The organism is Microcoleus sp. Pol10D4, from assembly GCF_036701555.1.
GTDB lineage: Bacteria > Cyanobacteriota > Cyanobacteriia > Cyanobacteriales > Microcoleaceae > Microcoleus.
In genome coordinates, this window is sequence record NZ_JAUBRA010000025.1 from 1 (window position 1) to 82,196 (window position 82,196).

Annotated in this window: 74 protein-coding genes and 1 pseudogene; 35 read left to right on the forward strand and 40 right to left on the reverse strand. The window is 44.6% G+C overall.

The window, feature by feature from the left end:
- Positions 1-107 precede the first annotated feature (107 nt).
- From QUA36_RS14540 to QUA36_RS14550, 3 genes are all read right to left on the reverse strand, one after another.
- Complete coding sequence (locus QUA36_RS14540; protein ID WP_333458188.1) at positions 108-788, reverse strand: DUF433 domain-containing protein; 681 nt, start codon at positions 786-788, stop codon at positions 108-110.
- Between the two features lie 111 nt (positions 789-899).
- The gene (locus QUA36_RS14545; RefSeq protein ID WP_333458189.1) at positions 900-1,268 is read right to left on the reverse strand and encodes a hypothetical protein; all 369 of its coding nucleotides are present in this window, start codon (positions 1,266-1,268) and stop codon (positions 900-902) included.
- Positions 1,269-1,381: 113 nt separating this feature from the next.
- Positions 1,382-1,636: a hypothetical protein gene (locus QUA36_RS14550; protein ID WP_333458190.1), complete on the reverse strand. Its 255-nt coding sequence runs from the start codon at positions 1,634-1,636 to the stop codon at positions 1,382-1,384.
- A gap of 423 nt (positions 1,637-2,059) precedes the next feature.
- Between QUA36_RS14550 and QUA36_RS14555 the strand changes: the two genes are divergently transcribed.
- Positions 2,060-2,557, forward strand: a complete 498-nt coding sequence (locus QUA36_RS14555) for a helix-turn-helix domain-containing protein (RefSeq protein WP_333458191.1) — start codon at positions 2,060-2,062, stop codon at positions 2,555-2,557.
- Positions 2,558-2,749: 192 nt separating this feature from the next.
- Here QUA36_RS14555 and QUA36_RS14560 read toward each other — a convergent pair whose 3' ends face one another.
- Both QUA36_RS14560 and QUA36_RS14565 read right to left on the reverse strand, forming a co-directional pair.
- Positions 2,750-2,947, reverse strand: coding sequence for a hypothetical protein (locus QUA36_RS14560; RefSeq protein WP_333458192.1), 198 nt, complete (start codon positions 2,945-2,947; stop codon positions 2,750-2,752).
- A gap of 196 nt (positions 2,948-3,143) precedes the next feature.
- Positions 3,144-4,181 carry an NADP(H)-dependent aldo-keto reductase gene (locus QUA36_RS14565; RefSeq protein ID WP_333458193.1) on the reverse strand — a complete coding sequence of 346 codons (1,038 nt, stop codon included), beginning with the start codon at positions 4,179-4,181 and terminating at the stop codon, positions 3,144-3,146.
- 197 nt (positions 4,182-4,378) lie between these two features.
- On the opposite strand from QUA36_RS14565, the gene QUA36_RS14570 reads away from it, so the two are divergent.
- The 5 genes from QUA36_RS14570 to QUA36_RS14590 all read left to right on the forward strand — a co-directional run bounded on the left by QUA36_RS14570 (position 4,379) and on the right by QUA36_RS14590 (position 11,462).
- The gene (locus QUA36_RS14570; protein WP_333458194.1) at positions 4,379-5,539 is read left to right on the forward strand and encodes a DegT/DnrJ/EryC1/StrS family aminotransferase; all 1,161 of its coding nucleotides are present in this window, start codon (positions 4,379-4,381) and stop codon (positions 5,537-5,539) included.
- Positions 5,540-5,688: 149 nt separating this feature from the next.
- Positions 5,689-6,564 carry a cyanoexosortase B gene (gene crtB / locus QUA36_RS14575; protein WP_333453863.1) on the forward strand — a complete coding sequence of 292 codons (876 nt, stop codon included), beginning with the start codon at positions 5,689-5,691 and terminating at the stop codon, positions 6,562-6,564.
- Positions 6,564-7,283: a cyanoexosortase B system-associated protein gene (locus QUA36_RS14580; RefSeq protein ID WP_333453861.1), complete on the forward strand. Its 720-nt coding sequence runs from the start codon at positions 6,564-6,566 to the stop codon at positions 7,281-7,283. The genes crtB and QUA36_RS14580 overlap by 1 nt, the downstream gene beginning before the upstream one ends.
- A gap of 128 nt (positions 7,284-7,411) precedes the next feature.
- Entirely contained in the window at positions 7,412-8,989 is a 1,578-nt protein-coding gene (locus tag QUA36_RS14585) for a polysaccharide biosynthesis/export family protein (RefSeq protein WP_333458195.1), read from the forward strand.
- 187 nt (positions 8,990-9,176) lie between these two features.
- A complete protein-coding gene (locus QUA36_RS14590; RefSeq protein ID WP_333458196.1) occupies positions 9,177-11,462 on the forward strand; it encodes a lipopolysaccharide biosynthesis in 2,286 nt (761 codons plus the stop codon).
- 459 nt (positions 11,463-11,921) lie between these two features.
- Here QUA36_RS14590 and QUA36_RS14595 read toward each other — a convergent pair whose 3' ends face one another.
- Entirely contained in the window at positions 11,922-12,200 is a 279-nt protein-coding gene (locus tag QUA36_RS14595) for a hypothetical protein (RefSeq protein WP_333158222.1), read from the reverse strand.
- Between the two features lie 446 nt (positions 12,201-12,646).
- Between QUA36_RS14595 and lpdA the strand changes: the two genes are divergently transcribed.
- Entirely contained in the window at positions 12,647-14,083 is a 1,437-nt protein-coding gene (lpdA, locus tag QUA36_RS14600) for a dihydrolipoyl dehydrogenase (protein WP_333458197.1), read from the forward strand.
- A gap of 91 nt (positions 14,084-14,174) precedes the next feature.
- On the opposite strand, the gene QUA36_RS14605 is transcribed toward lpdA, so the two are convergent.
- Both QUA36_RS14605 and QUA36_RS14610 read right to left on the reverse strand, forming a co-directional pair.
- On the reverse strand, positions 14,175-14,417 hold the full coding sequence (locus tag QUA36_RS14605) for a hypothetical protein (protein ID WP_333458198.1): 243 nt from the start codon (positions 14,415-14,417) through the stop codon (positions 14,175-14,177).
- Between the two features lie 93 nt (positions 14,418-14,510).
- Positions 14,511-17,513: a HEAT repeat domain-containing protein gene (locus QUA36_RS14610; protein ID WP_333458199.1), complete on the reverse strand. Its 3,003-nt coding sequence runs from the start codon at positions 17,511-17,513 to the stop codon at positions 14,511-14,513.
- Between the two features lie 613 nt (positions 17,514-18,126).
- Here QUA36_RS14610 and QUA36_RS14615 point away from each other — a divergent pair.
- From QUA36_RS14615 to QUA36_RS14635, 5 genes are all read left to right on the forward strand, one after another.
- Positions 18,127-19,269, forward strand: coding sequence for an IS4 family transposase (locus QUA36_RS14615; RefSeq protein ID WP_333458200.1), 1,143 nt, complete (start codon positions 18,127-18,129; stop codon positions 19,267-19,269).
- Between the two features lie 214 nt (positions 19,270-19,483).
- Positions 19,484-19,888, forward strand: coding sequence for a transcriptional regulator (locus QUA36_RS14620; RefSeq protein WP_333458201.1), 405 nt, complete (start codon positions 19,484-19,486; stop codon positions 19,886-19,888).
- A 58-nt stretch (positions 19,889-19,946) separates the two neighbouring features.
- Positions 19,947-20,846, forward strand: a complete 900-nt coding sequence (gene trpC / locus QUA36_RS14625; protein ID WP_333158476.1) for an indole-3-glycerol phosphate synthase TrpC — start codon at positions 19,947-19,949, stop codon at positions 20,844-20,846.
- A 349-nt stretch (positions 20,847-21,195) separates the two neighbouring features.
- On the forward strand, positions 21,196-21,441 hold the full coding sequence (locus tag QUA36_RS14630; RefSeq protein WP_333055069.1) for a DUF5340 domain-containing protein: 246 nt from the start codon (positions 21,196-21,198) through the stop codon (positions 21,439-21,441).
- Positions 21,442-21,519: 78 nt separating this feature from the next.
- Entirely contained in the window at positions 21,520-22,677 is a 1,158-nt protein-coding gene (locus QUA36_RS14635) for an alanine--glyoxylate aminotransferase family protein (protein WP_333158204.1), read from the forward strand.
- A 62-nt stretch (positions 22,678-22,739) separates the two neighbouring features.
- On the opposite strand, the gene QUA36_RS14640 is transcribed toward QUA36_RS14635, so the two are convergent.
- The 4 genes from QUA36_RS14640 to nblR form a co-directional block, all read right to left on the reverse strand.
- Positions 22,740-22,952, reverse strand: a complete 213-nt coding sequence (locus QUA36_RS14640; RefSeq protein ID WP_333158203.1) for a DUF2949 domain-containing protein — start codon at positions 22,950-22,952, stop codon at positions 22,740-22,742.
- A 12-nt stretch (positions 22,953-22,964) separates the two neighbouring features.
- On the reverse strand, positions 22,965-23,279 hold the full coding sequence (locus QUA36_RS14645; protein WP_333158201.1) for a hypothetical protein: 315 nt from the start codon (positions 23,277-23,279) through the stop codon (positions 22,965-22,967).
- Positions 23,280-23,772: 493 nt separating this feature from the next.
- A complete protein-coding gene (locus tag QUA36_RS14650) occupies positions 23,773-24,288 on the reverse strand; it encodes a DUF192 domain-containing protein (protein ID WP_333458202.1) in 516 nt (171 codons plus the stop codon).
- A gap of 98 nt (positions 24,289-24,386) precedes the next feature.
- A complete protein-coding gene (gene nblR / locus QUA36_RS14655) occupies positions 24,387-25,082 on the reverse strand; it encodes a response regulator transcription factor NblR (RefSeq protein WP_333158197.1) in 696 nt (231 codons plus the stop codon).
- 379 nt (positions 25,083-25,461) lie between these two features.
- Here nblR and rbsK point away from each other — a divergent pair, with 379 nt between their 5' ends.
- Positions 25,462-26,388, forward strand: coding sequence for a ribokinase (rbsK, locus tag QUA36_RS14660; protein WP_333458203.1), 927 nt, complete (start codon positions 25,462-25,464; stop codon positions 26,386-26,388).
- Positions 26,389-26,574: 186 nt separating this feature from the next.
- Here the strand turns inward: rbsK and QUA36_RS14665 are convergent, their stop codons facing one another.
- Positions 26,575-27,849 carry a ribulose bisphosphate carboxylase small subunit gene (locus tag QUA36_RS14665; protein WP_333458204.1) on the reverse strand — a complete coding sequence of 425 codons (1,275 nt, stop codon included), beginning with the start codon at positions 27,847-27,849 and terminating at the stop codon, positions 26,575-26,577.
- A 128-nt stretch (positions 27,850-27,977) separates the two neighbouring features.
- Here QUA36_RS14665 and QUA36_RS14670 point away from each other — a divergent pair, with 128 nt between their 5' ends.
- The 5 genes and pseudogenes from QUA36_RS14670 (at position 27,978) to QUA36_RS14690 (ending at position 37,336) form a co-directional block, all read left to right on the forward strand.
- Positions 27,978-29,249 (forward strand): aspartate aminotransferase family protein, encoded by a 1,272-nt coding sequence (locus QUA36_RS14670; RefSeq protein ID WP_333458205.1) that lies wholly within the window; start codon positions 27,978-27,980, stop codon positions 29,247-29,249.
- A 573-nt stretch (positions 29,250-29,822) separates the two neighbouring features.
- The gene (locus tag QUA36_RS14675) at positions 29,823-30,680 is read left to right on the forward strand and encodes a helix-turn-helix domain-containing protein (RefSeq protein ID WP_333458206.1); all 858 of its coding nucleotides are present in this window, start codon (positions 29,823-29,825) and stop codon (positions 30,678-30,680) included.
- A 40-nt stretch (positions 30,681-30,720) separates the two neighbouring features.
- On the forward strand, positions 30,721-34,377 hold the full coding sequence (locus tag QUA36_RS14680; protein ID WP_333458207.1) for a CHAT domain-containing tetratricopeptide repeat protein: 3,657 nt from the start codon (positions 30,721-30,723) through the stop codon (positions 34,375-34,377).
- 58 nt (positions 34,378-34,435) lie between these two features.
- Positions 34,436-35,545, forward strand: a pseudogene (locus QUA36_RS14685) (IS630 family transposase).
- 669 nt (positions 35,546-36,214) lie between these two features.
- On the forward strand, positions 36,215-37,336 hold the full coding sequence (locus tag QUA36_RS14690) for an EAL domain-containing protein (protein ID WP_333458208.1): 1,122 nt from the start codon (positions 36,215-36,217) through the stop codon (positions 37,334-37,336).
- A gap of 165 nt (positions 37,337-37,501) precedes the next feature.
- On the opposite strand, the gene QUA36_RS14695 is transcribed toward QUA36_RS14690, so the two are convergent.
- Genes QUA36_RS14695 through QUA36_RS14705 form a run of 3 tightly spaced genes read right to left on the reverse strand, consistent with a single transcriptional unit; the run spans position 37,502 to position 40,608 of the window.
- Positions 37,502-38,377 (reverse strand): SDR family oxidoreductase, encoded by an 876-nt coding sequence (locus tag QUA36_RS14695; RefSeq protein ID WP_333458209.1) that lies wholly within the window; start codon positions 38,375-38,377, stop codon positions 37,502-37,504.
- Positions 38,378-38,419: 42 nt separating this feature from the next.
- Positions 38,420-39,205 (reverse strand): exodeoxyribonuclease III, encoded by a 786-nt coding sequence (gene xth, locus QUA36_RS14700; RefSeq protein ID WP_333452574.1) that lies wholly within the window; start codon positions 39,203-39,205, stop codon positions 38,420-38,422.
- The gene (locus QUA36_RS14705) at positions 39,202-40,608 is read right to left on the reverse strand and encodes an NB-ARC domain-containing protein (protein WP_333458210.1); all 1,407 of its coding nucleotides are present in this window, start codon (positions 40,606-40,608) and stop codon (positions 39,202-39,204) included. Before QUA36_RS14705 ends, xth begins: the two co-directional genes overlap by 4 nt.
- 217 nt (positions 40,609-40,825) lie before the next feature.
- Here QUA36_RS14705 and QUA36_RS14710 point away from each other — a divergent pair, with 217 nt between their 5' ends.
- From QUA36_RS14710 to QUA36_RS14720, 3 genes are read left to right on the forward strand one after another with little or no spacing between them, the layout of a single operon-like run.
- Entirely contained in the window at positions 40,826-42,025 is a 1,200-nt protein-coding gene (locus QUA36_RS14710; protein ID WP_333458211.1) for a hypothetical protein, read from the forward strand.
- 6 nt (positions 42,026-42,031) lie between these two features.
- The gene (locus tag QUA36_RS14715; RefSeq protein ID WP_333158173.1) at positions 42,032-44,593 is read left to right on the forward strand and encodes a GTPase; all 2,562 of its coding nucleotides are present in this window, start codon (positions 42,032-42,034) and stop codon (positions 44,591-44,593) included.
- Between the two features lie 6 nt (positions 44,594-44,599).
- Positions 44,600-46,357, forward strand: coding sequence for a GTPase (locus QUA36_RS14720; protein WP_333458212.1), 1,758 nt, complete (start codon positions 44,600-44,602; stop codon positions 46,355-46,357).
- A gap of 66 nt (positions 46,358-46,423) precedes the next feature.
- On the opposite strand, the gene QUA36_RS14725 is transcribed toward QUA36_RS14720, so the two are convergent.
- A complete protein-coding gene (locus QUA36_RS14725; RefSeq protein WP_333458213.1) occupies positions 46,424-47,047 on the reverse strand; it encodes a type II toxin-antitoxin system antitoxin SocA domain-containing protein in 624 nt (207 codons plus the stop codon).
- Between the two features lie 351 nt (positions 47,048-47,398).
- On the opposite strand from QUA36_RS14725, the gene QUA36_RS14730 reads away from it, so the two are divergent.
- On the forward strand, positions 47,399-48,322 hold the full coding sequence (locus QUA36_RS14730; RefSeq protein WP_333458214.1) for a fused MFS/spermidine synthase: 924 nt from the start codon (positions 47,399-47,401) through the stop codon (positions 48,320-48,322).
- A 413-nt stretch (positions 48,323-48,735) separates the two neighbouring features.
- Here the strand turns inward: QUA36_RS14730 and QUA36_RS14735 are convergent, their stop codons facing one another.
- The 4 genes from QUA36_RS14735 to QUA36_RS14750 all read right to left on the reverse strand — a co-directional run bounded on the left by QUA36_RS14735 (position 48,736) and on the right by QUA36_RS14750 (position 50,235).
- Positions 48,736-48,888 carry a hypothetical protein gene (locus QUA36_RS14735; protein ID WP_333458215.1) on the reverse strand — a complete coding sequence of 51 codons (153 nt, stop codon included), beginning with the start codon at positions 48,886-48,888 and terminating at the stop codon, positions 48,736-48,738.
- Positions 48,885-49,313, reverse strand: coding sequence for a heavy metal-responsive transcriptional regulator (locus QUA36_RS14740; RefSeq protein WP_333458216.1), 429 nt, complete (start codon positions 49,311-49,313; stop codon positions 48,885-48,887). Before QUA36_RS14740 ends, QUA36_RS14735 begins: the two co-directional genes overlap by 4 nt.
- Before the next feature lie 103 nt (positions 49,314-49,416).
- Complete coding sequence (locus QUA36_RS14745; protein ID WP_333246171.1) at positions 49,417-49,710, reverse strand: hypothetical protein; 294 nt, start codon at positions 49,708-49,710, stop codon at positions 49,417-49,419.
- A 354-nt stretch (positions 49,711-50,064) separates the two neighbouring features.
- Positions 50,065-50,235, reverse strand: a complete 171-nt coding sequence (locus QUA36_RS14750) for a hypothetical protein (protein WP_172186391.1) — start codon at positions 50,233-50,235, stop codon at positions 50,065-50,067.
- Positions 50,236-50,402: 167 nt separating this feature from the next.
- Between QUA36_RS14750 and QUA36_RS14755 the strand changes: the two genes are divergently transcribed.
- The 3 genes from QUA36_RS14755 to speA all read left to right on the forward strand — a co-directional run bounded on the left by QUA36_RS14755 (position 50,403) and on the right by speA (position 54,617).
- Entirely contained in the window at positions 50,403-50,993 is a 591-nt protein-coding gene (locus QUA36_RS14755; protein WP_333458217.1) for a DUF3611 family protein, read from the forward strand.
- 155 nt (positions 50,994-51,148) lie between these two features.
- A complete protein-coding gene (locus tag QUA36_RS14760) occupies positions 51,149-52,300 on the forward strand; it encodes a helix-turn-helix domain-containing protein (RefSeq protein WP_333458218.1) in 1,152 nt (383 codons plus the stop codon).
- A gap of 310 nt (positions 52,301-52,610) precedes the next feature.
- Positions 52,611-54,617: a biosynthetic arginine decarboxylase gene (gene speA, locus QUA36_RS14765; RefSeq protein ID WP_333458219.1), complete on the forward strand. Its 2,007-nt coding sequence runs from the start codon at positions 52,611-52,613 to the stop codon at positions 54,615-54,617.
- Positions 54,618-54,732: 115 nt separating this feature from the next.
- Here speA and QUA36_RS14770 read toward each other — a convergent pair whose 3' ends face one another.
- The 9 genes from QUA36_RS14770 to QUA36_RS14810 all read right to left on the reverse strand — a co-directional run bounded on the left by QUA36_RS14770 (position 54,733) and on the right by QUA36_RS14810 (position 66,087).
- The gene (locus tag QUA36_RS14770) at positions 54,733-55,896 is read right to left on the reverse strand and encodes an NDP-sugar synthase (protein WP_333458220.1); all 1,164 of its coding nucleotides are present in this window, start codon (positions 55,894-55,896) and stop codon (positions 54,733-54,735) included.
- Between the two features lie 474 nt (positions 55,897-56,370).
- Positions 56,371-57,186: a segregation/condensation protein A gene (locus tag QUA36_RS14775; protein ID WP_333158151.1), complete on the reverse strand. Its 816-nt coding sequence runs from the start codon at positions 57,184-57,186 to the stop codon at positions 56,371-56,373.
- An 87-nt stretch (positions 57,187-57,273) separates the two neighbouring features.
- Positions 57,274-57,663 carry a LapA family protein gene (locus QUA36_RS14780; protein ID WP_333158149.1) on the reverse strand — a complete coding sequence of 130 codons (390 nt, stop codon included), beginning with the start codon at positions 57,661-57,663 and terminating at the stop codon, positions 57,274-57,276.
- 199 nt (positions 57,664-57,862) lie between these two features.
- Positions 57,863-58,687: a DUF3153 domain-containing protein gene (locus tag QUA36_RS14785; RefSeq protein WP_333458221.1), complete on the reverse strand. Its 825-nt coding sequence runs from the start codon at positions 58,685-58,687 to the stop codon at positions 57,863-57,865.
- 242 nt (positions 58,688-58,929) lie between these two features.
- Positions 58,930-60,234 carry a TldD/PmbA family protein gene (locus QUA36_RS14790; RefSeq protein ID WP_333458222.1) on the reverse strand — a complete coding sequence of 435 codons (1,305 nt, stop codon included), beginning with the start codon at positions 60,232-60,234 and terminating at the stop codon, positions 58,930-58,932.
- 219 nt (positions 60,235-60,453) lie between these two features.
- Positions 60,454-64,683, reverse strand: coding sequence for a tetratricopeptide repeat protein (locus QUA36_RS14795; protein WP_333454458.1), 4,230 nt, complete (start codon positions 64,681-64,683; stop codon positions 60,454-60,456).
- 146 nt (positions 64,684-64,829) lie between these two features.
- The gene (locus QUA36_RS14800; protein ID WP_333158141.1) at positions 64,830-65,153 is read right to left on the reverse strand and encodes a hypothetical protein; all 324 of its coding nucleotides are present in this window, start codon (positions 65,151-65,153) and stop codon (positions 64,830-64,832) included.
- 5 nt (positions 65,154-65,158) lie between these two features.
- Entirely contained in the window at positions 65,159-65,680 is a 522-nt protein-coding gene (locus QUA36_RS14805; protein WP_333345848.1) for a tetratricopeptide repeat protein, read from the reverse strand.
- Positions 65,681-65,727: 47 nt separating this feature from the next.
- A complete protein-coding gene (locus QUA36_RS14810; protein WP_333454459.1) occupies positions 65,728-66,087 on the reverse strand; it encodes a single-stranded DNA-binding protein in 360 nt (119 codons plus the stop codon).
- 330 nt (positions 66,088-66,417) lie between these two features.
- Between QUA36_RS14810 and QUA36_RS14815 the strand changes: the two genes are divergently transcribed.
- From QUA36_RS14815 to mreD, 3 genes are all read left to right on the forward strand, one after another.
- Positions 66,418-67,425, forward strand: a complete 1,008-nt coding sequence (locus QUA36_RS14815; protein ID WP_015174156.1) for a rod shape-determining protein — start codon at positions 66,418-66,420, stop codon at positions 67,423-67,425.
- 87 nt (positions 67,426-67,512) lie between these two features.
- Positions 67,513-68,319, forward strand: coding sequence for a rod shape-determining protein MreC (gene mreC, locus QUA36_RS14820; protein ID WP_333454460.1), 807 nt, complete (start codon positions 67,513-67,515; stop codon positions 68,317-68,319).
- A complete protein-coding gene (gene mreD / locus QUA36_RS14825) occupies positions 68,316-68,882 on the forward strand; it encodes a rod shape-determining protein MreD (RefSeq protein ID WP_333458223.1) in 567 nt (188 codons plus the stop codon). Before mreC ends, mreD begins: the two co-directional genes overlap by 4 nt.
- 101 nt (positions 68,883-68,983) lie before the next feature.
- Here mreD and QUA36_RS14830 read toward each other — a convergent pair whose 3' ends face one another.
- On the reverse strand, positions 68,984-69,775 hold the full coding sequence (locus tag QUA36_RS14830; protein WP_333458224.1) for an HAD family hydrolase: 792 nt from the start codon (positions 69,773-69,775) through the stop codon (positions 68,984-68,986).
- Positions 69,776-70,021: 246 nt separating this feature from the next.
- Between QUA36_RS14830 and argB the strand changes: the two genes are divergently transcribed.
- Both argB and QUA36_RS14840 read left to right on the forward strand, forming a co-directional pair.
- Positions 70,022-70,933: an acetylglutamate kinase gene (argB, locus tag QUA36_RS14835; protein ID WP_190663671.1), complete on the forward strand. Its 912-nt coding sequence runs from the start codon at positions 70,022-70,024 to the stop codon at positions 70,931-70,933.
- A gap of 163 nt (positions 70,934-71,096) precedes the next feature.
- Positions 71,097-71,360: a DUF4926 domain-containing protein gene (locus QUA36_RS14840; RefSeq protein ID WP_333158127.1), complete on the forward strand. Its 264-nt coding sequence runs from the start codon at positions 71,097-71,099 to the stop codon at positions 71,358-71,360.
- A 94-nt stretch (positions 71,361-71,454) separates the two neighbouring features.
- Here QUA36_RS14840 and QUA36_RS14845 read toward each other — a convergent pair whose 3' ends face one another.
- From QUA36_RS14845 to QUA36_RS14865, 5 genes are all read right to left on the reverse strand, one after another.
- Positions 71,455-71,751, reverse strand: a complete 297-nt coding sequence (locus tag QUA36_RS14845; RefSeq protein ID WP_333158125.1) for a hypothetical protein — start codon at positions 71,749-71,751, stop codon at positions 71,455-71,457.
- A complete protein-coding gene (locus QUA36_RS14850) occupies positions 71,738-72,031 on the reverse strand; it encodes a BrnT family toxin (RefSeq protein ID WP_333158123.1) in 294 nt (97 codons plus the stop codon). Before QUA36_RS14850 ends, QUA36_RS14845 begins: the two co-directional genes overlap by 14 nt.
- Before the next feature lie 266 nt (positions 72,032-72,297).
- Positions 72,298-72,687, reverse strand: coding sequence for a type II toxin-antitoxin system VapC family toxin (locus tag QUA36_RS14855; RefSeq protein WP_333158121.1), 390 nt, complete (start codon positions 72,685-72,687; stop codon positions 72,298-72,300).
- Entirely contained in the window at positions 72,684-73,022 is a 339-nt protein-coding gene (locus QUA36_RS14860) for a hypothetical protein (protein ID WP_015174148.1), read from the reverse strand. Before QUA36_RS14860 ends, QUA36_RS14855 begins: the two co-directional genes overlap by 4 nt.
- Before the next feature lie 308 nt (positions 73,023-73,330).
- A complete protein-coding gene (locus QUA36_RS14865) occupies positions 73,331-75,310 on the reverse strand; it encodes a DUF262 domain-containing protein (protein WP_333458225.1) in 1,980 nt (659 codons plus the stop codon).
- 338 nt (positions 75,311-75,648) lie between these two features.
- On the opposite strand from QUA36_RS14865, the gene QUA36_RS14870 reads away from it, so the two are divergent.
- The 3 genes from QUA36_RS14870 (at position 75,649) to QUA36_RS14880 (ending at position 78,606) form a co-directional block, all read left to right on the forward strand.
- Complete coding sequence (locus QUA36_RS14870) at positions 75,649-75,855, forward strand: type II toxin-antitoxin system VapB family antitoxin (RefSeq protein WP_333158117.1); 207 nt, start codon at positions 75,649-75,651, stop codon at positions 75,853-75,855.
- A gap of 182 nt (positions 75,856-76,037) precedes the next feature.
- On the forward strand, positions 76,038-76,646 hold the full coding sequence (locus QUA36_RS14875) for a DNA-binding response regulator (RefSeq protein WP_333458226.1): 609 nt from the start codon (positions 76,038-76,040) through the stop codon (positions 76,644-76,646).
- Between the two features lie 172 nt (positions 76,647-76,818).
- On the forward strand, positions 76,819-78,606 hold the full coding sequence (locus tag QUA36_RS14880) for a cellulose-binding protein (RefSeq protein WP_333458227.1): 1,788 nt from the start codon (positions 76,819-76,821) through the stop codon (positions 78,604-78,606).
- Between the two features lie 17 nt (positions 78,607-78,623).
- On the opposite strand, the gene QUA36_RS14885 is transcribed toward QUA36_RS14880, so the two are convergent.
- The 4 genes from QUA36_RS14885 to msrA form a co-directional block, all read right to left on the reverse strand.
- Entirely contained in the window at positions 78,624-79,205 is a 582-nt protein-coding gene (locus QUA36_RS14885; RefSeq protein WP_333454359.1) for a DUF948 domain-containing protein, read from the reverse strand.
- Between the two features lie 37 nt (positions 79,206-79,242).
- Positions 79,243-79,584, reverse strand: coding sequence for a YtxH domain-containing protein (locus QUA36_RS14890; protein WP_190663664.1), 342 nt, complete (start codon positions 79,582-79,584; stop codon positions 79,243-79,245).
- 121 nt (positions 79,585-79,705) lie between these two features.
- Positions 79,706-80,011 (reverse strand): hypothetical protein, encoded by a 306-nt coding sequence (locus tag QUA36_RS14895; protein WP_333458228.1) that lies wholly within the window; start codon positions 80,009-80,011, stop codon positions 79,706-79,708.
- Positions 80,012-80,148: 137 nt separating this feature from the next.
- On the reverse strand, positions 80,149-80,802 hold the full coding sequence (gene msrA / locus QUA36_RS14900; RefSeq protein ID WP_333458229.1) for a peptide-methionine (S)-S-oxide reductase MsrA: 654 nt from the start codon (positions 80,800-80,802) through the stop codon (positions 80,149-80,151).
- Between the two features lie 317 nt (positions 80,803-81,119).
- On the opposite strand from msrA, the gene QUA36_RS14905 reads away from it, so the two are divergent.
- Together QUA36_RS14905 and QUA36_RS14910 are read left to right on the forward strand one after the other, a co-directional pair.
- A complete protein-coding gene (locus QUA36_RS14905; protein ID WP_333158105.1) occupies positions 81,120-81,257 on the forward strand; it encodes a hypothetical protein in 138 nt (45 codons plus the stop codon).
- Between the two features lie 202 nt (positions 81,258-81,459).
- Positions 81,460-81,774: a hypothetical protein gene (locus QUA36_RS14910; protein ID WP_333458230.1), complete on the forward strand. Its 315-nt coding sequence runs from the start codon at positions 81,460-81,462 to the stop codon at positions 81,772-81,774.
- The last annotated feature ends 422 nt before the right edge of the window (positions 81,775-82,196 follow it).

The window sequence follows — 82,196 nt, forward strand, 5'->3', positions numbered from 1 at the left end:
ATTTTTTTCTAATTAACTACTTTTAGCGATTTTATCATGATCTGACGTCTGTCTCACATTTATTTGAAATGACTATAACTAGCACCACGGCCCTCACCTGCAAAAAATCAGGTAGCTGACTCACAAACTTTCTCTACCTTTTTATTGCCAATGTCGATCGGATTTGTTTCTTGAATTCGCCATTTAGCATAGGCGATAACTTCTTTAAAGTCTGCTTCTTCAAGTTCTGGATAGGTTTGGCGTATTTCTGCTGTCGAATAGTGAGACGCCATCATTGAGATGATAGTTTCAACAGTTATGGGTAAGTTGCGAATGCAAGGTTTTCCCGCCATGAATTCTGAATCGGAGGTAATTCTAGTAAATGGCTGGATGTCTTCTTGGCTAGTCGTTGCAATTTCATTGTCCTGAATTACTATTCCAACTCCCGGAATAAAACGCACAGGCTTTGTGCCTTCGAGGGGGTCTACATCTCCCCAATCATAGGGGGGAATTTCATTATCGACGAGGTAAAGTTGACGCCAAGGCGATTTTGCCAATGCTTCCTCGGAAATATCAGGAAAAAATATTAGCACTTCTGCGATGCCGACTGGAAAACCATTGAGTTTGCTCAAGCCATCTATAATGGCGGCTAGGACGGATAAGTCTAGGTGGCTGAGGTTTTCGGCTTTTTCGATCAGTTGGTATACGGTTTCAGGATTGAGTGTTTCGCCCACAGCTTCGACTAAGTTTTCGGGGGTGAAACCTCGACATTTCAAGTATTCGGCTAGTTGTAAGCGAATTGTACTCATGGGTTTAGTTGAGAAAGATTTTAGGGTCAAGTGCGATCGCCTTTTACCATTGTCCTATTTTTTGGATGGGAAGGGCGATCGCCCTTTTGATGAATTTACCTACATCCCTGTTTAATATTCCTCGTCAAAACAGTCTTCAATCGAAAGACCATCTGGCGAAAAGGGATCTACTCGTTGTCGCAGTTCACGGTTCTCATCCTCCAATGAATCTATCTTGTGTTGTAGTTCAAGCTTTTCATCTTCTGAGTCATCTAACTTTTGTTGCAGTTCAAGCTTTTCATCTTCTGAGTCATCTAACTTTTGTTGCAGTTCAAGCTTTTCATTGCATTTTTGTTCATTCTCAATTTGAAGCAATTCGATAGTTTTGTCCTTTGCTTCAATTTTTTCAAGCAGAATGCGGTTCAAGTTTGCTTGAGTAGAGAGTGCTATTTCAAGTAGCTCACTAAGTGGTCTGTTTTCAGCAATTTGGATGTTAGCCATTAGCTTCTTTGACTAAGTGTTGGGTGGATTGATACTCACAATTACAACAAGTAGATTAGATACAGCTAAGCCAGCCAGTAAGCTGACTGGCTGCTGTCTAAGCTATTTTGTTTTCAGTTAATTTCCTGCTTGGGAGAGTGCTGAGCAATCCACCCGCGAATCTCGTCATTAGCCATACCTTTGAAGTATGGTCTGTCTTTTATACCTTGACGCTTGGCTAGGTTCAAGGCGATCGCAACAAGCCGAGGCTCTGGCTGTGTATGCCTTTGACTATCTTGATGGAGCTGATAAACCAGATAAGCTAGCTCCAAACCACGAGGATGCTTAGACAGCTTGTCTAGTAGCGAAAGCGGATTTTGTGTTATCATGTTTGTAAATGTCTAAACAACAACAGAATCTTTAAAGTGACCTGATGCACGCCAGCGCAGCCACTGTAAGATTCGATTTTACGAAAAATACAAAACATTAGAGAGTCCTTACACCTGAGAAGTGTTGAGACTTAGCGTCCTTACACCTGAGAAGTGTTGAGGACGCTTTTGTTTTGTCTTTTTGTTTTGTCTTTCAGAGACTATAGCATCTTTTTTCTATTTTCGCAAAAGCTTGCACAAGCCTAGCAACATTAAACTTTGGGGCTTAACTTTAGGTGCTAGACCCGAAATTTATATCCTTATAAGTAAATACTTCAGTGTAAATTTAAGTTATCTTATATTAATAACCTGACTTGTGCATCAAGTGCATATATTATACGCATCACGTGCATATGCTAAGATGCACTTGATGCAGTTGTACTTATGCACGTAAAACATATGTCGATAGAGAAGAATCATCAAGATGACGAGGAAGACTCGGATCCGTGGCTAATAGGAGAGACTTTTTCGGAAAATGACTTACTTCAACAGCCGCTTCAGCCCACAAATAAAAATTCCAAAAATGACTTACAACCCTTGCCAGTTGTCCATTCAGATCTCGATGAATACGGCTTAGACCCCTACGAATTCCGACTCTATGCCCATGTAGTTCGCAGGACAGGGGGAAAACTTAACGGTCAGTGTTTCGCTAAACTGAAGAAAACAGCAGAAATCTGTCATATGAGCGTCAGAAAAGCCCAATATGCCCTCAAAACTCTATGTGATGCGGGTTTAATACTGAAGGAGCAGCGTAGGGGACGTACTGACGTGTACAGACTAACTCCCAAAAGCAACTGGAAACCAAAAGAAGAACTCAAGCAGATTCGACAGCAAGCCAAAGAGTCTAAAGAGTCTAAAGTTGAGGACTCAGAAGAAGAGTAAAATGCAAACAAGCTAAACCGTGGTACGGGCGGGACGCCCGTACATCATCTGCGGTTAAAATATTCGTAGGATAAATTAATACTTAGGTGCGATCGCCCTTAACACCCTTTGTTTAAGGATAAAAATTAGGGATAAATGTGAGGGGATAAATTAATACTTAGGTGCGATCGCCCAAAACACCACCCAAACAAACTACTTGCTCAATACCGCAGCATCGGTACTGCTAGCAAAAGCCGGACTAATAAACTCCTCCTTCTCTTCCAACGTGATGTAACCTTTATCTACAGCTAGCTGCATCACTTCCTGAAGAAAACCTCTGAACACATCTAATACGTGAGTGCGATCGCATTCAGAAACCTTTTCCCAACCTGAAGTTTCAAACTTCCTCAAATAAAACTTACACAGGGGAACTCAGAAACCGGGTTTTTTGAAATAAAACTTCGTTACAGCCCGCAGATGGAGTAAAAAACCCGGTTTCTTTGGCGGAGTGCGTAAGTTCTGTTTATGTAATTTTCGCATATTAAAGTGGTAAGTTGGGCGAAGTGAAACATAGGGTTCGTTACCTCAACCCAACCTACTAATAAACTTACGGTGTCGGATTCGGATACTTAGCGTGCACCGCATCGATTTCCGAAACAATCTCCTTATCCAAATTCACCTCCAAACTACCGATATTTTCCTCCAACTGTTCGAGACTTGTTGCACCGATAATTGTGCTAGTCACAAACCAGCGCGAGCGCACATACGCCAAAGCCATCTGCGCCGGACTTATCCCATGTTGCCCCGCAATCTCAACATACGCTTTCACCGCATCATTCAGATTAGTTTTATCGTAACGCTGACCAAATCCCGCAAATAAAGCCAACCGCGAATTTTCGGGAATTCCATTCAAGTATTTCCCCGTTAACAGCCCAAACCCCAAAGGACTATAAGCCATCAATCCCACATTCTTAAAACGGCAAGTTTCTGCTAAATTTAGGTGAAATGTCCGATTGCTCAAACTGAAAGCATTCTGAATCGAAACAACTTTCGGCAAGCCGTGTTTTTCAGCCAACGTGCAAAACTCGCAAACTCCCCAAGGCGTCTCGTTGCTCAAACCTAAATAGCGGATTTTGCCAGCTTTAATTAAGTCAGAAAATACCTCTAACTGTTCCAAAATTAATACTGTTTCGTGTTCTTGGGCGATGTCGTAATCCGGTGCGCCAAAAAGTGGCACGTAGCGATCGGGCCAGTGGATCTGATAGAGGTCGATATAGTCAGTTTGCAAGCGCTTCAGGCTGTCATTCAGGGCTTTTTCGACATTTGGGCGATCGATCTGATTTTTCCCTTCCCGAATCCACTTTAAGCGAGTGCTTCTGCCCGCCACTTTAGTCGCTATAATGACTTTATCCCGCTGCTGTTTCGCCAACCATTCGCCGATATATTCCTCTGTTTTGCCCTGAGTTTCCGCCTTTCCAGGGACAGGATACATTTCTGCCGTATCGATAAAGTTGATTCCTCTATCGATCGCAAAATCGAGCTGTTGGGCCGCTTCTGCAACGGTGTTCTGCTGGCCATAAGTCATCGTACCCAAACAGATTTCAGATACTGATAAGTCACTGTCGCCTAGTTTTTTGTATTCCATGAGTTTGATTGCTGGAAAATTATCTGATTCTATATTACAGAAAAAGTTTGATTTAATTGACAGCTCCAGAAAAGTGCGATCGGCTTTCTCCTCTCTTCCTCTTTTCCTCTGCGCCCTCTGCGCGCTCTGCGGTTAAAAAAAAATAAAAGATATCCGCACTTAAATGTTAATATAAATAATTAGTATTCCTCTGATGTATGAGTAGTCGCCCGCCAAAAGTTCCATTTGTCAACCTCTCCCTGCAACACCAACCAATCCAATATCAAATAACAGAAACAATTGGAAAAATTATCGAGCAAGGAGATTTTATTTTAGGCCAAGCACTCGCCGAATTTGAAACAGCATTTGCAGCAGCTTCAGGAGTAAAATACGGCGTAGGAGTGGCTTGCGGAACAGATGCGATCGCTCTGGGACTCCAAGCTTGCGGCATTAATCCGGGCGACGAAATAATCATACCCGCTAACACTTTTATCGCCACTGCGATCGCCGTTCTCCAAGCCAGAGCTATACCTATTCTTGTAGATTGTGACCCGGAAACCGCCCTGATTGACCTCACAGCAGCCGAAACAGCAGTTACCTCGAAAACTAAAGCAATTATTCCCGTACACCTCTACGGTCAAATGGTATCGCCCCGGCAGCTTTTAGATTTTGCGAATCGCCACGATTTAATCATATTTGAAGATGCCGCCCAAGCGCACTTAGCCGAAAGAGAAGGATACCGCGCAGGTTCCATTGGTAAAGCAGCAGCATTCAGCTTTTACCCCAGCAAAAACCTCGGTTCTTTTGGCGACGGCGGGATGTTAATTACTAATGATGCAGAGCTCGCAGACAAAATGCGAACTCTCCGCAATTACGGAGCACCCAGCAAATATTTGCATACAGAAATCGGTAGCAACAGCCGTCTCGACAATTTGCAAGCCGCCGTGCTCAATGTTAAATTGCCTTATTTAGAAAAATGGAATCGCGATCGCACCGCCGCCGCCCAACACTACGATACTCTACTAGAACCCCTGAAACACAAAGGCATTGTACCGATCGCCAACCACAGCAGCAGCGGTCACATTTATCACCTCTATGTTATCCGAATTACTGAGGAAAGCTCGTTAGCGAAGCCCTCGAAAAGGCTCGACCGCAACACCCTTCAGGAAAAACTCGCCCAACACGGCATTCAAACAGGTATACACTATCCCGTACCTTGTCACCTGCAACCCGCCTACCAAAACTTAGGCAATCGCGGCGACTTCCCCCACGCAGAAACCCTGTGCGAACAGATTTTATCATTGCCAATGTATCCCGGATTGAGCAATACTCAGATCGAGCAAGTTGTTCGGGCGATCGTACTATCATTGAATTGCTAATTGTTCATAAAACTTATGCTGGAGGTGTTTCAAGCAGTAGGGTGCGGTTATCAAAGCGTTTTTGTGGATAATTAACAAATCTTTAACTAACACTTTAAAGCCCCAAAGCGTTGCGAATCCAGCGCAGCAATCTTAAAACTTCTCAAACCATGCACATCCAGCGTAAAATTCGCATTGTTTTCAAGCGATACCTCCTGGGGGAAGGTATCACAGCGCTCCTAGTGCTGCTGTACGCCCCCCTGCTAGTACACTGGTACGATGGCTGGTTGAACAAAAGCATCAGCCTCGAACACGAATATTTCAGCCACGGACTAATTGGTTTGCCCTACGCAGCTTATATTGCTTGGATGAACCGAAAGTGCTGGCGCAGCTTACCCAACTCACCGCATCCTTTGGGAGGCTTTTTACTGGTACTAGCCACGCTTTTTTATCTGAGTCGCTTGAGCGATTTAGTAAATTTATCCCTGCCCGTAATGCTGGCCAGCATTTGCTTATCTTTAAAAGGAATTCCCGGCTTGCAATTGCAGGCGATGCCGCTTTTATTCGTATTTCTGGCTTCGCCCAACCACATTCCTTACCTCATAGAACCCTACGCCTTGCCCTTACAGCAATTCATTGCTGAAGCATCAGGCTGGATATTAATTAAGGTTGGTATCAACGTGAGAGTGGAAGAAATTTATCTGTACGTGAACGAGCACATTGTAGAAGTTGCTCCGCACTGTGCAGGCTTGAAAATGCTGTTTACCAGTCTTTACGTCAGCTTAATTCTGCTGGATTGGACGGGAGTTTTGAACTCTCGCAAAAAAAGTCTTTTGTTTTTAGTGATTACATCCATTATTAGCATCACTTCCAACATTTTTCGCAATACTTTGCTAACTTACTTTCACGGAACCGGTAGAGAGGCGCTTTTTACTTGGCTACACGCCGGATGGGGCGGAGATTTATATTCTGCTTGTATACTAGGGTTATTGGTACTTCTCCTCAACGGGATGGACAAGTATTTCCCAAGTCAGTCTGGCAATTAATGAAACAGATGATTTCAGCACAGAAACTACTGCGGCGGTATCAATTATCTAAAATTATGGTACTGGTGTTTTTGCTGGTATTAGTTGGGGCAGTAGCAATTCCCGGCTACGCGACGGGAAGGTGGCCTTGGACAAACCCGCCAACCCTTGCCAACCTCAAGCAATTAAGAAGTTTGCGCCAAAACGGGATAAAAATTCCTGGATGGCAGGTTATAGGTGTTCAGAATAACGTCCAAATTGGCGCTCACAGATGGTTAGTTCAAGAAATTAAAAATGATCAAACAATTGCCATTTTATTGCTGTTGCCTCAAAATTACCCCAAAAACCAGCCCCAAGTGGAATGGCTAGATATCGATGGATTTCACCGGTGGCAAACCGATTCTCATCGCACTTTGAGGTTTACAGTTAAATTAGCACCAATACCCGACCAGCCACCGCCTACTGTCGAGGCGAGGTTTTTCCGAAGTTGGACTCCCCAACAAACTTTTGCTGTCGTGCAGTGGTACGCTTGGCCTAACGGGGGTTCTCCAGCAACCAGTCGCTGGTTTTGGGAAGACAGTATTGCTAGACTCTCGAACCGCCGCGCCTCTTGGGTGGCTGTCAGTATTATCCTTCCCATTCAACCGCAGGGCGATATTAAGATAGCTCAACCATTGCTCGAATCTCTCGGTGAAAGTGTTCAGGCTAAATTAATTACAGAAACTTTTCGCTTTGAGTAAGCAGGTAAGTGCAAATAAAGCAGCCTTGGGCGTGGGTGGGTTTTGCCAAAATCAACTGCTTCCTAGTAAATATCAGGTTTCAACTCGCCCGAAAATATCTTATTTTTTTTTCTCGTCGCTCTATTTAGATGAAACTTACCAGTCAGGTCATTATTCAAAATATTACTTTTTTAAATCCTCTGAAAATGCGGCAAAAATCCACAATTAAAAATCGCCTCGCTTTTTCCTTGGCAGGTCTGTATTCAACTGCTTGGACTTTATCTTTTGCTGCTGTATTCTGGGGTTTTAATAGCAAAAATTTTTCGGAAACGGCTTTAGCTCAATCTGTTGTTCCACGAGACGATCGACTCGTGGCGCCACCGCCATTGCCTGTAACGCCACCGCCGCCTGCCAATTTCAACCGGGATATTAACCCAGCTTTTCGGAATCGGCCCTACCGCCTGGGCCCGGGAGACCAGATTTCTGTTCAAGTTCAGCGCTTCCCAGAGCTAGGTTTTACGGGTGCAATCAGCCCTGAAGGGGTAATTGTACTGCCGCTAATTGGAACAGTAAATGTGCGCGGCCTTACTGTCGAAGAATCACAGCAGCGCCTCCGGGAGCGCTTTGGCCAATTTATCAAAAATCCTCAAGTCTCGGCTGCTTTGCTGGTTCAGCGCCCGGTAGTGGTGACGGTGACGGGGGAAGTGGCCAGACCGGGTTTTTATCCGCTGCAAACCCCCCAGCTTCCTGCGGCTTTGGCGGCTGCTGCTGGGACTACTCCTACGGCGGAACTGCGGGCGGTGCGGGTGCGGCGGACTCTGCCGGGAGGTGCTGTCGCGGAGCAAGTTGTTGATATTTTGACACCGTTGCAAACTGGTATTGCTCCGCCGGATTTGCGTTTGGAAGATGGAGATGCGATCGTTGTACCGTATAAACAGGTTACGCCCGATCGCAAATCCGATCAAGATTTAGCATCCAGGTACAGCCTAGCTGCTGCCGCTGTCCCCATCCAAGTCACTGTCACCGGAGAAGTCAGCAAACCGGGTTTTTACACGCTTCCGGCGGGCTCTGGTCGAATTTCGGCTGCTTTGGTGATTGCGGGGGGAGTCACGGGAGAAGCCGATTTGCGGGAGGTGCGAGTGCGGCGGACGCTGATGGACGGCTCCTCGGTGGAGGAACCAATCGACCTCTACACTCCCCTAGCAAATGGTAAGGATTTGTTCGATTTTCCTTTGGCATCGGGAGATGTGATTATCATCCCGGAATTGGACGCTAGTACCAAAAACCTAGACTACGACAAAGCTCTTGTTTCGCGGTCTACTCTGATTAAGCCCCGGATCTACGTTCGAGTTTTGAGTTACGCTAGTGGTGGTTTGACCTCGTTCTACGTAGAAAATGGCAGCAGGTTTTTGGATGCTCTCAACAACTTGCCTGTTAATCTAGCTAACTTGCGGGAAATAGCCCTGATTCGGTTCGAGGAAAAGCAAGGTAGAGCAATCAACCGTTCGATAGATGCTAAAGCTGCTTTGGAGGGCAATATTTCTCAGAACCCGATACTGCAAGATAATGATGTAATTGTGATTGGTAGAAATTTGGTAGAGCGCATTGGTTATGTAATCAATACTTTTACTCGACCATTCCGCGATACTTTGGGATTTATTCTGTTCTTTGAGCAGTTGAGAAATGGAGTAACAGATTTGTTCGGCCCGTCACGCAATGATAGGTAGTCATACCATTTTAGATTTTAGATTTTAGATTTTAGATTTAAGATGGGGAATGACTTAGGCGATATGGGTTTAGCTCGCAGACCGAATTTTCTAAGGTTTTTTGGGGGTTTGTAGAATTAGTCAGCAGTCATTAGTTATCGTTAAGAATTAGCAATCTAAAATCTAAAATCTAAAATCTAAAATTGTCATGACTTTATCAGTTGTTAAACGTTATTTAATTGCTTTCGACCAATACAAGTGGGTGGGACTGGCTACTCTCGCGGTGACTGTTGGTGTGTCGGGAGTAGTGGCCGTGCAGCCAAAGCCGGCGCCAGTTTACGTTGCAATAGGTACGCTGGCCTACGACAGACCGAGCGTGATTTTTTCATCGACGACTACTAAAATTCAACAGGAAGGACAAGAAATAACTAAAGATATGCTGCTGGATACAAGGGTGGTTGAACCAGCAGCCGAAAAACTCGTTAAATCCGAAGAAAAATTAAACAAAGAAGAAGCGAAAGAAAAAATACAAGCTTTGGCTAAAAAGCTGGGCAAAGACGTGCAGATAAAGATGCCAAGTAAGAGTAATGACCCCAGCGCTTTGATTCAAGTATTGTACAAAAATGGCGATCGCAAAAAAGCAGAAGCGGTAGTAAGGACGCTGATGTACGAAATGGTGGAACACAGCAAAAGTATTAATACTTCTAGACTGCGTGAGACTATCGCCCAAATTAACAAGCGTTTGCCCACAGTAACTCAGGAACTCCGAGAGACGGAAGCAAAACTTGAAGCCTACGAAAAACGAGAAGGAACTTCAATTTTAGCAGCTCAGAGCGGTGCACTGCCGCAAGCGATTACCAGCAGCCAACAGCAGCAGCGACAACTCCGCGTGCAGTTGGGAGGAATTGAAGCTCAAATGAACAGTTTGCAGGATCGCTTGGGATTGAATGTGGAGCAAGCTTACGTCGCTCAAGCACTCTCTGCCGATCCAATTATTGCCCAACTGCGAGTGCAATTGTTTTCGATCGAATCTCAGCTCAAAATTCTCCGCAGCGACTTGCAGGAGGAACACCCGAAAATTGTAGAATTGCTCAAACAAAAACAAGCTTTTGAGCAGCAGTTGCAGCAGCGGCAATCTGAGGTACTCGGCGGTAACGGGGTGGCGGCTCCGCTCAGAAGTGCCGCTCGAATTCGGGTAGACTCTTCTTTAGATCCGGCTAGACAGCAGTTAGCTCAAACTTTGATTGCTTTGCAAACGCAGCGGGATGCGGCGCAACAGCAACTCCAAGGAATCGAGAAAACTGAACAGCTATTGCGTCGGGAACACGCGACAATCCCCAACAAGCAGTTAGAACAAGCGCGGTTAGCCCAGCAAGTGGCGTTCAAAAAAGCTCTCTACGACAAGATGCAGTCGGCTTTGGTAGATGCTGAGGCGGCGGTAGCTGAGACAACGGGGAGTTTGAGAATCGCCCAATTGCCGCAAACTGATGACGTTGAGTCAAACCAGAGAGGTTTGCCCGTGATGCTGGCGGTGGGCGGATTTGTGGGATTGCTGCTGGGCGGGGGGTTGATATTTTTGTTGGGGATGCTCAACGGCAAGTTTTACAGTTGGGAAGAAGTGCGGGCGGCTTTGGTGGAAAAAGAGGTGCCGATACTGGCAGTTTTGCCTGAAGTGACGGTGTTTGATTCCTACGGCGATGAAATAATGCCGCTCGCCCTGGAGACAAATTCTCCCTATTTGGAATTTTACGAGCGGTTGCGTACTAATTTGCGCCGGATCGGGAACAAACCGGTGAAGGTGGTGTTGCTGACTTCGGCGGCGCCTTTGGAGGGGAAAAGTTTTAGTGCTTACAATTTGGCAATTGCATCGGCTCGATCGGGTAAACGGACTTTGCTAATTGAAGCAGATTTGCGATCGCCTTCTAACGTTGAATCTTTGAAAATTGCTGCTGATCCTTTGGCGACTGTGGAACCTTTGCACTATTACGGCAATATTAGCGAGTGCGTCCTTTTGGTTCCAGAGGTAGAGAACCTATACGTTGTGCCGAGTCCCGGCTTTTTGCGGCAAGCCTCCGCCGTACTAGAATCAAGCGAAATGCGGAGATTGTTTGAGGATGTTCGCAACCGCTTTGATTTTGTGGTTGTGGATTCTCCGGCGTTGAGCGAGTGCAACGACGCGCTGACGTTGGAACCGTACACGGACGGTATGATTTTGGTGGCGCGGCCTGGTTACACTTTGTCTAGTATGTTGTCTGAGGCTGCAGATCAGTTGCTGGAATCTGAGGAGGAGGAGTCGCATAAATCTGGGCCGCGGCTGTTGGGAGCTATTATTAACGGTGCTGATATTCCGGTGAAGTTCCGCAATGATATTGATATTGATGAATGGGAGTTGCCTGTGAGTGCGATCGGCGATCGTGCGATCGAAGTGCGATCGAGGCAATTACCGCAGCACTCAAAGCCTAAAAACAAGGCTATTAATAGTAAATTGAGATAATTTATCTGGCTTGATTCTTGTAAAGCAATCCTCAACCAAATGTGAATGTTTTGTAGGTGCAACCTAAGCAGGTCAAGCCGAAAGCACCGTTAACAACCCGTCGATTTTGATTGGGAATTGATATAAATTCTGGTTGCTTTGGAATGATTAAACCGCAGAGGACACAGAGATCACAGAGTCAGAGAACAGAGAGATGAATCATTTCTATGCTATGAGATTTGAGATTTGAGATTGATATCAATTCTGCTTGCTTTGGCCTGATTAAACCGCAGAGGACACAGAGTCAGAGAACAGAGAGATGAATGATTCCTCTGCTACCGAATTTGACATTAAAAATTGACTCCACAGATTCATCTGGGAGCGTAAACATTAATCTAAAATTTTTCGCTTGTCAACCGTCAACAGTCAACCGTCAACAGTCAACACTCAACAGTCATTACTTGAAAATGTATCATCGCACTATTGATTCGATTCCGGGCGTTTCTGGTGTTTACTCTGGATAAACTGTTCCAAATCGGCGATCGCATCTTCAAAATCCGACAAATTAATTTTCGCAGGTCTAGTCTTCTTCGGCAAACTCGAAGACTGACTCGCAGACTTAGCCGGAGGCGGTGGAGATTTAGGTTGTGCAGCTTGACTGCTGTTCGATTCTATAGAATCGAACAATTCATCCAGGGACTCAAAAAATGATTGAGCCGAGGCCCGGCGTAAATCTTTCTGGTCATCGTCATCCGTCATAAGCCACTCCATAGAGTCCAAAAGTTGCCAACAAACTCTGTGCGCCCCGGCGCGTGCAGATATTAGACATGAAAACCGACTCAAACAAGCAGGGGGACAGAATTTAACCGGGCGGTGGGAATGCCTGCGGCCCAAGTTGCTGCCCCAATATCAAACCTGCTGCGGGCATTGTCAGCCTTCAAACTGTATTTAACTTTACACCCGCCTACTGAGTGATTTGAGACTTTGTGTAGACCCAGCTCAAAATCATTGACCCTGAAAAAATCTCAGTTACGGCTCTTTCGTTGTCTAATTAACCCTAGTCTAGTCGAGAATAAGGAGACAGGACTTATGCAACTATTACCGCTGTTCAAAGGTTGCGATGGCAACGCGCCACCCCGAAAGGACGGAGAGACGGTGTTTTTTGCTTGAGTCCTAAGATTTCAAAGGCATTAGGAGATTTTAAGGTGACTCAGGGATTTGATTACGATTTAGCAATTATCGGCGCTGGCGTGGGCGGACACGGCGCGGCCATACACGCGGTTAGCTGCGGGCTGAAAGTGGCAATTATCGAAGCAGGGGACATGGGAGGGACTTGCGTCAACCGCGGCTGCATTCCCTCGAAGGCGCTGTTGGCGGCTTCCGGGCGAGTGCGAGATTTGCGGAATGCCCACCACCTGAAGACTTTGGGAATTCAATTGGGCAGTGTGGATTTCGATCGCGGGGCGATCGCCAATCACGCTAATACTATTGTTAGCAAACTTCGCGGCGACTTGACCAACAGCCTCAAACGTTTGAACGTCGATGTCATCCAAGGTTGGGGCAAAATTGCCAGTGCTCAAAAAATTACCGTCGAAACCGATAAAGGCGAGAAAACTATTACCGCCAAGGATATTATTCTCGCTCCCGGTTCGGTTCCCTTTGTCCCCCCAGGGATAGAAATTGACGGCAAAACTGTATTTACCAGCGATGATGCTGTCAGGTTGGAATCGCTACCGAAGTGGATCGCAATTATTGGCAGTGGCTATATCGGTTTGGAGTTTTCGGATATTTACACGGCCCTGGGCTGCGAAATTACGATGATTGAAGCTCTAGACCAATTGATGCCGACTTTTGACCCGGATATTGCTAAGTTGGCAGAACGAGTGTTAATTGCACCCCGCGATATTGAAACGAAAGTTGGGTTGTTGGCTAAGAAGATTATTCCTGGTTCGCCGGTAATTATTGAATTAGCTGATTTCAAAACTAAGGAAGTTGTCGAAGTTTTGGAAGTTGATGCTTGTTTGGTAGCAACTGGTCGGGTTCCGGTGAGCAAGAATTTGGGGTTAGAAACTGTTGGCGTGGAAACCATGCGCGGTTATATCCCAGTTAACGATAAGATGCAGGTTTTGGCGGCGGGAGAACCGGTGCAAAATTTGTGGGCGATCGGCGATGTTAATGGCAAGATGATGTTAGCGCATTCTGCGTCTGCTCAGGGAATTGCCGCAGTAGAAAATATTTGTGGCCGTGCGCGCGAAGTTGACTATTTGAGTATCCCGGCGGCGGCGTTTACTCACCCGGAAATTAGCTATGTGGGGATGACGGAACCTGCGGCGAAGGAGTTAGGAAAAACAGAAGGGTTTGAGGTCGGTTCTGTCAAGAGTTATTTTAAGGGAAATTCTAAGGCTATTGCGGAGGGTGAAACTGACGGTATGGCTAAGGTGATTTACCGGAAAGATACTGGGGAGTTGTTGGGAGTTCACATTTTCGGTTTGCACGCTGCGGATTTGATTCAGGAGGCGGCAAATGCGATCGCCCAGCGCGATTCTGTTAACACTTTAGCATTCCGAGTTCACACTCACCCGACGCTTTCGGAAGTGTTGGATGAGGCGTTTAAACGGGCGGCTGGAGCAGGTAGTCATTAATTTGTAGGGGCTGTTTTCTTGTTTTATATCCCCGACTTGTTGAATAAGTCGGGGATTTCAGTATTCTGTTTTAGGGCGGTAGTAGAGCAAGTTAAAGGAGATGAAAGTGCTCGCAATTGCATCTTTTACCATTCTCCGGAACAGGCAAGATGCCTGTTCCACAAAGAGTAAGTTTTTTTGTGGGGAGTAGGGGTTGGGCATCCTGCCCGCCCGTCAAAGGCTTATTGAGATGGGAACCGTAGATCACCATTTGGGTGAGGCGATCGCCGTAGAGTTGCTCGAAGTGCGATCGTAATTGCGTCAGTATGTTCTTAAGTTTATCATTGATGCTCATATTTGTTATAAATGATTGGAGAGCGATCGCATTGTATAGAGTATATTTACACTAACTTAAAACCTTGCCTAAAACAAAATACTAATTAGTGGCTTAACTGTGCCAAGCTTCATAATAGTCTGGGAAAGGCATAGTTTCAGCGCATTGCCAAAGAACCTGGTAGCACTTATGATAAAGCTCGACATCTTCGTGAGTAGATATCTGATTTTGCAGAGGAGGTTTTAAATTTGAGACGGCAGATGACAGCGGATATCTTTTAAGTATTTTTCCCAAACTAGAAGCTGTGTAAATACGAATATCTGGAGCGTTGTAAATCATGTCTATTAATACCTTGATTACTTCTTCGTGCATTACGTTAGTATTACCAAGGTATGCAATGGCAAAATGACTAATTACAAAATTGCTGTGGCGACTCAACTCAATCAGTAGCGCAACTGCTTGCTTATCATTAGTACCAAATTTGCCTAAAAGCCTGACCGCATCCCGAAAAATATGCTCATTAGGACTATTGCGAATCAAATAAATAAGGCTCTTAATTGCTTTCGGAGATTTAGATGCAATATACTCGAATGTTTCTCCTGCCCATCTACGTTTTAATTCATCTTTACTAGATTTTTTCTCGTCAAGCAGCCATTGGAGTAATTGCCGAACTACATCAAAAATGCTAGGTTCAATAATTACGCTAGCTTGAGGATGATCGGGTGCAATTTGCGCTAAGCAGAAATGCGCTTCACTACGCATAAAATCACAAGCACTTTTTTCTATCAAATCCACTAACTTCCCGATCGCTTGCTCATTACTCGGATAAATTTTTCCCAAACATTCAGCAGCTTTTACACGAGTGTATTCATGGTGACTGTTTTGCATCATGTTATTAAGTTCATTTATCAATTGCTGATTGTTCTGACCAATCAGTTCTAAACTATTAAATGCTTTATCAAAGAGATACTTTCCTTCAATAAATGGATCTGGATAGATATTGGAAGTGGTACGAATCAAATCAAGCAGCCCATCGATTGCGTGTTGGTTGCCAGTTCCAATTTTTCCCAAACTCTCAACCATATTTGCCAACAAACCATTAGTAGCATCAGTGGTACTGTTAAGCATCAGGTTAATTAAAGCAGGGATGGTTCGGCTGCGATCGCTCTCTTGGAATGCAGCCCTCGCTAATTCTGAACTTGGGCAACTTTCCCCAACCCACATCTGCATCTTTAAATTGAAATAACCATATCCCCATCTAATCAATTGCGATAGGATTGCATCAGCACAGCTACATTCCTTAAACTCAGCAATACCTATCGCTGCTAAACAATACGCTCGGTATTCATAAAAACCTTTGCGATCTAAAATACAATCCCGACATCCATCTTGAAATTCAACCAAAGCCTTAATAAAGGCTTCCTTATTCTCTGTTCGTACATCCTCGCCCCCCAGCCACAATAAAATAACCTCTTTCCACTGGCGCTCAAAAATTCGGTAACTTGCTTTTGAGTCTTTGGGGTTGTCAGGAATGTGATTCAGGAAAAAGTTCCAATGATCAATGGTACCCGCCGCGAAATATTCCTGAAACGTGGGATGCCAGAAAGCATAAACAGGTTCTTCAGGTTCATCTGCATCCATTCCCACTTGATTCAGCCAACCCAAATCCAGGGCCAATTGCAGCAGAGAATCTTTATCCTTTGGCTTGCCCAAAAGCTGACAGACAAATTTATGTCGCAAGCGAAACCGAGTAGGTTCTTTATCGATCGCTTCTCTGGCCAACTCTCCCAGCTTAGCATTCAGCCGCTCTTGATTATTAGAGTCCAGGCGGAAATACTCTGCTTTCCAGTCAAAGATTTTATCGACAAATTTTTGATATAATTTCGCTTTTGTATCAGGCAAATCGCCATCTCGCCCTTGCCAAATTGCACACAACAGGGTCAACCTTAAAGGATTTTTGGCTAAATCCTTAATCCGTTCCTTTCCTGGTTGATGAATTGCTTGCCATAAGCGATCGCCCAATGCGTTATCTTTACTAAACCACTTCTCGATAAACTGCTGTACCTGGGGATAGGTGAACGGTTGAGTAATATAAAATTCAAAGCCATCCAAAATGCGGGGGTTAGCCTGCCAAACATTCAGCCGACAACTTGTTACTATCCGCACATGAGTCAGCAAACCCCTTGCAGATAAGGTTTCCTGCATCTCTGCTGCCATTTCATCTAGCCCATCTAACAGCAACCACACCTGCCGCTGTTCCAACTGACTTTTCCAAGATGTCTGCAAGTTTTCAGTGACAGCTCCCTCTGCATCTCGCAGCCAATCATTAAATATGTAATCACTTAGATTCGTTGCTAAACGTCCTAGAGAAACCCAAATCACCAAATCATCTGTATTATCTAACAGCCAGAAAGCGATTTTCTGTAAAAGCGTGGTTTTCCCTCCTCCTGGTTCACCAATTATGGCAATTCGATTGTTTTTCTTGGTACTGAGGAGTGTTGTGAGAAATTGGTTGTATTCAAATCTTTCGGTTTTGCTGTACCCCGTTGACTCGTACAACAGCGAACCCTGTTCCGGTGATGAGTCGCCTCCAACCTTTTGGATTTGCTCCTGCTGCACTAAGGTCAAATCTACATAGATATTTTCATCAATCAGATCGCGCTTCATTTGAGGAGGCATTAGCTTATTGCTGCTTAGCCGCTTCTGTTCCAGAAGCATCCGGCGACAAACCTCCTGCCACTTGTCGGGAGTGTGCTGAAATACCAAACCTTCAGTCTGATTATTCGCAGCAAGGTTAGAGGTTGCAGGTAGCCCAGGCAGCTTTCGCGTTTCCTGATATTGAGCATATCCAGTTTTCAGCCACTCTCGCAGTAGCTCGAATTTACCCTTTTTACCAGAATCAAGCTTGGGGCAACTTTGAGAAAACTTGCCATAGACTTCTCCTAATCGTCTTCCCAGCGTAGCCTCGCTGACGTTCAGCTCATTTGCTAACTTCGCGTTTGATACCTTTGACTTTAAATTTCGCTCCGCGAACCTCGTCATGAAAACCTGTCTATCGTCCGCATCGAACAAGCTGTGAGTATCCGCAACTTTTTCCAGAAAGTCATCCCAGGACATCAGCTATCTCTCCCGTCTTATTCATTAAATTATAGTCTTTATTGTCAAATAGCGGATTCAATCTGAAAGTTGATAGCATCTTGATAGTATCTTGATAGCATCTTGTGGGTTCCTGTTTGGATGGGCATTGTCTAATGGGTTTAGGGATAAATCAACAACCCAAACACAGAGGATTAACTTATGAAAAACAGCAATACTTCAAGCGAAAGCAGAGAACGGCAACCTGTAGGCGTGCAGCTTTGTCTTCCTTGGGGCGAGGAAAAAATTTACTATGATTCTCCCCCATCGCGAACTAAGATCCGGAGTCAACGCAGAAGGGAAGTTAAAAAACACGACTCCCAGAAATTTGTCATTGTTCTGAACAAAAAGTCTCACTAACTATCGCATCTTGTAGAGAGGCGATTAATCACTTCTCTACAAAAGAAATTTGGAAATTTTCACGAAATAATGGGTGCGACTGGTTTCTATCACTGCTTCGATCGCTCCGACTCCAATCTTTACTCGCCAATCTGACGGGGTGACAGGTTGCCTGAAAATCATACAGTCCGGCAATCCTAGACAAATCGCCTAGAAAAAGATAGGGTAAGAAAGCTTCTTACCCAAAAACACTTAAATGATACCAGAATTATATCATGCCCATTTGTTAGAAAAGCTGACACGTTCTCATTACTTATTGACAATTTTATTGATTCAAGTAGTGCAATCGATTAAAGAAGTCACATTGGAAAGCATAGCAGCAAAACTAGCGATGCCCATTAAATTTGAAAGTAGAAGAAAAAAGATTCAGAGATTTTTATCGGAGGATGAATGGACTTTAGATAGTATTTGGTTGCCACTGGTGATTGGTTGGATTAAAGGTAGTGTCAAACAAAATAAGGTTGTATATTTAGCAATAGACCGAACCAAATGGCAATCAAATAATATTTTGATGGTTAGCATGATTTGGCGAAAAAGAGCTATTCCTATTTATTGGAAAGTCCTTGACAAACAAGGGAACAGCACATTGGAAAATCAACAATTCGTATTAACGCCAGTATTCGCCGCCTTATCAAATTATAAATTGCTCGTGTTAGGAGATCGTGAATTTTGTAGTGTTACCCTGGCAAATTGGCTGAGGGAGAAGAAAGTATATTTCTGTTTACGACTAAAAAAGAATGTTTGTATCAAGACGGAATTGGAGTTATGGACTGAACTAAAAATGCTAGGATTAGAGCCAGGAAATAGCTTTTTCAATCAAGAAGTAACAATCCGAAAAACCGCACCAGTTACGGGGTTTAATTTGGCAGGTAAGTGGCTGGGTAAATATCGAAATATTACTACAGAAGAACCTTGGTATATTCTGACAAGCTTGGCAAATATACAAGCAGCAGTTGATGCTTATGCAAAAAGATTTGGAATTGAAGAAATGTTTAGAGACTTTAAGGGTGGAGGATATAACCTAGAAAGGACTAATCTCACGGGCGAGCGATTGAGTAAATTATTAATTCTGTTATCACTAGCATACTTGAAGAGTATAATCCAAGGGATAGAAATTAAGTCAAAGCAAGTTCAAGAATATCTAAGCAGAAAAACAGAAAGTCACAGAAAATATGCTAGACATAGCACTTTTTATATTGGACTTTGGGGTGAATCATGGGTCGATTTGATGTTTAGTAATTGGCAGGTTGTTGTTGAATTAATGTCTTTGTCTCCACATAAACTACCTAATTATCAACAAGGCATAAGAGCTATGAGGCTTATTCTATCAGCGTTATAGACGACTTGTCGCCCCGACAGCTCGCCAATAGAAAAGAAGCCCGATCGCCCTTTTAGTTAAATTGGGGTTTTAGCCGTTCGCACTTAAATTTGATAGAATTAGGTATCTGCCAAACATCTGAACGATCGCTCAATGCACGTTATCAGTCGCAAAAAATTAATAGACTACTGCCAAAATTATAATCTAAAATCTAAAATCTAAAATCTAAAATCGAATGACTCTTACTTTTGACTCCGACAGTTACAGCAGCCTGCTCTCTCAATATCAACCTCGAGTTATCAAAAATGAAGATGAAAACGAGACTTTTTTAGAAATAGTTGAAAACTTGCTGTCTCGGAAAAATCTAACTCCCGAAGAAGATACTCTGTTAGAACTTTTAGTCAAACTCATTGAGGATTATGAAGAAACTCACTATCAACTGAATGCTTCAACTCCCCACTCAAGACTTCTTCATTTGATGGATGCTAGAAGTTTAGAACTAGCAGATTTAGTAGAAATTATTGGCACAGTTGAGACGGCAACTGAAATCGTTAACGGTCAGCTAGAAATTAGCAAAAAACAAGCTGAGGCTTTGGGTAAATTTTTTCATGTAAATCCGGGTTTGTTTCTGTTTGATTAATCGTAAACCATTATATAATACGTTGAAACTTGTTACGATCGCCCTTTATCCCTCTATCATGCTTCAAATCCGCCGTCGTCCCCCCAGCACATCCGTTTCCGTACTCTACCTCAGCTACCAAATCGCCGTACCCGACGCCGAACCCCAGCACATCCTCGAAGAAATCGTCTGGGAAAAAGAAGCTGAAGTTGCCCAAAAGCGCGATCGCACCCCATTAGCCGATCTTCACAAAAAACTCCCCTTTGCACCGCCCATCCGCGACTTTCTTGCCGCCCTTAAAAACGGCAAAACCACACCCGCTATCATCGCCGAAGTTAAAAAAGCTTCCCCCAGCAAAGGCGTAATTCGCGAAGATTTCGACCCCGTGGCGATCGCCCTAGCTTACCAACAAAACGGCGCTAGTTGCATCTCCGTACTCACCGATGAAAAGTTCTTTCAAGGCAGTTTCGACAACCTCGCTAAAATCCGTGCAGCCGTCGATTTACCCTTACTTTGCAAAGAGTTTATTATCTATCCCTACCAAATTTATCTCGCCCGGATTCACGGCGCCGATGCTGTGTTGCTAATCGCAGCTATTCTATCTGACAAAGACTTACAATACTTTGTAAAAATTGTCAAGACTTTGGGCATGACAGCTTTAATAGAAGTTCACACTCTCGAAGAACTCGATCGAGTATTAACCCTACAAGGCGTTAACCTGATCGGCATCAACAACCGCAACCTAGCAGACTTTTCCGTCAGCCTAGAAACCACCAGCCAACTATTAGCCGATCGACAAACCGAAATCCAAGCAAAAGGCATCCTCATTGTCAGCGAGTCAGGAATCCACACTCCCGACGACCTCGCTAAACTTGCCAGCGCCGGCGCCGAAGCCGTTCTCATCGGCGAATCTCTGGTCAAGCAGCCCGATCCAGGCGCAGCTTTAGCCTCCCTTGTCGATCGCCCTCCCAGCCTGTGAAAGGCGAGACCGCTTGACAAAGCACCCTTGATTCTGATAAAAAATGATTAAGTAGGTAAATAATGAGAATTTCTAGCCTGCATCGACTCAAGCGCTACTGTAAAAAAGAAATAGCACTGAAAGCTATATTGCATAGAAATATTTTGCCAGAAAGCAATTAAATCTATTCTGTAAGCCTGTCGATCGCAAGATTTAGCGTGTCCAACGCACCCAGCCCCGAATATTCGATCGGCAAAGCAGGGGTTATTGTACGGTTAGAAAACAAATAAAAAATCGGGCATCTAATGTTCACCGTGATGCCTCATGCAATTGCAATGGGGTATCGGTTCGCTGAGGTATATTAGCTTTCATGGAGCCAATCCCCCTTCCTTCGTACATTCATTATGAATTGCTACTTCAATTGTTAGAACGCAAAACGATGTTTGCTGTCAGTCCACAATCGCCGCAGCAGCAACAAGTTCACCAACTTATTATTACACTGCGTAAAGCCCTTGCCATTCAAAAGCAATTAGAACAAAGCTGCGAGCGATCGAACTTAGCGGTAGAACATCGCTGGGCTCTAAATGAAATTAACCACAAGGGAGTTAAAAGTTAAAAAAGTTAGGGTAGCGACGTGACGTATCGTATTTGATTTATTCTATAGAACTCCCACAGGAAAAGTTAGGACAATATCATGGACAACAAATTAATGCTGATGATTCCCGGCCCGACGCCGGTGCCTGAAGCGGCATTGTTAGCGATGGCAAAACACCCGATGGGCCACCGCAGCAAGGAATTTGACGCGATTTTTGCAGAATGTACCGAAAACTTGAAATGGCTGCACCAAACAAAAAGTGACGTGCTGAGTTTAACGGTTTCTGGTACCGGCGCGATGGAAGCTGGGATAATTAATTTCTTGAGTGCGGGCGATCGAGTTTTAGTCGGTACTAACGGCAAATTTGGCGAACGCTGGGCGGAAGTCGCCGAAGCTTACGGTTTAAACGCCGAAATTATTAAAGCTGAGTGGGGCCAACCTTTAGACCCGGAAAACTTCCGCGAAAAACTCGAAGCAGATACAGAGAAGCAAATCAAAGCAGTCATCATCACCCACTCGGAAACCTCCACGGGCGTCCTCAACGACCTCGAAACCATCAACCGCCACGTTAAAGCCCACGGTGAAGCTTTAATTATGGTCGATGCTGTCACTAGCTTAGGCGCTGTCAATATTCCGATGGACGCTTGGGGAATCGATGTCATTGCTTCTGGTTCTCAGAAAGCTTACATGATTCCTCCAGGTTTGGGTTTTGTGGCCGTCAGTCCCAAAGCTTGGGAAGCTTACAAAACTGCTAAACTGCCCCGCTATTATTTGGATTTGGGCAAATATAGCAAAGACGCTGCCAAAAATACCACTCCTTTTACTCCCCCTGTCAATATGTTTTTTGCCCTGCAAGCATCGCTGCAGATGATGAAAACAGAAGGGTTGGAAAATGTTTTCGCGCGGCACCAACGCTTAATGAGAACTACTCGCGCTGCGGTAAAAGCTTTAGGTTTGCCGTTGTTTGCCGCTGATGATGCGGCCAGCCCTGCGATTACTTCAGTTATGCCGCCAGCATCCGTAGATGCTCAAAAAGTGCGGACTTTGATGAGAAAGAGATTTGACATTGCTCTCGCCGACGGACAAGACCATTTCAAAGGTAAAATCTTCCGAATCGGTCATTTGGGCTTTGTGGGCGATCGTGATATTCTAGCAGCAATTTCCTCGTTAGAAGTCGTGTTGCGAGAACTGGGTCATGAAGGCTACACTCCTGGTGCCGGCGTTGCCGCTGCTGCCAAATTCTTGGCTGAATCCTAATCTCAGTTGTTAAAGGATTTTAGATTTTGGATTTTTGATACTCTCTAAAATCTAAAATCCTTTTAGTATGCTTCGGATAACCAATCAAAGATTTTATCCAACTGTTCGAGAGTGACTAAACCGTATTGCCACAGAACCATCGGCAAGGAATTCGGGTCTTTATCGCGCTGGCGCTGTTTGTCACCGCCACGTTCGGCGACAGCAATTGACGCGGGAGAAATTGCCAAATCTTCTTGTAAAAATCGAATTAATCGAGTGTATTTAGCGGGTGCCATGTGATTTCACCTCTAAGTATAGGACACCATTTTCTGATGTGAACCTGATGTTTGTGATGAGTAATAAGCCAGTTTTAAATTTGTCTTGTTACCGTCGATAGCTTTTAAAACGCTATTAGCGGTTGAACTGCCAAACGTAATGCTGAGTGCTACTGTAAAGCTAACCTTTCCCAAAAAGTGAAAGGTTTTGCAATTTTGCTGATGTCGGCCCGATCGACTGGTAATCGCGATCGAACCTAAACTGAATAACTCGGCATCTTTGCAGCGCGAATCAGAATAAATTCTGCTACCTAAAACTACTAAACCAAGTTCAGAGTTTAACTTCATCTGCCGAAATGCAGAATCCGCAAATCTACTTTGGCAAAATTAGTTAGATATTTCGATCAAACCCGAAAATGCTACCAGAAGTTAAGTTTGCCAATTACCGCCAATTAACTTGGCTCGTAGCATACTACTTTAGATAGGTTTAGTAGATTTACCTCGATCGCCAGAACTTCCAGAGAATTTCTTTTCGTGTTGCTACACCTTGAGGCTGAGTATCGTCTCTCAGGATTGGTAACGAGTCGCTGACTCGTCTCATACCTGCGACCAACAATCTACAGCTTCCGGAAACAAGCTCAAGTCCTGACTGACTGAGATCGACATCCTAGCAAATCTTTCGGTGTTTGTACTGAATCTTACATTAATATATTAACAAATTTAATCAATTTTTGTAAAGTTTCTAAATTTTCTCCGGTATTCCGAAGGTAGGGGGATCTCTGGGCGATGGAAACCGGGGGATTATGTCTGTGTGCAGATTTTACTGAAAGAGTCCGAAGTTTTATTGGAAAAACTCGATTTCAATACGATCGCCCTTTTTGACACCGAGTTCAGCAGCTCGCCCGCCCCGGAGTTCAATAACTCGATCGACAGCAGTATCTGGCCCGTAGGTAGGACAAGGATCAGCAGTACAAGGAGGTGCAGAAACTTCGATCGCCTCAACCACCCCATCTCGCAGAAAAATCATATCCAGAGAAATCTGGCAATTTTTCATCCAAAAATTGACCCGCCGCGCCGGTTTAAACTCAAACAGCATTCCTCTGTCATCCGGCAAAGAAGTTCTGTACATTAAACCCATAGCCTGCTGTTCAACTGTTTTCGCCACTTCGAGTTCGATTGGGCGATCACCTATCCGAGCTCTAGCAGAAACAGGAAGCACTTGACCCGATGTTGTCGCCGTCGCAGACTGATCCGCCAAAATACCAGTAGCACCAGCATTTGCGATCGGTAAAGTCGGCGAACATCCCAGCAAAAATATACTTACTCCAATACCGAGCAAATTAGTTAAATAACTCATAATGATTTTAGATTTTAGATTTTAGATTGGGAATTGAACATTAGAACTAGCCAACAGTCAACAGTCAACAGTCAACAGTCAACAGTCAACTGACTTCTTCAAGCTTCCCGCATCACATAGCCAACACCGCGCACCGTCTGAATCAAGCGCTTTTCGCCCTCATCTTCAATTTTGAGCCGCAGATAGCGGATGTAAACCTCAATTACATTCGACTCGCCCAAAAAGTCGTAACCCCAAACATTTTCCAGAATTTGTTCCCGAGTCAAAACCTCGCGGGGATGTTCCATCAAATACTTTAACAGCTCAAATTCCTTCATCGTCAGGTCGATCGCCCGTCCATTGCGTAGGGCCCGCCTAGAGGCCAAATCCAAAACTAAATCGCCAAACCTCAATTGTTCGTTGCTGCTGTTATCCGGCTGCAAATACAAGCGCACCAACTGCAAAAACTCCTCAGTGCGGTAAGGTTTAAGAAAATAATCATCCGCCCCAGCTTCCAGACAAGCTACGCGATCGTCAACTGTATCACGACCGACCAATAGCAGCACCGGCACCCGATTGCCAATACTTCTGAGGTGAGAACACAGTGACAGCCCCGACTCAGCGCCAAGTATGCGATCGATTACAATCAAAGCTGGCTGCAATTCACTGGCTAAATGTTGGCCCGTGGCGGTATTAGAAGCCACTACCGGTTCGTAACCGGAGGATTTTAAGTCGAGACTCAAGTGTCCGGCGAGAACTTCGTCTGTTTCAACTAGCAGGACACAGGGATTGCGATCGAGAGTAATTGCAGCCATTGAATTGACCGATGAAGACCATAACTGTTCTAGCACGTCTTAAGGAAGAGAGGGAGAGTGGGAGAGAGGGAGAGGGGGAGAGGGGGAGAATGGGAGAGTGGGAGAATTACCAATTACCAATTACCAATTAAGTTATTTGGCATTTTAAGGAAGAGAGGGAGAGAGGGAGAGAGGGAGAGAGGGAGAGTGGGAGAGGGGGAGAGGGGGAGAATGGGAGAGTGGGAGAATTACTAATTACCAATTACCAATTAAGTTATTTGGCATTTAAATTGAAACTTGCTCGCCCCGGGTTCTCCTGCCGGGGCAACAATAGTTTAAGTAAACTGTAGTTTACAAATTAAATGCGCTACAGCTTACCAATTACCAAATTGAATAATTTATGACCATCATCGTATTCGGCAGTATCAACATCGACCTAGCAGCAAAAACTCCCCGGTTGCCGCAGCCAGGGGAAACTATCATCGGTAGCAATTTTTTCACAGCCGGCGGCGGCAAAGGAGCAAATCAAGCCGTCGCCGCCGCCAGTCTCGGCACTTCTACCAACATCATCGGCCGCGTCGGCAACGATAAATTTGCTGAAGAATTATTGACTAATTTACAATCTTATGGTTTAAGTACAGACAATGTATTAATAGACCAAAACACTCATTCAGGAGTGGCAATTATCGCGGTAGACGAGACAGGTCAAAATAATATTATTGTGATTCCGGGGGCGAATAACAATGTCGGTGAAGCAGATATAGAACGTCTCCAAAAACTGTTAACAGGAGCTACATCTTTGCTGTTACAGTTAGAAATTCCCCTGGAAGTTGTCCAAGAAGCTGCGAAAGCTGCTCGTCAAGCGGGGGTGCGAGTTATTCTCGATCCAGCACCGGCTAGGGCGGATTTGCCACTGGAACTTTATCCCCTAATTGACATTATCACGCCGAATGAAGTGGAAGCCAGTCAGTTAGTCGGTTTTCGGGTGAATGACGCGGAAACAGCGATTGTAGCTGCCAAACACTTGCAGGAGCGCGGTGTCAAGAATGTTATTGTCAAATTGGGCGATCGCGGGGCTGTTGCTGTTACGGCGGATGAAACGTTTTTTGTACCGGCTTTTGCTGTGGAGGCGATCGACACTGTTGCTGCTGGCGATGCTTTTAATGGCGGGTTGGCCTCTGCATTAGATGCCGGTCTGTCCTTGTCAGAGGCGGTGCGGTGGGGCGCAGCAGCAGGCGCTCTGTGCACAACTAAAGTGGGTGCTCAAGGTGCTATGTGCGATCGGGCAACCTTTGATAAATTTTTGCATAATAGACTTCTTGCATAAATCTTTGATTGATAGGTCAACCGCAGATTTCAGGCAGATAAACACAGATGAACGCAGATAATTGCAAGAGATGAAAGTGAAGAACCATAATAGGTCTATGTTCTGTCAAAAAAAAATCAAATTCTTGTGGGGTGGGCTTCTAGCCCGCCCCAAATATGCAAGAATTTAAATCTGTAAACGCTTGTCCTAATTTGGCCGCTGAATAATTGTTTCAACTACCCGCCGCTTGACTTTTGGATCGATACCAATCAGCCGCACGTATTCGCCGCCGTGTTCCGCCAAACAAGTTTCTAAAGATGCAACCACATCTTTTTCTTGTTCAGTTTTAATCGTCGCGCAACTTTGCCAAGAACCAGTCTTAAATCGGCGATTATCTGCATATTCCATGCCAATTTTGCAGCCTCTTGCTAATAACTGCTTTACTTGTTCCAATACCTCGGAACTCAGCCGCGCCGCATGACCGTTACCCACTTCAGAACTTGGCTCCTCGTAAGCCTTATAATATTTCGAGGAGGGGTCGTTTAATTGACTTTGCGTGGGCGCAGCAGCAGGGGGATTGGCGGTTCCTTGAACGTTGAACAGGCGCGATTGGTTGTATTCATCTACTAAGCGCATTTCCTTAATCCGCTTTTGTTGGCCCACCATCAAACTGCCCATTTCTATTAAATGAGCGAGGCTGAAATTTGGGTTATGGAAATCTGGCGCTGCTTCCAAAGTGTTTACCAAACGCTTGGAAACTCGCTCGATTCCTACTTTGTGAATGAATTCGCGGATTTGTTCGTCATAAATGCGCGATCGCAAAGCGCTAAAAAAGTCGATCGCCTGATCGGCAAAATTATCCACTAACGCCACAATATCGGTTTTTGACAATTTGTCCGACTCAAAAATTCCCCCAACAATGCCAATTTTATCATCCCGGCTGGGTTCCCAATAAAACTTTTCCATCCGCCCGTCGCGAATCAGCGGCGCGTACAGCGTAGAAAAATCATTTCCGGTGACAATAATCGGCACTCGGTGCAGTGGCGTGCTGTCATAACTTCCCGGTAACTGCACGTTAGTTGGATTATCAGCAATATTCATCAGAGTGGCATTGACCATCTGAGTATTGACAGTATATTGAGTAGTAGAATCGAACCTGCCAGCACCGGCATCCAAATCGTTAATAAAGATGGCGCACATCTCGCCGCGCACGCGAATTTGCTCCGCAGCTTCCCGGTAGCGCAAGCGAATTAAACGCGCCGGATCTCCTGCATCCGGGCTTTCTAATTCCCCACCAGATATCATGACCGGTTCAAAGCCCATTCGCCGAAAAACCAGTTCGGTTTGAAAAGTTTTGCCTTCTCCTTTACGGCCATGAATTCCCAAAATTAGGGGAACTCTTACCCCGGGCAAATTTAAAAAGTTCTTAGTGACGTGCACCGCAACTTTATCGAGAAAGTTAGGAGAAATGTAATAACTCATCAGTAGATTTGTGAGGGATTAATTGTTGTTACTGTTATGATTTTATGACAAAACTAACAGCCTGCACCGCTAACCTGGATTTTTACCGTACAATCGAGGTCTGAATATTATGTGTTAAGGAGCGATTCGTGAGTCCAGAAACCTTACTAAAAGAACCAAGTGTGCAAGCCGAAGCCAGTCCCTTCAGTTCTGAGAGCTTCGACAGCTATGTAATGACGACTTACGGGCGTTTTGCGATCGCCCTAGAACGGGGCCTCGGCTGCCGCGTTTGGGATACCGAGGGCCGCGAATATCTCGATTTTGTGGCTGGTATTGCTACCTGCACTCTGGGACACGCCCACCCGGCAATGATTGCAGCGGTAACTCAGCAAATTCAGACGCTGCACCACGTTTCTAACCTTTATTATATCCCCGTACAGGGCGAGCTGGCGAAGTGGCTTGTAGACCATTCTTGTGCGGACAGAGCCTTCTTTTGCAACTCCGGCGCGGAAGCTAATGAAGCGGCAATTAAACTCGCCCGCAAGTACGCCCACGAAAAATTAAATATCTCGAATCCGACAATCATTACCGCTGTTGCGAGTTTCCACGGGCGGACTTTGGCGACAATTACGGCAACGGGGCAGCCTAAATACCAGAAGGGTTTTAGCCCCTTGGTGCCGGGATTTCACTATGTGCCCTACAACGATATTAGTGCGATCGAAAGTGCGATCGAGCAACTCGACAAAGACGAACGCCAAGTAGCAGCAATTATGCTGGAAGCCCTGCAAGGTGAAGGCGGAGTTCGCCCCGGAGATATCGCCTACTTCCAGCGCATTCGGGAAATTTGCGACGAAAAAGGCATTTTGCTGATTCTCGACGAAGTGCAAGTCGGGATGGGACGCAGTGGCAAATACTGGGGCTACGAAAACCTCGGCATTGAACCGGATATCTTTACATCTGCGAAAGGGTTAGGTGGCGGTATCCCGATCGGCGCTATGCTGTGCAAATCTTCCTGCGATGTATTTGAACCGGGAAGTCACGCCAGCACTTTCGGCGGCAATCCTTTTGCTTGCGCTGTAGCTTTGTGCGTTTGCCAAACTTTGGAACGGGAAAACCTTCTAGAAAACGTGCAGCAGCGCGGGGAACAGTTAAAAGCAGGCCTCAACAAGTTGGCGGCCGAATATCCGCATTTAATTGCCGAAGTGCGCGGCTGGGGTTTGATTGTCGGGATGGAATTGCAAGCTGATATCGAACTTACATCGGCGGATATCGTCAAATCTGCCATCGCGGCAGGAGTTTTGTTGGTTCCCGCAGGGCCGAAAGTGCTGAGATTTGTCCCGCCGCTGATTGTCACTTCTGCTGAAGTCGATCGAGCTCTGCTGGCAGTGGAGTCAGCCTTGCGTTCTCAAGCGGTACAGTAAAATCTACTGAGTTGATTTTTGTTAGCTGTAGCGCTGAAACTCGCGCCATATCCTAGATAACTCACTTAGTCCAGGACAAACTCTTCCTCAGAAACCCGGTTTCTTTCGAGATTTCTCGTTACTAAACCCAAGAGTTTCCTAGAAACCCGGTTTCTTAGCGTAAGTCCGATCGGGGTAAAAGTAAACCTGTCCCGCTGCAAGTCTGTGGGGGCGGGTTTTTCAAGTTTAGAAAGGCCTGTGAAACCCGCCGCCACAGGGTGACAACGCCTTTAACCGCGATTTTACTCAAGAGCCACGCGCAAAATAATACTATTAACGATCGTATGTGCTAGTTTCGCTATAGCGTGTCTTTTGGGACTTGTGAATCCTGGTTTAACTATTTCGCCCCCTTCCCACTAAACCGAGTACCGTTATAGTGGGGAGGGCAGGTGAGGACGATCGCATCCTCAAGTAATTTTGGAGAGGTCTTTCAAGAGATAAAATATGTAATCCTCGTCACAAAATTTTTTCGTAATGCTTGGATCATCAACTGTATATTGTGAGAGAATAGAAAAACCAAGGAGGTGATGTTGATTGCTACACCAGGCTATCCAAGTTCGTTTGTATCCTACCCAAAATCAACAAATACAAGTAGCTTCTACTTTTGGGTGTGCGCGTTGGTGGTCTAATTATGGTCTAAATAAATCAATTGAAGTTTATAAAAAAACTGGTAAAGGACTTGGATGCTCCCGGTTCAACACACTTTTACCGAGTCTCAATAAATTAGATAAAAGTGGATGGTTAGGTGAGTTTTACAGCAAATTATTGCAACTTAATAGGCTCAATTTAACCAGGAAATACAAAATTTTTTTGGATGGATTTGCTGGCTTTTATAAGTTCCCATATCAAGATAAAAAACAGTCATTTCAGTATCCTAAAAACGTCAAATTGGTAGCGACTACTAGGAGTTGCCGCTATAGGAAAATAAATAAGCCGAAAATAAATAGATATAGATTAAGTGAGGGTAAAATTCATAATTCAATTATTATTAAAAAATATTCAGGGAAATATATTGCATATATACTGACTGAAATCAAAGCTGAGAACCAGACAACAAAAGAAGGTAGGATTGCGGGCATTGATTGCGGGAACTTAGTCGAAATTGATAGAGGGGTTTCCACTTCCAAACTCTGTTCTAATTGTTTCCATCCAATGACCGAGATGCCATTAGATATGAGGGAAGGGACTTGTCCTCACTGTGCTACAGATCGCGATCGGGAGGGGAACGCAGCGATAAAGATGAAAGCAGAAGGTATCAAAATACTAAAGGCGGAAGGTTCAGCCGTTTCGGCTTTAGGAGGCGAGGTAAGACCAAAGCTGGGACGAAAGTCTCCGCTAAGGCACTCGCCTATGAGTACAGAAGCCCCTACTATATTCGGTACTACGATTTAGGGGTGGGTAGTTCACTTGGTTGCAGGGAAGCAGCGCTCCTATGGTTAATAGTTTAGCGGAATGCACGATGGACGAACAGCGTCGCAAAACTGATGTTAATATGCTCCAAGCGCTGCTGGAAAATCCTGGGGACTCAGGAATAGATTTGATTTTGAGGATGAACCCAAAGTCGATCGACTTTGGGTTCGTGCAAACGCTTTATTTGGAAGAAGTGGCACTGACGCGAGAAAGCTTGCTGAAAGCTGCAAAATTTTTCCAAATGGCGATCGCACCCTTAGAATCTGCAAAGGGCAATTCTAAATTGCCCGCAACCGGGGCAGCATATCTGGCTTTTTTAGCAGAAGTATTGCAGGCAGTGGCGCGCGGCGCTGATTCGCAGCACCTGTACTCGCTGCTGAGAAACAATTTAGATAAACTCGACCAGAATTTTGCACAACTGCTGCGCTGCTGGGCAAATTTGGTGTTTTCTGCTGCCAAAGAATCCGAGAGAAGGCGGATTGCAGCCCTGATCGGCAATCTGAGCAACAAAATTGGGCGGTTTCCCCTCGGCAGCAAGGCTAATAACTTGGAAATCGAAATTGCCGGTTACGAAACAGTTGCTAAGGTGTTTACCCGCAAAGACTTTCCCCAAGAATGGGCGGTGATGCAAAACAATCTGGGCAACGCTTACAGCGATCGCCCCAGAGGTGATAAGGCTCAAAATATCGAACAGGCGATCGCTTGCTTTGAAAATGCCCTACAAGTACGCACGCCCGAACAGTACCCGGAACAGTGGGCGACGCTGCAAAATAATCTGGGCAACGCTTACAGCGAGCGCCTCAAAGGAGATCCGGCAGACAATCTAGAACAGGCGATCGCCTGCTTTGAAAATGCCCTGCGAGTTCGCAGTCGCGAGGCTTTCGGGCGAGAGTGGGCGAGCACTCAAAACAATCTCGGCCGTGCTTACAGCCGGCGGCTGCGGGGCAACCGATCCCAAAATCTGGAACTGGCAGTCGCTTGCTACCACAATGCTTTGCAAGTCTACAACCGCAAGGTGTTTCCCCGGCGTTGGGCTACAACTCAAAATAATTTGGCAAATGCTTACTGCGAGTTGCTGCGGGGCAACCGAGCTGAAAATCTCGAATACGCGGTTACGTGCTATCAGAGAGCTTTGCAGGTGCGGACTCGGGAAGCTTTTCCGCAGCAGTGGGCGACGACTCAAAGGAATTTGGGTCGGGTGTTTGTCGATCGCATCAAAGGCGATCCGGTGGAAAATTTGGAAATGGCGATCACCTGCTATCAAAATGCTTTACAAGTCTACACCCGCATCAAATTTCCCGAAGCTTGGGCTTCGATTCAAACTTACCTCGGTAGGATCTACAGTCGGCGGGTGAAAGGGGAAAAAGCCGAAAATATGGAAATGGCGATCACCTGCTATCAAAATGCTTTGCTATTTTGCAACCGCCAAAAATCTCCCGAACGCTGGGCAATGCTGTGTGCCTACCTCGGCCGCGCTTTCTGCGAACACGTGAAAGGGGAAAAAAACCGCAACCTCAAAAGCGCGATCGCCTGCTATCAAAATGCGGGCGAAGTCTACACCAGGCAGGCATATCCCAACCGCTGGGCAATGCTGCAAATTTATCTCGGCAGAGCTTATTCGCAACTGACCGAGGCGGAAAACTTGTTCCACATGGAAAGCGCGATCGGTTGCTATCACAGCGCCTGTCAAGTCTACACTCGCGAAACCTATCCCCACCGCTGGGCTGAAATTTTATTTTATTTGGGTCAAGCTTACCGAGTTCGAGGCGACTTGCTTCGCGCCTACGGGGTTTTTACTGCTGCTGTCGATACTGTGGAATTCTTGCGTTGCGAAGTTGGGGTTGATACAGTCGATTTTGGCGATCAGACGAGTACCGCAAAAGTCAAATTAACCCGCACTTGGGCTGGACTCTATAAATGCCTGGTGCAAGTTTGCCTGGAACTCGGCGCCAGCCAACCTGAATATTACGCTAAGGCTCTGGAATACGCCGAACGCCACAAAAATCGGAATTTGGTAGAACTGCTGGTTAAATGCCACTTGACTCCGAAAGCCGAAATTCCGGCAGCGGTGCGAAGCGAGTTGGAGTCGCTGCGACTGGAAATAGCGGGGGAACAGCGGCACCAAGAACAGGGAGAACCTGAGCCGAACACGACCTTGATTTCTGAGGGCGATAGCCAAGGTTTGAACAGCGGTTCTCTGCTGCCGAACTCGGACTTCATGCACTTAAATCAATTGTGGAAGCAGTTTGATAGGTTGATTGCGCGGGAGGTGCAGGCAAACGACCCTTTCTTCAGCCTAGCTCACAAAGTTGAACCGATCGCTTTCGAGCAAATTCGCCAATTGTTGCCTGATGACAATTGCGCTGCTGTGGTGTGGGCGAGTTTGGGGGAGTTGCTGGTTGCTTTTGTGGTGGTAAAGAGTGCACAATATCCGGCCGTTCACCTGTGTTCGTCGGAAAATGCTTTGGCTGTCGAAAGTTGGGCCCAGGAGTACCTCAGCGCTTATTCTGAACAAAAAGGTCGCTGGATCAATCATCTCCCGGCTCGCCTCAAACGCTTGGCTACGATGCTGGAAATCGATCGAGTGGTGGCGCTGATTCCCGATAATTGCGATCGGCTGATTTTTGTGCCACACCGATTTTTACACGCTTTGCCACTCCACGCTTTGCCTTTGGCGGGGAGAGACGGGTTTGAGGATGGTGGGGGAATTTTTAGGTCTGGGTGGAGCGATCGCAGCGGTTTTGATCTGGAAACCTACACCCTTTCGGATTTTTCTCAAAGTTCGTCTTTTGGCGACGTTGCAGCGCCTGCTGCTTATTTGATCGATCGATTTGCCGGAGGAATTCGCTATGCTCCTAGCTGTCAGCTATTGCTGTTGAGACAAAGTGCACACGGAGCGGCTATTGGTCGGTACAGCCCCGGTTTGCAGCAGCTTTTGGCAATTCCAACTTTCACCAGAGATGCGTTCTATAGCAACATTGAAATCGGCAATATTTCCCAGTATTTTACCAGTACACAAGTTGTGCGCCATAAGCCGGCAATTAAAGAGGCTTTTTCCCAACAAATGTCTGCTAATAATGGGAATTCGCCCCAGAAAACAGTGCAGTTGCAGCAGAAAAAATGCGCTCACTTTGCTTGTTTGAGTTTGCTTAATTTAGCTGGGTCTCTGAAATCCGCAGTGTTTTTGAGGAATGATTCTCTGAGTTTGGAGGAAATTTTTAATCTGGATTTTCGGCAATATTTTTTAGTTACTTTATCGGGTTGCGAAATTGCCGCTGGCGGAGTTAGCGGTGCTGGAGGAGATTTTGTGGGTTTGTCGGCGGGTTTGTTGTATGCTGGCACGTCTAGTGTGGTTAGCAGTCTTTGGAAGGTGAACGATGTTTCTACGCTGCTACTGACGAGCAAGTTTTATGAAAATCTGGGACGGTTTTCTCGGTTGCAGGTGGGAGATGTGGCGATCGCGCTGGGGGACGCTCAAAGGTGGCTGCGGGATTTGACTAGCGAAGAATTGGAGGTGTTGCTGGCGGATTTTCAACCTCAAATTTCCCAAATGTTCGATCGGCTTTCTCAAAGTTCTCGCCTGATTGCGGAGGCTTCTTTGCAGCAAATTCGCAACCGCAAACCCTATCCTTTTGCTAATCCTTATTATTGGGCTGCTTTTACTGCGACTGGGGTTTAAGCTGTTGTACCTTTAAATAGGGTATAATAAAAATTTAGTTTAGTCGGTTCCTAAAAAAATACCCGCCAAAAACCATCTCAATCCCAAACAAATAGAGAAACTACAAACAGCCTTAAGAGAGAAAAAAAAGCAAATGTCAGAGCAAGAATTCTGATTCTATTATTGCTCAATGACGCTAAAACAAAATCTAACATCGCTGATTTTTTGGGTTATTCAGTCAACAAAGTATCTTATTGGTGTATGAATAGAGACCCCTAAAATCTAGAAATTTTAATAGATGAAAGGATGAAGGGGAATCACAAAAAAGCCACAGATAAATATATAGATATGTTATTATAGGCCATAGAAAAAGAGCCTCAATAATTAGGATATAATTTTGGACGATGGACAGCGCAGAGATTAGCAACATACTTAGAGGAATCCATAGGAATAAAATTAATTGGAGGACAAGTTCGGAGGATATTAAAGCAAAAAAAGTAGGTTTACATCTGGGCTAAGTATAGCCTAAAGTCGAAGATAAAGCCCGAAAAAATAACTGCGTTTAAAACAAAGATAGCCGAATATTTAAAAATAGGAAAAGAATCGCCAGAACGTTTACAGGTGTGGTTTTGGGACGAGAGTGGATTTAGTTTAAGAGTCACCATCAGAAAGAGCTGGTGTAAAAAAGCAGCCGAAAAAAGGTCTGAGGAGACCGGATAAAAGGCAGAGTTAATGTAATGGGAGGAGTGAGAAATTCCGATAAAAACAAGTGGTAGAGTTCCTCAACAAAGGCAATTCATATAATTTTTATCAAGTGCTAAAACTCTTTTATGAAGAGCTAATTAATGAATGGATATCAGCAGGTAATTAAGCCTCAGAATTTGCTGAAAAAGGAGCGAAAATAGTGATTGTTCTGGATAATGCTAGTTTTCATACGAAAGAAGAGTACCTGAAAATAATTGAAACACAAATGCCTAACCGACCTTTAGAATTCCTCCCCGAATACAGCCCCGACTATAACTTAATTGAATTAGGATGGCATTCGGCAAAAGAATATATTGTCAATCGACTTTTTACATCTATTGAAGAGCTAGAGTATTTATTGCACCGCCTCTTAAATCAAGGGCAATTAATAATTAAATGGGATCGCAAAATCAAAAATAATGGTAATGCTTGTATCACAGTTTAAATGTGCAACAGCTTAATGTTTTAGGCATTAATAAGGCCATATATGACTCCTCTATCACCTACCGAAACTGGTCTAAACTAACTATGTTATTCTACCACGAATATAGTCTGTATACTTACGCGGAGCTGTACTAGGATGGCGGCAAGTGGTAGAATAGTTCCGAGAGCTTAATTCAAATCCGGTCATCCCGATTATAAAATTAAATTGGATATTCCCCAGCCAGTGAGTGTGTTTTGGGCGATCGTCCGGGTGTGTATATTTGTGGTACGCATAAATTAGTCGATCGGGCGATTCCCTACGGGATAGCTGCGCTTCACAAGCGTGTTAATTCCCCTTTGCTAAAAAATCAACTGTAGCGGCTGTTTTGGCAAAGGGAATTATAGAATAAGGCGTAAAGAATAAGAGCAGCAATAGAGAATAAAGAGCAAGTCTTTGCGTTCTCACTGTATGAGAATTGGGGACTGTGTTCACTGAGACGTACTTGTTCTATACTGAGAGATTTTGCCAAGATTTGAAACCGGAGGCAAGTATAAATACTGCAATAATTCTTAAATACAAGTTCATTAAGATTTACATCTTGAGATAGATGTATTAATTGCTGAATGAGCTTATAATAGTAATTAATTCCTAATTAATCTAATATTAACCCAAAAACCGGAGGATATTCCAATGCAAATAAGTGGCAAAGCCTTCGGCTCCTGCTCTCACTGCGAAACAGTACCCGCAAAAATAGAGGGCAGCGGAGGTCTATACTTGTGGTTTCCAGTATCGCACACGCTGAATAAGGTTATTTCTGCACTGACCAAGGCTAAACTTGAATTCCGGCTGTTAGAAGAGAGCAAGTGTTTGTACATTATGCTTGAGGCAATAGCAAAAGAAAAGTTTAATGCCCTAGCATCATCTGTGCTAACAACTCAAGAGCTGAAAGAGACAAAAGTTTTGTGGATGCGGGAAGTTGAACAGCCGAAACTTAGCGATTTTTATCGCAGCACTTCCTTAGACTCTTTTATTAACTTCAGCAAGTCTGATTGGCTGTTAGATTTATTGTCCGAAGAACGCATTACTACGCATTTTCAGCCCATTGTTTATACCTCAGATACTTCTAAAATTTTTGCCCACGAAGCGCTGCTCCGAGGAATTGATGAGCAAGGAAACTTAATTTATCCGGGTCGAATTTTTTCCCAAGCAGAATCAGCAGGCCTAATTTTTCAACTAGATGTTTTAGCCCGGACTCGCGCTATCCGCGAAGCCCAGGTTTACGATATCAAAGAACTAATTTTTATTAATTTTTCTCCCACTTCAGTTTACGATCCCGCTACGTGCCTGCGAAGAACAGTACAGGCTATTGATGAAGCGGGAATCCCTCACAGCAATATTGTTTTTGAAGTAGCGGAATCTCAACACCCTCCTGATATCGATCACTTGATTAATATTCTGAGGTTTTACCGAGAAGCTGGATTTTTAATTGCCCTGGACGATTTTGGCAGCGGTTCTTCTAATTTAAATTTGATGCACCAACTGCGTCCCGATTTTATTAAGTTGGATATGCAATTGATTCGCAACGTCCATCAAGATTATTATAAGGCTCTCATTACGGAAAAGATGTTAGAAATTGCCGCTCAATTAGAAATTAAAACTGTTGCTGAAGGTGTGGAAACTTTGGAGGAGTTTGAGTGGGTGCGGGAACGGGGAGCAACTTTTGTTCAAGGTTATTTGATTGCTAAACCGACTTCTCCGCCGATCGCAGTTACGAGCTATATTGGTGCTGAACCAGTACCTATTTCTGCTTAAATGGTTTCCAGTTGCTATTTGGCGCTACATTTGCTCGTTCCCAGGAAGAGGCTGGGGACGCATATATGAAAGCTCTGCCTCCATTAAAATGAGATAACGATTTGGAGGCAGAGCCTCCCGATATTCATTACCAGGCAGAGCCTGGTAACGATAATTACTAGCATTTTAAACGCTCAAATTGCGTCGCAAAAAGCTTTCTAAGGATTCCATTTTCATGCTGTAGATTGATTCCAAGTTTTGCACTTCTTCTGGAGTGCAGAAATACTCGTTACCCAGCAATACCCGCAAAGTTCCTAAGTCTTTTTGAGCTTGAGGATTCAATAAACCCAAGGCATTTCTCAAACCGTCAAACACCATCAGTGGCGGGTTGATTACCATAGGTTCGCGCTTGAATAATCGTCCGAAAATGCGCGGAATGTCGTCTCTTGTCAGCACATCCGGGCCACCGACTCGCAGAATTTGGTTGCGGGCGCCTTCGACTGTTGGCGAGTCTGCGGCAATCTTTGCTAAGTCGTCGGTACTGACAACAGAGGTGCGGTTTTTGCCGTCGCCAATCAGCAGGTAAAGTCCGGTTTCTCGAAATCTTTCTGCTAGCGGTAATAAGCTGGAAGCAAAACCGGCAGGCCGCAAGATTGTATAATTCAATCCGCTGTTTTGCAGGTATTTTTCTACTTCTCGCTTGGCTTTGAATACTGCGGAATCTTCGTATCCTCGATCGACTCCCAGTACCGAAATAAAGACAAAGTGCTGCACTCCCGCTTCTTTGGCGCAGTCGATTAATTCTATGTTAGCGCGGTAGTGTACTGCTTGAACATCGCCGCCGGTGCCGTGGCTGCTGATGATGTACTGCACTCCTTGGCAGGCTTTTTTAATATCTTTGTCTTGTTTTAAGTCGCCAATAAAAATCTCGGCGCCTCGGTTTTCTAGTTCTGAGTAGCGAGATGCGAGGCGAACGAATGCGCGGACAGGCTTCTCTTGCTGTCTGATTTCTCGTACAATTCGGCGGCCTAGTGCGCCTGTTGCTCCGGTTACTAAGAACATGATTTTTAGTTGTTGGTTGTTATTAACCTTATAACTTATAAATCAAATTTCGACAATTACGGGGGCGTGGTCGCTGGGTTTGATTAATTTTCTGGGAGCAATGTCTATTGTACAGTTTTTTGCTTGTTCGTACAGGGGAGGGCTGAGATAATGGTGGTCGATTCTCCAACCATTGTTGCGGGGAAATGCGGCAGCGCGGTAGTCCCACCAGCTATAATGACCGCCTTCTGTGGTGAATTTCCGAAAGGGGTCGTTTAATCCTAATTCTAAGATTTCTGTGAGTGCGAGGCGCTCGGCAACAGACAAGCCGACGGAGTTAGCATTGGCTTTGGGATTGTGGATATCTCGATCGTCCGGGACGATGTTGAAGTCGCCGCAAATGCACAAGTTGGGGAATTTATCTAGTGCTATTTTGAGGTATTCTTGCAGCAGTTTGAGCCACTTTAGCTTGTACTCATATTTCTCGCTGCCAACTTCGGAACCGTTGGGAACGTATACGCAAATAATGCAAATATCGTCGATAATCCCGGCGATGAGGCGTTTTTGTTCGTCAAAAATACCTGTGGTTTCGTCGCCGAGAAGGGGGGCAAATCCGCTGCTGATTTGCGTTAGGGGCGATCGGCTAAAAATGGCGACGCCGTTGTAGGATTTTTGACCGGAAATGTAGCAGTTGTAGCCAAGGTTGGTGAAGGGTTCTAGGGGAAAGTCTTTATCTGGAACTTTGGTTTCTTGGAGGCAGAGAACGTCTGGGGAGTTTGTTTGCAACCAGCTAGTAACGTGTTCTATGCGGGTGCGGATTGAGTTGACGTTCCAGGTAGCGATTTTCATTTTTTGTTGGTTATATACTCTCTGATTACTGGCGCGATCGTAAAGTGCGATCGCCCGTTTTGTTTGACTGTTTCAACTAATGACCGTCGTCCTAAAGATTGCATGACTTTCAAGAGTTCTGGCGGTGATAGTTGGAAGTTTTCTGGTATTTTTGAGATTTCGGCTGGTTCGGGGGTATTGGCTAGCCATGCGATCGCCTGTTGTTCGGATGCGGTTAGGCGATCGAAATGCTGGTGCAGGAGTGATTCTAAGTCACCTAAGAATAGGGTATCATAGGAGAGGAATTCGGAAACGCTACCGCCGAATAAGTCTTGAATCAAAGTGGCAACTATATTTAACCATAAGGGATTGCCTCGGTAAAGGTCGATTAGTTCTGACCATTTCTCCGGTTCAGCTAAACCTTTTTCTCTGAATATTTCTTGTGCTTCCGCGCCTAAACCGTTGAGTTGCAAGGATTTGCAGGGGCGGTTTTCGCCTTCTAAGGCGGCGATTTCTCTGGGTTTTTCCCAACTCAGGAGGATTAAGCAACTGTTGTGGGATGATTCTGTTATTTGTTTGAAGAATGCGCCGTAATTTTCATATCCAGGTTGGTAATTTCCTGCGAGTTGTCCGCTGCTGAAGATGGTTTGGATATCATCGAGGATGATGAGACAGCGGTGCGATCGTAAATATTCTAGTAGGGGCAATCCCCCCGTGGTTGCCGTTTCTTCGGGATAGGGAACGGGCACGGGGACACCGCCCCTACAGAATTTAATTAAGTCGGTTTGGAGTGATGCCAGGGGTGGAGAGTTGCGGAGACTTCGCCAGATGATGCGATCGAATTCGTGTTGAATTTGTGAGATTAGTTGGAGAGTAAGGGCGGTTTTGCCAATACCGGATAACCCTAAGATGGTGATGAGGCGGGTGCGGCCTAAAATCCAGTTTTCGAGCGTGGTGAGTTCGGATGTGCGGTTATAGAATAGGTTGGGTTCTGGTGCATCAGCTAAATCTAAATGTATTTTCCGTTCGGAATTGCTTGTTTTTTCGTTAAATTTATTCTTGTCTTGCGGTTCAGATTGTGAGACTTCTGGGGAGGGCAAACTTTCAGAAGAGAGGTTGCCAATATGGATACAGCCATTCCCGACGAGTGAGACAATATTAGAAGCTTGTAAATTTTCCAGTTTGGCTCTAAAATTTGCTTTAGATACTTGTTCCTTGCCTAATGCAACTGATAAAAGTTTCCATAATTTAAAGCCAACTTCTTTAACGTATTTCTCTGAACGGTTGTGATGCTGTGCAATTTCTTTATATTTCTGATTGTCCCAAGCACCGCGTAATATAGCTTTTTGCAGACTATCTAAATGTTTTCCCGTAGTAGTCAAAGCTAGATGGTCTACAAATTCTAAGGCTTCTTCAACGTCCATCGGTCAGGGAGATGCAAGGGGTTGACCTGATTGTAACCCAACTAAATATGACTTTTTCGCTAGCAACCAACTAAATGTGACTTTTTATGACCTAGTTGGGATGGAAAACAACTACTAAATATGACTTTATATGGCTTGACAAGTTTTGGTATTTAGGAAAGAATTTATACTTAAGACAACAAAACGTTTTGCTAAGCGCTACCGTTATCTACCTGTTATGACACAACCGAATATTTTGGAACTCGCGAAACAGGGAGATGCAAAGGCGATCGCGCTTCTGCTGAACCGCCAGCTACAAGCCAAGGGCATCACCGCCGCAGCTTCCCTTAAGGATGGTTGTTTACAGGTGATGCTGGAATCGGCAGAAGCGCCTAGTCAGCAAGTCTTGGCCCCGTGGGTGAGTAAGTCGATCGCTGGTTTGGGCGCTGCATCCATTGAGAAAGTGAAGGTTTACGGGCGACAGACGGGCGCAAAGGTGCCGGCGTGGAGTCAAGAGTTTGAAGTGGCGGGGCTAAAGTTGCCTGTCGCAAATGTCACAGAGGGGCGGGCAAGTTCTAGTGATCATACGGAGTCAAATCAGCTTAGTTTGAAGGAACGGGCTAAGCTTGGGGATGTGGAGGCGATCGCCAGTCTGTTAAATCTGCCGTTACAGAATAAGGGGATTACGGCGACGGCGAGTTTGCAAGATGGTTGTTTGCAGGTGATGCTGGAGGGCGATCGGGTTCCCGATGAGGAAGCGGCTGTTAGGATTGTCCGCAGGGAGTTGACGAATTTGAAGGCGGGGGCGATCGCATCTGTGAAGGTTTACGGGCAGCAGGCTGGTGAGGATTTTCCGGCTTGGAATCGAGAGTTTGAGCTAAAGGCAGAGGTTAGTTCAGATTCAAAAAAATTATCAACAGATAAATTTGCAAATTTGACTGATCTATTGACTCCGATTATTGATTTGCTTAGAGAACGAAAATTTAAAGAATTGTTAGACATCTGCAAAAATTATCTTAATGAAAATCCCGATCGTCAAAAACGTTTGATTGTAGTAGGAGTTATTGTCTTAGCAACTCTAACCTTTAAAGGAATACCTTTTTTAGGTTTTAATCACAATATTAAAGGCTCACTAACACTTAAGGATGACTTCTTCGGTGGAGTGGGTCAGTTTTGTAATGGAAAAGGAGGTTACGGGGATATTAAAAGTGGTAGGCAGGTGCTAGTAAAAGATCATAAAGGAGAAACCATTGCGACTGGAGAGTTAGGCATAGGTAAAATAATATCTGATAACTACTGCCAATTTTCTATCGAAGTGAATGGTATACGAAAAGCAGAGTTTTACACAATTCAGATCGGTAGGCGAGGCGATTTGACATATTCATATCAAGAGATGGAGGATAAAAACTGGGAGCTAAACGTGTCTTTGGGTGATTGACTTACTGTGACCAATCCAAATATTGAAGAAATTAAAATGTCCGACCTAATCTCAAAAAATACTGAACACCTAGACTACCCATTACTATTAGTCACGCACATGGTCTGTGCAGATCAGCAGATTCACAGTGAAGAGTCGAAAGCACTACGCGAACTAGCAACGCTGATCGGCGCTTCTCAACGCACTCTCGCTGAGATGGAAAAAATTCTTGCTCAAGAGGAAAGCCAGCTTTCTGTAGAGGATTTAGCTCCGAAAGTATCGCCCGGTGAGCAAAGTGAGGCTATGTCACAAATGTTGGCGATCGCCTATGTTGACGGTTTCTGTTCAGCATTAGAACGCCAGATGGCGGAACAAGTAGCAGGGATTTGGAACTGGCCAACGGGAGAAGTACAGCGACAGTTGGCAGAAGTTGGAGCCTTCACTGATACCCGATTCATAGGCGAACACAACCAACAACAGAAAGTCTCTTTCAGTGCGCGTTTCCTTGCAGGGGCTGATTCTCTACTTTCACGCGCATTGGTGGATAATGTAGCAAAGCTCACTGGGAGTGAGCAAAAAGTTGAGCAAATACGCCGGGAAATCCTGTTAACGGGGCCAGAATATGATGAGGCGATTCGTCAGTGTGCAGTCATCGCTGATGAAGATTACAAATTTGCCGAATTAGCACTTAAAAGAGCTTTACTAGCACTTTCCAATTTGGGCAAAAATATTCAAGAGGCTATCGAAGACATCAAACATAAAACAGGTGGTATAGGTCAAGCTACTACTGCTAAGGAAGTCGCAAAGCAACTTGAGGATACTAGAAACTCTCTGAGTGCCGAGATTATTAAAGAAATTGAGAGTGTACGGGAGTCGCTTCGGGCCAAGGAACGCGCTCTCAATCATTTCAGCATCACATTTATGGGCAGAACTAAGGCGGGAAAAAGCACTCTTCATGCCATAGTTACAGATGATGGATGGGATGCGATCGGTGTAGGTAAGCAGCGCACAACTCGGTTTAATCGGGTGTACGAGTGGAAGAATATCCGCATCATTGATACTCCTGGGATTGGCGCTCCCGGTGGCAAAAGTGATGAAGAAATTGCTAAAAGTATTATCGACGAGTCAGATGTGATTTGTTATGTGGTCACAAATGACAGCATCCAAGAGAGTGAGTTTGCTTTCTTGCGCTTATTAAAAGAAAAAGCAAAGCCATTAATTATTCTACTGAATGTCCATAATAACCTGCGCGACTCTCGCCGGTTGGAGCATTTCTTAAAGAACCCCGATAAAATGTTTGTGATGGATGGTCAAAGTGGTCTAGGCGGACACATTGACCGTATCCGTCGGTACGCTCAAGAGCATTATGCTAATGACTATTTCAATATTGTTCCTGTGATGCTGTTGGCGGCGCAGCTTTCCCGCGAACCAGAACACGCAAAGAAGAAACAGGAGCTTTTTAAAGCAAGTCGGATGCAGGATTTTCTTGATTTAATTCGTGTATCTCTGGTTAATCATGGCGCAATTCGGCGCTCTCAAACTCTTCTAGGTTCTACCGTAGGCGCAATTTATAATCCTTATAAGTGGGTAAATCAACAAGCTTTGGTCTATGAAAAATTGACAGAGACGCTGAAAAATAAACGTCAGACGATCGAAAAGCAAATCCATAGAGCTGGAAGGGACAGCCGTGAATCTTTACAGCAACAAATCGTATCAATTTTTCAAGATGCTATCAATGCTATTCCATCCTTTGCTGAGGCTTATTGGGAATCCAAGGAAAATCAAATGAAGTCTGGATGGGAACAAAAATTAAAGTCTATCCGATTTGAGGAACGCCTGAAAGCCGCATATCTAGAGAATGGCGAAAAATTTAACCAAGAAGTTCAGGAAGTTCTTGAAGAAGTCGGAAATGAATTAAAACTGATTGCTCAACTAGAAGGTGGGAACTTTCAATTTGTTGAGCAGGATTCAAAGACTTTCAATAAACTAGCTTTTAAAATAGGTAGCATTCTTCTGATACCTTTAGCAGGACTAGCTTTAACACCTCTTGGTTTACCTGCGCTTGCTGCGACTGCAATCGTAATGGTTAGTGGTTTGATGATAAATTGGCTTGCCGATCGCTTTAAATCAAAAGATCAAAAGCGTGGCGAGGCTGTTAAAAACATTTCAACTTTACTAAATGAGCAATTGAGCAAGCATAAGCAAGCCACCCTCAGAGACGCTGAGGCTAACTTCAGCAAGTTTTGTGATTCTGTTGCCGTGAATATTGATGCCTACTTTGAGGAGTTAATTAAAAGACTAGATGAACTCGCGACTCACCTTGAAGAAGCAAAAAAGAAGTTATCAGGTACAGAAAATTATCTAAATCGTGCTTATGCCAAGCGAATTATTGACTGGTGTGTTGAAGAAAACGAAACTCTAACAGATAAGCGTATCAATGAAACCATTGCCAAAGTTCAGCGAGATTTCGGGCGTAACATGAAAATTGTTACAAAATCCAAAGTTCAGCGACTAAAATCACTAGAGGATATTAAACACATCCTTCAAGAGGATATTTCCTTTTATCTCAAATCTACCAAAAATAACTAAACTATCATGACTCAGAACAACCCCAACTTTAAAGCGGCTGATGTCGGTGCTTATTTCAAGAAAACGCTAGTAAAATTTGACAATGTGCTGGCTCAGGGAAACACAGCCGAACTAACAGCGATTCGCAAAAAAGTGCGCGATGAGTTAAAAGAGTATCGAGAGCAGGGGATTCTCGGAGTAGCTTTTGTTGGTCAGTACAGTGCAGGTAAATCAACCCTCATTTCTGGCATGACAGGACGGCGCGATATCCGCATTGATGCTGATATTGCTACTGATCAAACTACCAATTATGATTGGAACGGCATCAAGCTAATTGATACGCCTGGACTTTTTACAGACCGCCAAGATCACGATGAGATTACTTATGATGCCATTAACAAATCAGACTTGCTGGTTTTTTGCCTCACCTATATGCTCTTTGACTCATTGACAGCAGAGAATTTCAAGAAGTTAGCCTATGAAAAAGGCTATCGCTGGAAAATGATGCTGGTTATTAATAAAATGTCTGATGAAGCAGGAGAAGAAGAGCAAAAAATTGCCAACTACCGCAAAAGTCTTGCTGATGCACTGAAACCTTACAGTCTTGATGAATTTCCGATCTGCTTTATCGATGCCAAAGACTACTGTGAAGGAATTGATGATAAAGATGATTTTCTGACGGAAATCAGCCGCTTTCCAACTTTTATTGATGCTCTCAATCAGTTTGTAGAGCGTCGTGGCTCCCTTGCTCGTTTTGATACACCTGTCCGAATTGCTCTAAGCTGTATTGATGATGCTCAGTTGAGCTTTACTCGCAACTCTAGCGAAGATTCGGTTTTTTTTGAAGTGCTGCACCGTTTATCTCGTACAGTACGGAAGGAACGTGAACGTTTACATACCAAAGTTAATAGTATAGCACTGCTCCTCTCCTCAGAAGTTGTCAATGAAGGCAGAATTCTAGCCTCAGCAGTTGGTGGTCAAGATAACTTTGAGATGCTTAATAAACAGGCTGAAATTAAGGTACAACAACACTATGAGAGAGCTGGACGCGAAATGGAACAAGCTGTGAATACAGCAATCGAGTCAATACAAGATGAAGTGAAAGAGGTACTGCAAAGCAACCTAGTCCAAGCATTTGTAGCACGTTTAGCACTCACTCAAAAAGTATCAGCTCAAAATGTGAGGTCAGGAGTAGATGTTGAACAACTTAAGAGTCAAGTTGAGGGACTTCTGGAAATTGGTAAGACAGTAGGGCTTAATCCTATCGAATTGGCGACGAGAGCTGGCTGGACAAAAACAGCGGGCGATGGATTTTTACGCTCTATGGATGTGGTAGGAAGCAATCTCCATAAAACTGTTTTGACTGTCGGAGAATTTATCGGCTTTAACTTTCGACCTTGGCAAGCAGTCAACATTGCGAAAGACATTGCTAATGTCGCTATGTTTGTAGGCCCTCTTCTAACATTAGTTTCAATCGGAGCGGAATTTTATAAAGCCAAACAAGAACAGGAGCAAGAGCAGAAAATGGCTGAGGCTCGAAGCGAAATTACAAGTCAGTTTATCGCGATAGCTCAAAACCTCGAAAATCAACTTGAAGGGCAGTTGCGAGAATTTGAGCAACAAGTTTACGGAGAGATTGAGAAGCAAATTGCAGCCGCTCGTGTGAAGGAAGAGGAAGCGATTTCTGCTTCTAATACTTGGGTAAAACAACTGGCAGAAATCCGTAAGGATTTTGACGCGATTATCCAGTACATCACGAAGGCAACAGCTAATCCGAATACTTGAAAATGAAAAAGCGCGATCGCCCTTACGTCCCAACTTGTCACAAAGCGCGATCGCCCCTCACTTATATTATTTAGAGAAGACACGACCAGAATAATATTTTTTCATCGATTCCTGAGAAATAATCGCATGACAAGATTCATCTCTCGGCAAATCGCATCTCGCTTCCAGCCAAGGCATTTCACTGCAAATCATTCGTTCCAAAGTTTCATCATCATACTCAAAATATGCCTCGGCAACTTCTTCGATAAATTGCCCAATTTTTTGAGGAAGTTTCGGTTGTTCAATTTTCTCTGTAATTGGTTCCCAACTAAATTGGCATTGATACTTCTCCAATAAATCAGGAATAACTGGCCCGTGAATCCAGGCTTGAAAATCTGCATCAAATAGCGGCTTACCGTAAACTCCTAAATACCAAGCTTGAGCGTAGTACATGAGTTTTTGTAGCTTGTAGACGTTGATTGCTACATCAGTTTGCGTGGCTAACCAGATGAAAGCATTTGCAATATCTCGATCGCTCAATTTGTCCGAATTAGCTGGAACCGCAACAACTTTCAGTTGACCTTCGCCTATCTGTTCCAATAGTTCAGAAACTGACAAGTTAAATTCTCCGGCAATTTGCTCAACTTTTTGCCAGACAGGAGAACTTACATTTATTTGATATTCAGTTGTTATTGAGGTAGCTTGGGTCATGGCAGTTTTTAGAGCCGACTTAAATGATTGTAGCAAACAGTGCGGAATAATTACCTAATAGCGATCGCCCTTACGTCCCAACTTGTCACAAAGTGCGTGAAGCACAGCTATCCCGTAGGGAATCGCCCCTACATGAATTATTCAAACTAACTCCGACACACTCAGGCGCCCTTCTACGGGTTCATACTCATCGTAACTGCTCACCGCAGCGCAGTTGCGGTGAGCAGTTACGCATATTTTGGGTTAAAGTTAAGATGCCTTTACCCTGAATCTAAAATCTAAAATCTAAAATCTAAAATCTAAAATCTAAAATCTAAAATCTAAAATCTAAAATCTAAAATCTAAAATCGTATGACTGATTATAAAGGCGATCGACAAACTAGCAATTTAACAGCTATTCACCAACAAATCAATTGGCTTCAGCAACAGCCAGACGGCATCCTATTTCAACAAAACTCCGGCGACAACTGCATCGCCGTAAAAAAAATAAACTCAGTCCTCTTACTGCTTTTAGCAGACAGAGAAACCTTAATCACAAATGTAGCTCAATCAATCCTAGACCTCAACAATCCACTAAATTTAATCTTTCCCTATTCCCGATCCGTGCTGCTAGCATTAGTCTGGAAAACTCACCCAAAAAAAATCTATGTAATTGGATTTGGGGGCGGCACACTCCCCAGAATTTTCCACCACTATTTCCCTAACGCGATAGTCGAATGTACAGATATTGACCAAAAAGTAGTCGAAGTAGCTCAAAAATTTTTTGGCATTCAATTCGACGACAGACTCAAAGTAGCCATTCAAGACGGGCGCGAATATCTAGCCCAACAAGATTCCACAGTAAAAAACGATATAATTATCGTGGATGCTGGTTTTGGCAGCGGCTATATGCCCTATAAATTGGTGACACAAGAATTTTACCAACTGTGCAAAACTCGTTTGTCAAGCGCAGGTGTTCTAGTTGTCCACCTGTTCCACAAACAAGAGTTTAATGCGGCAGCGGTGAAAACGATTCAAACTGTGTTCGCACAAGTTTATATATGCAATTTAGAAACCGGCAACACCGTTGTCATTGCGACTAATGCTCCCGATTTAGCTAAAAATGAAATTTTCTTGAAAGCCGAACTTATTCAAGATTTCCACAATTTAGGATTTTCCTTAATAGAATTGTCGCTCCAGCTAAAAAAAGTAGTCCAATTGCCGGAATGGGTGAAAAGTTGGGAAACTCTGCCAATTTTTACAGATGCTGAAATACCCGCCGGATATTTGGACTGATAAATATAGCCTTTCTCAGAAAGATGAGGTACTCATGGGCATAGGGCATAGGGCATAGGGCATAGGGCATAGGGCATAGGGCATACCTCACCACGCTTGAGAACCGCTATATACACAATTAGAGCTGTTAACGGAATCCCACAAAAAACTCTAATTGTAGGGTGCTTATGGGGGCACTATCGGGCTGTAGGATGCTTATGGGCGCAGCATCGCTATGTCTGTAGCAAATCCCCCTCAGTCAAAAGTTGATACTAGGAAACATCGCTCTAAAAAATACTTGACAGTGAAAATCTAGCGGTGTATTATAGAAGTAGTGCAAACACTTAAAAATATGAGACTAAAAAGTTGGGAGTCTCCTCGCAGCGAGGGTAGAAACTCCAAAGGTAAAGGCGGCTCAGCCAGGGCTCGGCAACTCAAAAAGCAACAGCAAACTCTGCGAAAACAGTTAAAAGCTCAACACGATCGACAAAACCACCCACAAAACCACCCACAAAACCACCCACAAAACCATCAAGGGAAGGAAACCAATAATTCCTTCCCTTTTTTTGTATCTTTCCGCTGCTCAATCCCGCTGAATGTTCGGACAAATCGTGCTAGTAATGCTCGCCTGCGAGGGTTGCTCTTGCCAGCAGTTGAGAATGCCTTGCAACTCCCCCTTCAAAGTTTCTAAGGCGGCAATTTGCACGGAAATTTCCTCTACCTTAGCCCTTAGATGCTGCTTCGCCTCAGAGCAAGGCAACTCTCCCCGATCGCGAACTTGTAAAATATCCTTAATCTCCTGAAGGTTCAAACCCAGAGTCTGAGATCGTTTAATAAACGCCAACCTGTTGAATACCGTTTCGCCAAACAAGCGATAACCAGCGGGCGAGCGCTTTACCGCAGGAGACAGCAAGCCCATCTCCTCATAGTAACGAACAGTTTTCACCGACAAACCACTACAGGCAGCTACAGAGCCAATTTTGTACAGTTTCTCGGCAACAGAAATATTCATAAACCAAGCATCCAAGATCGAAAGACTTTCTTGCCCTATCTTTTAGTGCCTCAGATCCAGGGAGTCGATCGGCACATCGCCCAGTCACCATTGCCCGGTAATCTTAATAAGGAGGATTTTTTTTAGACACATTAAGCACGGGCAACTGAGGTCTAGAAGACTGAGGAGGAAGATAGTATTCGGGAGCCGGCGCGGGTTGTTCGGCTGCAGAGCGGTAAAATTGCCACCAGCGGAGAGCCATCGCCACCCCAGCGGTGCCAAGCCCAAAAGCCAATAAAGAGCCACTCGCACCCATGCTGCCGATGGCTGCATCGACAACGCCCACTGTCACAACAAAGCTGGTAATTGGCTCTTTACGGTAAGCTGACCTCAAAAGTCGCGTCCACGAAGCATTCATTTGGTTTTACTCTGTTCTATATTTATTTACAAGCTCTAAAACTTAGAGTTGGCGGAACGATCGGGATTTCTAGCTCAAAGACTAGCTTCACCTAAATTAATCTTCTCGCCTGTGGGGAATTGTACGGGAGCGAGGCAAAATTGCCAAGCTTGTCAAATCAAAATTCCACCCCATATATACCTCCAAAAGCCAGCTATTGCATTCGGGAACAGATCTCTCTCGGCAGAGAAGTCGCTGGGCTTCTTTGTAATTAATATTTTAATCAATTCCCGAATTTGTCGCGGTCAGCAGCAGTCACACCCGCTGCCGGAAGAGTCAAGACAAAGTGTAAGGCTGACCGCGCCATTGCTAAAATTAGTTGAGACCTAACCAGGACAGCAAGCCCTGGCCTGTGACATACTCGATAATTAAAGTTAGAGAAAAACCGATCATCGCAGCTCGACCGTTAAGGCGTTCCGCGTAGCTGTTGAAGCCAAACTTTGGCTGTTCCAGTTTGGGAGTGACGGTGGGTTGTAGTTGTGTCATTGCTTTGGGTACCTGGCGATCGACGCTATTCAAATGTGAAATCCAATGTTAGTTACAAATCTTAAACATTGCTACTTCTATTATAAAGAGGGTTAACCGCCGTCAACAGTCCCCGAAGAGAAAAAACTGCTGCCAACTAATGCCAATTAATTATACCCACTCAAAATATGACTAATCAGTTAGATAACGATAAGCTTCCTGTCGCCGTACAGCGAGTAGCCTTTGCCCTTCGTACAACAGGCTGGGTTTGCTTCTGGGTGCAGGTAGTGCTAGGGGTGGTAGCGGCGATCATTTTGCTCTTTGCCATCCCCTTCGCCCTCCCCAGGGCTACCGCCGGCGCGGGTTCAACCAGTGCCGGCACCGGCGGCGGCGTATTTTTTGCCATTTGTGGGCTGGCCGTACTCGCTTACAGCATATATCGCTCTTTCCGCTTCACCCGCTTGTCGAGACAACTGCGATCGCCCGCTAACCCTGTCCGCCCCAAAAAAGCAGACACCATCAAAGAAGTGCGGCTGGCACTGATGAGCAACTTATCAGGAATGGTGCTGACGCTGATCGGCGCAGAAGCCATCAGCGGCACGCTTTTAGCCAAATCTCTAGCTCAGCCGCAAGCCTTGTTCGGTGCCGCAGTTGATTTGGGCCGATTTATTCAGCCTCTAGATATATTTGTGGTACTCGCCAATACTCACGCCACTGTTGCCCATTTTGTCGGGATTTTCGGAGCTCTTTGGTTGCTCGATCGCATCCACAAACAATAGTTATTGGTGAGGGGCAACCGATGCCCGATGCCCGATGCCCGATGCCCGATGCCCGATGCCCCACTCTCCCACTCTCCCCCAACCTACATCCGGAATCACTGCCAACCTGTCGAAGAACGTACTCAGATACCTTCTACCAAGACAACATGAATATTATGGCACTGAAACCCGAGGCTTATTTTGGGGTGACAGATCACCCAACTATTGAAATTTCTCAAGAAAGTTTTCGTTCTGTCCTAGGTCAAATAGAAGCTGAACTCCTCTGTAGCGACACCTATAGCCACGCTCTAGCTAGCCTGCAAACAATGTTGGGCGAAGCAGCCTCCGCTGCCGAAATTTTAATTAGAGCAGTTAGCAGAGAAGCCGTCAAGCTTGCATTTGACAGATTTCCCAAACAAAACAAAATTGAACCGCAAGTACCCCAAGATAGTGTTACTGCTGTAAGTCCTGCCATTGAGACGGTGACAGAAATTCAAGAATTGGAGCCACCAGTAGCTGCTCCTGTCTTCTATTGGCGCAGCGCTAGTGTGGAAGCGCCGCCCCAAACCGAGTCCGACACCGAAGAAAACTCCGATCGAGACACTAACACTTCTGAAGACAGCAAACAAGCGCCCCAAGACGAAATTAAAGTCGAGTCAGCTCCACCTGCAACTGTCACCGTCCCCGGAAAATCCTTCCCAGGGTTCGGTTTTCCCAAAAAGCCGAAAAAACTCACCAAGGAAGAAGAAGCAGCAAAAGCAGTTCAAGAGCGAGAAGAGTGCTTGCAGGAGTTGGGTAGAGAATTGCGTAAGGGACGGCAAGTTCGCTCCCTATCCCTGCAGCAACTCCACAGTCAAACTCTCGTGCCGCTGCACCACATCGAATCGATCGAAAATGGGGAAATCGACAAACTGCCCCAAGATATTTACGTTAGAGGTTTTATCCGCAGACTCGGCGACGCCTTGGGACTAGACGGCAGCGCTATGGCGAATGCTTTGCCCAAACCCGCTCCGACTCCAATTCCCAGTATGTATGTGTCTGTTTCCGATTCCGACTCAGGCGAAGGCTTTCAAATGCGTCCGGTGCATTTGTACATTGGCTACACCGCTTTGATGGCTGGGGCTGTAGGGGGTTTGGGTTGGCTGTCGCAGCAACCCGTGGTGCCAGGAGCACAGGCAGTACCTCCAACGCAGGTGACACCGCCAGCCTCAGTTGCACCGGCTCAGAAGACCCCAGAAAAAGCGCCTCAACCGGGCTTGAAGAAGTCTAAGAGCGGGGTATTGATGATGGGGGCTGACATGGCGCCGCCGGAGGTGATTTTTGGTTAGTGTGTGTCGGGCGAGCGATCGTCCGATAACTCTCTTGGCGCAGGTGAACTCAGAAACCCGGTTTCTGAGTTCACCTGCATAGGGATACTTGCTTGAAGAAAAGAGTCCAGCAGAGCAATTACGGTTGAGATTTTAGTTGAATCCCCCACCTTCATCCATCTGTAGAGTCAATTCTAAAATCTAAAATCTAAAATCTAAAATCTAAAATCGCCCGCCCGTGTACTCAAAGTGATTTTTCAACTGCATCAGGAAACCCGATATCTGCGATAAACTATCTATTTGACCACTCCTAAAAGAGGTTGCCAATAAGATGAGTTCCCCAGCCACCGCTGCTTTCTCCGATCTTGATCCGCTATCGACTCACTCGCCAACAGTCACGAGTTCGGCGGCACCAGACAGTGCTTTGGTAACGGCTCAACTGCCACAAAAATCTTGGACAATAGAAGATAGTGAGAAACTCTACCGAATTCAAGGTTGGGGCGAACCGTATTTTTCGATCAATGCAGCCGGTCACGTTACAGTGTCTCCCAAGGGCGATCGCGGCGGTTCTCTCGACTTGTGCGAACTGGTAGAATCCCTGAAACAGCGAAATTTGGCTTTGCCCCTGCTGATTCGATTTTCTGATATTTTGGAAGACCGGATCGAGCGCTTAAATTCTTGTTTTGCCAGAGCGATCGCTCGGTACAATTACAAAAATGTTTATCGCGGTGTCTTTCCAGTAAAATGCAACCAGCACCGACAATTAATTGAAGATTTGGTGCGTTTCGGTCAACCCCATCACTTCGGGCTGGAAGCCGGATCTAAACCGGAATTAATGATAGCTTTGGCGACCTTAAAAAACCCAGGCGCTTTATTAATTTGTAACGGTTACAAAGACCGTGAATACATCGAAACTGCTATTTTGGCGCAGCGGCTAGGGCAAACTTCCGTAATTGTGCTGGAGCAAATAGAGGAAGTAGAAATCGCAATCGCCGCGAGCAAAGCATTAGGAATTAAACCGATTTTGGGAGTGCGAGCAAAACTCACTACCAAAGGCGTTGGCCGCTGGGGAGGTTCCACGGGCGATCGGGCAAAATTTGGCTTGACAATTCCTGAAATTATCCGCGCAGTCGGCGAACTAGAAAAAGCTGGAATGCTCGATTGTTTGCAGTTACTGCACTTCCACATCGGCTCTCAAATTTCCTCAATTAGTGTCATTAAAGACGCCATTCGAGAAGCCAGCCACATTTATGTAGAATTAGCTAAATTGGGAGCTAATATGAACTACTTGGACGTAGGCGGCGGACTCGGCGTTGACTACGACGGGTCTAAAACCAACTTCCACGCTTCCAAAAACTACAATATGCAAAACTACGCTAACGACGTAGTAGCGGGAGTGAAAGATGCCTGCGACGAGCGCAAAATCCCGGTTCCAATTATCATTAGCGAAAGCGGGCGGGCGATCGCTTCTCACCAATCAGTGTTAGTTTTTGACGTACTCGGTACTAGCGATGTCCCTAGAGAAGTACCCGAACCAGTAGACGAAAACGCGCACCAAATTCCGCGCAATCTCTACGAAATTTACCAATCTATCAGTCCCGAAAATTACCAAGAAGTTTATCACGATGCCATCCAATTCAAGGAAGAAGCAGTCAGTTTATTTAACTTAGGCTATTTGGGGATTGCGGAACGGGCGAAAACCGAACAGTTGTACTGGGCTTGCTGCGATAAGATACAGGCGATCGCGCGGCAAAATGAATACGTATCTGACGATTTGGAAGACTTAGAAAAGGTGATGGCGTCCATTTATTACATCAACTTATCTGTTTTCCAGTCAGTACCGGACAGTTGGGCAATTAACCAATTATTCCCAATTATGCCAATTAACCGACTCGACGAAGAACCGACTCAACGCGGTGTTTTAGCCGATCTCACCTGCGACAGCGACGGCAAAATCGACCAATTTATTGATTTGCGAGATGTAAAGTCGGTTTTGGAACTGCATACTCTCAAACCTGGAGAACCTTACTATTTGGCGCTATTTTTGGGAGGTGCTTATCAAGAAATTATGGGCAACCTTCACAACTTATTCGGTGACGCAAATGCAGTTCACATTCAGCTAACACCTTCTGGTTATCATATCGAACACGTTGTGAAAGGAGACACTATGAAAGAAGTCCTCAGCTACGTACAGTACGATTCAGAAAATTTGGTGGAAAGCATCCGCCGTCAGACAGAAGCAGCTTTGCAGCAAAATAAAATTACTCTTTCCGAGGCCCAACTTTTGCTGCAAAATTACGAGCGGAGTCTCAGCCAATATACTTATCTTCAGTCTTAAAATGTAGGGTGAAACCTAAGCACCTTACCAGAATTAAAAGCTGAGATCATAAATGTAAAAGTAGGGTGCGCCTAGCGCACCTTACCTTGAGTAATTACCAATTAGCAATTAGCAATTATGCACCATGACCGAGAATTTCAGATATCGCCCGCCTCTCTTCTCCGTGTTGAGTCGGTAAAACTTGGCGAGCATCAGTAATCAGCCAATCGAGAGCCGCCGCTTGCAAATCGATCGCAGCGCCAGTTTTATCAACGCAGTAGCGCCCGAACACCAGTTTGTCCACCAACCGCACCTCCGGGCCCAAACGGGAATACTCAAAAATCACGCTGTTTTCCACAGTGGCGCCACTACAAAGCCAGCAATTTGGGCCAATCATTGTCGGGCCGATAATTTTTGCTCCATCCTCAATGATCGTCATCCCCCCAATGTAAACAGGCCCAGTAATATCAACCTTATCCCAGTTAACAGCTACATTCAAACCAGCGTAAATGCCAGGGCGTACTTCAATTCCCGGAATCGAAACATTTTTAACTTGTCCCAGCAGCACGCTCTGAATTGCCCGCCAATAGTCAGGAACTTTGCCGATATCCACCCACTCAAAGTCCATGCTAATCCCGTAAAAAGGCGCGCCTGCTGCTACTAGCGCGGGGAATAACTGCGAACCAATATCGTATTCCTCGCCCGAAGGGATGTATTTGAATATTTCCGGTTCAAAAATATAAATACCAGTGTTAATGTCGGTACTCAGAGCTTCCTCTACAGAAGGTTTTTCTTGGAAATCTTTAATTTTACCAGACTCGTCTGTTACCACCACTCCATAACTAGGAACTTCCTCGCGGGGAACCGATTTCATAACAATAGTAGCGATCGCCCCTTTTTCCCGGTGCCACTTCACAGCAGCAGTCAAGTCCAAGTCAATCAAAGCGTCGCCGCACAGCACCACAAAAGTATCGTCAAAAAACGGCGAGAAGTCTTGAATTCGTTTCATGCCACCAGCCGAGCCGAGAGCCTCTCCAATCATTTCTCCCTCCTCAATTCGCCCTTCAAAAGAATAGCCAATTTGTACGCCAAACTTTTGACCGTCGCGGAAGTAGTTTTCAATCACGTCTGCCAGGTGGGAAACATTGACCATAATCTGGTCAAATCCGTGCTGGCGGAGCAATTCCACCAAAAACTCCATCACTGGCTTTTGCAGGATGGGAATCATCGGTTTGGGTATTGTCTGAGTAATAGGACGGACGCGAGTGCCTTTACCGGCCGCCAGAATCATCGCTTTCATTCTTAACTTCCTCAACCCTCTGTTATCTGTTAACTGATATCAACTGAACAATTAGATGCTAGCGGTTGCGATCGTCGAATCGATCGAGCACAGCAAAATCCTGACCCCGCCCAAAAACGGGTACAAGTTTCCGACGCGAGCGTTCGGGTCGATTTCAAAATTTTAGACGCTAGTTCAAGCTCTCAGATTCAATGCGAAAGTAAATCTAAAATCTAAAATCTAAAATCTAAAATCTAAAATCTAAAATCGACTGACCTGTTTATAGGCGCCATCGTACCAGGCTATCAATCATTTATTCCGAATTTACCTAGATTTAAGAAACCAAGTATCGGGAACCAGCAATAACTTCACACTCCCGCTCTCCGCATCCCAGACTCAGCAACAGAATGCCATAGAGCAAGATTCTGCCTGGAATCTTAACCGACGCAGTGGCATTGTTATTAGTTTCCCCCGAGAACCTAATACCCTGCAAGCTCAAAGCGCGCGGATTTTGAGGTCTTGGTAAAACTCCTCTTGAAGCAACTCTACTTTAGACTGAGCCGATAGCAGCAACAACGCCCAAAAAATACCCACGCGGTCATGATTTGGCAAGTTAACTTCCCCAGTCGATACCGGGAGTTCTGGGTTGACAGGAGAGTGCAAATCGTTATGATGCCAGAGTTCCAGCAATTTGTCTAAGTCGAGCCAACCCTCGTCTATTTCCGCGCCCCGCTGAGCCAGAAACCGTTCGAGTTCGCTAGCAGTTTCTACGAGATTTTCTTGGTGAGCTAGCTCAAAGATAGCCTGGGCCGCTTGCGATCGCATTTTTGAGGTAGGGCGGCGCCGGGGGGTAACTGTCTGCTGCTCCATTGCTGCTTTCATTAGCTGCAACTGCTCAATCAGTTCTGGGAGAGTCACCGGGCGTTTTTGCGGTAGTTGAGCTACACCGCGACGGCGCAATTGCCGCTCTAAGTGCTGCGGCAAGTGTCGCCCGCCTGAGTGCTCTGCGTCTTCTACTGCCGGCTCGTCGGCGTCGGGATTCGCGGGGGGTTCTGAGAGGACGATACTTTCTGCTTTGAGCAAAACCAGCATTGAAGCGTACAAAAACGCTTGGCCGGAGTGGGACAAATCCGAGAAATCCTTACTCTGATCTGCATCGCAGGCGTTCGTAAGCTTACTCAGACATCGATCGAACACTTCAATTACCTTAACGTCCCAAGGATCAATTTCTCCCCGTTCCGCTAGGTCAATTAAAATTGCGATACCCTCGGAAATCGTTTCTAAGCCATCTTGGTCTCGGGAAACGGTCATTCGATTTTAGATTTTAGATTTTAGATTTTAGATTCTAGATTTTAGATTTTAGATTTTGCCTCTGGGAAGACGAGAGAGCATATCAAGTTAATTGGCGGTTATTTCAGCAGCTTTTGCCTCAATGGCTGCTATTTCTAAACTTATCGGTTCTGCACTTTCTAACAAAGGTTGTTGGACTTCTACTTCGGCTTTATAGCGTTCCAGATTTTGTTCTAATTCTTGAATCCGCTGCTCTTTTTCGCGAACTTGGCGCATCTCTTGGCGCAACGCAAGGGTTCGCTGCATTCTCGACCACAGACTGAACAGCCACGCTAGTGTTGCCCCTAATCCGGTCGCTACAATTAGTTCTACGCACAGCGGAGCTTTAACTTGGACGCCTTCGATAACTTGAATCGCGACTGACTGTGTATTTTCGATGCTGAAAAATACTAGAGCCAAGCAAATCAGAAAGATGAAGAAGAAATTTAGCGCTCGCATTTTCTCTGTTCCTAATTCTCAATTCAGGTTAAGCAAATTCTTGGCCCATCGTCAACTGTCTTTTGGCAGATGCTGCCAGTTTTTTTGATAACATCAAATGGGTCAATTAACCATAATATCCGGGGAGGGGCGGGCTTATTGGAACTCAGAGAGTTGATTGAAGAGATTGGTTAACCCGCCCCTGCAGGACATATCCTCTTTAGGTTTGGCCGATGTTTTGCGGTTTCTTGCCGATTCCAAGTGCTGGCAATATTTTATATTTCAAAGCAATGCCCGCCGCCACAAATAAGGCAATAATCAGCGCCCCAATTCCTACGGGACTGGGAATCCAGAATATCGCCTCCAAATAGTTAACTTCTCCGGGTTTGAGCTTCCAAACTAACTGTTTTCCTTGCTGATAGCTTTCGGGAACCAGCGCACCGGCGACAGTTTCAATACTTTCGGCGCCCCAAGGCGTGTTCAAGCTAAAGTCTAGCTCCAAAAGTCCCCCCGGACTCAGCAGCAGACTGCCATTAGAAGAAAGCAGTGAAAGAGAGCGCAAATCCAATTCCAAACTCAACCGATTTCGCAGCACCAATAACAAATTATTCTGCTTGACATTCAGGTGAGATTCAAACTGCGGCAAATCGGTTTCTAGCGGACTTGCAACCCGAGGTTTTGGGGTTTGTGCGATCGGATTGTAAAATTGGTTGAACTTGTCTTGCAACTCGGCTCCATTATTGAATGGAATCCTCACTAGAACTTCTGTGGGGGAAAGCCGTTTAGTTTGTCCGTCCAGCAACCTCACCCGGCGTTCTACGCTTTTCAACCATTCTGCAACAGTTTCGCTGCTGAAGCTCGTCAACCTTTCCCCCAGTTTAATGTGCTGCACGATTTCGCCACGAGTTTGACTCTCAAAGTTAACCCCGACATCGTACTGAACGCATCCAGTCACTAGAGTTAAAAGGCAAAAAACCAAAGGTAAAAGAAAGAAAAAGTGCTTTTTCTTCTTCCGAGTTCCATCCTTGACATTTTGCTCTTTCATTGTACCTTTTTCCCTGTTTTTTCCTATTTGCATGAATTAGCAAAGCGTTGAATTGCCGGCACTGTTTCTGTGTTTTTATTTCCATGTCTGGACTTGCGAACCCCATACCCAAAACCAGGTTTATGGGCTACCGCAGGGCGATTTGACAGATGCTTTGTGGCAGAAACCAGTTTTTTTTGAGGTGAGTGCTAAAATTTTTCTAGCAACAGTATCAGCGTCACCTGGAATTAACCGCACTGAACTTATTGCCTCGAAGCTACACCCAACTGTTGAAACAGCATACTCGGCAAATAGGCTGCACCGCCTACCCATTCGGCTTCGCTACTCAAATCTGCCAAATTTTTAAACGCTTCAAAAATGCTGCCTGCCACCATTGTATTCTTGACGCGACCCACAATTTTGCCTTTTTCTACTTTATAGCCTAAGTCCAAATTGACAGAAAATTCCCCAGCTAACTGATTGGACTGACCGGCGCCTAAAACCTGCTCTACTATTAGACCTTCGTCCATGCTAGCAATCAAGTCTTGAGTGGCGGTATTTCCTGGGGAAATGCAAAAGTTAGTCAAATCAGGGCCGGGGCGAGACAATCCGCCACGAAAACCGTTGCCGGTTGATTGTACACCGGCGCGAGCGGCCCACCTGCGATCCCAATAAAATCCGGTGACAGTACCTTTGTCTATCAAGATTTTGCGGGTGGTGGGCGTACCTTCGTCGTCAAAGGGACAAGCAGAAGGGCCTAAAGTGGGGTCTTCAAAAAAGGTAAAGCGTTCGTCAAATAAGGTTTCGCCGATTTTGTCGGCTAGGGGAGAGGCTTTTTGAACTACTGCTTGACCTGAAAGGATGGTATCAAACAAGCCGCCGAGGGTGCTAGCGGCGGCTCTGGGGGTAAATAATACTGGGTAGGAACCGCTGGCGATGGTGGCTGAATGTTCTGCGAGGCGGTATTTTTCGAGGAGTGATTCGAGGATGCTGTTGGTGTCGAGGGGACGATCGCGCGCAACGTCGTAACTGTATGCTTGCATAAAATCTTCTCCCTTTACCAAATTTCCGGCGATCGAGCCGCTGACTATTTGGCTGCTTCTTTCAGCATACAGGTCTTGCGTGGTGGCAATTTTCACGCGGCCACTTCGGACGTGGAAGCCGACATCTACCATAATATCGGGATTGTAGGCGTGAACTTGCTCGATGAGGTTTTTGCCGTTTTCGACTAATTCTTGAGTTGTGGGCGGAGTGTAGGTGGTTTCCGGGCCTTTTAGGTGGAAGTTGGAGGCGAGTTCAAATTCTGCGGGGTCGCCGATTTCGGCTGTTTGAATCGCTGCATCTACTAAATCGTCTATCCGTGTTAAATCTGTGGAACTGGCAAAACCGATTTTGCCATTGTAAATCAGCCGGAGTGCTACGCCTTGCAGTGCTTTGGTTTGCAGGGATTTGAGGCGATTGTTTTCAAATTCGATGGGGGTGTCTTGACTCGACAGGTAGTATACTTCAGCGGCATCCGCGCGCTGAGAGGCCAATTTCAAAATCTGGTCTACGGTTGAATCGCTCACAATAATCGCTTTCTGGTTTGGTCTTTGTTTTATTTTAGCGATTTTGGGTGTGACCAGAAACCGGGTTTTTTCCAAAAACATCGATACACCAAGGAAAAACTGCGAAAAACCCGGTTTCTTCGGTTGTATGCGTGGCCAGAAACCGGGTTTTTTCCAAAAACATCGATACACCACCGAAAAACTGCGAAAAACCCGGTTTCTTAAGTTAGAGTGCATCCATCAATCCCCAGCCATCTGCTGAACCCTAGCAATAATTTCTCTCACTTTGTCCGCCTCGGGCGATCGCAAATGCTGAAAAATGTCCAAAGATTGCTGTAAATAATTCAAGGCTGTGTCAAAATCTCCTTTCTCATCTGCTAACAACTGTCCTAACATTGCGAAAGTATCAGCTTTCCCTTGAACATCGCCAATCTTTTCCTTAAGTTCGAGAGATTGTTCATAAAATGCGCTCGCCTTGGCTACTTCCCCTTGCTTGGCATAAATTCCTGCTAGATTGTGCAAAGTCGCAGCTTTCCCTTGAACATTGCCAATCTTTTCCTTAAGGTCGAGAGATTCTTCATAAAGTGCGATCGCCTTTGCTACTTCCCCTTGAGTCGCATAAATTCCTGCTAGATTGTGCAAAGTCGCAGCTTTCCCTTGAACATTCCCAATCTTTTCCGTAAGTTCGAGAGATTGTTCATAAAGTGCGATCGCCTTTGCTACTTCCCCTTGATCCGCATAAATGCCTGCTAGTTGGTGCAAAGTAGCAGTTTTCCCTTGAATATTACCAATCTTTTCCTGAAGTTCTAGAGATTCTTCATAAAGTGCGATCGCCTTGGCTATTTCCCCTTGATCCGCATAAATTCCTGCTAGTTGGTACAATGTAGCAGCTTTCCCTTGAACATTGCCAATCTTTTCGTAAAATTCGAGAGATTGTTCATAAAATGCGATCGCCTTGGCTATTTCCCCTTGATCCGCATAAATTCCTGCTAGTTGGTGTAAATTAGCAGCTTTCCCTTGAACATCGCCAATCTTTCGCGTAAGTTCGAGAGATTCTTGATAAAATGCGATCGCCTTTGCTACTTCCCTTTGATTGGCATAAATTATTGCTAGACCGTGCAAAGTAACAGCTTTCCCTTGAACATCGCCCATCTTTTCCTTCAGTTCCAAAGATTGTTCATAAAATGCGATCGCCTTGGCTATTTCCCCTTGATGGGCATAAATTCCTGCTAGATTGTGCAAAGTCGTAGCTTTCCCTTGAAGATGGCTAATCTTTTCGTAAAGTTCAAGAGATTCTTCATAAAATGCGATCGCCTTGGCTACTTCCCCTTGATTCGCATAAATTATTGCTAGATTGTGCAAAGTAGCAGCTTTCCCTTGAACATTGCCACTCTTTTCGTCAAGTTCGAGAGATTCTTCATAAAGTGCGATCGCCTTTGCTACTTCCCCTTGATTGGCATAAATTCTTGCTAGACAGTGCAAAGTAGCAGCTTTCCCTTGAACATTCCCAATCTTTTCCTCAAGTTCGAGAGATTGTTCATAAAAAGCGATCGCCTTGGCTACTTCCCCTTGATTGGCATAAATTACTGCTAGACAGTGCAAAGTAGCAGCTTTCTCTTGAACATCGCCCATCTTTCCCGTAAGTTCGAGAGATTGTTCATAAAATGCGATCGCCTTGGCTACTTCCTCTTGCTTGGCATAAATTCCTGCTAGTTGGTGCAATGTAGCAGCTTTCCCTTGAATATCGCCAATCTTTTCCGTAAGTTCGAGAGATTGTTCATAAAATGCGATCGCCTTTGCTACTTCTCCTTGATTGGCATAAATTCCTGCTAGATTGTGCAAAGTAGCAGCTTTCCCTCGAACATCGCCAATCTTTTCATGAAGTTCGAGAGATTGTTCATAAAATGCGATCGCCTTGGCTATTTCCCCTTGATTGGCATAAATTATTGCTCGATTGTGAAGAATGGCTGCTTTTACTCTTTCGTCGGCGGGCGGACACTCATCTAGTGCTTGTTGGTAATACTTTTTTGCTGCATCCGTTTCACCCAATTCAGATTGAGAACGAGCCAAACTGTGGAAAATGCGATAATTTGGAAAAACTGCTAAAGTCTCATCGCAAGTTTTCACAGATTCGCGAAATCGACTTTGATTACTCCACCGATGTGTCAAAAACTCGGCAATTTCTACCGAAATATTTTCCACTTTTCCCAGCATCGCCAACCGATGAATTTCTAACCCCTTTTCCTCGGTAGAATATTCCGCTTCCTCCAACCAGAGACGATACAAAACCTCAGCCGCTTGTCGATGCAAACCTTCGCTATCCTCCGGCAAATTTAGCGACAAAATCCGGGGTACTCGCAGCGATGAATCTGGACTGACTTCTAACAAGCCCAAGGCTATGGCGCGGTTGATATTTTTGTCAATATCGGCAATGCTGGTACAAACAGCGGCGATCGCTTCCCCCGGCACTGGTAACTGATAAACTAATGCCAACTCCAGCAGATTTGTCAATTTAGGTGATAGCTGCTTCAACAATTCCTGATTCAAAATATCTTCGCGAAACTCCGCAGTTGTCTTCTCGATTTGTGCCAAAATCGCAGTTACATCCAGTTGTTCAGCTAGCAACACCAAATTCAACCGTTCCAACAACCGAGGATTTCCATCTGCCAAATTCTGTGCTGGCGATTTCAATTTCTCATCCACCTTAGATCCTGGCGCAAAAGCCTCAAGCTGACTGCATTTTTTCTGCAAATCTGCGCCTTTAAAACCATCCAAAGACTGCTTGTAGAAATCCCGCAACAGCCGCGAATCAAAATCGTAACGACAAGTGAGAATTAAACGGTGAGGCGCATTAGTTTCTTGAATTGCCCAAACCAAAGCCTCTAAAATCCTTGCCATTTCCGGCAGTAACACATAATCGCCACTATTTGGTCGCGATTCTAAATTATTTTCAAAATCATCCAAAACCAACATAAACGGCTTCCCATTCCCGCCTGAACCCGTTTTATCCGAGGACTCTGCCATTTCTTCCAAAGCCCAAAATAGGTCGCGCAAGCGATATTTCAACTCCTCATCATCTCGCTGCAAAGCTGATCGCTGCAACTTCTGTAACTTGTCGCCCAACTTACTCAGCAAACTTGCTTCATCAACTTTTCCCGACCAAACAATCTTATCAAATTCCGTCAATCTGTCGCACAATCTAGAAGCCAAACTACTTTTACCCAAACCTCCCATGCCGTAAATCAAAACACCCACTTGAACCGAGGGAAATTTTAATTCTTTCAAACAGTTTTGAATTTGCCGCCGCCGTCCCACAAAAGCTTCGCGAGTTGGGACTTTTACCTGCTGCCCCGCAGCATCCAAAAACTGCTCTGTAACCGTCGGTTTCGGTGCGCGTTTCCGCCCGCGAGTCCTCACAGTCGTAACCAAATTGATCGGCATATTTCCCGCTACATAAAGCCGCAACAAATGCCAATCTCGCGCCTGGTGAGCAATTAAAGCTTGATAAGTAGAACCCAAAGCCTCCGTCAATTCGTAACCTGCCGCCAAGCTCTTATATAGCGCTGCTGCGGCCGCCGTCGCATCCTCTTCTCTCACCTTTTTGCCCCAACCCAAAACAGCTTTAGCGCCGAAACTCAGCAACTCTTCAGCCAAGGAAGGAATCAACCCCGATTTGCCACGCTGTCCCGTCCGACAACCCGACATAAATAGTAGTTTAGGAAGACGAAATCTCAATGAAGTAGCGATATCTTGACCGCTAGCTGGATAATTTTTACCAGTCTCTGTTTCGGTATAAAAACGCGGTTCACCGCTATCATTAATAGTACCATGACCTGTCAAATGGAAAACATCAAAATATCCCTTGTCATGACTATCAATTAAATATCCCAATTCCGTCAAACAGCCACTTTCTTCAACTATTAGGGCTAAATCTTGCCTCGCATCCTTTGTTGCTTTCAGAATCAATCCTTCTTCCTTCTCGAAATCCAGCACATCTTCTACATCCAGCGGCGAAGCTGCCATAAATAAGAGATTCAGCGCTCTATTTTCCGGCATGGCTTCATCAAGTGACAACTTTTTAATGCTGTCCGAAGACATCCAGCGAACCGGCACAATGGGCTGGGGCTTTGCTACCAAAAAACTCTGGCCATCGTGCAGCACTTCCCAAGGCAAATGAGCGAGTCTTTCTGCCGTTGCGATGGCTAAAATAATGCTTTCTCTACCCAACTCTGCAATTTTCCGAGAAAACAGGCGTTCGGTGCCATCAAGCCAGTCAAATAAACGTTTTCCCGTCACAGGATAGCTTTCTGGTAGAGCCACATAATAGTCTTGTTCGGCAAGTTTAATTAAATCGGCAATTTCTGTCAGACACAGCCGCCTCGATTCATAATGATTGGGATTGTCTAAAAAATAGCGAAATTCAACATAATTATCTTGAACAGTTTTGAGGTCTAGGTGTATAATTTTCACAGTTATAATTTATATTTTGCATAAGATTAAAGTTGAATACGATTTTATTTTTATTTTCCCGGATATTTTGCGATTTAGTTCGGATATCTCTACGTCCCGATTACGAGGTTTCGTAGGGGCGGTGCCCTGGTGCCCGCCCTCTCCGTTTATTCGTCCAGGATTTGCTTAATTTGGTCAATGGTGGCATTTTCCAACAGCAACCGACGCCCGCGCCTACCAACAATTAAAACTTTCTCAATTTTTTTACCAGATTTGCCTTTTTTGTATTCTTGATACCACTTGCGAATTTGTTCTGCTATGGCGAGAGTTCCGCCAGCAATAGCTACAATAGCGCCAACAGTTGCTAAAATTCCCTCTTTTTCATCATCTCCCACCGTTTCCCAATTTCCCGACAAGCCAGAAATCGCAAACAATTCTTCCGTAGCCGCAACTGCATCTTGTCCTTCGACGCTGATTTGAATATCTGCCATTACTTTTAATAACTAAGAAATAAGCCACCTAAAATTAGCCCGATCGCAATTAACGCTACCCAAATAAACCTATTATCTTTCGTATTAACCTGGCTCAAATCTACAGGCTCTGGTACGACTGGCTTGGGTTTAGCGTACTTGATATCAGCGTTCGGATTGGCTTGAAAACTGATTGATTGATTTTCATCTAAAGCTGCCAAATCTGGGATTTTCACCATCCATTCAGGAGGGATAGTGAGTTTAGGAGCTTCGAGAATGAACAGCAAGCGCTTTGCTTGCTGGCGGGTTTCTTGGCGGGGATGGCGGGTGAGCTTGCGGCAAAGCTCGATCGCCTTTTCTGTATTGCCAGAGGCTTCGTAGGCTGTCACTAGCCACATCTGTACCTCACCGCCCAACCGGGAATTTCGATCGACTAAACCGGTAGCTGTTTCTAAACTCTGCACAGCTTGAGCATACCGGCCACTCTCAAAAGCTACTTGCCCAGCTTGGTACTCAGTTTGAACAATTTCTAACTTTTCTGAAGTCACGAGCACCCACCCAATTCACAAATGTTAATTCCCTAATTCCCCAAACGCTAGAATTCGCTGTTGTGTTGCGACATACCCGACTCATTGTCGCGCTTGGAACCCAGCAAGTCTAATTGCTCTACTCTAATTACTGGCATTGAGCGATTAGCTCCTGTACTGCGGTCTTGCCAGCGATCAAACTTCAAAGAGCCTGTCACTCCAATTTGAGCGCCTTTGCGAACGTAATCAGCAGCGATTTGCGCTGTTTTGCCCCAGATTTCTAGAGTAAACCAGTCTGGTTCGTCGTTATTGCGCGATCGTCTTCTCACTGCCAGCGTCAACTTGCATAGGACTGTACCCGACTCAAAATACTTCACGTCCGGGTCGCCGCCGACGCGGCCTACTAAAGTCACAACATTAAGACTCATAAACTTTTTTGGGAATGTGGTCGATCGGTGATGTAGTTAAACAGTCCACACGCGCATTAGCCTCCAAACTGAACTTGGAACAACGCTTGTGAGGCTTCATCCTGATTGTACATCGAGTTAGGAGAACATATTGATGGTGGATGATTGGCAAGTCTGCGCTCAACCTGAGCTCGACAATGTACATTTCTGACTAGACTCAGGATGAAAAACGTAATAGAATCCACCTCGGTTACACTTTTGTAACAACATTATTGCACACAATAGTATTTTAGTTTTTGGGGGGGGTACGAATCAGTGGGTCTTCTCAATCGATTTTCGTTATCTAGAGATATGGGTATCGACCTCGGTACTGCTAACACGCTCGTTTATGTATCGGGCCAAGGTATTGTTCTGCAGGAACCTTCTGTAGTGGCGATCGACCAAGATTTAAAAATACCGCTGGCTGTTGGAGAAGAAGCCAAAAAAATGCTCGGCCGCACGCCAGGGAATGTCATAGCACTGCGCCCGCTTCGCGACGGGGTAATTGCAGACTTCGATACGGCAGAACTCATGCTTAAGACTTTTATCCGCAGGGTTCACGAAGGCCGAAGCTTAGTTTCGCCACGGATAATTATTGGCATCCCCAGTGGTGTCACCGGAGTCGAGAGGCGTGCTGTCATTGAGGCGGCGACTCAGGCTGGTGCTAGAGAAGTACGGTTAATTGATGAACCCATCGCTGCGGCGATCGGGGCTGGGCTGCCTGTTGCTGAGGCGACTGGCAATATGATTATAGATATAGGCGGAGGTACGACGGAAGTTGCGGTTTTGAGTTTGCAAGGTACGGTGATCAGTGAGTCTGTGCGGGTAGCCGGCGACGAACTCAATGAGGCGATCGTCCAATACATGAAAAAAGTTCACAATTTGGTCATCGGCGAACGCACTGCTGAAGAAATTAAGATTCAGGTTGGTTCTGCATATCCAACTCCAGAGGATGACGATGTAATGATGGAAGTGCGGGGCTTGCACTTACTGTCGGGTTTGCCACGAACTGTTACTATCAAAGGCCCAGAAATTCGCGAAAGTATGTCGGAACCGCTTTCAGTAATTGTGGAAGCTGTCAAGCGTACTTTGGAACGCACCCCCCCGGAATTAGCAGCAGATATTATTGACAGGGGAATTATGCTGGCTGGTGGTGGCGCGCTGATGAAAGGTTTAGATACTCTGATCAGTCACGAAACAGGAATTGTCACTCACGTGGCAGCAGATCCGCTGTGCTGCGTGGTTCTGGGAACTGGTAGGGTATTGGAAAACAAACAGTTGGAACGGGTTTTCAGCGGGCAGTCGTCGCGTAATATGTAGTTAACAAATTTGGGATTGTGGATTTAGAAATACGGCTGCAATCTCAAATCTAAAATCCTGACTTAACAATTTTAGATTAGTGAAATTATGCTAAAAAATACATTCCGAAAGTGGTGGGATCTGCGACTGCCAATAGCTCTTTTAGGTTTAGCTGTAACTGCCGCTTGGGGAGTGCGGCAAACACAAGGTGAGGCAGTATTTGAAGTCTACAATTGGGTGACTCGTCCGTTTCACGCCAACGGCTCTGGGCAAGAGGAACTCATCTCGGCGCGCACTCAAGAATTGCAAGCGCAGGTATTAGAATTAGAAAATCAAAATCAGAAGCTAAAAGAGCTTTTAGGTTACGTTTCGGCTAAGAAACCAGCAGGGATTGTAGCTCCTATTGTCGGTCGCAGCGCCGACCACTGGTGGCAGCAAGTAACCTTGGGGCGTGGCAGTAAGGATGGCATCAAAACAGATTTTACTGTCATGGGCCCCGGCGGTTTGGTAGGCAGGGTTGTCAGCGTTACTCCTAATACTAGCTTGGTGCTGTTAGTCAGCGACGCTACAAGTCAATTGGGTGTGGGAATTACCCGCAGTCGCCACATGGGTTTTATGCGCGGGAAAGGCGGTAATCAGGCTGTGATGGAGTTTTTTGATAATGTTCCCAATGTCAAGCCTGGGGATGTGGTTTCAACCTCTTCTTTTAGTCAGTTGTTCCCTCCTGGTTTGCCGGTGGGAAAAGTGGTTTCGGTGGATATGAATAAAACTCCGGCTCCAGAAGCTGTTGTTGAGTTCTCTGCACCGATGAATGCTCTGGAGTGGGCGGTGGTTTACCCCCACTCTAAGCAAGCCGAAACGAAAGATTTACAGAGTCAATCTTCAGCAGCATCTGAGGGAGCACAGCAACAATGAAAGCTTTATCTCGGATGTCTTCGCGATCGCGCCCATTTCTCAACTTCGCAGTTACATTTCTATCTGTGATGCTGTGCATACTGATATTGCCCACTCGGCTGCCGGGAATGGAATTGCTGGGAATTGGACCGAACTGGCTGTTAATTTGGTTGGTAGCTTGGAGTATTAAGCGGAAACGTACAGTTTGGGGAGCTGCTAGCATGGGCTTGGTTTTGGGGTTTCTTCAAGATGCGATGACGGCTCCTCATCCCAGCCACGCTGTGAGTCTAGTAGTTGTAGGAGTCTTAACAGTTGTTTTGCAGAAAACCTGGTCGATTCCGGTAGATATTGTTGAGAGAGATCCGATTCCGATCGCGCTAATTGTGTTTGGGATGGCGGTGGTAGCGGAAACGGTGATGGGGCTGCAATTTTTTTCTATGGGCGATCGGGCTTTACTGGAAATTTGGAGCTATCACCAGCGAGTGGCTTTGTGTTCTGCTATTCTTAGCAGTCTTTGGGCTCCGGTGATTTATTTCCCGCTCAATCGCTTGTGGGAAATGACCAAAAATGTAGAAAAGCCTTAGTCATTAGTCATTAGTCATTAGTCATTCGTTAACAGTCATTCGTTAACAGTTAACAGTCAACAGTCAACAGTCAACAGTCAACAGTCAACAGTTAACTGTAGTCATTCTACTATTACTTGTTGAGCCGAACCTAATAAGTGATGAACGGCAATAATCAAATCGCTGAGAATGAAATTAGGCTGGTGCTTTTGCAGTTGATAGCGGCTGCGAATTCCGCAGGTAACGGCAATTGTAGGTATTCCCAATGCTTTTCCTGCGAGGATGTCTGCTTCTGTATCTCCGATCATCCAAGCCGAACCCAGGGATGACTCAAATTCTTCTGCCACTTCAGCCAACAATTCAGTTTTTAAGGCTGTATAGTTGTGATAGGCGGCATCCGCCATCTGAGTTCCGCGAATGCTGGTAAACAGTCTGGCTAAACCGTAATTTTGTAACAGTTGAACGGCTTGATTTCTCGGTCGCAGGGTAACTAATATCAGTCGCACGCCGCGGGAGTGCAGAAGTCCGATCGCCCATTGCACTCCCGGCTGGATGCGATCTAAGTGCAACAAGTCTGGCTGATTGACAATCTGACTCACGCATCCGAGAAAAACGTGAATTTCTTCTCCCGACAAGCCGGAACTTTTGGCTATTTCAGCATCGGGCACTCGGTTTTGCTTCATCTGCCAAAACTGCTGTTTGCTGAGGATTTGAAGGTTGAGGTTGATTCCCCGATCGAGATAAGCTGCTTGAGTATCGGCTAATCCCTGTTGATAGGTGGCATAGTAGCGATCGGACACATCGACTATGGGCCCGTCTAAATCGCAAAATACCGTCATCCGGGGGGAAGACTCAGCCTCTGATGGTAGCTTGTACTGAAGGTTTTCGGAGTTTTGGGCGACAGCAGTTAACATAAAACGTTAAGTAAATCTAGGGAGTTATACATTTATTGACTGTAGCAAAAAATGTATAAGTTATAATACATAAATTTTAATGCTTTTATAAAAAAAACCTATGCTTTTTTTGAGGATGGGGTTCAATAAAGGCGATCGGACCTGTGCGTCCATAACTTGAAGGGAAAAAGTGATTTTTGTGGCTGTTAATATGTGCTTTAGCCATTAAAGTTTAGAATTAAGTTTTTAGTCTTTTGTAATTTACCCATGCTCAAACAAAGCGATTTTGTTAGGAATTCGGACACTAATCGAGTAGAGGTGCTGTCCGAAGCACTGCCTTACATTCAACACTTTGCCGGTCGCACCATTGTGGTCAAATATGGCGGTGCGGCGATGAAAGATAGCAATCTCAAAGACAAGGTGGTTCGGGATATTGTGCTGCTAGCTTGCGTGGGGATGCGTCCGGTTGTGGTTCATGGCGGCGGCCCGGAAATTAATATTTGGCTGGAAAAATTGGGAATTGAGCCGCAATTTAAGGATGGTTTGCGGGTGACTGATGCGGCGACAATGGAAGTTGTAGAAATGGTTTTGGTTGGGAAAGTAAATAAGGAAATTGTTTCGTTAATCAACCAAGCTGGCGGCAAAGCAGTGGGATTGTGTGGCAAGGATGCCAATCTGATTCAAGCTCGTCCAGATGGCCGGGAAGGAATTGGATTTGTGGGTGAAGTCAGCGGCGTGAAAATCCAGATTTTAGAGTCTTTGGTGAACAGCGGTTATATTCCGGTGGTGTCGAGCGTGGCGGCGGATGAAAAAGGTCAATCTTACAACATTAATGCTGACACAGTGGCTGGGGAAATTGCGGCTGGTTTGGGAGCAGAAAAGTTGATTTTGATGACTGATACTGCGGGAATTTTAGAGGATTATCACAAGCCAGAGAGTCTGATTGCTAAGTTAGATATTCAGGAAGCGAGACAGTTGGTTGAGTCGGGAGTTGTCTCTGGGGGGATGATTCCGAAAGTTAATTGTTGTGTGCGGAGTTTGGCTCAGGGTGTGAATGGTGCTCACATTATTGACGGTAGAATTCCTCATGCTTTGCTGCAAGAAATATTTACGGATGCGGGGATTGGGTCGATGATTGTGGCTTCTGAGTTTAGCAGCGCGAACTTAAGGCCTAAGTAATGCCTATATCCTAGCGTGGGGAGGGCGGGTGCGTGAAATGGGTAAACTCGCTGCGATTGCGTATATCCTAACTAAACCTGCCCCTAAAAACCTTGAGAAGGTATTTCTGGGGGATTACTTCAACTAATTCTAACCGTTGTTGGATTTCAGCTTTTCTTAAACTATGATCAAACACTTTAGAGTTTTGGATTCTGTTGCGATTCTCAAGCCGATTTCAAATACGCGATTAGCGCTAGTGGAACCAGAATACGCATCTATTTCTAGTTTGCCAGTTGGACTTGTGGGAACTATTATTGAAGTGTATGATACGGAAAAGGAATGTCAGTATTTAGTGGAGTTTGCTGATAGTCAAGGGAGTGAATATGCTATGGCTATGTTGAAAGCTGATGAAATTTTAGTTCTGCAATATGAACTTGCAGTGGCTTAGTAATGTGAGGGGAATAGAAGTTAGATAAGGGCGATCACACTTTGCGAAAAAAGGGCGATCGCCTTTTAGTTTTGTACTTAAATCGCGCCATCATTTAACGTGCTGTTTCAGCTTGAATTTCTCGAATAATAGTTGATATTTCTTCGGCTGACTCAAGGTGTCTAGCTAAAACTTGAGCAGTTTTGTCCAGCAAGCGTTCTGAAAATACTTTAGCTAAGTCTTCCCGTAAACCTTGCCCTATATAAAACTTAAGCAAGGCTTCTACAGACATATCTCGATTTGCCGCTATTTTCTCAAGTGATGCTAAAGTATCTATTGGAATGTTTAGCGAGACTCTTTCCCCTGTACGAGGTCGCACTTGCAATTTTATTTCTTCTTCAGAATTGTTCATATAATTTCCTTTCAGTGCGGGTAGCAGGACGGGAAGAAATGATGCGTATTCGCAAGCTGCGTTCTACATAAACAACCAGTAATAGGCGTTGAGTGCCGGAGTAACCCAGGATAAAGTTACGCTGTTCGTCATTAGCCGTTGCATCTCCCTCCTGATAGAATGGATCGAAAAAAACTTCTGCGGCTTCTTCAAAGCTAACGCCATGCTTTTCTAGGTTAATCTGGAATTTGTTTGTGTCCCATTCAAACTCAACGCCTTGCAGTCTGTACACACTATCCATGCTTCGATATTAACATTATTTAAATAAGAGCGATCGCACTTTGGGAAAAAAGGGCGATCGAGCTTTGACGAGTCTTCGTAGATGCCGACAAACTGACTAAAAAATGAGAATTAAATAACTTCCACTCTTGAAAGTGGGATGGGCGTCCCGCCCGTCCAAAAAGGACGGGCGGGACGCCCATCCCACAATAACAATTAAAATTGTAAGTTATTTAATTCGCGATCCTAACGCAACCTAAAGATTCGTCTTAAGGCATTTTTTACCTGTCACTGAAGAGTCTGTACATCAGGATATGCCAGAATTTTTGCATCAGCAGTTAGTAAGGGACACCCGCAAATCCTCGCAGTTGCCACAATGATTTGATCTGCTGGATCGCGGTGAAAACCTGTGAGTTTAGTTGACTCGACAATGATGGGAATGGTGAGTTCGAGTAGCTGCACTCCGGGATAAGCCAAAGCTTGTTTTAACCACTCATCAACTGTAACGGACAAAGTAAGTCTTCCCATTTCTACTAATTTAGCAACCTCCCAACAAGAAATGATGCTGATTCCTAAACCTTGAGATTGATATTGTTGTATCCAGTCCCGATGTTTCTGAGTCAGTCGTGTGTTATCGTCAACCCACCAAACCCATATATGAGTATCTAGTAAAATCATTGTAACACTTCCCAATCTTCCAAGGAAACCGCAGGTTCAAACGGCTCATCATAGCCAATGACAGTGCCTCGCAAAGGATATAGAAAAGTATTTTTCATGGTTTCATTTACCAAATTTAGATAGCTAATGAATTCTCGATATCCATCCAATTCTGTTTGTTCTTCGGGAGTGAGATTTGATGCTTGTTGTTGAGCTGTTAAAGTTTGAATTCGTTCCTGGGTTTGAATAGAAGCGCTAAATATTAAGAGTCCGTTGACTAACTCTATGCGGACAGAACCTTCGCTGGGCAAGCTGTTGGGTAAGTGAGGCAGCTTGATGGGCAAATTAGCAATCATGGCATTAATTGACTGTATTTGATGTTGATTTTTTAATTATACCGATCGCTCTGTTGAATTTGACAGTTGTTGCCAGGCTGAAATTATAGGGCGATCGCACTTTGGGAAAAAAGGGCGATCGCCCGCGTGAGATTTAGGATAGGATAAGGGCCCACTTTGGTACTTGGGATGACCACCGCCCTGAATCTTTTACCGAGTTTTAGCTTAAGCTATAATAAAGATGGATCTGTCCTGTTAATCTCCGATGACTACACAATCTGTTTCGCGTTATGTCACACGTCACCCTGAAATCTTGCAAGGCGAACCAATTATCGCAGAAACGTTTCAACTTGCCAATCTTCGGAACTTAATCCTACTCTTTCAATAACTTTTAAACAAAATGAATTAATATCTTCAGCAGATAAATTAACTTCAATAAATGCCCCGTTTTCTAGTTGTCTGGAATCTCTTAAATTTTGATCATTCCAATTCACAAAACGAGGAGAATCTTGAACAAGTTTCTGAAACTTATCTTGATCTAAATCAGCAACAATATTTAGGGTAGTTTCCAACACATCACGCCAGGTTTTAACCGTATATTTTTTGCTATTTACAAACAAAAATTTCGGTTTTGTTCCCCTAACTATACCCTCAACTTTTTCTTGTCCCGATCCTTCCCCAAAGTAGGGCCATATTTTCAGGCAAATTTCGGCTAAATCTTCCGATCGCTGTTCAATATCTGCTCTATTCCAGGTTGTTTTTTCTTGAAAATACTGATTTAATTCCAGATGACTTTCTAGTAAAATCTCCCGCTTTTTGGGAAAACGATGATTAGAAAGTTCGGGATTATATCCTGTTAAAGTTAAATTTCCCAGCGTATGTAATAAAAGTTCGTGAGTTATTTCCCAATCTTCCCCTAAAGATTTTTCCCAATCTTTATTTAGCTTTTGGGGCATAATATGTTCAATTGAAAGATTATTGAAAGATACCCCTTCTTTATGACCGAATGATTGTTCCATTGATTCTAAAATTAGTCTAGCCTTTTCTGACTTCTTAACACCATAAAGTTCTACTTCTTTTAACATTGATTTAAACTTCTCGTCCTTGGGATAGTTTTTGCTACTAAGAGTTTCCTTTAATCCCACCATAAAATTTTGATCTATTTTTTGTCTGATTTGACTGTATAGAGAAGGAAACATTTTGTTTAGGGAGTTAGTGGGAAGGTTACAAACAAAACGCCGAATAATAAAATTTTCAAGAATCTTTAAGACTTCGACAAATTCATCAATTGAAAATTTACCTTCGCTGTAATCATCATAACAATTGAGTAGAAATGGATAGACTGTAGTTAATTCTAGTCGTTTGATCCGCATCAGCAAACTATTAATAGATTTATTGGTTTCCTGACTAGGATTAATTAGTTTATTGTAGTAATCAGCAAATTTAGCTAAATCTTCTAAAGATTCTAAAGCATTTTTGACATTAACCCTATCCTTTAATGTCAAATAAACTTGGTCGTTTTTAACTTCCCGACCATATTTCATTAAATAATGACGAATAAACTCAGTCAAATTATCACCTAAAGCAGCTTGCATCGGTTCCCAATATTTGGCATAATTTTTCTGCTGTTCTTCTTCATTAATCTTCATAAAAAAGTAGTTTCTAATTAAGTCAGCTTGACTTAATGGTTTTCCTTTAGCATTTAAACTTTCAAAAACTAAGTGCGGATTTTCGTCTTTGTCTAAAAGAATACTAACCAAGGAAAAACCGCTAATAATGGCTGTTTTAATCAAGCTCAATTCAATGTTTTTCTGACTTATTTTTTTGTCAAAAAAGCGATAACACTCATTAATTAAAGAGGTTTCAGAATTAAGAGAACCATGATCGATAATATGATGAAAACTCCAGCGATCTGCTTGAGTAGGTTGTAGTTTATATAGTTCTAAACCTGTTTCATAAGGATTAATTAGAATAGTATTATTAATTTGCTCTGCTAGTTTATTTGTTTCTTTTTGTTGTTTGGCGCGATCGCGTACAACAGCCAATAAAATTAAAATAGTTGTTAGTCTTTGTTGACCATCAATCAATAAATATTTAGATACTCCTTCAGGTACAGAAATAGTTTGTAATGTGACAATAGAACCCATAAAATGAGGTGTTATAGTTTCCTGTTCTGTCAAGTCTATCAGATCATTCCATAAGTTTTCCCATTGTTGTTTTTCCCAGCTATAAGGACGTTGAAATAGCGGAACAAGATATTGTTGGGTTCCTTCTAGGATTTTTTGTAGTTTAGTTTCTGATGCTTTCATATTTTTTGAGGTATATTTCCAGTAAAGTTATTTAAGGCTTGATGTTAGTGGTTTACCACTACGGCCATTTTTTCAGTCTTTTCTCGTCCGTTGGGTTAACGCAAGAAAACCCAATATTTTTTTCCATCACAATCTAATCAATATGGCAATTATACATGGAAGTTGGTGCATTACGCCGAATCAGGATTTCTTTCTTTGGGGAGAAACTTGGCGACGAGTCACGCCGGAAGTTCTGAGTTCAGATGCGATCGCCCATTGATATATTTTCAGTGTGACACTAAAAATACAGCATTGTTCGGTGACAATTGCGTCATACCCTACTTGCATGAGGAAAATACATGGTAACTACGCTCGAAATTGACAAAACTCTTCTTCAAGAAGCCCTTGATTTGAGTAATCATCCAACACCTAATACATTAATGGAAGCGGCTTTATGCGAGTACATTCAACGTCGCAAGCAACTAAAAATATTGGAATTGCTCGGTACTATTGACTACGATGAAGATTATAACTACAAGCAACAGCGACAAACAAGCGGAAATTAGTTATTAAAATCCGGCGTAAAAAAATTAGACACGTTATTTCCTCGTGTTGAACCGGGACAAGTACAGAGACTTACCGCGTGTTTGCTTGTATTAAATAAATGATTTCTTGTCAAAAACGATCGCGCCCATTGTTGAATCTGAGTATTCCGACTCGGCGTCCCACCGCCCCAACAAACTCAACTATGTTTGATGTATATAACAATACAGTAAGTAAAGCTAGCAAACAACTAACAAACGCTAGCAATTTCGGTTATGCTATCGTTAGCCACATCTCAACACACCCGACAATGGCATCAAAAGAAGACTTATTTGCCGAAGCCGCCAAACACTGGGACTTAGAAAGACTGTACCAAGCTTTTGCAGAAGCTAAACGGCAAATCTCTCCTCGATCGCGCCGGGGACTAACAGAAACAGAAAAACTTTACCTGCGAGGATTGCTTTCCGGTTGCAGTCCCGCCGAAATCGCCCGCCAACTGTTTCAGAGTTCCAAAAGTGCAGAAGTTTATTTATGTAAAACTTTATACCAATATGTTAAAAAACTCGCAGATGTACCTAACGAACCTGTAGGAAATTGGCGCAATATTTGCGATCGGCTACAGGAAGCCGGATATAAAACTCTGTCTTCTCCTGAATTTAAAATAAATAATTCTGTACCTACAGAAGCATTAGTAAAAATAGTTGGTATAGGTGTGATTGAGAAAAATACAATATCAATTGATATTAACATCAGATTAGAATTCCCCTCAACTTCAGAAACTCCGAAAAAAGAAGATTTGGATAAAGAGGATTAGATGTGCGATCGCACTTGGGGACAGAAAGTGATCTCGCCCCTCCACAGAGAGGCAAAAATGTTAATAATCTTATAGCTGATAGTTTGAGAAAAAACTTTTTGATAAAATATCAAAATTAAAACTGACCACATCCGCTTCGATTTTACCTAAAACAATCAAATTAGTCAAATTTATGTCTCGATTAAGTATCAGATCGAACAAAAAAGCTCTGGGCTTTGTGCTAGGTTTATTAATTTTTGTCATTTTCATTCCCGGATGTTGGGCTTTAACAAATAATATTGCTCCCACACCAGTACGGCAAGTAAATAACACAGTAGCTGTGCGGGCCGATGTACAAAATACATCAAATTCTCGCTCTTCTTTAGGAGTTGGGCTTAATGGTATTGCTGACTGGTCAACACAATTACCCTTTTTAGATGCTTTCAAATCTTCTAGACAATGGATAACTCAATGCGTTAGCGGACAAGCAAACTGTAAAGGTGAATGGGATACAGAGGAGTATAATCTTTTAAATCTTGATGAAAATGGGTGGGTTAAGTCTCTCCCATCTCCCGAAGAGGCTCCTAAATATACTAGGGTAAGTACGCTATTACTTAGGGAAATCCCCAATCGCTATCCTTCAGGGCAATATATTGTTACTTATGAGGGTGAAGGTGCGATCGAATATAGCTTTGATGCCAAAAAAGATGAGGCTGCGTCGAAACCAGGGAGGGATATCATTAATGTCGATGCCACACAAGGCGGAGGCATAATGATTATAATTACTGTTACCGATCCCAAGAAAACAGGGAACTATATCCGCAATATTAAAGTTGTTCACTCCCAAGATGAACAGCTTTTTCAAAGTGGTGAAATATTTAATCCGCTGTTTATAGACAAGATTAAAAAATTTAGAGTCTTGCGTTTTATGGACTGGATGGGGACAAATGGTTCTGAACAAAAAGAATGGTCAAACCGACCTAAACCAGAGAGTATATCCTATGCTTACAGAGGAAATGTTCCCATAGAAGTTATGGTGAATTTATCTAACAAAGTCCAAGCAGAACCCTGGTTTAATATGCCACATCAGGCTACGGATGAATATTTGACTAACTTTGCTAAAATGGTCAAAGATAGTTTAGATCCCAAGCTGAAAGTTAATGTAGAGTATTCTAATGAGGTTTGGAATTGGTCATTTCCACAAGCGCATTATGCTTTGAAACAAGGTAAAGCGAGGTGGGGGGATAAAGGCGATGCTTTTATGCAATGGCACGGAATGCGTAGTGCTCAAATGTGCGATATCTGGAAAGGCGTTTTTGGGGATCAAAAGAATCGAGTTGTCTGCGTGTTAGGAACTCAAAGAGCTTGGAGAGAGTTAGAAACTTATTCTTTAGAGTGTTCCTATTGGGTGGCTGAGGGCAATAAACCTTGTTATCAACACGGTATTGATGCCCTAGCAATAGCTGGATATTTTAGTGGCAACTTGGGCGGGAAAGAAAATGTCAGCACAGTAGAGTCTTGGTTGAATGACGCAGATGGCGGATTTGGGAAAGCTTTTAAGCAATTAAGAGAGGGCGGGTTACTGCCGGGGTTCAAAGATAGTTTGCCCGATGTTGAGAATGACTTTAAGTATTTCTTAGATGTGGCTCAAAAAAAAGGCCTCAAGTTATTTGTTTACGAGGGCGGTCAACATATTGTAGGTATTGAAGGAGTTGAGAATAACGAAAAACTGACTCAGTTTTTTATGGAATTAAATAGGCGCCCAGAAATGTATGATATCTACACCCAATTACTGAATAGTTGGAAACAAGCTGGAGGCAGTCTTTTCATGCACTTTGTGGACGTGAGTAAATTTACTAAGTGGGGAAGTTGGGGGGCTTTGGAATATGTGGAACAAAAGGGTTCGCCTAAGTATGATGCTTTAATGGATTTTATTGATAAGAATCCTTGCTGGTGGGATGGGTGTGCTGTTGAGGGATGATGAGGAATTGGGTGCAATCAAGAATCGTTCGATCGCACTTCCTCAAAATCTTCCGCATCCCCCGGCGAACCCGAACCCTCACTACCCCTCAACCGTGGCGATTCCCCATTACTCGCACCCGCACCGTAAAGCCCAGAATACCTATCCTCCAAACCCGAATCCCTCAGCGAAATTGCACTTCTTTGACTCGGCGACAATCTCTCTGTTGAACGGCGATTTGCCCCAGAAATCGGTGGCTTGCGAGTTAAAGTTTTCCAAGCAGCCTTAATCCCAGTCACCACGCTGCGAGTAGTTACCTGCACATTTTGCGCCTGCTTTTTAGCGCTACCAATACTTCGATCGACCTGTTTGACAACCTCGCCCGCACTTTGTACTCCCTCGCTGACATCATCCGTCAACTCGCTAATTTCCAGCCCCGTCAACCGAATCGCCTCCAAAGTGGGCGGAAATTCGCGAGAAAGCGTGTCAGCGAGCTTTTCCACGCTGCGGGCCGCCCGCGCCAGCGCTTGCACCGCAGGTATTAAAGTCACTAAAACAGCAGTCAGGCTAACTGCCACTAGCAAAATCGAAAGTCCTAGCCAAAATATGGGATCACTCACTTGAATCTGGGATGGGGGGTTGAGAATTTCATGCCATTTAGCGGATGGGAGGGCGCGACGGGGGACTCACTTCAGCTTCAGCTTCCGACAGTGTTTGGCGTTCCCGCTGAGTCGCTTCCAAACCTGCCGCGATCGCCTCTTTGAGTCTAATCAAAGTTTCGTCCCAATTTCGGATTGCAGTTTCAGAAAGTCGATCGGCCTGCAACTGCACGCTAGTCGATAAATCCTCCGCCAACTCCGGCAAAGCATCGGCCGATTTTTTCAATATCTGCCGCGTCTCCTTGCCCGGTCGCGGTGCCATCAGCAAGCCAGTCACGGCCCCGATCGCAGAACCCACAAGCAAACCGCCAATAAATAATCCTGAACGTTTAGTTGACATTTTTATAACTTCTCTCCATACACCAATTTTAGGGGCGTTTGCCCGATCGCAGCCCTTTACAAAGGTAGAAATATTGTTGAAAACCCTAGGGAGTCAGCACAGGCGACAATTTTAGGATAGCTTACCTCAAACGTCGAGCGCGCCTGGACCAAAGCATCCGTCCCAAACCCAGCAATCCCAAAAGTTGCTGAACCTGTTCCAGTTGCAGTTCTAGTTGTTGATAACGCCCTCGTAGTTGGCGGGTACCTTGCTGCCTTTTACCAAGGAAATCCGGCGACATACTGAGGATATTGCTGCTACAGCGTTCGATTGCTGCGATCCGAATTTCCAAACGTGCGATCGTCCGCCTGATTTTCCACACCTTCGCAGCTATATAAAAGCAAACCAGAGATATTAGTAAATTGATAATTACAACAGCAGTCAGCATTTATTACCTGTTTTAAAACTACTAACATATTCGGCTTTTTATGGCGGGCTAGAATCCCGCCCCACCAGATATTTTGTAGGGACACAACAATGTTTGGTTATGATCTATGTGTCCCTATCCATAAGGCACGTAAAGTCTTAAGCCTGAGACATAGCAGGCAAACAAACCTTAGTACCGCCCAAACCGCAATAACCGTTCGGCTCTTTAGCAAGATACTGTTGATGATAGCTTTCTGCGTAATAAAACTCAGGAGCATCAATAATTTCAGTGGTAATCTTGCCGTAACCGGCCGCCGTCAAAGCCTGCTGGTAAGCATCTCGCGAAGATTCAGCTAGCTGCTTTTGGCTGGCTGAATATGTGTAAATTCCCGATCGATACTGAGTACCCGAATCATTGCCCTGACGCATTCCTTGAGTAGGATTGTGACTTTCCCAAAAAACTTTGAGCAGCGTTTCGTAACTAATTACTTTGGGATCGAACACAACCAGAACTACTTCATTATGTCCCGTCATCCCGCTGCAAACTTCGTTGTAAGTAGGATTCGGAGTAATCCCGGCTGCGTAGCCAACAGCCGTCGAAAAAACTCCATTTTGCTGCCAAAATTTGCGTTCTGCTCCCCAAAAACAGCCCAGGCCAAACAACGCAGTCTCCATGCCGTTTGGAAAGGGAGGTTTGAGCGGATTGCCGTTAACAAAGTGAGTTGCCGGTACCGACATCGACTCTGCCCGTCCCGGTAATGCCTCTTGGGGAGAGGGCAGGCTCGACTTTTTGCCAAATCCAAATAGCACCATAAGTTTGTGAGGGGATCTCTGATAAACGTCTTTACCTTACTTAATAATATCAGATGTATACTGAAAATAGTGGCCCTCTTAAAGGTAGAAGGTAAAAACCAGAAGGCAGATTTTTTTTACGGAAGGTTTTTGGTGATACTGCTCACTGCCAACGCAGTTTTAAATCACATCATGCAGTGTTCTATGTCACCAAAATATACCTAAAATATCACCTATTGTTCAGGTATAAATCACGCGGATTTGAGGCAAAATAGCCGATTATTAAAGGTATGGTGTTGTAGTAGTTATTCAATACCATTTATTGGGAGTGTGTAGAAATGGCCGCTAAACCTTGCAGTCAACCTTTAAAATCTAATCCGTTTATTACTTATCGCGACCCACTTACAGGCAAGTGGATTGTGGTAAATCAGACTTTGCCCAAAGCAGCAGAACAAGTACAGCTAGCAGCAGCTTGAGTTCTCATATTAATTTTACCTGAAAAATCAACTATAATTTCAGATTCGTAGGGGCGGGTTTTACCAACCATCTATGCCTAAAACCAACAATCTCGTAAACCCGCCCCGCTCAACGGTCAATTGGAATATACATTTTTTTATTATATCAAAGAAAGGGTTGATGTAGATTATTAGTTGTATGGGGCGGCTTTAGGTAGATTGTTTGCTGTTATTAAATATTATTGGTAAAACCCGCCCCTTGTATCTTAAAAGAGTGAGTGAGTTAGTCGATCGCCCCAACAAGTGGGCGCTCGTACCGATAATCAGGCGCTCGTACCGACAATCAGTCGCTCGTACCGACAATCATTCGCTCGTACCGACTTTCAGGCGCTCATACCGACTTTCAGGCGCTCATACCGACTTTCAGGCGCTCGTACCGACAATCATTCGCTCGTACCGACAATCATTCGCTCGTACCGACAGTCAGTCGCTCGTACCGACAGCAAGTGAATCTAAAGAAAAAAGGAAAGTTTGGTAGAAAAGGTTCTGTAACAGGCGAAAGTGCTGGCTATAGGACATCAGCAATCGGTGAAGTTGGCCCGCCCCTTAGACTGCATAAGTCTGTTGCGTAGATAAGCTCCCATTACTGATGACAGGCGCACATAACACTGGACAGTATCTGAGGCTCTCGGTATTATCGGGAAAGCCTGCATTGACAAGGTTAGTCTTCAATTGCCTGTCGGTTCTTTCATAAATCGGAGTACATCTGGAGCAAACAATGACATCAACAGTCTTAGGCATAGACATCAGTAAAAGAGACTTTCATGTCTCATTACTGAGAGAAGGTCGTGCGACTAAACCCAAAAAGTTTACTAACAATATTCGTAATTGCTCAACTAGGGGAAAAAAGGGAGCCATCAATAGACAGAGCTTGTTGAATGGATTGATAAGCAGTTAAAC

What these genes read in the sequence shown, in the direction of transcription:
- nblR (WP_333158197.1), bottom strand. Translation starts at nt 25,082, where the DNA reads ATGGCTGCAATTACTCTCGATCGCAATCCCTGTGTCCTGCTAGTTGAA.
- QUA36_RS14745 (WP_333246171.1), bottom strand. Translation starts at nt 49,710, where the DNA reads ATGAATGCTTCGTGGACGCGACTTTTGAGGTCAGCTTACCGTAAAGAG.
- QUA36_RS14815 (WP_015174156.1), top strand. Translation starts at nt 66,418, where the DNA reads ATGGGTATCGACCTCGGTACTGCTAACACGCTCGTTTATGTATCGGGC.
- QUA36_RS14545 (WP_333458189.1), bottom strand. Translation starts at nt 1,268, where the DNA reads ATGGCTAACATCCAAATTGCTGAAAACAGACCACTTAGTGAGCTACTT.
- QUA36_RS14755 (WP_333458217.1), top strand. Translation starts at nt 50,403, where the DNA reads ATGACTAATCAGTTAGATAACGATAAGCTTCCTGTCGCCGTACAGCGA.
- QUA36_RS14880 (WP_333458227.1), top strand. Translation starts at nt 76,819, where the DNA reads ATGTCTCGATTAAGTATCAGATCGAACAAAAAAGCTCTGGGCTTTGTG.
- QUA36_RS14800 (WP_333158141.1), bottom strand. Translation starts at nt 65,153, where the DNA reads ATGGCAGATATTCAAATCAGCGTCGAAGGACAAGATGCAGTTGCGGCT.
- QUA36_RS14850 (WP_333158123.1), bottom strand. Translation starts at nt 72,031, where the DNA reads ATGGATAGTGTGTACAGACTGCAAGGCGTTGAGTTTGAATGGGACACA.
- QUA36_RS14595 (WP_333158222.1), bottom strand. Translation starts at nt 12,200, where the DNA reads ATGACGGATGACGATGACCAGAAAGATTTACGCCGGGCCTCGGCTCAA.
- QUA36_RS14610 (WP_333458199.1), bottom strand. Translation starts at nt 17,513, where the DNA reads ATGTCCTGGGATGACTTTCTGGAAAAAGTTGCGGATACTCACAGCTTG.
- mreC (WP_333454460.1), top strand. Translation starts at nt 67,513, where the DNA reads ATGCTAAAAAATACATTCCGAAAGTGGTGGGATCTGCGACTGCCAATA.
- QUA36_RS14725 (WP_333458213.1), bottom strand. Translation starts at nt 47,047, where the DNA reads ATGACCCAAGCTACCTCAATAACAACTGAATATCAAATAAATGTAAGT.
- QUA36_RS14665 (WP_333458204.1), bottom strand. Translation starts at nt 27,849, where the DNA reads ATGAGTTATTACATTTCTCCTAACTTTCTCGATAAAGTTGCGGTGCAC.
- QUA36_RS14605 (WP_333458198.1), bottom strand. Translation starts at nt 14,417, where the DNA reads ATGAGCATCAATGATAAACTTAAGAACATACTGACGCAATTACGATCG.
- QUA36_RS14630 (WP_333055069.1), top strand. Translation starts at nt 21,196, where the DNA reads ATGGAGCCAATCCCCCTTCCTTCGTACATTCATTATGAATTGCTACTT.
- QUA36_RS14635 (WP_333158204.1), top strand. Translation starts at nt 21,520, where the DNA reads ATGGACAACAAATTAATGCTGATGATTCCCGGCCCGACGCCGGTGCCT.
- QUA36_RS14615 (WP_333458200.1), top strand. Translation starts at nt 18,127, where the DNA reads ATGATACCAGAATTATATCATGCCCATTTGTTAGAAAAGCTGACACGT.
- QUA36_RS14550 (WP_333458190.1), bottom strand. Translation starts at nt 1,636, where the DNA reads ATGATAACACAAAATCCGCTTTCGCTACTAGACAAGCTGTCTAAGCAT.
- QUA36_RS14890 (WP_190663664.1), bottom strand. Translation starts at nt 79,584, where the DNA reads ATGTCAACTAAACGTTCAGGATTATTTATTGGCGGTTTGCTTGTGGGT.
- QUA36_RS14680 (WP_333458207.1), top strand. Translation starts at nt 30,721, where the DNA reads ATGGTTAATAGTTTAGCGGAATGCACGATGGACGAACAGCGTCGCAAA.
- QUA36_RS14860 (WP_015174148.1), bottom strand. Translation starts at nt 73,022, where the DNA reads ATGATTGCTAATTTGCCCATCAAGCTGCCTCACTTACCCAACAGCTTG.
- QUA36_RS14570 (WP_333458194.1), top strand. Translation starts at nt 4,379, where the DNA reads ATGAGTAGTCGCCCGCCAAAAGTTCCATTTGTCAACCTCTCCCTGCAA.
- QUA36_RS14705 (WP_333458210.1), bottom strand. Translation starts at nt 40,608, where the DNA reads ATGGACGTTGAAGAAGCCTTAGAATTTGTAGACCATCTAGCTTTGACT.
- argB (WP_190663671.1), top strand. Translation starts at nt 70,022, where the DNA reads ATGCTCAAACAAAGCGATTTTGTTAGGAATTCGGACACTAATCGAGTA.
- QUA36_RS14720 (WP_333458212.1), top strand. Translation starts at nt 44,600, where the DNA reads ATGACTCAGAACAACCCCAACTTTAAAGCGGCTGATGTCGGTGCTTAT.
- QUA36_RS14775 (WP_333158151.1), bottom strand. Translation starts at nt 57,186, where the DNA reads ATGACCGTTTCCCGAGACCAAGATGGCTTAGAAACGATTTCCGAGGGT.
- QUA36_RS14645 (WP_333158201.1), bottom strand. Translation starts at nt 23,279, where the DNA reads ATGAAGTTAAACTCTGAACTTGGTTTAGTAGTTTTAGGTAGCAGAATT.
- QUA36_RS14640 (WP_333158203.1), bottom strand. Translation starts at nt 22,952, where the DNA reads ATGGCACCCGCTAAATACACTCGATTAATTCGATTTTTACAAGAAGAT.
- QUA36_RS14710 (WP_333458211.1), top strand. Translation starts at nt 40,826, where the DNA reads ATGACACAACCGAATATTTTGGAACTCGCGAAACAGGGAGATGCAAAG.
- QUA36_RS14620 (WP_333458201.1), top strand. Translation starts at nt 19,484, where the DNA reads ATGACTCTTACTTTTGACTCCGACAGTTACAGCAGCCTGCTCTCTCAA.
- QUA36_RS14540 (WP_333458188.1), bottom strand. Translation starts at nt 788, where the DNA reads ATGAGTACAATTCGCTTACAACTAGCCGAATACTTGAAATGTCGAGGT.
- crtB (WP_333453863.1), top strand. Translation starts at nt 5,689, where the DNA reads ATGCACATCCAGCGTAAAATTCGCATTGTTTTCAAGCGATACCTCCTG.
- QUA36_RS14740 (WP_333458216.1), bottom strand. Translation starts at nt 49,313, where the DNA reads ATGAATATTTCTGTTGCCGAGAAACTGTACAAAATTGGCTCTGTAGCT.
- QUA36_RS14780 (WP_333158149.1), bottom strand. Translation starts at nt 57,663, where the DNA reads ATGCGAGCGCTAAATTTCTTCTTCATCTTTCTGATTTGCTTGGCTCTA.
- QUA36_RS14855 (WP_333158121.1), bottom strand. Translation starts at nt 72,687, where the DNA reads ATGATTTTACTAGATACTCATATATGGGTTTGGTGGGTTGACGATAAC.
- QUA36_RS14695 (WP_333458209.1), bottom strand. Translation starts at nt 38,377, where the DNA reads ATGTTCTTAGTAACCGGAGCAACAGGCGCACTAGGCCGCCGAATTGTA.
- QUA36_RS14895 (WP_333458228.1), bottom strand. Translation starts at nt 80,011, where the DNA reads ATGCTGACTGCTGTTGTAATTATCAATTTACTAATATCTCTGGTTTGC.
- msrA (WP_333458229.1), bottom strand. Translation starts at nt 80,802, where the DNA reads ATGGTGCTATTTGGATTTGGCAAAAAGTCGAGCCTGCCCTCTCCCCAA.
- QUA36_RS14760 (WP_333458218.1), top strand. Translation starts at nt 51,149, where the DNA reads ATGGCACTGAAACCCGAGGCTTATTTTGGGGTGACAGATCACCCAACT.
- QUA36_RS14810 (WP_333454459.1), bottom strand. Translation starts at nt 66,087, where the DNA reads ATGAGTCTTAATGTTGTGACTTTAGTAGGCCGCGTCGGCGGCGACCCG.
- QUA36_RS14865 (WP_333458225.1), bottom strand. Translation starts at nt 75,310, where the DNA reads ATGAAAGCATCAGAAACTAAACTACAAAAAATCCTAGAAGGAACCCAA.
- QUA36_RS14585 (WP_333458195.1), top strand. Translation starts at nt 7,412, where the DNA reads ATGAAACTTACCAGTCAGGTCATTATTCAAAATATTACTTTTTTAAAT.
- QUA36_RS14590 (WP_333458196.1), top strand. Translation starts at nt 9,177, where the DNA reads ATGACTTTATCAGTTGTTAAACGTTATTTAATTGCTTTCGACCAATAC.
- QUA36_RS14770 (WP_333458220.1), bottom strand. Translation starts at nt 55,896, where the DNA reads ATGAAAGCGATGATTCTGGCGGCCGGTAAAGGCACTCGCGTCCGTCCT.
- QUA36_RS14870 (WP_333158117.1), top strand. Translation starts at nt 75,649, where the DNA reads ATGGTAACTACGCTCGAAATTGACAAAACTCTTCTTCAAGAAGCCCTT.
- QUA36_RS14905 (WP_333158105.1), top strand. Translation starts at nt 81,120, where the DNA reads ATGGCCGCTAAACCTTGCAGTCAACCTTTAAAATCTAATCCGTTTATT.
- QUA36_RS14750 (WP_172186391.1), bottom strand. Translation starts at nt 50,235, where the DNA reads ATGACACAACTACAACCCACCGTCACTCCCAAACTGGAACAGCCAAAG.
- QUA36_RS14690 (WP_333458208.1), top strand. Translation starts at nt 36,215, where the DNA reads ATGCAAATAAGTGGCAAAGCCTTCGGCTCCTGCTCTCACTGCGAAACA.
- QUA36_RS14840 (WP_333158127.1), top strand. Translation starts at nt 71,097, where the DNA reads ATGATCAAACACTTTAGAGTTTTGGATTCTGTTGCGATTCTCAAGCCG.
- QUA36_RS14555 (WP_333458191.1), top strand. Translation starts at nt 2,060, where the DNA reads ATGCACGTAAAACATATGTCGATAGAGAAGAATCATCAAGATGACGAG.
- speA (WP_333458219.1), top strand. Translation starts at nt 52,611, where the DNA reads ATGAGTTCCCCAGCCACCGCTGCTTTCTCCGATCTTGATCCGCTATCG.
- QUA36_RS14845 (WP_333158125.1), bottom strand. Translation starts at nt 71,751, where the DNA reads ATGAACAATTCTGAAGAAGAAATAAAATTGCAAGTGCGACCTCGTACA.
- trpC (WP_333158476.1), top strand. Translation starts at nt 19,947, where the DNA reads ATGCTTCAAATCCGCCGTCGTCCCCCCAGCACATCCGTTTCCGTACTC.
- QUA36_RS14730 (WP_333458214.1), top strand. Translation starts at nt 47,399, where the DNA reads ATGACTGATTATAAAGGCGATCGACAAACTAGCAATTTAACAGCTATT.
- QUA36_RS14565 (WP_333458193.1), bottom strand. Translation starts at nt 4,181, where the DNA reads ATGGAATACAAAAAACTAGGCGACAGTGACTTATCAGTATCTGAAATC.
- mreD (WP_333458223.1), top strand. Translation starts at nt 68,316, where the DNA reads ATGAAAGCTTTATCTCGGATGTCTTCGCGATCGCGCCCATTTCTCAAC.
- QUA36_RS14650 (WP_333458202.1), bottom strand. Translation starts at nt 24,288, where the DNA reads ATGAGTTATTTAACTAATTTGCTCGGTATTGGAGTAAGTATATTTTTG.
- QUA36_RS14875 (WP_333458226.1), top strand. Translation starts at nt 76,038, where the DNA reads ATGTTTGATGTATATAACAATACAGTAAGTAAAGCTAGCAAACAACTA.
- QUA36_RS14830 (WP_333458224.1), bottom strand. Translation starts at nt 69,775, where the DNA reads ATGTTAACTGCTGTCGCCCAAAACTCCGAAAACCTTCAGTACAAGCTA.
- QUA36_RS14580 (WP_333453861.1), top strand. Translation starts at nt 6,564, where the DNA reads ATGAAACAGATGATTTCAGCACAGAAACTACTGCGGCGGTATCAATTA.
- rbsK (WP_333458203.1), top strand. Translation starts at nt 25,462, where the DNA reads ATGACCATCATCGTATTCGGCAGTATCAACATCGACCTAGCAGCAAAA.
- QUA36_RS14785 (WP_333458221.1), bottom strand. Translation starts at nt 58,687, where the DNA reads ATGAAAGAGCAAAATGTCAAGGATGGAACTCGGAAGAAGAAAAAGCAC.
- xth (WP_333452574.1), bottom strand. Translation starts at nt 39,205, where the DNA reads ATGAAAATCGCTACCTGGAACGTCAACTCAATCCGCACCCGCATAGAA.